Source organism: Streptomyces sp. NBC_01288, assembly GCF_035982055.1.
GTDB lineage: Bacteria > Actinomycetota > Actinomycetes > Streptomycetales > Streptomycetaceae > Streptomyces.
In genome coordinates this window covers 7028189-7143141 of sequence record NZ_CP108427.1, presented here as the reverse complement: position 1 = coordinate 7143141, position 114953 = coordinate 7028189, and the positions used below count along the sequence as shown (strand labels likewise).

The 114953-nt window shown below is 70.1% G+C and carries 95 protein-coding genes and 3 tRNA genes (1 of these 98 cut by a window edge); 54 read left to right on the top strand and 44 right to left on the bottom strand.

Annotated elements, in window-relative coordinates:
• Positions 1-2318 carry the 5' portion of a S8 family serine peptidase gene (locus OG194_RS32325; protein WP_327404303.1) on the bottom strand. 1330 nt of this gene lie to the left of the window's left edge, so the window shows 2318 of its 3648 coding nt (coding positions 1-2318); its start codon is at positions 2316-2318; its stop codon lies off the left edge, out of view.
• A 318-nt stretch (positions 2319-2636) separates the two neighbouring features.
• On the opposite strand from OG194_RS32325, the gene OG194_RS32320 reads away from it, so the two are divergent.
• The 3 genes from OG194_RS32320 (at position 2637) to OG194_RS32310 (ending at position 6248) form a co-directional block, all read left to right on the top strand.
• Complete coding sequence (locus OG194_RS32320; RefSeq protein WP_327404302.1) at positions 2637-3677, top strand: rod shape-determining protein; 1041 nt, start codon at positions 2637-2639, stop codon at positions 3675-3677.
• Positions 3674-5143, top strand: a complete 1470-nt coding sequence (locus tag OG194_RS32315; protein ID WP_442811815.1) for a GAF domain-containing protein — start codon at positions 3674-3676, stop codon at positions 5141-5143. Before OG194_RS32320 ends, OG194_RS32315 begins: the two co-directional genes overlap by 4 nt.
• 262 nt (positions 5144-5405) lie before the next feature.
• Entirely contained in the window at positions 5406-6248 is an 843-nt protein-coding gene (locus tag OG194_RS32310) for an NAD(P)-dependent oxidoreductase (RefSeq protein ID WP_327404301.1), read from the top strand.
• A 15-nt stretch (positions 6249-6263) separates the two neighbouring features.
• On the opposite strand, the gene OG194_RS32305 is transcribed toward OG194_RS32310, so the two are convergent.
• Genes OG194_RS32305 through OG194_RS32290 form a run of 4 tightly spaced genes read right to left on the bottom strand, consistent with a single transcriptional unit; the run spans position 6264 to position 16302 of the window.
• Entirely contained in the window at positions 6264-6743 is a 480-nt protein-coding gene (locus OG194_RS32305) for a hypothetical protein (protein WP_327404300.1), read from the bottom strand.
• 46 nt (positions 6744-6789) lie between these two features.
• Positions 6790-6993: a hypothetical protein gene (locus OG194_RS32300; RefSeq protein ID WP_327404299.1), complete on the bottom strand. Its 204-nt coding sequence runs from the start codon at positions 6991-6993 to the stop codon at positions 6790-6792.
• A gap of 4 nt (positions 6994-6997) precedes the next feature.
• Positions 6998-7639 carry a hypothetical protein gene (locus tag OG194_RS32295; protein ID WP_327404298.1) on the bottom strand — a complete coding sequence of 214 codons (642 nt, stop codon included), beginning with the start codon at positions 7637-7639 and terminating at the stop codon, positions 6998-7000.
• A gap of 5 nt (positions 7640-7644) precedes the next feature.
• On the bottom strand, positions 7645-16302 hold the full coding sequence (locus OG194_RS32290; protein ID WP_327404297.1) for a polymorphic toxin-type HINT domain-containing protein: 8658 nt from the start codon (positions 16300-16302) through the stop codon (positions 7645-7647).
• Positions 16303-16554: 252 nt separating this feature from the next.
• Here OG194_RS32290 and OG194_RS32285 point away from each other — a divergent pair, with 252 nt between their 5' ends.
• From OG194_RS32285 to OG194_RS32235, 11 genes are all read left to right on the top strand, one after another.
• Entirely contained in the window at positions 16555-20556 is a 4002-nt protein-coding gene (locus tag OG194_RS32285; protein ID WP_327404296.1) for a LamG domain-containing protein, read from the top strand.
• A gap of 247 nt (positions 20557-20803) precedes the next feature.
• On the top strand, positions 20804-21538 hold the full coding sequence (gene uppS, locus OG194_RS32280) for a polyprenyl diphosphate synthase (protein WP_327404295.1): 735 nt from the start codon (positions 20804-20806) through the stop codon (positions 21536-21538).
• Between the two features lie 56 nt (positions 21539-21594).
• Complete coding sequence (locus OG194_RS32275) at positions 21595-23022, top strand: oxygenase MpaB family protein (RefSeq protein ID WP_327407280.1); 1428 nt, start codon at positions 21595-21597, stop codon at positions 23020-23022.
• Between the two features lie 220 nt (positions 23023-23242).
• The gene (locus tag OG194_RS32270) at positions 23243-24463 is read left to right on the top strand and encodes a cytochrome P450 (RefSeq protein ID WP_327404294.1); all 1221 of its coding nucleotides are present in this window, start codon (positions 23243-23245) and stop codon (positions 24461-24463) included.
• Positions 24464-25124: 661 nt separating this feature from the next.
• On the top strand, positions 25125-26291 hold the full coding sequence (locus tag OG194_RS32265) for an acyl-CoA dehydrogenase family protein (RefSeq protein WP_327404293.1): 1167 nt from the start codon (positions 25125-25127) through the stop codon (positions 26289-26291).
• 35 nt (positions 26292-26326) lie between these two features.
• Entirely contained in the window at positions 26327-27550 is a 1224-nt protein-coding gene (locus tag OG194_RS32260) for a GNAT family N-acetyltransferase (protein WP_327404292.1), read from the top strand.
• The gene (locus OG194_RS32255; protein ID WP_327404291.1) at positions 27538-28053 is read left to right on the top strand and encodes a type II toxin-antitoxin system RatA family toxin; all 516 of its coding nucleotides are present in this window, start codon (positions 27538-27540) and stop codon (positions 28051-28053) included. Before OG194_RS32260 ends, OG194_RS32255 begins: the two co-directional genes overlap by 13 nt.
• On the top strand, positions 28050-29309 hold the full coding sequence (locus OG194_RS32250) for an aspartate aminotransferase family protein (RefSeq protein ID WP_327404290.1): 1260 nt from the start codon (positions 28050-28052) through the stop codon (positions 29307-29309). Before OG194_RS32255 ends, OG194_RS32250 begins: the two co-directional genes overlap by 4 nt.
• A 49-nt stretch (positions 29310-29358) precedes the next feature.
• On the top strand, positions 29359-29667 hold the full coding sequence (locus tag OG194_RS32245; protein ID WP_327404289.1) for an acyl carrier protein: 309 nt from the start codon (positions 29359-29361) through the stop codon (positions 29665-29667).
• Positions 29664-30923 carry a beta-ketoacyl-[acyl-carrier-protein] synthase family protein gene (locus tag OG194_RS32240; RefSeq protein WP_327404288.1) on the top strand — a complete coding sequence of 420 codons (1260 nt, stop codon included), beginning with the start codon at positions 29664-29666 and terminating at the stop codon, positions 30921-30923. Before OG194_RS32245 ends, OG194_RS32240 begins: the two co-directional genes overlap by 4 nt.
• Before the next feature lie 44 nt (positions 30924-30967).
• Positions 30968-31996, top strand: a complete 1029-nt coding sequence (locus OG194_RS32235) for an SDR family oxidoreductase (protein ID WP_327404287.1) — start codon at positions 30968-30970, stop codon at positions 31994-31996.
• A gap of 78 nt (positions 31997-32074) precedes the next feature.
• Here the strand turns inward: OG194_RS32235 and OG194_RS32230 are convergent.
• From OG194_RS32230 to OG194_RS32220, 3 genes are all read right to left on the bottom strand, one after another.
• A tRNA-Ile gene (locus tag OG194_RS32230) sits at positions 32075-32151 on the bottom strand.
• Positions 32152-32329: 178 nt separating this feature from the next.
• Positions 32330-32402, bottom strand: a tRNA-Asn gene (locus OG194_RS32225).
• Positions 32403-32408: 6 nt separating this feature from the next.
• Positions 32409-32481, bottom strand: a tRNA-Asn gene (locus OG194_RS32220).
• Between the two features lie 178 nt (positions 32482-32659).
• On the opposite strand from OG194_RS32220, the gene OG194_RS32215 reads away from it, so the two are divergent.
• From OG194_RS32215 to OG194_RS32200, 4 genes are all read left to right on the top strand, one after another.
• Positions 32660-32965, top strand: coding sequence for a hypothetical protein (locus OG194_RS32215; protein ID WP_020684218.1), 306 nt, complete (start codon positions 32660-32662; stop codon positions 32963-32965).
• A gap of 51 nt (positions 32966-33016) precedes the next feature.
• A complete protein-coding gene (locus OG194_RS32210) occupies positions 33017-34474 on the top strand; it encodes a xylulokinase (RefSeq protein ID WP_327404286.1) in 1458 nt (485 codons plus the stop codon).
• Between the two features lie 163 nt (positions 34475-34637).
• Positions 34638-36371 carry an ABC transporter ATP-binding protein gene (locus tag OG194_RS32205; protein ID WP_327404285.1) on the top strand — a complete coding sequence of 578 codons (1734 nt, stop codon included), beginning with the start codon at positions 34638-34640 and terminating at the stop codon, positions 36369-36371.
• Entirely contained in the window at positions 36371-38299 is a 1929-nt protein-coding gene (locus OG194_RS32200; RefSeq protein WP_327404284.1) for an ABC transporter ATP-binding protein, read from the top strand. Before OG194_RS32205 ends, OG194_RS32200 begins: the two co-directional genes overlap by 1 nt.
• Positions 38300-38457: 158 nt before the next feature.
• Here OG194_RS32200 and OG194_RS32195 read toward each other — a convergent pair whose 3' ends face one another.
• From OG194_RS32195 to OG194_RS32175, 5 genes are all read right to left on the bottom strand, one after another.
• Positions 38458-39768, bottom strand: a complete 1311-nt coding sequence (locus OG194_RS32195) for an RNA polymerase sigma factor (protein WP_327404283.1) — start codon at positions 39766-39768, stop codon at positions 38458-38460.
• A gap of 81 nt (positions 39769-39849) precedes the next feature.
• Complete coding sequence (gene dnaG, locus OG194_RS32190) at positions 39850-41754, bottom strand: DNA primase (RefSeq protein WP_327404282.1); 1905 nt, start codon at positions 41752-41754, stop codon at positions 39850-39852.
• A gap of 47 nt (positions 41755-41801) precedes the next feature.
• Positions 41802-43067, bottom strand: coding sequence for an NAD(P)/FAD-dependent oxidoreductase (locus tag OG194_RS32185; RefSeq protein WP_327404281.1), 1266 nt, complete (start codon positions 43065-43067; stop codon positions 41802-41804).
• A 93-nt stretch (positions 43068-43160) separates the two neighbouring features.
• A complete protein-coding gene (locus OG194_RS32180) occupies positions 43161-44504 on the bottom strand; it encodes a deoxyguanosinetriphosphate triphosphohydrolase (protein WP_327404280.1) in 1344 nt (447 codons plus the stop codon).
• A gap of 147 nt (positions 44505-44651) precedes the next feature.
• On the bottom strand, positions 44652-45524 hold the full coding sequence (locus OG194_RS32175) for a sirohydrochlorin chelatase (RefSeq protein WP_327404279.1): 873 nt from the start codon (positions 45522-45524) through the stop codon (positions 44652-44654).
• Positions 45525-45742: 218 nt separating this feature from the next.
• On the opposite strand from OG194_RS32175, the gene OG194_RS32170 reads away from it, so the two are divergent.
• Positions 45743-46444 (top strand): SanA/YdcF family protein, encoded by a 702-nt coding sequence (locus OG194_RS32170; protein ID WP_442811662.1) that lies wholly within the window; start codon positions 45743-45745, stop codon positions 46442-46444.
• A 7-nt stretch (positions 46445-46451) separates the two neighbouring features.
• Here OG194_RS32170 and OG194_RS32165 read toward each other — a convergent pair whose 3' ends face one another.
• Positions 46452-46880 (bottom strand): gamma-glutamylcyclotransferase family protein, encoded by a 429-nt coding sequence (locus OG194_RS32165; RefSeq protein ID WP_327404277.1) that lies wholly within the window; start codon positions 46878-46880, stop codon positions 46452-46454.
• Positions 46881-47018: 138 nt separating this feature from the next.
• Between OG194_RS32165 and OG194_RS32160 the strand changes: the two genes are divergently transcribed.
• The 3 genes from OG194_RS32160 (at position 47019) to OG194_RS32150 (ending at position 50038) form a co-directional block, all read left to right on the top strand.
• Positions 47019-48662: a M4 family metallopeptidase gene (locus tag OG194_RS32160; RefSeq protein ID WP_327404276.1), complete on the top strand. Its 1644-nt coding sequence runs from the start codon at positions 47019-47021 to the stop codon at positions 48660-48662.
• 98 nt (positions 48663-48760) lie between these two features.
• A complete protein-coding gene (locus OG194_RS32155) occupies positions 48761-49693 on the top strand; it encodes an aminoglycoside phosphotransferase family protein (RefSeq protein WP_327404275.1) in 933 nt (310 codons plus the stop codon).
• Positions 49694-49702: 9 nt separating this feature from the next.
• Positions 49703-50038, top strand: a complete 336-nt coding sequence (locus OG194_RS32150; RefSeq protein WP_327404274.1) for a cupin domain-containing protein — start codon at positions 49703-49705, stop codon at positions 50036-50038.
• 3 nt (positions 50039-50041) lie between these two features.
• On the opposite strand, the gene OG194_RS32145 is transcribed toward OG194_RS32150, so the two are convergent.
• Complete coding sequence (locus OG194_RS32145) at positions 50042-50626, bottom strand: MmyB family transcriptional regulator (protein ID WP_327404273.1); 585 nt, start codon at positions 50624-50626, stop codon at positions 50042-50044.
• Positions 50627-50831: 205 nt separating this feature from the next.
• Here OG194_RS32145 and OG194_RS32140 point away from each other — a divergent pair, with 205 nt between their 5' ends.
• Complete coding sequence (locus tag OG194_RS32140) at positions 50832-51332, top strand: GNAT family N-acetyltransferase (protein ID WP_327404272.1); 501 nt, start codon at positions 50832-50834, stop codon at positions 51330-51332.
• Here the strand turns inward: OG194_RS32140 and OG194_RS32135 are convergent.
• Positions 51285-51743, bottom strand: a complete 459-nt coding sequence (locus OG194_RS32135) for an ATP-binding protein (RefSeq protein ID WP_327404271.1) — start codon at positions 51741-51743, stop codon at positions 51285-51287. The two genes, OG194_RS32140 and OG194_RS32135, sit on opposite strands and share 48 nt — an antisense overlap.
• A 197-nt stretch (positions 51744-51940) precedes the next feature.
• Between OG194_RS32135 and OG194_RS32130 the strand changes: the two genes are divergently transcribed.
• Positions 51941-52822 carry a helix-turn-helix domain-containing protein gene (locus OG194_RS32130; RefSeq protein WP_327404270.1) on the top strand — a complete coding sequence of 294 codons (882 nt, stop codon included), beginning with the start codon at positions 51941-51943 and terminating at the stop codon, positions 52820-52822.
• 3 nt (positions 52823-52825) lie between these two features.
• Positions 52826-53017, top strand: coding sequence for a DUF397 domain-containing protein (locus tag OG194_RS32125; RefSeq protein WP_327404269.1), 192 nt, complete (start codon positions 52826-52828; stop codon positions 53015-53017).
• 8 nt (positions 53018-53025) lie between these two features.
• Here the strand turns inward: OG194_RS32125 and OG194_RS32120 are convergent, their stop codons facing one another.
• Entirely contained in the window at positions 53026-54375 is a 1350-nt protein-coding gene (locus tag OG194_RS32120) for an amidohydrolase family protein (RefSeq protein WP_327404268.1), read from the bottom strand.
• A 68-nt stretch (positions 54376-54443) separates the two neighbouring features.
• Entirely contained in the window at positions 54444-55223 is a 780-nt protein-coding gene (locus OG194_RS32115) for an SDR family NAD(P)-dependent oxidoreductase (RefSeq protein WP_327404267.1), read from the bottom strand.
• Positions 55224-55437: 214 nt separating this feature from the next.
• Between OG194_RS32115 and OG194_RS32110 the strand changes: the two genes are divergently transcribed.
• A complete protein-coding gene (locus tag OG194_RS32110) occupies positions 55438-56295 on the top strand; it encodes an NAD-dependent epimerase/dehydratase family protein (protein ID WP_327404266.1) in 858 nt (285 codons plus the stop codon).
• Positions 56296-56312: 17 nt separating this feature from the next.
• The gene (locus OG194_RS32105) at positions 56313-57203 is read left to right on the top strand and encodes a LysR family transcriptional regulator (protein ID WP_327404265.1); all 891 of its coding nucleotides are present in this window, start codon (positions 56313-56315) and stop codon (positions 57201-57203) included.
• A gap of 134 nt (positions 57204-57337) precedes the next feature.
• Here OG194_RS32105 and OG194_RS32100 read toward each other — a convergent pair whose 3' ends face one another.
• Positions 57338-58849 (bottom strand): MFS transporter, encoded by a 1512-nt coding sequence (locus OG194_RS32100; protein WP_327404264.1) that lies wholly within the window; start codon positions 58847-58849, stop codon positions 57338-57340.
• Positions 58850-58991: 142 nt separating this feature from the next.
• Here OG194_RS32100 and OG194_RS32095 point away from each other — a divergent pair, with 142 nt between their 5' ends.
• Positions 58992-59723 (top strand): TetR/AcrR family transcriptional regulator, encoded by a 732-nt coding sequence (locus tag OG194_RS32095; protein WP_327404263.1) that lies wholly within the window; start codon positions 58992-58994, stop codon positions 59721-59723.
• Here the strand turns inward: OG194_RS32095 and OG194_RS32090 are convergent.
• The 4 genes from OG194_RS32090 to OG194_RS32075 form a co-directional block, all read right to left on the bottom strand.
• Complete coding sequence (locus OG194_RS32090) at positions 59720-60358, bottom strand: hypothetical protein (protein WP_327404262.1); 639 nt, start codon at positions 60356-60358, stop codon at positions 59720-59722. The two genes, OG194_RS32095 and OG194_RS32090, sit on opposite strands and share 4 nt — an antisense overlap.
• Positions 60352-61920 carry a hypothetical protein gene (locus OG194_RS32085; protein WP_327404261.1) on the bottom strand — a complete coding sequence of 523 codons (1569 nt, stop codon included), beginning with the start codon at positions 61918-61920 and terminating at the stop codon, positions 60352-60354. Before OG194_RS32085 ends, OG194_RS32090 begins: the two co-directional genes overlap by 7 nt.
• 14 nt (positions 61921-61934) lie before the next feature.
• Positions 61935-63398 (bottom strand): hypothetical protein, encoded by a 1464-nt coding sequence (locus tag OG194_RS32080; protein ID WP_327404260.1) that lies wholly within the window; start codon positions 63396-63398, stop codon positions 61935-61937.
• A 99-nt stretch (positions 63399-63497) separates the two neighbouring features.
• Positions 63498-64640, bottom strand: a complete 1143-nt coding sequence (locus OG194_RS32075) for a hemopexin repeat-containing protein (RefSeq protein WP_327404259.1) — start codon at positions 64638-64640, stop codon at positions 63498-63500.
• A gap of 184 nt (positions 64641-64824) precedes the next feature.
• On the opposite strand from OG194_RS32075, the gene OG194_RS32070 reads away from it, so the two are divergent.
• On the top strand, positions 64825-65091 hold the full coding sequence (locus OG194_RS32070) for a hypothetical protein (RefSeq protein ID WP_318016184.1): 267 nt from the start codon (positions 64825-64827) through the stop codon (positions 65089-65091).
• Between the two features lie 138 nt (positions 65092-65229).
• On the opposite strand, the gene OG194_RS32065 is transcribed toward OG194_RS32070, so the two are convergent.
• Entirely contained in the window at positions 65230-65814 is a 585-nt protein-coding gene (locus OG194_RS32065; RefSeq protein ID WP_327404258.1) for an NADPH-dependent FMN reductase, read from the bottom strand.
• Positions 65815-66085: 271 nt separating this feature from the next.
• Between OG194_RS32065 and OG194_RS32060 the strand changes: the two genes are divergently transcribed.
• Entirely contained in the window at positions 66086-66604 is a 519-nt protein-coding gene (locus OG194_RS32060) for a hypothetical protein (protein WP_327404257.1), read from the top strand.
• 117 nt (positions 66605-66721) lie between these two features.
• A complete protein-coding gene (locus OG194_RS32055) occupies positions 66722-67345 on the top strand; it encodes a class F sortase (protein ID WP_327404256.1) in 624 nt (207 codons plus the stop codon).
• 175 nt (positions 67346-67520) lie between these two features.
• Here the strand turns inward: OG194_RS32055 and OG194_RS32050 are convergent, their stop codons facing one another.
• From OG194_RS32050 to OG194_RS32040, 3 genes are read right to left on the bottom strand one after another with little or no spacing between them, the layout of a single operon-like run.
• Positions 67521-68168, bottom strand: coding sequence for a response regulator transcription factor (locus tag OG194_RS32050; protein WP_327404255.1), 648 nt, complete (start codon positions 68166-68168; stop codon positions 67521-67523).
• 31 nt (positions 68169-68199) lie between these two features.
• Positions 68200-69525, bottom strand: a complete 1326-nt coding sequence (locus OG194_RS32045) for a sensor histidine kinase (RefSeq protein ID WP_327404254.1) — start codon at positions 69523-69525, stop codon at positions 68200-68202.
• 10 nt (positions 69526-69535) lie between these two features.
• Positions 69536-70039 (bottom strand): hypothetical protein, encoded by a 504-nt coding sequence (locus tag OG194_RS32040; RefSeq protein WP_327404253.1) that lies wholly within the window; start codon positions 70037-70039, stop codon positions 69536-69538.
• Between the two features lie 285 nt (positions 70040-70324).
• On the opposite strand from OG194_RS32040, the gene nirB reads away from it, so the two are divergent.
• Complete coding sequence (gene nirB, locus OG194_RS32035) at positions 70325-72949, top strand: nitrite reductase large subunit NirB (RefSeq protein WP_327404252.1); 2625 nt, start codon at positions 70325-70327, stop codon at positions 72947-72949.
• The gene (nirD, locus tag OG194_RS32030) at positions 72946-73296 is read left to right on the top strand and encodes a nitrite reductase small subunit NirD (RefSeq protein WP_327404251.1); all 351 of its coding nucleotides are present in this window, start codon (positions 72946-72948) and stop codon (positions 73294-73296) included. Before nirB ends, nirD begins: the two co-directional genes overlap by 4 nt.
• 25 nt (positions 73297-73321) lie before the next feature.
• Here nirD and OG194_RS32025 read toward each other — a convergent pair whose 3' ends face one another.
• On the bottom strand, positions 73322-74638 hold the full coding sequence (locus tag OG194_RS32025) for an MFS transporter (protein ID WP_327404250.1): 1317 nt from the start codon (positions 74636-74638) through the stop codon (positions 73322-73324).
• A gap of 76 nt (positions 74639-74714) precedes the next feature.
• On the bottom strand, positions 74715-76118 hold the full coding sequence (locus OG194_RS32020; protein ID WP_327404249.1) for a M20 family metallopeptidase: 1404 nt from the start codon (positions 76116-76118) through the stop codon (positions 74715-74717).
• 166 nt (positions 76119-76284) lie between these two features.
• Here OG194_RS32020 and OG194_RS32015 point away from each other — a divergent pair, with 166 nt between their 5' ends.
• From OG194_RS32015 to OG194_RS32000, 4 genes are all read left to right on the top strand, one after another.
• The gene (locus tag OG194_RS32015) at positions 76285-77196 is read left to right on the top strand and encodes a LysR family transcriptional regulator (protein WP_327404248.1); all 912 of its coding nucleotides are present in this window, start codon (positions 76285-76287) and stop codon (positions 77194-77196) included.
• 130 nt (positions 77197-77326) lie between these two features.
• Positions 77327-78466 carry an LLM class flavin-dependent oxidoreductase gene (locus OG194_RS32010; protein ID WP_327404247.1) on the top strand — a complete coding sequence of 380 codons (1140 nt, stop codon included), beginning with the start codon at positions 77327-77329 and terminating at the stop codon, positions 78464-78466.
• 70 nt (positions 78467-78536) lie between these two features.
• On the top strand, positions 78537-79121 hold the full coding sequence (locus tag OG194_RS32005; protein ID WP_327404246.1) for a TetR/AcrR family transcriptional regulator: 585 nt from the start codon (positions 78537-78539) through the stop codon (positions 79119-79121).
• A 70-nt stretch (positions 79122-79191) separates the two neighbouring features.
• On the top strand, positions 79192-79974 hold the full coding sequence (locus OG194_RS32000; RefSeq protein WP_327404245.1) for an SDR family NAD(P)-dependent oxidoreductase: 783 nt from the start codon (positions 79192-79194) through the stop codon (positions 79972-79974).
• A gap of 39 nt (positions 79975-80013) precedes the next feature.
• On the opposite strand, the gene OG194_RS31995 is transcribed toward OG194_RS32000, so the two are convergent.
• Positions 80014-80940: an oxidoreductase gene (locus OG194_RS31995; protein ID WP_327404244.1), complete on the bottom strand. Its 927-nt coding sequence runs from the start codon at positions 80938-80940 to the stop codon at positions 80014-80016.
• Positions 80941-81124: 184 nt separating this feature from the next.
• On the opposite strand from OG194_RS31995, the gene OG194_RS31990 reads away from it, so the two are divergent.
• Together OG194_RS31990 and OG194_RS31985 are read left to right on the top strand one after the other, a co-directional pair.
• On the top strand, positions 81125-81640 hold the full coding sequence (locus tag OG194_RS31990; RefSeq protein ID WP_327407279.1) for an excalibur calcium-binding domain-containing protein: 516 nt from the start codon (positions 81125-81127) through the stop codon (positions 81638-81640).
• Between the two features lie 267 nt (positions 81641-81907).
• Positions 81908-82336 (top strand): VOC family protein, encoded by a 429-nt coding sequence (locus OG194_RS31985; RefSeq protein WP_327404243.1) that lies wholly within the window; start codon positions 81908-81910, stop codon positions 82334-82336.
• Positions 82337-82492: 156 nt separating this feature from the next.
• Here OG194_RS31985 and ppdK read toward each other — a convergent pair whose 3' ends face one another.
• Together ppdK and OG194_RS31975 are read right to left on the bottom strand one after the other, a co-directional pair.
• Positions 82493-85213, bottom strand: coding sequence for a pyruvate, phosphate dikinase (gene ppdK / locus OG194_RS31980; RefSeq protein WP_442811661.1), 2721 nt, complete (start codon positions 85211-85213; stop codon positions 82493-82495).
• Positions 85214-85618: 405 nt separating this feature from the next.
• Positions 85619-86821 (bottom strand): ROK family protein, encoded by a 1203-nt coding sequence (locus tag OG194_RS31975; protein ID WP_327404242.1) that lies wholly within the window; start codon positions 86819-86821, stop codon positions 85619-85621.
• Positions 86822-86941: 120 nt separating this feature from the next.
• On the opposite strand from OG194_RS31975, the gene OG194_RS31970 reads away from it, so the two are divergent.
• The 3 genes from OG194_RS31970 to OG194_RS31960 all read left to right on the top strand — a co-directional run bounded on the left by OG194_RS31970 (position 86942) and on the right by OG194_RS31960 (position 93834).
• Positions 86942-88363, top strand: coding sequence for an MGH1-like glycoside hydrolase domain-containing protein (locus tag OG194_RS31970; protein ID WP_327404241.1), 1422 nt, complete (start codon positions 86942-86944; stop codon positions 88361-88363).
• Between the two features lie 60 nt (positions 88364-88423).
• Positions 88424-90361, top strand: coding sequence for an amylo-alpha-1,6-glucosidase (locus tag OG194_RS31965; protein WP_327404240.1), 1938 nt, complete (start codon positions 88424-88426; stop codon positions 90359-90361).
• Between the two features lie 1808 nt (positions 90362-92169).
• The gene (locus OG194_RS31960; protein WP_327407277.1) at positions 92170-93834 is read left to right on the top strand and encodes a sulfatase-like hydrolase/transferase; all 1665 of its coding nucleotides are present in this window, start codon (positions 92170-92172) and stop codon (positions 93832-93834) included.
• Here the strand turns inward: OG194_RS31960 and dusB are convergent.
• Positions 93831-95045: a tRNA dihydrouridine synthase DusB gene (dusB, locus tag OG194_RS31955; protein ID WP_327404239.1), complete on the bottom strand. Its 1215-nt coding sequence runs from the start codon at positions 95043-95045 to the stop codon at positions 93831-93833. The two genes, OG194_RS31960 and dusB, sit on opposite strands and share 4 nt — an antisense overlap.
• A 97-nt stretch (positions 95046-95142) precedes the next feature.
• Between dusB and OG194_RS31950 the strand changes: the two genes are divergently transcribed.
• Positions 95143-96588 carry an MFS transporter gene (locus OG194_RS31950; protein ID WP_327404238.1) on the top strand — a complete coding sequence of 482 codons (1446 nt, stop codon included), beginning with the start codon at positions 95143-95145 and terminating at the stop codon, positions 96586-96588.
• Between the two features lie 92 nt (positions 96589-96680).
• On the opposite strand, the gene OG194_RS31945 is transcribed toward OG194_RS31950, so the two are convergent.
• Complete coding sequence (locus OG194_RS31945; RefSeq protein WP_327404237.1) at positions 96681-97601, bottom strand: helix-turn-helix transcriptional regulator; 921 nt, start codon at positions 97599-97601, stop codon at positions 96681-96683.
• Between the two features lie 101 nt (positions 97602-97702).
• Here OG194_RS31945 and OG194_RS31940 point away from each other — a divergent pair, with 101 nt between their 5' ends.
• The 4 genes from OG194_RS31940 (at position 97703) to OG194_RS31925 (ending at position 101075) form a co-directional block, all read left to right on the top strand.
• Positions 97703-99130, top strand: coding sequence for an MFS transporter (locus OG194_RS31940; protein WP_327404236.1), 1428 nt, complete (start codon positions 97703-97705; stop codon positions 99128-99130).
• A 135-nt stretch (positions 99131-99265) separates the two neighbouring features.
• Positions 99266-99472, top strand: a complete 207-nt coding sequence (locus OG194_RS31935) for a hypothetical protein (RefSeq protein ID WP_327404235.1) — start codon at positions 99266-99268, stop codon at positions 99470-99472.
• 79 nt (positions 99473-99551) lie between these two features.
• Positions 99552-100700 (top strand): serine hydrolase domain-containing protein, encoded by a 1149-nt coding sequence (locus tag OG194_RS31930; protein ID WP_327404234.1) that lies wholly within the window; start codon positions 99552-99554, stop codon positions 100698-100700.
• 75 nt (positions 100701-100775) lie between these two features.
• Positions 100776-101075 (top strand): hypothetical protein, encoded by a 300-nt coding sequence (locus OG194_RS31925; RefSeq protein WP_327404233.1) that lies wholly within the window; start codon positions 100776-100778, stop codon positions 101073-101075.
• Here the strand turns inward: OG194_RS31925 and OG194_RS31920 are convergent.
• On the bottom strand, positions 101072-101656 hold the full coding sequence (locus OG194_RS31920) for a TetR family transcriptional regulator (RefSeq protein ID WP_327404232.1): 585 nt from the start codon (positions 101654-101656) through the stop codon (positions 101072-101074). The two genes, OG194_RS31925 and OG194_RS31920, sit on opposite strands and share 4 nt — an antisense overlap.
• A 26-nt stretch (positions 101657-101682) precedes the next feature.
• Entirely contained in the window at positions 101683-102693 is a 1011-nt protein-coding gene (locus OG194_RS31915) for an aldo/keto reductase (protein WP_327404231.1), read from the bottom strand.
• Positions 102694-102849: 156 nt separating this feature from the next.
• Here OG194_RS31915 and OG194_RS31910 point away from each other — a divergent pair, with 156 nt between their 5' ends.
• Positions 102850-103896 carry a chitinase gene (locus OG194_RS31910; RefSeq protein ID WP_327404230.1) on the top strand — a complete coding sequence of 349 codons (1047 nt, stop codon included), beginning with the start codon at positions 102850-102852 and terminating at the stop codon, positions 103894-103896.
• Between the two features lie 72 nt (positions 103897-103968).
• Here the strand turns inward: OG194_RS31910 and OG194_RS31905 are convergent, their stop codons facing one another.
• Positions 103969-105351, bottom strand: coding sequence for a glycine--tRNA ligase (locus OG194_RS31905; protein WP_327404229.1), 1383 nt, complete (start codon positions 105349-105351; stop codon positions 103969-103971).
• A 185-nt stretch (positions 105352-105536) separates the two neighbouring features.
• Between OG194_RS31905 and OG194_RS31900 the strand changes: the two genes are divergently transcribed.
• Genes OG194_RS31900 through OG194_RS31885 form a run of 4 tightly spaced genes read left to right on the top strand, consistent with a single transcriptional unit; the run spans position 105537 to position 108676 of the window.
• Positions 105537-106505: a metal ABC transporter substrate-binding protein gene (locus tag OG194_RS31900; protein ID WP_327404228.1), complete on the top strand. Its 969-nt coding sequence runs from the start codon at positions 105537-105539 to the stop codon at positions 106503-106505.
• A gap of 34 nt (positions 106506-106539) precedes the next feature.
• A complete protein-coding gene (locus OG194_RS31895; protein WP_327404227.1) occupies positions 106540-107304 on the top strand; it encodes a metal ABC transporter ATP-binding protein in 765 nt (254 codons plus the stop codon).
• A complete protein-coding gene (locus tag OG194_RS31890; protein WP_327404226.1) occupies positions 107304-108206 on the top strand; it encodes a metal ABC transporter permease in 903 nt (300 codons plus the stop codon). The genes OG194_RS31895 and OG194_RS31890 overlap by 1 nt, the downstream gene beginning before the upstream one ends.
• A gap of 59 nt (positions 108207-108265) precedes the next feature.
• Positions 108266-108676, top strand: a complete 411-nt coding sequence (locus tag OG194_RS31885) for a Fur family transcriptional regulator (protein ID WP_033284652.1) — start codon at positions 108266-108268, stop codon at positions 108674-108676.
• A 92-nt stretch (positions 108677-108768) separates the two neighbouring features.
• On the opposite strand, the gene OG194_RS31880 is transcribed toward OG194_RS31885, so the two are convergent.
• The 4 genes from OG194_RS31880 to OG194_RS31865 all read right to left on the bottom strand — a co-directional run bounded on the left by OG194_RS31880 (position 108769) and on the right by OG194_RS31865 (position 111297).
• Positions 108769-109308, bottom strand: a complete 540-nt coding sequence (locus OG194_RS31880; RefSeq protein WP_327404225.1) for a YcxB family protein — start codon at positions 109306-109308, stop codon at positions 108769-108771.
• A gap of 61 nt (positions 109309-109369) precedes the next feature.
• Positions 109370-110212: an isoprenyl transferase gene (locus OG194_RS31875; RefSeq protein ID WP_327404224.1), complete on the bottom strand. Its 843-nt coding sequence runs from the start codon at positions 110210-110212 to the stop codon at positions 109370-109372.
• Positions 110213-110265: 53 nt separating this feature from the next.
• Positions 110266-111015 carry a DNA repair protein RecO gene (gene recO / locus OG194_RS31870; protein WP_026151542.1) on the bottom strand — a complete coding sequence of 250 codons (750 nt, stop codon included), beginning with the start codon at positions 111013-111015 and terminating at the stop codon, positions 110266-110268.
• 66 nt (positions 111016-111081) lie between these two features.
• Positions 111082-111297 (bottom strand): hypothetical protein, encoded by a 216-nt coding sequence (locus OG194_RS31865; RefSeq protein WP_327404223.1) that lies wholly within the window; start codon positions 111295-111297, stop codon positions 111082-111084.
• Between the two features lie 184 nt (positions 111298-111481).
• Between OG194_RS31865 and OG194_RS31860 the strand changes: the two genes are divergently transcribed.
• Both OG194_RS31860 and OG194_RS31855 read left to right on the top strand, forming a co-directional pair.
• Positions 111482-112315: a helix-turn-helix domain-containing protein gene (locus OG194_RS31860; protein WP_327404222.1), complete on the top strand. Its 834-nt coding sequence runs from the start codon at positions 111482-111484 to the stop codon at positions 112313-112315.
• Positions 112297-112572: a DUF397 domain-containing protein gene (locus OG194_RS31855; RefSeq protein WP_327404221.1), complete on the top strand. Its 276-nt coding sequence runs from the start codon at positions 112297-112299 to the stop codon at positions 112570-112572. The genes OG194_RS31860 and OG194_RS31855 overlap by 19 nt, the downstream gene beginning before the upstream one ends.
• Positions 112573-112581: 9 nt before the next feature.
• On the opposite strand, the gene OG194_RS31850 is transcribed toward OG194_RS31855, so the two are convergent.
• The 3 genes from OG194_RS31850 to OG194_RS31840 all read right to left on the bottom strand — a co-directional run bounded on the left by OG194_RS31850 (position 112582) and on the right by OG194_RS31840 (position 114948).
• A complete protein-coding gene (locus OG194_RS31850; RefSeq protein WP_327407276.1) occupies positions 112582-112962 on the bottom strand; it encodes a VOC family protein in 381 nt (126 codons plus the stop codon).
• Positions 112963-113029: 67 nt separating this feature from the next.
• A complete protein-coding gene (locus tag OG194_RS31845; protein ID WP_327404220.1) occupies positions 113030-113749 on the bottom strand; it encodes a response regulator transcription factor in 720 nt (239 codons plus the stop codon).
• The gene (locus tag OG194_RS31840; RefSeq protein ID WP_327404219.1) at positions 113746-114948 is read right to left on the bottom strand and encodes a sensor histidine kinase; all 1203 of its coding nucleotides are present in this window, start codon (positions 114946-114948) and stop codon (positions 113746-113748) included. Before OG194_RS31840 ends, OG194_RS31845 begins: the two co-directional genes overlap by 4 nt.
• Between the last annotated feature and the right edge of the window lie 5 nt (positions 114949-114953).

The following is a 114953-nucleotide window of genomic DNA, read 5'->3' as shown; positions in this document are numbered from 1 at the left end:
AGCCGACTGTGCCCCTCGATCAGCGTTCCGCCCGACTGCACGACGGCCTCACCGACCCCCTTGACCTCCGACAACGGCTTCCCGAGCCGCCACACGGTCCGGTACTCGAAGCGGCCCTGAGTGACCTTCTCCGTCGGGGCGGCGAAGACGCTGTCGTACGTCACCGGCACCTGGACGGCGTCGAAGAGATCGGAGCCGTTCGCGTCCCGGTCGTACTCCATGACCAACTGCCGTGTCTCCGTGCGCTGTTGGACCTTCGCGCTGACCTCCCTGAGCCGCCGCCCGTCCAGGGTGACCTCGCGGTCCCGGTCCAGGGTGATCTGGGGCGCCGCGAGGAAACCGAGCCCGAGCGAGTCGGCACCGTGGCTGCCGCGCACGTCGAGGAAGGAGGTCAGGCTGTAAGTCCCGGGCTGGAGCCGGAGTTTGAGGGTTCCGGAGTCGCCGACGGCCGCCGGGTAGGGGTCGTGGCCCTGGGCCAGTCGCTGCACCACCAGGTCGGCGGCCGTGGCGGCCCCGTCCCGGTCCTTCACGTGGACGGTGAGCGTGTACCGCTCGTCCTCCTTGACCAGCCCGAACGCCGTGTGGGCTACGGGAGTTCCGGCGACGGAGGCGACGATCCGTCCGCTGGTGTTCCCGACCTCGGCCTTCGCACCGTCGCCGGTCACCGTGGTGGAGGCGGTGCCGTGCGCGGGCACGGTGAGGGTGGAGTCGGCGAGGGTGGCGACACCGGCCGGAGCACCCTGTGCGGCAAGGCTCAACTGGACATCGGCGTCGGAGGAGTTGGCGTAGGTGAGGGTCTTGGTGACCGGCTTGTCGCCGTCGTACGGCCAGCTGTAGAAGCCGAGGTCGGCGCTGCCGGTGGCGGTGATACGGGCGTCGACGGCATCGGGCACGTTCACCCGACCTGCCCCCAACTCGTACACGGAAGCGTCCAGTTGCTTGGACGTGGACATCAACGCGTCCTTGATCTCCGTACCGCTCCAGTCGGGATGCTCCTGGGCGAGCAGCGCGGCGACCCCCGCCACGTGCGGTGTCGCCATCGACGTACCGCTCATGGAGGTGTAGTACCCACTGCCGTCGACGAGTTGGGAGCGGGCGGCGAGGATGTCGACGCCGGGTGCGGAGAGGTCGGGCTTGAGGGCGTTGTCGCCGTAACGCGGCCCGGCGCTGGTGAAGTAGGCGGCCTGGTCGTTCGCGTCGACGGCGCCGACGGTGAGCGCGGAGTCGGCGGCGCCGGGTGAGCCGATGGAGGAGGGGGTGCCGGTGTTGCCGGCGGCTATGACGAAAAGCGCCCCGGTCTCGCTGCTCAACGAGTTCACGGCCTGCGCCATGGGGTCGGTGCCGTCGCTGGGTTCGGTCGAACCGAGGCTCATGGACACGACTTTGGCGTGCACGTCCCGCGCGGCCCACTCCATCCCGGCGATGATCTGCGACTCGCTCCCGGAGCCCTGGTCGCTGAGCACCTTGCCCACGGCGAGGGTGGCGTCCGGGGCAACTCCCTTCTCCTGTCCGGCAGATGCGGCACCGCTGCCGCCGACGGTGGAGGTGACGTGGGTGCCGTGTCCGTTGCGGTCGGCGACGTCCTCGCCGTCGATGAAGCTCTTGGTGACGGAGACCCGCCGGTCGAGGTCGGGGTGGGAGAGGTCCACTCCCGTGTCCAGTACGGCGACCGTGACCCCCTTGCCGGTCAGCCCGGCCTCCCAGGCGTGCGCCGTGCCGATCTGCGCGTTGCTCTCGGCCATGTCGGCGGTCACCCGCCCGTCCAGCCAGACCTTCCGCACCCCGTCCTGCCGGGTGAACGCCCGCCAGAACCCGCGCCCCTTGTCCGCGTCGAGGGCGGCCCCGCGCACACTCGCGAGGGTCCGCGTCCGCTCGGCGCCGCGCGGGGTCGCCGTCGACGCCCCCTTGTCGTACGTCACGATCAGCGGCAGCTCGTCGGTCGTCCGGTCGGCGAGCCCCTGCCGTAGCAGCTCACTCACGTCGAAGAGCCGTCGGTCGAGGGTGCCCGCGCGCAGGTAGGGGAGAGCCTCGTCCGGTACGACGGTGATGTCGGCGTTGGCCATCTGGGTGCGGACGGCTCCGGTGGCACCCTGGGCGCGCTCGACGCTCACGGTCTTCCGGCCGCCCGCGAGGTCGGTGACGGTGACTTTGTCGCCGGTGACGAGGGTGACGGTGCGAGTCGGGCTCGCGGTGGGGGCGACAGCGGTCAGGGTGCCCGGGGCCGCGTATGCCTGGGTGGCCGGCAACAACGCGGCCACGAGCCCGGCCGACAGCAGCACCGCCCCGCGTCTGACCGGTCCTCTGCTTCCTCTGCTCATGCACGCCCCTCTTCGTTGAACCGTCGAGTTGTCGAGCCGTCGAGTGCTGTGAAGAGTGTCGTGTGCCTTGTGGCGCAAGGGAGTTGAATGGAGCTGGCGGATTGACGCCCCGGCGGTTTCCCGCCAACGCGGCGTCACGAGGACGCCCTCCACTGCCCTTTACGTGCTCTTTAACTCGGGCATTACGGACAAATACCCCCATTTAGCGGCACCCCGCCCGGCCCACCACAAGGCGCGCCCGCTCCAGCGCCCCCGCACGATGCGAAAGAGGCCCGCCGCCCGGCGAAGCCCCGGTCCGCGCTCTCGGGAGAACCTGCCATGACCGTCAGTCTGGAGCAGTTGCGACGCTGCCATTTCGCCGTCGACCTGGGTGCCGCCCGTACCCGTGTCTACGTCAAGGGCGCCGGCCTCGTCGTCGACCAGCCGTCCGCCGCCGCCGTGAACACGCGGACCGGCGCGCTGATCGCCGTAGGAGAGTTCGCGGAGAAGATGACGGGCCGTACGCCCGACTACATCCGGGTGGTCCGGCCGGTGTCCGGCGGGACCGTCGTCGACATCGAGATGGCGCAGCGCATGCTGCGGCACCTGATCGGCGACAAGGTCCGCCGCGCGCTGCGCCGCAAGCCCCGGCTGCGGGCCGCCGCCTGCACCCCGCACGACGCCGATCCGCTGGCGCAGCGGGCCGCGATCGAGACGCTGGTCGGGCTCGGGGCGCGCCGGGTGGAGCTGGTCGACACGCTGATCGCCGCCGCCGTGGGCTGCGGGCTGCCCGTCGAGCGGCCCGAGGCGACCATGATCATGGTGTGCGGGGCCGCCGCGACGCAGGTCGCCGTGCTCTCCCTCGGCTCGATCGTGACCGCCGAGCGCATTCCGGTGGGCGGCGAGGCCGTGGACCACGCGATCGTTCAACACCTGCGCCACGAGCACGAGTTGATGCTGCCGAGCCAGTCCGTACGGCCGTTGCAGCTCGCCCTCTCCGGTAACGGTCTCACCCCGCACGGCCCGACCACCACCGAGATCCACGGGCGGGACGTGGCGAGCGGCCTCGCGCGTTCCGTACGGGTCGACACCGCGGCCGTACGGGACGCGATCGAGACCCCGCTGACCGCCGTGCTCGACGGGATCGGCCGGGTGCTGCGCAACTGCCCGCCCGACCTGGTGGCCGACCTCGCGGACCGCGGGATCATGATGGTCGGCGGCAGCGCGCTGCTCCCCGGCTTCGACCAGATGCTACGCGCGGCGACCGGGATGCCGGTGCACATCGCCGAGCGGCCGGACGTGTGTGCCGTACAGGGCCTGGGCTACATGCTGGAGGGCAAGATCGAGCCGCTGGTCCTGGACCCGCTGGCCACGGCCTGAGCCGGGACCGGGCCGATCCGCCTGACGGCGTCCCCGACCTCTCCCGCCTCCTCGAAGCCGTCCTGAGCGTCGGTTCCGAGCTCGAACTGCGCACCACCCTCCAGCACATCGTGGACGGCGCCGCCGAGCTGACCGGTGCGCGGTACGCGGCGCTCGGGACCACGGACCCCGGGCAGGACGGCCTCACCGAGATCCGTACGGGCGGGGCCGAGCCGCCGCCCGCGGGGGTGCTCAGCGTGCCGATCCACGTCCACGACGAGGTGTTCGGCCACCTCCACCTGGCCGGCAAGCAGCACTCCGCCCCCTTCACCGCCGAGGACGAGCAGTTCCTGCACGTGCTCGCCGCCCAGGCCGGCATCGCGATCGGCAACGCCCGCCTGTACGAGACGGCCCGGCAGCGCGAACGCTGGATCGAGGGCGCGGCGGCCGTCACCACCGCGCTGCTCACCGGCGAGACCGCGGCCGACGCCCTGAAGACGGTCGCGGAGGGCGCCCGGGCCCTCGCCGACGCCGCCGCGGGCGTGATCCTCCAGCGCACGGCGGCGGGCGGCATGGAGATCGTCATCGCGTCCGTCCACGAGGACCCGGGCGACATCGTCGGTACGACCATCGAGCCCGGCAGCCCCGTCCTCGTCCAACTCCTGGGCGGCGAACCGGTGTTCATCGACGACTCGGCGACCGACCCGCGCATGACGACGCATGTACGGCACCGGTTCGGCCCGAGCATGATGCTCCCGCTCCAGGCGGACGGCCGCCTCATCGGCACCCTGGCTCTCCCGCGCCGTCCGGGCGACCGCCCCTACACGGCCGTAGAACGGTTGCTGGCAACGCAGTTCGCGTCCCAGGCCGCGCTCGCCCTGGTGCTGGCCGACGCGCAGCACGGCCGTGAACGCCTCGCGGTGTACGAGGACCGTGACCGCATCGCCCGCGATCTGCACGACCTGGTGGTGCAACGCCTGTTCGCCACGGGCATGTTGCTGGAGTCCACGCAGCGCAGAACCGAGGACACCGACCAGGCCCATGAACTCCTCGGGCGTGCGGTGGACGAACTCCAGTCGACGATCCAGGAGGTCCGCACGGCGATCTTCGCCCTGCAACAACCTCCGGCGGAGGCCCCAACGGGCCTGCGGGGCAAGGTACTTCGGGAGGCGGCCGGCGCGTCGGCCGTGCTCGGCCTCCAGCCCTCCACCCATTTCAAGGGCCCGGTGGACACGGTCGTCCCCGACCAGGTGGCGGCCCACCTCGTCGCCGTCCTCCGCCGCGCCCTCACCGCCGCGTCCGCCCGCGCCGCCGTGTCCCGCGTGGAGATCACGATCGACGTGACGACATCGCTGCCGGACGGCCGGGACGCCGTACGACTGAGGGTGCACGACGACGGAGGGACCGGAGATGGAGGGACCGGTGGCGGAGGGACCGGTGACGGCGACGGTGGCGGCACGACGGTCCGTTGGCAGTCGCCCCTGTGAGAGCGGCGCCGGAGGGGGCAGCAGGGCCGGAGGCGGGATGTCAGTAGAGCAGGAAGCGGGGTGTCAGTAGGGCAGGATCCGCCCCGACGGCGTCCTGCGGTCGATGGTGTCGTCGCGGGGCGTGATGGGCCGGCGACTGACGCGAACGCGGATCTGTCGGTTCATGGCGCCCTCCCGAGGCTCATATCTCCTATGCCCCTCTCCTATGCCCCACACTCGTCCTCGCGACTCCCAACAACATCAAGTCCGTACGGTGAGGCCCATGACGACCACCTTCACGCTGCTGCATCCCGGCGCCATGGGCGCGAAAGTGGGCGGCGAGGCGACCCGTACGAGCACCCGAGTGCTGTACGTCCCCACGGGCCGAAGCCCCGCCAGCCTCCAACGGGCCCGTGAGGCGGGCCTGGAGCCCGCCGAGTCCCTCGAATCCGCCCTGGCCGCAAGCGACTTCGTGCTGTCGGTCTGCCCACCGCACGCGGCGGAGGACGTGGCACGAGAGGTCCTCACCCACCCCTTCCGGGGCGTGTACGTCGAGGCCAACGCGATCAGCCCGGACCGTACGCGGCGTATCGCGGCGGCGTGCGCGGAGCGCGGCGTGCCGATGCTGGACGGCTCGATCGTCGGCGGCCCGCCGGGCCCGGCCAGTGCCCCGCGCCTGTACCTGAGCGGCGACGAGGAGCAAGTCGCCCGGGTGGCACGGTCGTTCAAGGACACGCAGGTCGTGGCCCGCCCGCTGGACGCCCCGCTCGGTGCCGCGTCGGCGCTGAAGATGGCGTACGCCTCTTACCAGAAGTCGGCCCGCGTCCTGGCCGCCGTGTCGCACGCCCTCGCCGCCCACCACGGCGTGGCCGCCGAACTCGCCTGCGAGGCAGGCTCGTTGACGTCCAACATCCTCGCCGAGACCGACCAGCTCCCCAGCGCCGCGGCCCGGGCCTGGCGCTGGGCACCGGAGTTGGAGGAGATCGCGGCGACTCTGCGCACGGCGGGACTGCCGGCCGACATGGCGGAGGGCGCGGCGGCGGTGCTGGGCCGGTGGGCGGACGACAAGGACGACTACGACCTGCCGCTGGAGGAGGTACTGGCCCACCTCAGGACGGAGGGCTGAGGGCTGACGACTGACTCAGGGCGCCGTCGTGGGTCCGATGCTCCGCAGCTCCCGCACGGTCCCCCCGAGCCGGGACCGGAACCCCTCCAGCAACTCGGGCACCGCGCTGACGACCCACCGGGTACCGACGAGGTACTTGCCGCCGTAGATGGCGGCGCTGTCGAGCCAGGTCACCTTGAACCGCTCCTCGGGGAAGGTGGTGATCCGGTACTCGCCCTGCTCGGTACGGCACAGCCCCTCGCGCAACTCCTCCGCCTCGACCCGGATCTCGGCGGTGCAGCCGGTCAGGCCGGCGATCACCTCGACCTTGGCGGGGGCGACTACTCCGGCTTCGGGGGCGGCGGTCACCGAGGTCGCGGCCGACTTGCGTTTCTCCTCGGCGACGTCCTCGCCCCCGCCGCATGCGACGGCCAGCGGGAGCAGGGCGAGTGCGGCGCCGCGGCGCAGGCGGGTGGTGTGGGCTCGGGATGACGACTGCAGTGTCTGGTGGGTCACGACAGGGGGTACGGGTGTGCCGCGCCCCCTGTTCACCCCGGAACGGTCAGCCCTGGGCCAGCACCACGATCCCGCCCAACAGCAGAAAGACCCCACCCGCGAAGGCCAGCCCGGCGAGACCGGCCAGCACCGCCGGCCGCAGGATCACCGACGACGACGGCGCCGCGGCCGCGCTCAACTGCCTGCGCCGCAGCCCGAGGGCCCGGATCCCGGCGAACACGGCCATCAGGCCGATGATCAGATACGCCATGACGTCAGTCCTCCGGGGTTTCGAGCAGTTCCGCGAGCTTGGTGATCACGGTGGACGGGGGGCCTTCTGCGAGGGGTTCCGATCGGCCGGGCGCCCAGAGCTGGAAGCGGCCCGGTGCCAGAAGGAGCACGGATGCCAGGATCCTGGAGTCGAACGGGTCCGGCATGAGGAGAAGGTTGTGCCCCAGGGTCGGGAAGAACCGGCTCACCGTCGGGTTCCGCGCGGCCAGTTCGAGCAGTTCCCGGTCCGGCTCCGAGGCGTCACGGCGGACGATCCTCCACTGCGTCTCCAAGGCGTCGCCGCGCTCGTAGGCCAGTTCCAGTTCCGAGAACTCCACGAAGGGCCAGCGCCGGGCCATCTCCTCCAGTCCGGTCCCGGCGAGCCAGGCGAGGGCCGCCTCGGCCACCGCGCCGGTGTCCGGCGAGGCGCCGTGGGCCCACTCCCAGTCCTGCCGCCGGAACCGAAGAATGTAGGTGTCGACCCCAGGGATCACGGACACCAGCGAACGGCCGTCACTCATCGTCGCGACGGCCGCCTCGGGCCGGTCCTCCCGCGGCGTGAACACATGGGGTGCGTCCACGCCGATCCCGGTGTTCAGCTCGGCGGCCAGCGTCACACCGGCCAGGGCCTCGGAAGAAGGCGTCATGCTCGTCATCCCGCAGGTTTCGGCATCTGCGATTTCGGCACGGGGTTGCCGTTCATGAACCATCTGATTCCTCCCCAGTCACGCGGCCCGTCAGAGTCCACCACGGCGTAGTAGTGGATTCTGTACATCTCCCACTCCGTGCCTCGACCGACCTTCCATCCGTTGTTCTTGCCGTTCGTGACCGCGTTCATGAAGATCTCGATGGGGGTGAACGAGCCCTTCATGTCCTTGTCGAGGGTGCCCAGGTCCACCACGATATCGACGCCCGGGTTCTGAAGTGCCGCGTTGACCTCGTCCACCCACTGCGGCGTGCTGATGCTGAGGTAATTCTGGTAGTTGGGGCCGTTGAAGGTCATGCCCCCCTCCTGCCGAGCGAGCGGCTCACCCAGATTCAGGACGCCGAGCACGACCGTGTCACCGGGGCCGGCCTCGATCCCGCGTACCACCTTGGTGCTGTGGCAGTCGCACATGTTCGAATGACCCGCGACCTTACAGGCGTTGTGCACGAGCACCGGTACCCCGCCCGCCACCACGTAGTACGTGTGCAACTCGCGGACCGTCAGGTTGTACCGGTAGGCCGCCCCCGGCGTCGCCCGTACCCCGGCGATCAGAACGTGGTGGCCGTCCTCCGTGGTGAGCGAGTCTCCCGGCGTCAGCTTGCCCGCCGGTACCCAGGTGTGCAGGGTGACATCCCAGAAGGGATGTTTCGATGTCGTGTGCAGGGTCGCCTTACGGCCGTGGCCCGGGCTCACCGTGACGTCGATCAGATCCTTGTCGTAGTGGACGAGTGTCGCGACGACGTCACGCGTGCCCGAGTGTTTCCCGGTCCTGGCGTCGGCCGACTCGACCTTGTCACCGGTCTTGATCTTGCCGATCGCCTTGGTCCTGCCGCTCGCCATGAGGACGGGCGTATCCGGCGAGAAGCTGCACTGGCCGCCCTCCTCCGTCCCCGAGTTGCCCGTGCCCGGGTCGTCCGAGGACGCCGACGCCTTCCGTGCGGCCGCCGCGTCCTGCTGGACGTCGGACTTCTTCGGCTCGGCCGCGTTCTTGCCGGCCGCGTCGCTCGCGGCGTCCTTGCCCGCGCTCGCGTCGCCCGCGGCGTCGCCCGAGCCGCCGGAGCTGCCGGAGCCGTCGTGCGGGGCCGGTTCCGCGGCGGCCTTGGGGGCCGCGTCGCCGCCGCCTCCCGCGGGTGGTGAGTCGCCTTCCTCCGCGGCGAATCCGCCGCCACCACAGCCCATGGCCGCGCAGTCGCCGCCGACCATGCCGCTGAGCATTCCGACGCCCTCGGCCGCGCCGAGCACGCAGGCCGGTGCGGCGACGACGGTTCCGGCGCAGGCCGAGACGACCACCGCGACGGCGACCACCACGACGACCACCGTGACCACGGTGGCGACCACGGGCAGGGCCTTCTTGAAGTAGTGCCCGGCGCAGCCGAAGAAGCCGTGGCAGCCTCCGCTGTGGTGCTTCTTCTGACCGCTGGAGGTGCTGGTGTCGGCGGCCGCCCTGTCGTTGGCGGAGGCGCACTTGGCGTCGCAGCCGGCTCCCCCGCCGCCGTCGTTCACCAGCATCAGACCGCTCGGGTCCGCCCCGCTCGCCGGGTTGTCGGCGGCGTAGGTGTAGCCGCCCATCTGGTTGGGGTCGCCGGGTTCGAAGAGGGGGTCGGGGGTGAGGAAGCGGCCGGTGACCGGGTCGTAGTTACGGGCGCCCAGGAGGTTGAGCCCTGTGGTGGCGTCCGCCGGCTGGCCCAGGAAGCCGTGGTTCTCGTCCGGTGCCACCCATGAACTCGGCTTTGTGCCGCGCGGGTTGCCCCACGGGTCGTAGGCGCGGCGGGTGACGGTCAGGGCGGACGCGTCGATGGCGGTGACGGACGTGGCCTGGCCGTTGGCGATCTGGTAGCTGACCGAGCCACTGCTGGAGCGGGTGACGGTCGTGCCGTCCGGGCCTGTGACGTTGCGCAGTCCGGTCCAGGTCTTGGCGGAGACGTTGAGCGTGATCTGCTCGGCGCCGCCGAAGAGATAGAGGACGCGGGTCTTGTCGGTGCCGTCGACGGCGGCGGTCTGCTCCAGCAGGTCGCCCTGCGCGTCGTAGAGGTACTTGCTGGTGTTGGTGTGGGTGCCGGAGGTCGTGGCGACGGTGGCGGTGCGGCCCTCGGCGTCGTAGGTGAAGGTCTGGGACTGGCCCGCCGGTACGGCGCCGGTGGCGGCGCCGGTCCAGGTCTGGCCGCTGCCGCCGCAGGTGGCGATGGTGAGCTGGGTGCCGGCGGTGGATGAGGCCGCCGGGTCGGTCAGGCAGACCGCGCTGTTGGCGGCCGGGACCAGGGTGCCGGTGGTGGTGACCTTCCACTTCTGGGTGGCGTCCGTCTTGCAGGTGTCGATCACCACGAGGGTGCCCGCGGTGGTGGCGTTGCCGGTGGTGTCCAGGCACAGGCCGAGGACCTTGACCGTGCCGTCGGTGCCGATCGTCCACTTCTGGCTGGTGGCCGCGCCGCACGTGGCGATCTGCACCTTGGCGCCCGCCGTGGTCGATCCGCCCGCGTCCTCGACGCACCGCTTCCCGCCGCCGGAGATCGTGAACGCGGTGGACAGCGGCCCGGTGGACGTGACCTTCCGGCTGATGGTGTCGCCCGCGTTCACGTTGGCGTAGGCGGGGTCGGTGTACGTCGGGGTGGTGGTCGCGGTGCCGGTGCCGGGGTTGGCCAGGGTGGCCGTGCCCGCCTGGTCGGGCAGGGTGGCCGGCGCGGTGCCGTCGGTGCCGGGGTAACTGATGCTCTGCGTCGTGTCGTTGAGGGCGTTGCCGGTGGTGTCGTGGGTGACCGTGCCGGTGCGGTCGCCGAGTTGGTCGTAGGTGTAGGTCTGCCAGTACGGGGCGGGACCGCCGACCGTCGACGTCTTGATCGGGGACGTGGTGCCGGTCTGCACCCTGGCCGTGGTGCAGCCGCCGACCGCGCCGACCGCCGCGGCGTTCGGGTCGGTGATGCCCGCGGTGTCCGTCCAGGCGGCGGTCAGCCGCTGGAAGGAGTCGTAGGTGAAGCACTGGGTGTCGTGCGTGGTGTTGTTCTGGAGGTCGTCGATCGAGGTGACTTCGCCGGCCTGGTTGTAGCGGAGGTTGACGACGTCCAGGGCGGTCGTGGACGTCTGGAGCATGCTCGACGTCTGGGTGACCCGTCCGGTCGTGGCGTCGTACTGGGCGAAGGTCGCCAGCTCCTTGCCGGTCGGCCCGTAGTTGGTCTGTAGGACGCGTCCGAACGCGTCGTGGACGGTGGTGTCCACATAGGCGGGCGTGTTGGCGGAGCTGATGAAGCCGCCGATGCCGTCGAGGTTGCCCTGCTGGGTGTAGCCGTAGTCGATGTCCTCGGCGGGCAGGTTGCCGTCCGCCTGGTAGTGCGCGGTGGACAGCAGACCGGTGGTCGGGGTGTAGCGGGACGTGGAGGTGTAGGTGACCGTGCCGCTGGTGGGGGCGCTGGACTGGCCGGCGGCGGCGAATCCCTCGGCGGCCGGGATCGTCATGGTGGTGCCCAGCGGCTCGTACGCGGTGTTGTAGCCGGTGACCGCCTGCGTGTAGGCCTTGCCCGAGGCGCCACCGACATAGCGAGTCGCGGACGTCTCGTACCCCTTCTCCAGGGTGTCGTAGACCCGGGAGGCGAGCAGCTTGGTGGAGTCGGGGCTCGCGGACCAGGCGGCGGCGTACTCGGCGGTGGGGCGGTTGTCCCAGTCGTAGGTGAAGGAGAGCGCCTGGCCGCGCGGGTCGGTGGTCTGGAGGAGGTTGCCGGCCAGGTCGTACTTGTCGTACGTGGTCTTTCCGGCGTTCGGGTCGGTCTGCGAGGTCTTCTGGCCGAGCGAGTTGTACTTGTACGACCAGGCGTTGCCGGCGCTGTCCTTGATCGAGTCGATCTGGCCGGCGGCGGTGTAGGTGTAGCGGGTGGTGGCGTCGGCCGCCGGGACGGCGCCTGCCGTGCCCTGCTTCCACAGCACCGAACCGGCGGAGGAGACGACGGCCGCGGTGGAGTCGTCGCGCACCTGGAAGGTGGCGCCGGTGCTCGCCGTCAGACCCGTGCTCCACAGCTGGGCGGCGGCCGTGCTGTAGACGGCCAGGTTGCCGTCGGTGCCGAACTTCGCCCAGGCGCCCGCGTTTCCGCTCGTGCCGGAGGACCAGACGGTCTTGCCGGTCGCCAGCGCGGAGAGCACGAGGTTGCCGTCGGCCTGCATCGACAGCCGCACGCTGTCGGAGGTCAGCGAGGTGCCCGAGGGGATCACCGAGCCGCCGGTGAGGGTGGCCGTGGAGCCGGTGTTCTTCACGACCGTGCTGGTGGTCTGGCCGACGGCGTTGCTGAAGGTGGCCGTGGACCGGCCGCCCGCGGGAGCCGTGGTGTCGGCCTCGTCGGCGCCCGGGTAGCTGCTGGAGCCGTGCCACTGCTCGACGGCCTGGTGCCACAGGGTCTGCCGCAGCGGCCGGCCCTGGCCGTCGTACGTGGTGGTGGTCTCCGAGGGGATCTGGTTCTCGTTCGCCGCGTACAGCGTGGTGGAGGGGAGGTTGTCCGGCTCCGAGTAACCGGCGTACGACGCGGTCTGCCAGCCGTGCGAGTCGTAGAAGGTGTCCGAGACGATCCGGCCGGAGTCGGAGTCGCCCATCGCGGTGGACTGGGTCTGGCGCGGCTGGAGCATCCCGTCGTAGATGGTGATCGAGGTGGCGTACGTGCCGTCCTCGCGCAGCGTCTTCGAGGTGACCGAGGTCGGGGCGCCCGGCTGGGTGACCGTGTCGCCGGGGGCGGGGACGGCGCCGGGGTCGATCGAGTACGCGAAGGTCTCGTCCGCGCTCTGTCCGGACGACTTGTCCCGGCCCGGCAGCCATACGGCGGTGCGCCGGCCGAGCGCGTCGTACGTCATGTCGGTCTTGCGGCCGTTGGCGTCGACACTCTCCAGGGTCAGTCCGCGCAGTGCGTCGAGGGTCGAACTCACCTTCCAGCCCTGGCTGTTGACGGAGGACTTGCCGGTGGCGTCGGTGTTGCCGCCGGAGCTGCTCCACGCCGGGTCGAAGTCGGTGTGGGTCTTCTGTCCGGTGGCGTCGTAGGAGTCGGTGACACGGCCGCCGCCGTCGTAGTCCATGGCGGACGTCGTCTGCCAGTTCTCCGTGGAGCCGGTGAAGCCGGTGGCGGTCTGGGTGCCGGTGACCTGCCCGGCGGCGGTGACCTGGCCGAAGGTGCCGAGGCCGGAGAGGGTGCCGTCGCCCGCGTAGTACATCTTCTTGTCCGTCAGCAGGCTGCTCGCGCCGACCGCGGTTCCGCAGGAGCCGATGACCGAGGTGACCCGGTCCGCGTAGGACAGCATCATCGAGTTCGACGCCGGCGGGCTCGCATAGGTCGTGGTGGCGCACTTCTCCTGGTTCGGATCGGTGCCGTCACCATGTCCGTTGACGGTGGAGAGGCGGCCCTGGCCGTCGTACGAGGTGTCGGTCGTCGTGTGCCGCCAACTTCCGTCCGCCAGGCGCTCGTACTCCCGTGAGCTGCTGGTGGAGATCCGGTGCGCGGTGAGGTCGGGCAGCGTGGACAGGGCCGGCTTCGTGTCGCCGGGGTTGTCCTCCTGGGTCCAGTCCGTCCACGGCGTCTGATCGGCTGAGGCGCTGGTGGCGAAGGTGAACGGGCCGTTGACGCTGACCGCGTCGACCGTGCCGCCGGCCTCGGTGTAGGTGTCGTCCTCAAGCGTGGCGCCGGCGAGTTGGTCGGCGTCGGTGACGCTCAGGACGGTGCTGCCGCCCGCCTTGGCGTCGACGGTGACGGAGCGACGGGTGCCGTCGGCCCGGTAGTCGCCGTCCATGCCCTGGAGATAGGTGGTGGTCTGCTGGGTGACCGGCTCCGGTGTCTGCCCGGTCTGCACGGTGACCGTACGGAAGCCGCGGAACTGGTCCCAGGTCCGGTACTGGTCGTCGGTCAGCGCCGAGTCGTCGCGGTGCCAGGCCGGGCCCGCGTAGCTGTAGCGGGAGACCTGGGTCTCCGAGCCCGCCGGATTTTTCTGGGCGTCGGGCTTGTACTGGCCGGCGATGGTGAGGTCGGACACGGCCACGCTGTTGACGGTGACCTTGTTGAACCAGTCCGCGATCGGCTTGGACGCGCCGGGGACGCTCCAGTAGACGGGATAGCAGGAGTTCGTGTTGCTGTCCGCGTGGGCGATCGACAGCGTCTTGCCCGCGCAGGGCGCGGAGTTGTACTCGACCGCGATCGACTCGCCGGTCTCGGTCTGGATGCTGGATATGCGCGGCCGGTACAGCGGCGGGGCCGACGGGTTGTCGTCGTTCACCCGGTTGTCGATCTCGGTGCCGGTGAACGACACCTGGTTCAGCGCGATGTCACTGTTGCCGTTGTCGTAGGTGCCCTTGCCGGTGTGTCCGACGGACTGTAGCCACATCACGGCCTGGAGCATCCCGGCGTCCTTCGGGTCCACCGTGGTGCCGGTGACCGGGTCGACGGTGCCGCCCGCGTCCGAGTAGACCTGGCCCAGCTTGTAGGAGTCGACCGCGGTGAGCTGGTCGGTCGCCTTCACATGGACCTTGGTCGTGATGGAGTCGAGGCGGGTGGTGGTCCAGAAGCTGGGGCCCGCCGTGACGCACACGTCCTCGGGCACCTTGGTGGCGCCGTCCGGGAGTTTGGTCTTGTCCGTCGAGTCGCAGTGCAGGTCCCAGGGCACGTCCGGCCAGTGCGTGGCGGTGCTGTCCTTGAGGTTGCCGGCCGAGCAGTCGGTGAACGTGCCGGTGGTCTGGCAGCGCTGGGCCAGGCCGAAGTCCACCTCGGCCGCCGGGGTCCGCCCGGCCTTCTCGTCAGCGAGCGTGTAGCCGTACGAGATCAGCGTGAGCGCGCCGCCCCGGGTGTACGAGGTGAGGGTGCCGGTGTCGTCCGGGTCGTCGGTCTCGCCCGCCTGGCCGCCGCCGAGGTCGTAGTAGTTCGACTCGGTGGTGTAGTCGTAGCGCTGCACGAATCCGGTCGGCGACACCACGAAGTCGAGGTTCCAGCGCCAGCCTTCGGGCTTGTCGCACTGCGAGGCCTTGCCCTTGGCGCTGGTGTTGCAGGGGTCCGAGGAGCGCGGGTGCAGCACCGGCACGCCCCACGCGGAGTGTGTGGAGTCGTCGGCGGGGGTCGAGGCCATGGTGGCGTCGGTGCCGGCGCCGCTGGGCGCGTGGTCGGCGCCGAAGTAGGCCGCGGTGCCGTCGGTGGTCAGGACCCGGTAATAGACGCCGTCGTGCAGTCCGTTGGCGGCTCCGGACAGCTCCTGTACGACGGTGCCGTCGTCGCCCTGAAGGCGCCACTGCTTGATCTCGCCGGCGACTCCCGTGTCCACCCCGTCGGGCACCAGCACACCGGAGTGCGAGCCGAAGGACAGCGTGGCGTTGTCCCCGCCCCAGCACTCGTCACCGGAGCCCTTGAGGATCTTCTTGCCGTCGGAGTCGAGGAGCGAGCCGCAACTGCGGTAGCTCCGCTCCACGGAGCCGACCTGGTAGCTCCAGCCGTCCCCGACCCAGGAGGACTGGGAGTTGCGGGCGGTGGTCTCGCCGTCGACGGACTGCGAGTCGTAACTCAGGCCTACGGAGGGTGCGTTGCCGCCGATCGCGGCGGGCACGGAGACGGGGTAGGCGTAGGTGAACGAGCCGGTGGCGGAGGCCTGCCAGGTGCCTGCGGCCGAGAGCGCGGTGGCGCCGTAGTCGCCCTGGGAACCGGAGGTGCCGGAGGTGACGGCCAGCGCGGTGGTGTCCGCGGCGGCGGCCGCCGTCAGCGGGGCGGTGCGGGCCGACATGGTCCGCGGGCCGGTCGTGTCGCTCGCCGGTGACGGCGACGAGGAAGGTGACGCGGAGGGCGAGGGGGACGAAGAGGATGACGCGGATGCGGACGCGGACGGCGACGGTGAAGTCGCCGGTACCGTCCCGTCCGTCGCCGCCGAGGCCAGAGTGAGCGTCGCCGTCAACTGCTCGGCGCCCGCCCGGTTGGTGAAGTCGACGGGGGTGGGCTTGCGGCACTCCGGCCGTTCCGGTGTGGTCAGCGCGCAGCCCGGCAGCTGGACGAGCCGCAGTCGCGAACCGTAGCCGCCGCCGTACGCCTTGGCGATCGACGCGTAGTCGACGACCACCTTCACCTTGCCGTGCGCGGACGCCGCGCCGGACGGGGTGATGCCCAACAGCATGCCGTTGGCCCCGGCCTTGAGGGTCTGGGCGTGGGACGCGGTCTGTACGCGCACCTCACCGGCACCGGTCCCCTGCCCGGCGGGCGCGACCCAGACCGGCAGGTCGCCGGCCTTGACCGGTTTCGCGGTGGCACGGCCGCCCAGGGCGACGGTGGCGGTGTCGGCCGCGGGCCACCGCGCCGACCGCGCCCGGTAGGTTCCCGGCGCCTTGTATCCCTTGGGGTGCGCGGACGCCTTCGGCTGGAGGAGGTGTGCGCCCACGGCCGGGGTGGCCGGGAGCTTCTTCGGCTTCCACACGGTGCCGTCGAACGCGAAGCCGCCGTGATGGCCGAAGGCGGGGTCGTCGGAGTGGCCGGGGAGGAAGCCGGGGGTGCCGAACCCCGCGGCGACGGCCACCGGCAGCAGCAGCGCGAAGAGGGCGACGGGAACGGCCCACAGGCCGAGGCCGCCAAGGAGTCTTCGGTGCCACACGCCCACGAACCAGCGCCGTCTGCCACTCACGTGCAACCCCCCGGAGCACGGCCTTGATGGGCCGTCACATCGTTTGACCACACGGGTGAGTGATCGAGCGGAGGCTAAGTACGGCCATGATCGCGACTCAAGACTCTTTGCCTATTCCATGAAATATCCGTGCCTTTGCTTGACAGATCCTGTGCAGTTTCTGTGCCGAAATGATCAGTGCCGTCCGACAACCGGGCTTCCGCAGGCCCTGATCGCCGCCTGAGGCCCACCCGACCCGAAGGAAGCCCGCCCGTGAGACCACCGATACCCGGCGGCCGCAGACGCGCCGTCCCCGCACGCCGACTTGCCCTCCTGGCCACCGCCCTGGGCCTGTTGACGGCCCTGCCGGTGCTGCCCGCCGCCGCCGACGCACCAGCCCCGTCGGATCCGCTGCTGGCCGCGCAGACCCGGGCCGTGGCCGACGGAAAGTCCGTCCCGGTGGACGCGTTGACCACGGAGGACTCCACCACCGAGGCCCTGCCGGACGGTTCCTTCACCAACACCACCAGCGCACTGCCGACCCGCGTCCTCAAGGACGGTGTCTGGACCCCGCTGGACGCCACCCTGATCGCCGACGGCCACGGCGGCTACACCCCGACGGCCACCCCCAACGGCGTCACCCTCTCCGGCGGCGGTACCGGACCACTGGTCACCCTCACCCACGCCGACGGTCCCGGCATGACCCTGACCCTGCCGTTCACCCTGCCCGCACCGAGCGTCGGCGGCGACACCGCGCTGTACCCGTCGGTGCTGCCCGGCGTGGACCTGTCGGTGTCCGTCACCGACCAGGGCGGCTTCAGCGACGTGCTGATCGTGCACTCCGCCGCCGCCGCGGCCGACCCCGAGCTGAAGAAGCTCACGCTGGCCGCCACGACCCACGACCTCACGCTGGCCACCACCGACTCGGACAGCATGAGCGCCACGGCCTCCGACGGAGACCTGGACTACACCAGTCCCCGGCCGCTGATGTGGGACTCCGGCAGCACCGCGCCCGCCGGCCAGCCGGACGGCCAGGCCCCGGGCCAGAAGTCCTCCGTGGACGGTCCGGGCCCCGGTGCCACCACCGTCCCGGTCGCCATGACCGCCACGAGCAAGGCCGTGACGCTGACCCCGGACGCCGGCCTGCTCACCGGCCCGGACACCACGTACCCGGTGTACATCGACCCGTACACCAACCCGGTCTCCTCCACCGCCGGCCACTACACCGAGGTCTACTCCAGCTCGACCTGCGACAACGCGCCGCAGTACGACAAGGCGCAGACCAACGGCCAGGGCGCGGGCTACCAGCAGTGGGGCGGCGCCTGCGGCAACGGCCTGGAGCGGTCGTACTGGGCGATCGACACCAGCAAACTGCATCCGTCGTTCGTCGTCTCCGACGCCTACGTGAAGATCGCCACCACCTTCGCGGCCAGCTACGACTGCACCCACAACCAGCCGCTCACGCTCCACACCGTGAACGCGATCAGTGCGAGCACCGACTGGCTGTCGCGGCCCGGCACCCACGACAGCGCCTTCCCCCCGGTGGACGAGACCGTGCCCAGCGGCGCCAACTCCGGCAGTTCGTGCAGCAACAGCACCGCCACCTTCCACCTCAAGGACGGGGCCCAGAAAATCGCCGACCAGGACGGCGACGGCTACGACGCGGACGGCACCTTCGGCGCGGCCTCCAACACCTGGACCATCGGCCTCTACGGCAACGAGTCGCAGACCTCCGGCAACGACGACTATCTGCGGATGTCGACCACGCTCACCCTCACCACCAAGTTCGACATCCCGCCCGCCGTACCGACCGACCTGCGCATGACCCCGCCCGCCACCGGCGCCTCGGCCGCCTGCACCACCAGCGGCGTAGGCTGGATCGGCGCGACCACCTACTCGGACGCGGGCAGCAACATCACCCTGCACTCGACCGTCACGACCCAGATGTCCGGCGAGAACGTCAAGGCGCACTACTACGTCTGGGACCGCACGGTCGACCCCGACGGCGACGGCAACGGCACCGCCGTGTCCACCCCGGACAGCGCGTTCCTGGACTCCGGCACCGACGCGGCGATGAAGATCGGCGCCACGCTGAAGGACGGCCACCAGTACGGCTGGGACGTCTACGCCGAGGACGACTCGGCCTCCGACCTGACCTCCGCGAAGTCCGACCACTGCTGGTTCTCCACCGACTTCACCGCCCCGCCGACCCCGGAGGTGACCGGCAACCCGTCCTTCCCGCCGGTCGGTTCGGGAACCGCCGACCCGGTGGTCTACGCGGGACCGGGCAAGACCACGAACTTCACCGTGGCCGGCGCCGACAGCCCGGCGAGCGACGACACCTGCGCCCCCGGCCCCTGCAAATCCAGCGGCATGGACTCGTTCCTGTGGCAGCTCGACTCCCCGCCCACCGCGGCGGACGGCCAGAGCGTCGATGTCACCGGCACCGACAGCCAGGGCAGGTCCACCGCCACGATCCCCGTCCCGATCCGCGACTGGGGCGTGCACACGCTGTACGTGGCCGGCGTCGACAAGGCGGGCAACATCTCCACCAGCCCCTACGGCTACACCTTCACCGTCCCCTGGAACCCGGCGACCACCGTCAAGCCCGGTGACATCACCGGCGACGGCGTGCCCGACCTGCTCGCCACCACGAAGACGGGCGACCTCGACCTGATCCCGGGCGACCACGACCCCGCCCAGGCCGCCGCCCCGGTCCAGACCGGTCCGGTCGACACAGCGCCGCCGGTCGACGGCCCGGTCACCGTGTCCACCAAGGACGAGTCACCGGGCGGCACCGGCTGGAACAACTTCCTGATCGCCCACCGCGGCAACCTGCACGGGGCGAACGGCGACGACCTCTTCGCGTACAACACGACGACCAAGCAGTTCTACGTCGTCAAGAACGACCTCGACCCACTGGACGACGCGTCCTTCCCGAGGGCGCCGTACTCCGCGCTCGGCGGTTTCATCGGCAAGCGGTACGACCTCGTCACCAAGGACGCCTGCGCGACCGCCGACATCGTCGCGGACGACACCCGCTGCCGCGGCACCGACTACGACAGCCACACCTGGAACATCAGCCAACTCATCACGCCCGGCAACGTGTTCGGCAACACCACCGACTACCCCGCCGTCATCACCGTCGAGAACAAGGAGCTGTGGATCTACCAGTCCGACGGCGGCTACCACCTCAAGAACCCGATCCTGCTCGGCGACGGCGACTGGACCGGCCAGACGCTGATCGCCGCGGGCACCTTCAAGGGCCTGCCGGTCCTGTGGTCACGCGACAAGGCGACCGGCGAGCTCTACAGCTACCCGATCACCGTGGACGCCACGACCCTCGTCCCGGCGCTGCTCCACCCCACCGTCCACACCAGCCTGCGGCTGACGCTGCCGCCGACGGCGTACCCGGTGGTCGCCTCGCCGGGCGACGTCAACAGCCCCGTCGCCTTCGGCGACACCAGCCTCGGCGCACCGGACGGCAAGCCCGACCTCTACACCGTGAACGCCTTCGGCCAACTCGTCGAGTACAACTACCGGCAGAGCCCGGTCCTCACCTCCCCGCCCACCTACGACTTCGCCGCCCCGGTCTCCCTGGGCTCGGTCACGGACACCGCCACCCACTGGTGGAAGCTCGCCGAAGGCACCGGCACCACCACCGCCGACAGCACAGGCACCCTGAACGCGAGCCTGTCCGGCGCCTACTCCTGGACCACCGACAGCACCCGCGGCAAGTCCCTCGACCTGACCGGTACCACGGGCTACGGCGCCACGAGCGGCCCCGCCGTGGACACGTCCAAGAGCTTCACGGTGTCCGCCTGGGTCAAGCTCAACTCGCTCTCCACCACGACCAACAGCACGTTCCTCTCCCAGAACGGCACCGTGAACAACGGCTTCCAGCTGTACTACTCCGCGGGTACCCAGGCCTGGGCCTTCGGCCGACACAGCACCGACACGACCGCCGCCACCTGGCGAGCGGTCTACGGCAGCCAGGCGACCGCGGGCCGGTGGACCCACCTGCTCGGCGTCTACGACGCCGGCGCCAAGGAGATCCGCCTGTACGTCAACGGCAGGCTGACGGGCACCAGGGACTGGACCTACACCCCCTGGAACGCCACCGGCCCCTTCCAGATCGGCCGCAAACAGTCCTCGGGCGCCTACGGCGAATACACCAACGGAGCGATCAGCGGCATCCGTGTCTATCCCACGGCCCTGCCCCCGGCGGACGCCGCGTCGGCCGGCGACACCCCGAAGGTCACCCAACTCGACTGACCACCGTGACCTGAGGCTCCGCCCGGATCCCCGATTCGGACGGAGGTACCAAGAGTGAAGTCCCGGAACTCCCGCCTGGCACAACCCCGGTCGCTGACACGCTGGTTGAGGTGATCACCGGCCGGGGTGGTCGGATCAGCTCGGTGAGCCGCGCTGTCGGGGGGCGGGCGTGACAGTTCGGCAGGCCGTCGGGGGTTCTGGTTCTGGTTCCGGCGCTCGGCGGGCGGGTGGCGAGGGGCCGCGTGCGGTGCCGCGGCATGTCGCGTGTGTGATGGACGGGAACGGGCGGTGGGCGGCTCAGCGGTCGTTGCCGCGAACGTCCGGTCACCGTGCCGCGGAGACGACCGCGATCGACGTCATCGAGGCGGCGCGGGCGGCCGGCGTCGAGTGGCTGAGCATGTACGCGTTCTCCACCGAGAACTGGGGGCGCCCGAGTGCCGAGGTCGATTTCCTCATGCGGCTGGTGCGCCGGGTGGTGCGCAAGCACGCCCCGCTGCTGCACGCGCGGGGGATCCGCTGCCGTTTCCTCGGCGTCTCCGATCCCCGCATTCCCCCGGCGCTGGCCCGGGACTTCGCCGACCTGATGACGCTGACCGACGGCAACCGCGGGCTGACGCTGACCGTCGCCTTCGACCACGGCGGGCGCCGGGACATCGTCGAGGCCGCACGGTCGCTGATCCGTGACGGCGTGCCGGCCGACGGCGTGACCGAGCAGACCTTCGCCGCCCATCTGCCCTTCCCCGACACCCCCGATGTGGACCTGGTCATCCGTACCTCGGGCGAACAGCGCATCTCCAACTTCATGCTGTGGCAGGTCGCGTACGCCGAGTGGGTCTTCCCGCCGGTGCTGTGGCCCGACTTCCGCGCGCCGCACTTCCTGGAGTGCCTGCACGCCTACCGGCAACGCGAACGCCGTTTCGGCGGCGTCCCGCCCGTCCCGAACGGCCTCCCGCCCCTCCCGAACGGAGAACTTCGATCGTGACCGACGCAGGTTCCGGCATCCCCCAACAGCCGCGCCCGGCTGGCGACTTGACACCCATGTTCGGCCCCGGCTCGCAGTTCGACGAGTTCTTCAGCGATGCGCGCTGGGCCCTGGCCGTGGTGCGGGCGACCGTACTTGAGGCCGCGCATCCGCAGATCGGCGCCGCCCTGATCGACAACTCCACGTTCGTCGCCCACCCTTGGCGCAGGCTCCAGAACACCTTCCTGAGCCTGCGGCGCATGTTCGGCGCCGACGACGACGTACGGCAGCGGGAGGCGGCGCGGCTCAACCGGCTGCACGCGCGGCTGAACGGGACCGACGCCCGCGACCGGCCGTACGACGCGATGGACCCCGAGGCGCGCGCCTGGGTGGTGGCGACGCTGTTCGAGAGCACCGTCACCATGTTGCGACTGAGCGGACAGCCCCTGGAACAGCGGTCCATGGAGAGGCTGTACGCCGAATTCCAGGCGTTCCTCGGCGCCTTGGGGGACGAAGCCGGTCAACTGCCGCCCACACTGCACGAGTTCTGGCGGTACTACGACCGTGTGGTGGAGGAGGAGCTGGAGAACACGGAAGCGATGCGCATCATCCTCTACAAGCTCTTCGACCACCTTCCCGCTCCGCCGCTGCTGAACGGTCTGCCCACCCTGTGGGCGCTCGGCCGCGCGGTCGCCGGTCCGGTCATCGGGGCCATCACCGTGGCCTCGCTGCCCGAGCCGTTCCGCCGCCGGGCGGGGCTGCCCGAACTGCTCGGCGCCCAGACCCTGATGCAGAGCGCGTACCTGACCGTGGGCCTGGCCCGTTTCCTGCCCGACGGCTGGATCCGCGCCGAGAACATCGCCGACCTGCTGGCGCTCACCCCCGACAGCGACGACCCTCGCGCCCGGACCGTCCGCGCCCTGCACGAGAAGATGAAGCGAGCCGGAGCCTTCCTCCGGCTCGTCACGCCCTTCGCCACGGAACCGGAACCGGAGCCCGCTGCGCCTGGAGAGATGCGGCGCGACGCCGAGGAGTTCTTCCGCGAGGTGCTGGACCAGACCGGCGACGGCTACCTGGACTGGCCGGACCTCGCCGCCATGGCCCGCGAGCTGTCCACCCGCCTCGACCTCGACGAGCCCGAGGAGACCAGGCTCTACAACGCCTACGCCGACTGGTGGCGGGAGCTCCAGAGCGCCCTGGACACCGACGGCGACGGCCGCGTCAGCGCCCAGGAGTACGGCGCGGCCGCCCCGTCCCTGGCCGGACCCGCGCTGATCAGAGTGGCCGAGGTCCTCTTCGACGTCACCGACAAGGACGGCAACCAGCACATCGACGCGGACGAGTACCGGGCCCTGTTCCGGACCGCGTTCCACCGCGACACCGCAGGTACAGGCACAGGCACAAGCGGCGCGTACACCCGCAGCGCGTTCGTCAAGGACTTCCTGACCTTCATGTCCGGCCGCCGGCGCTCGACCCCGTACGACCCGCTGCTCGCCCAGGCGTGACATTCGTACCGGCGTTCCCCACCTCCTTCGTTACGGGCACGCATTACCACCCAAATCACACATAACCCGACATAAAACCCAGAGCACACTTGAAGGGATAGTTAAGCTGCAATACGCAAATAGATTGCATAACGATGCATTTCTTTTCTCTCCGTACAAGAAAGATCCGTACCGGGAAGAGATGAGAAGGAAGAGATAGAAGAGGACCGGAGAGGATCAGGTGGGTCCGGAAACGCTGTTGTTCTCGATGTTCACCCCGGAGGGCAGGGTGAACCCGTACCCCGCACTCGCGGAGCTGCGGCGGACCGAACCCGTCTATTACAACGCCGGATTCAACACGTATTTCCTGACGCGATTCGCGGACTGTCAAGCCGTCCTCACCGATCCCGAATTTCTGGTGCCCGATCTCGACTGGTGCGCGCGCGAGGTGCCCGACCGGCGTGACCGGCCGAGCGCGGAATTCTTCTACTCCTCGCTGCTGCGCAGCAACGGCACCGACCACGCCCGGTTACGGCGGCTCGTCGGCGGCGGATTCAGCGCGCGCCGCGTCGCCGCGCTGCGGCACACCGTGCGGGACATCACCGCGCGGCTGCTCGACGATTTCGCCGACGCCACCTCGGACGGCGGCGGCGCCGACTTCCAGGAACTCGTGGGATATCCGCTGCCCGTCGCCGTCGTAGGCCATCTCATCGGGGTCCCCGTCGAGGAGCAGCGGCAGTTCCACCGGCTGGGCCAGGACATCGGCCGGCTCCTCGAACCCGTGCGCTCCCCCGAGGACTGGCAGCGCGCCGACCGAGCCGTGATCGCGCTGCGCGCGTACTTCACCGACCTCATCGCCCTGCGCAGGACCCGGCCCGCCGACGATCTCACCTCGGTCCTGCTGGCGGTGCGCGACGCCGACGACGGCCGGCTCACCGAGACCGAACTCGTCGACACCCTCGTGCTCGTCCTGATCGCCGGTTTCGAGACCACCGCCGGCCTGCTCGGGCTCGCGGTGCACGCGCTGCTCACCCACCGGGATCAGTGGGACCTGCTCGTGAGCAGACCCGAACTGGCCGCGCGGGCCGTGGAGGAGAGCCTCCGCTGGGACACTCCGGTGCAGATGACCGAGCGCATCGCCGCCGGGCCGATCGACGTGGCCGGGGTGACCGTCCCCGAGGGCGCCAACGTGACCACCGTGCTCGCCGCCGCCAACCGCGACCCCGAACGGCACGCGGACCCCGACACGTTCGACATCCGGCGCGACGACATCAAGGTGCTCGGCTTCAGCGCGGGACTCCACTACTGCCTGGGCGCGGCACTCGCCCGCGTGGAGGGCGCCGAACTCCTCGAACAACTCCCGAGACGCTTCCCGTCCCTGACCGCGTCCGCCCCGCCCCGCCGCCGCGACTCCATCAGCCTGCGGTCCTTCGAGAAACTCCCACTGACAGCGAACGGCTGACACCACCCACCACCACCGGGGCCACCCCCACCAACCGCCTCCGCCCGACCATCCGGGCCACCCCCACCAACCGACTCCGGCCCACCGTCCGGCTCCGGCCCACCATCCGGGTCACCCCCACCAACCGACTCCGGCCCACCATCCGGGCCACCCCAACCAACCGACTCCGGCCCACCATCCAGGCCACCCCAACCAACCGACTCCGGCCCACCATCCAGGCCACCCCCACCAACCGACTCCGGCCCACCATCCAGGCCACCCCCACCAACCGACTCCGGCCCACCATCCAGGCCACCCCCACCAACCGACTCCGGCCCACCATCCAGGCCACCCCCACCAACCGACTCCGGCCCACCATCCAGGCCACCCCCACCATCCGAGTCCGGCCGAACATCCAGAGCCGGCCGACCTTGCGGATCCGGCCTACCACTTGGCTCCGCCCCACCACCTGGCTCCGCCCCCACCATCCGGATGCGCCCCCGCCATCCAGTTCCCCCCACCCCAATCCCCCTAGGGGCGCGGGGAACTGCGCGACCAGCCCCCACCCACCCGCACCCCGCACACAACCCAAACCACCCACCCCCAACCCGGCACACGCACCCCACCGCCCCCTCACCCCCACCCCCACCGGCCCCGCCACAGCCGGACGAGAGGCACCCCCGTGAAGTTCCTGCACCATGAACGCACCACCGTGGAAGCCCTGTTGCCAGGCCTGGACGCGGCCCTCGCCCGCCACCCGCTGGTCGAGTTGGAGACCGCGCCAAGCCCCGCCATCGCCGAGTTCCGCGCGGCAGGCGGCCCCGCACTCCTGGTACCGACCGAGAACGCGGGCATCGGCGCCAACCCCCTCCAGGCCGTACGGGTACAGCGTGCAGTCGGCTCCCGCTGCCCCTCCCTCGCGGTGGCAACCACCATGCACCACTTCTCGATCGCGGGACTCGTCCAGGCCGCCACGTACGGCACCGCCAACGCCAACGCCAACCGCAGCGCCAACGCCAGCGGCGCGGAAGCCCTACTCCTCGAAGCCATCGCCAAGGAAGGGCTGTTGCTCGCCTCCGGATTCGCAGAGGGCAACACCGGCCAGAACATCCTGGGCCCACACATCACCGCCCGCCGCACGAACAGCGGAAGCATCGTGCTGAACGGCAGCAAGATGCCGTGCAGCCTGTCCCGCTCCATGGACCTCCTGACCGCGTCCGTGATGATGAAGGACGACGACGGGGTCGACCGGCTCGCCGTCGCCCTGATCCCGGCCGGATCACCGGGACTTGAGGTACGCCCCTTCTGGAGCTCCCCCGTGCTCGCGGGCGCCGAGAGCGACCAGGTCGTGCTCACCGATGTCGAACTCGACCCCGCGATGGTGGTGTTCACCCAGGTCACCGCCGACGCCGTACCCGACGAACTGAACATCGCCGGCTTCCTCTGGTTCGAACTCCTGCTGACCGCCGGGTACATCGGGATCGCCAGCGCCCTCGTCGAGCGGGTCCTCGACAAGGCCGGCGGCCCGCAGGACCCGACGCCCTTCCTGGTCGACATCGAGGCCGCGATGCTGGGCGTCGAGTCGGTCGCCCGGGCCATGGACACGGAGGCGTGGAGCGACGCGCTGCTCGTCGACGCCCTGTCGGCCCGGTACGCGGCGCAGGACGCCATCGCCCGCACCACCACGGCCTGCCAGGCGGCGCTCGGCGGCATGGCGTTCATCACCGCGCCCGACAGCACGTACCTCGCCTCCGCCGCCACCGGTCTCACCTTCCACCCGCCGTCGCGGGCCCGCATGGGCGCCCCTTTGCGGGAGTTCCTGAACGGCGCCCCCCTGCGGATCGGCTGAGCCCGGTGCTGACGACGAACAGGAGCGGGCTGCCCATGGAGCCCGCCGCCGCCGACACCGCCTGCCGCGTCGAGGTACTGCGCTCGATCGACTTCCTGCCGGAGTCGGTCTGGCACCGACTCGCCCCGCCGGACGACCCGATGTGGTCCCGCACCGTCTTCGAGGCCATGGAGGGCGGCTCCATCGGCCCGGACAGTTATGCCTACTTGGTCGTCCGCAGAGGCCCGCACACCGAGGCCGTACTACCCCTGGCACTCTTCCGGAACCTGCGCCTCGACGACATCGTCGGCCCGCGTGAGCGCCAATCCCTCGCCCCTGCAAGGAAATTGACACCCCGTCTGCTGCGGGTGCCGATGCTCTTCTGCGGGAACTTCCTCGGCCAGGGCCACGTCCTCACCGCCGGGCCGCTCACCGACGAGGTCGGCCGGTTGCTGGTCGACGGCGTACTCCGGTTCGCGCGCACCGAAGGTCTCGGCACCGTGGTCTTCAAGGACTTCACCCCGGCCGGTCTCAACCCACTGCGCACCGCCCTCGGTTCGGCGGGTTTCTTCCCCGCGCAGAGCATGCCCGACACCGAACTCCCGCTGTCCGCAGCGTCGTTCGACGAGTACATCGAGCAACTCCCGGCCAAACCACGGCGCAACGCACGCAGCAACCTCCGTAAATTCGCCGCCCACCCGGGACTGCGGATGGAGACCGTCGAGGACTTCCGCCCGCTCGTACCGCAGATGCTCGGCCTCTACCGACAGGTCATGGACCGGGCGGACCAGCGGCTCGACGTCCTCGACGCCGACTTCCTCACCACCCTCGCGGCCTCCCCCGGGCCGGACCGACGCCTCGTGGCCTGCTTCGACGGCGACCACGGCGACCGTCTCGTCGCCTTCCTGCTCTGCCTGTTCAGCGGCTCCGGCGCCACCGGCGCGCGCATCGGCCTCGACTACGCGCTGGCGCACGAGTCCCGCCTCTACCACAACGTGCACTACGCGGCGATCCGCCTGGCCCTCGACGCGGGCTGCCACCACATCCGCTTCGCGCAGACCGCGTACACCCCGAAGATCGAGTTCGACTGCCGCCTGATCCAGCAGTCGTACGCGATCACTCATCTACGTCCGCTACCGCGCGCGGTGCTGCGCCGGCTGCTGCCCGCCGCCCTCGCGGCGGCACGGACCCAGGCGCTCGGCCCGCACGTACCCGCCCGGGCCACGCGTCCCCCGAACCGCCCCGACCAGGAAGGTGCCCCCTCGCCATGCCCCGAGTAGAGGTCGAACTCCCCATCGCCGTACCGCCGGAGACCGCGTGGGCCGCCGTCGTGGACGTGGAGGCCTTCCCCGCGTGCATGGACAGCGTGGACTCCGTCACGATCACCCGGCAGACCGACGACCGGCACCGGACGAGCGCCTGGGCGGTGCGGCTGAAGGGATCCGTGCTCCAGTGGACCGAGGACGAGGTCATCGACCCGGTCGCCCGGCGCTTCGACTTCCGCCAAGTCACCGGCGACCTGGGCGAGTTCGAGGGTCACTGGGCCGTACGGCCCGCGCCGGGCGGGCACAGCACGGTCTCCCTGGACGTCACCTTCGACATCGGCATCCCGCTCCTGGCCGACCTGCTCAACCCGGTCGCGGCGGACGCCCTGCGGGAGAACGCCGCCCAGATGCTGTCGGCGCTGGAACGCCAACTGCTGGCCACCGAAACCCAGTTGAGCGCCCCGGTGAGTGTCCCGCCGCCCACCCGTGCAGCCGAAGAGGAACCCGACCTCGTATGACCACGACCATCGGAGCCCCCTCCGACACCTTCGACCTGATCCGGCGTCACCTCTCCCCCCGGCTCGCCCTGACCGGTTCGTTCGCGGGCCGGGGCGCGACCGAGGTGTCCGGAGACGGCTGCCGGGTGACGCTGTCCGACGGGCGTACGGCACTCGACTTCGGTTCGTACGCCGTCACGCTGCTCGGCCACCGGCACCCGGACGTGCTCGCCGCCGTACGCGCACAGCTCGACACGATGCCCACCTCGACCCGCAGCCTCGCCAACCCGACGGCCGCCGGCGCCGCCGCCCACCTCGCGGAGTACTTCCAACAGGCCTTGCCCAAGGTGTACTTCGGGCTCAACGGCGCCGACGCCGTCGAGGTCGCCGTCAAACTCGCGCGCCTCGCCACCGGACGCGGCCGGGTCGTGGCGGTGGAGGGCGGCTTCCACGGCAAGTCGCTCGGCGCGCTCGCGCTCACCCACAGTCCCCTGTTCCGGCGGGGCCTGCTGGGCACGGACGTCGATGTCGTCCACGTCTCGCCCGACGACCCCGGCGCCGTGCTGCGGGAGGTCCGGGGCGGGCAGGTCGCCGCGGTCGTCTTCGAACCGGTCCAGGGCGAGAACGGCGCGGCCGTCCTGTCCGTCGACGTCCTGCGCCAGTGGTGCGCCGACGCCCAGCGCTACGGGACGTTCACCATCGCCGACGAGATCCAGTGCGGGCTGCGCCGCTGCGGGGAGCGTTCCGTCGCCCTCGCGGCCGGTCTGCCCGTCGACGCCGTCCTGGTCGGCAAGCCGCTGGGCGGAGGTGTCGTACCGCTGTCGGCGCTGGTCTGCTCCGAGGAGTTGTACGCCCCGCTGAGCGCCGACCCCTTCCTCCACTCGGCAACCTTCGGGGGCCACCCGCTCAGCTGCGCGGCGCTGCCCGCCGCGCTCACCGCGATCGAGGGGGCGGCCGAACACGGAGCGCGACTCGCCGCCGCGTTGGACAGCGCCCTGGCCGAACTCGTCGGCAGGCACGGCAAGTTGATCGCCGGAATCCGCGGCGAGGGCCTGCTGCGCGGTATCGACTTCACCAGTTCCGGAGTGGCCGGCTCGGTGGTGGTCGAACTCGCCGGTGCCGGGCTGCTGGTGTCGCCGTGCCTGGGCCGCCCGGGCACCGTACGGCTGCTGCCGCCGCTGGTCAGCACCGAGGCGGACATCGCGGAGGCGGCCGACATCCTCGACACGGCGATCACCGTGGCGGCGCGACGCGGCGCGCCGGGTGACCGGCCGTAGCGCTCCTCACAGCGCCAACTCCCCCACAGCGCAAAGAAAAGGGACACGCATGGACCGCACGGATCTGAAAGACAAAGCCCAGGACCAGGCCCAGGACACACCTGCGCTCGGCCGGGCGGAGCTGTCCCTCACCGTCAGGACGGCCGTGTCGGAGGTCCTCGGCACCGAGGTGGACGACATCGACGAGACGACCGACCTCGGGAACGACTTCGGCATCGACAGCCTGGAGTTGATGGATGTCGGCGCCCGGCTGGAGAACGCCCTGCGGGTCAAGATCCAGGTCTCCGACCTCCTGGAGGCCAGGACCGTCGGCGACGCCGTCGACCTGCTGGAGCGGCGCATGGAGAGGCCCGTATGAACGGCACCTCCTCTTCCGGGCGGACCCGGGTCGTCGTCACCGGCCTCGGGGTCAGGTCGCCCGCGGGCAACGACGTCGAGTCGGCGTACGCGCGGCTGCTCGCCGCCGAGTCGACCGCGGCCGTAGCCAAGCATCTGGTGGAGGCGGAGCCCGAGGTCGCCGTCGAAATGGCGTGCCTGGTACCGGAGTTCGACATCGAGCCCTACATCACCCGGCGGGAGCGGCGTCAACTCGACCGCGCGGCCGAGCTGTTGCTCTGCGCGGCCGTGGACGCGGTCTCCGACGCGGGCGAGTTGGCGCTCGCCGACCTCCCGTCCGCGCGGGTGGGCGTCCAGGTCGGCACGGGGATGGGCGGTCTGGGGACGATGGAGGGCACGACGTTCGACCACGGCGCGAACCCGATGGCGATGCCGGTGCACACCGTCCCCAGGACCATGGCGAACTCGGCGGCCTGCCGGGTGGCGATGCGCTACGGCTTCCGCGGCAACTGCGCCACCTACGCCACCGCCTGCGCGAGCGGCACCACCGCGATCGGCGAGGCGGCCCGCCGCATCCGATACGGCGAGTTGGACGCAGCGGTGGCGGGCGGCGTCGACGCGCCCGTCACGACCACCATCGTGGGCGCCTTCGCCAAGATGCGGGCCCTGTCCCGGCGTTGCGACGAACCGGACCGGGCCAGCCGCCCCTTCGACACCGACCGCGACGGCTTCGTCATGGGCGAGGGCGCCGCCGTACTCGTCCTGGAGCGACGCGACCTGGCGCTCGCCAGGGGAGCCCGGATCTACGGCGAGATCGCGGGCTACGCGGCCAACTGCGACGCCTTCCACATCGCCGCGCCGGACCCCGAGGCGGCCACGGCGGCCGAGTGCATGCGGCTGGCCGTCGCGGACGCCGGGCTCGCACCGGCCGACATCGGGCACATCAGCGCGCACGGCACGTCGACGGTGCTCAACGACAGGTCGGAGGCGACCGCGGTCCACCGGTGCTTCGCGGGACAGTCGCCGCCGCTGACCGCCGTCAAGGGCGTGAGCGGTCATCTCATCGGCGGATCAGGCGCGTTGGAGGCGCTGCTGGGCCTGCTCTGTGCCGACCGGGGTGTGGTCCCGCCGATCGCGAACACGCTCGGCAGCCCGGAGGCCGACCTGGTGGACGTGGTGATCGGCAGGCGCCGCACGATCGCGCGCGGGCCCGTGCTGTCCAACTCCTTCGGTTTCGGCGGCCAGAACGCGTGCCTGGTCCTGACCCCACCGGCGTGACTCTTCACCACCAGACGCTCTCTCCTCACGGAACGGCCAACACCATGCGAACCCTTGTCACCGGCGCCACCGGTGTGGTGGGCACCGAAGTCGTCGACCGGCTGCGCGCGGACCCCTCCCGCCCCGGGCCCCTGACCCGGGTGGCCAGACGGGCGCCGGACGCGGAGGTGACGACCTGGGACATCGGAAGCGAGCCGCCACCGCCGCAGCTCTCGGGCCACTGGGACGTGATCGTGCACACCGCGGCCTCCACCCGCTGGACGATGAGCAGGGCGGAGGCGCTGGCGGCCAACGTGGACCCGCTGCGGGCGGTGCTCGCCCTCGCCGACCGGGACACCCACGTCGTCCACGTCTCGACGGCGTACGTGGGCGGGACGCGGGCCCCGGAGGACCTGCGGGGCCCGGAGTTCGACGGGTACCGCAACGGCTACGAGTGGTCGAAGGCGGCCTGCGAGTCCCTGGTGCGCGAGGAGCACGACGGGCCGCTGACGATCGTGCGGCCGCCGCTGATCGTGGGCCGGCGCGACGACGGGCGGATCGCCCGTTTCTCGGGGCCGTACACGATCATCCACGCCCTGGTCTCCGGCCTCGCCGCGGTCGTCGTCGGCGACCCGGACGGCTACGCGGAGATCAGCCCCGTCGACGAGGTCGCGGAGGCCGTCGCCGCGGCGGTGCTCGCCGCTCCCCCGGCCGCTCCGCGCGTCGAGGTGATCGCGGGCGGCGCCGGCAGCCTGCGCCTCTCCGCGATGATCGGCATCGCCTGCCGCACCCTCAACGAGTTCCGCGCGCACCATGGCGTCACCGGCATCGAGCAGCCGCCGTTCGTCCCGCCCACCACCTGGAACCGCTTCTTCCTGCCGCTCGCGGACCAGTACCTGTCACCGTTCCAGCACCAAGCGGTCCAGCTGCTGGCCATGTTCCAGAGCTACACCAGCATGTCGTCCCCCTTCGAACCCACGCGGACGGTCCACGATCCGGGGGCGGTCATGGAGACGGCGGTACGCCACTGGGCCGCACGCAAGCCGCGGTTGGCACTGGCTCAGCCGAATCCGTGGACTCTGCTCGCCGCGTAAAGGAGGGGGGCTCTCCCGGGCCAACGCGTCCGCGCGGCCGGGGCGGATGAGACGTTTCCGCAAGGTGTTGGACGTGCGTGGTGGGGCGGGTGGGACTCGAACCCACGGCCGACGGATTATGAGTCCGCTGCTCTAACCGGCTGAGCTACCGCCCCATTACGGCGCGTCGCGCACATTTGTACGCGCCGTCTGCCGCAGCATAGCCGCTCATACGATCTCCTGCCTCGGATGGTCGACTTCGCACGACCATGAGGACTGCGGCACGTCACGAGCGGTTCCGGGGGACATGAAAAAGGACCCCATCGGGGTCCTCTTCACTGCTTCCTCACTGCGCTCTCCCGACTGGACTCGAACCAGTAACCTGCCGGTTAACAGCCGGCTGCTCTGCCAATTGAGCTACGGAAGACCGAAGCTCCCCCGACTGGACTCGAACCAGTAACCTGCCGGTTAACAGCCGGCTGCTCTGCCAATTGAGCTACAGGGGAATGCCTCGTTGCATCGAACGTACCTCCCTGGGTATTCGCCAGGGGGCGTGTGCTCGCTGCGACACATACATTAGCGCAAGCAGGGGGGTGCTCCGCCAATCGGTTCCCCCGGCACCGATGCCGCGCCGGAGCCCCGGAGCCCACGCAAGGGAACCTACGCAAGGGAAGGGTGGCCGTCATGCGCTACAAGCTCACGTTCGTCGTCGGACTGGCTCTGGGTTACGTGCTGGGCACGCGGGCCGGACGCGAACGCTACGAGCAGCTGAAGAAGTCGGCGCGTCAGGTCGCGCAGAACCCCGCCGTCCGCAACACCGCCGAGACGGCGGCGCAGCAGGGCCGCCAGTACGCGGGCAAGGCGTACCACGCGGTCAGCGACAAGGTCGGCGACCGGGTCCCCGACTCGGTGGCGCAGCGCGTACGGTCCCTGCGTGAGCGCAACGCGAACGGTACGGGCGAGGACGACTGGGGCACCAGCAACACATAGGGAGTCCCGACCCGGCGCCGTCACCTCCCGCCGTACGGCAGAATTTCCGCCATGGGGATAGTCGCCGGGTTGGACAGTTCGCCCGATTTCACTCGTATCGTCGTCTGCGACACGGACACGGGGTCCGTGCTCAGGCAGGGATATGCACCGCATCCGGTCGAAACCGAGACCGAGGGCGGCGGGCGGCCCTCCGATGTCGATCCACAGGCCTGGCTGCTGTCGCTGGGTGAGGCGGCCGGCGGGGGGCTGCTCGAAGGCGTGCAGGCCATCGGTGTGTCCGCGCAGCAGAACGCGCTCGTGCCGTTGGACTCGCAGGGCAACACCGTGCGGCCCGCGATGGTCGGCGGTGACAAGCGGGCGCAGGTCGCGGCGGCCGATCTGATCGACGCGCTCGGCGGGCGCGAGGCGTGGGCGCAGGCGGTGGGTTCCGTACCGCAGGCCGCGCAGCCCGTCACCAAGCTCCGCTGGCTGAACCGGACCGAGCCCGACAACGCCCGGCGGACGACCGCGCTGCTCCAGGCCCATGACTGGCTCGTGTGGCAGTTGCTCGGGCGGCCGGCGCGGAGGACGACCGACCGGGGTGGGGCTTCCGGGACCGGCTACTGGTCCGCCGCCAGCGGCGGTTACCGGCCCGATCTCGTCGAACTCGCCCTCGGCCACCAGGCCATGCTCCCCGAGGTGATCGGCCCCTCGGACGCGGCCGGTACGACCCCGGAGGGGCTGCTGATCTCCGCCGGCACCGGCGAGACCATGGCCGCCGCCTTCGGGCTCGGGATCGGGTTCGGGGACGCGGTCGTGTCGCTCGGCGCCTCCGGGTCCGTGATGGCCGTGCACCACGAGGCGCTCGTCGACCAGAGCGGGATGATCACCTCGCTGGCCGACGCGACCGGGATGCAGCTGCCGGTCGTCACCACGCTGAATGCCGTACGGACCCTGCGCGGGGCCGCCGAGCTGCTCGGGCTGCCCGATCTGGAGAGTCTGTCCGAGCTGGCGATGAAGTCGACGCCCGGGGCGCACGGGCTGGTGTTCCTGCCGTATCTGGAGGGTGAGCGGACGCCCAATCTGCCGCACACCGCGGGGACGTTGGCCGGGCTGCGGCGGGAGTCGATGAAGGCGGAGCATCTGGCGCGGGCCGCCTTCGAGGGCATGCTGTGCGGGCTCGCGGACGCGCTCGACGTGCTGCGCGGACGCGGTGTGGCCGTACGGCGGCTCTTCCTGCTCGGGTCGGCGGCGGAGCTGCCCGCCGTACAGGCCGCGGCGCCCGCGCTCTTCGGGACCCAGATCGTCGTACCGCAGCCCGCCGACTACGCCGCGATCGGCGCCGCCCGGCAGGCCGCCTGGGCGCTCGGGGTCTCCCAGGGCACCCTGGACCCGCGCAACCCGCCGCCCTGGCAGGGACCGGTCGCCCAGGTCTTCGAGCCCGGCGACGAGTTGGCCGTAGGACAGGCCGTGCGGCAGCAGTACGTGTCCGTACGGGAGCAGACCCATCCGGGCGCGTTCCGCTCGTAGGCACGTACAGCCGTCGGCGCGAATAAGGCACTTAAGGGTGCATAAGGGGCCGTAGGGCACTGCTGTTGGCTTAATCGGTTGAGGTAACGCGGGTGGAGTGTCCGACGATGGGTGCGAGGGGCACACCGCCCGCCCTCCACCCGCCGACTCCGAGAGACCCAGCGTGCTCATACGACTTCTGCGGACCTATCTCAGGCCCTACAGGAAACCCATCGCCCTGCTGGTGCTGCTGCAGTTCCTGCAGACCTGCGCCACCCTCTACCTGCCCACCCTGAACGCGCACATCATCGACAACGGTGTGGTGAAGGGGGACACCGGTTACATCCTGTCGTTCGGCGCCCTGATGATCGGGATCTCGCTGGTCCAGGTCGTGTGCAACACGGGTGCCGTCTACTACGGCGCGCGCACCGCGGCGGCCGTCGGCCGGGACATCCGGGGTGCCATCTTCGACCGGGTGCAGTCGTTCTCGGCCCGCGAGGTCGGCCAGTTCGGCGCGCCCTCGCTGATCACCCGGACGACCAATGACGTCCAGCAGGTCCAGATGCTGACCCTGATGACGTTCACCCTGCTCGTGTCGGCGCCGATCATGTGCGTCGGCGGGATCATCCTGGCGCTCGGTCTGGACGTGCCGCTGTCCGGCGTGCTGATCGCGGTGGTGCCGACGCTCACCATCTGCGTGACGCTGATCGTGCGCCGGCTGCGGCCGCTGTTCCGGTCGATGCAGGTGCGCCTCGACGCGGTGAACCGGGTGCTGCGCGAGCAGATCACCGGCAACCGCGTGATCCGCGCCTTCGTCCGGGACGAGTACGAGAAGGACCGGTTCCGCAAGGCCAACAGCGATCTCACCGAGATGCAGCTGAAGACCGGCAACCTGCTCGCGCTGATGTTCCCGGTGGTCATGACCACGGTGAACCTGTCGTCGATCGCCGTCGTGTGGTTCGGCGCGCACCGGATCGCGAGTGGCGGGATGCAGATCGGTGATCTGACCGCGTTCCTCGCCTATCTGATGCAGATCGTGATGTCCGTGATGATGGCCACCTTCATGTTCATGATGGTGCCGCGCGCGGAGGTCTGCGCCGAGCGCATCGAGGAGGTCCTCGACACGGAGAGCAGTGTCGTACCCCCGGTGGCCCCCGTCTTCGAGCTGCGCCGGCACGGGCATCTGGAGGTCCGCGGGGTCGGCTTCTGTTACCCGGGCGCCGAGGAACCCGTACTGAAGTCCATCGACCTGGTGGCCCGCCCGGGCGAGACGACGGCCGTGATCGGCTCGACCGGCAGCGGAAAGTCCACCCTTCTGAGTCTGGTCCCGCGCCTGGTTGACGCGACCGACGGCGAGGTCCTCGTCGACGGGGTCGACGTCTCGACCATCGACCCGGTCCTGCTCGCCAAGACGGTCGGCCTGGTCCCGCAGAAGCCGTACCTCTTCGCGGGCACGGTCGCGACCAACCTTCGCTACGGCAATCCCGACGCGACCGACGAGGAGTTGTGGCACGCGCTGGAGGTGGCGCAGGCCAAGGGCTTCGTCGAGGGGCTGGAGAACGGACTGGACTCCCCCATCGCGCAGGGCGGCACGAACGTCTCCGGCGGTCAGCGGCAGCGGCTCGCGATCGCGCGGACACTGGTGCAGCGGCCGGAGATCTACCTCTTCGACGACTCCTTCTCCGCCCTCGACTACGCGACCGACGCGGCGCTGCGGGCGGCGCTCTCGCAGGAGACCGCCGAGGCGACCGTGGTGATCGTGGCGCAGCGGGTGGCGACGATCAGGGACGCGGACCGGATCGTCGTACTCGACGAGGGACGGGTCGTGGGGGTGGGGCGCCATCACGAGTTGATGGCGGACAACGAGACGTATCGGGAGATCGTGCTCTCCCAGTTGACGGAAGCGGAGGCTGCCTGATGGCCGGGCCCATGGGGCGGATGATGGCCGGGACGGGCCCCGACGCCCGTTCGATGGACTTCAAGGAGTCCGGCAAGCGGCTGATCGGCCAGTTCAGGCCGGAGCGGCTGACCATCGGCCTGCTGCTGGTGTGTGTGGTGATCAGTGTCGGGCTGAACGTGGTGGGGCCGAAGATCCTCGGCAACGCCACCGACCTGGTCTTCGCGGGCATCATCGGGCGGCAGATGCCGGCCGGGACGACCAAGGCGCAGGCCCTCCAGGCGATGCGCGACCGGGGCCAGGGTTCGGTCGCGGACATGCTCAAGAGCACGGACTTCACGCCGGGCAAGGGCATCGACTTCACCTCGGTGGGTCATGTGCTGCTGCTCGCGCTGGGCACGTTCCTGGTGGCCGGGCTGCTGATGGCGGTGGCGACCCGGATGGTCAACCGGGCGGTCAACCGGACCATGTTCCGGCTGCGCGAGAGCGTGCAGACGAAGATGTCGCGCCTCCCCCTGTCGTACTTCGACAAGCGCCAGCGCGGTGAGGTCCTCTCCCGCGCGACCAACGACATCGACAACATCGGCCAGACCCTCCAGCAGTCGATGGGCCAGCTCATCAACTCGCTACTGACGATCATCGGCGTCCTCGCGATGATGTTCTGGGTGTCGTGGCTGCTCGCCCTGGTGGCGCTGGTGACCGTGCCGCTGTCGTTCCTCGTCGCCACGCGCATCGGCAAGCGCTCGCAGCCGCACTTCGTGCAGCAGTGGCGCTCGACCGGCAAGCTCAACGCGCACGTCGAGGAGATGTACACCGGGCACACCCTGGTGAAGGTCTTCGGCCGCCAGGACGAGTCGGCGCAGCTGTTCGCCGAGCAGAACGACGCACTCTACGAGGCGGGCTTCAAGGCGCAGTTCAACAGCGGTGTCATGCAGCCGCTGATGATGTTCGTGTCGAACCTCAACTACGTGCTGGTGGCGGTGGTCGGCGGCCTGCGGGTCGCGTCCGGCTCGCTCTCGATCGGTGATGTGCAGGCGTTCGTCCAGTACTCGCGCCAGTTCTCCATGCCGCTGACGCAGGTCGCGTCGATGGCGAACCTGGTCCAGTCCGGCGTCGCCTCCGCGGAACGGATCTTCGAACTCCTCGACGCCGAGGAGCAGAAGCCCGACCCGATGCCGAGCGAACGCCCCGAGGAACTCCGCGGCCTGGTCGCCCTGGAACACGTCTCCTTCCGCTACGACCCCGACAAGCCGCTCATCGAGGACCTCTCGCTGACGGTGGAACCGGGCCACACGGTCGCGATCGTCGGCCCGACCGGCGCCGGCAAGACCACCCTCGTCAACCTCCTCATGCGGTTCTACGAGGTCTCCGGCGGGCGCATCACCCTCGACGGCGTCGACATCGCGCGGATGTCCCGGGACGAACTCCGGTCCGGGATCGGCATGGTGCTCCAGGACACCTGGCTGTTCGGCGGCTCCATCGCGGACAACATCGCGTACGGGTCCTCTCGCGAGGTCACCCGGGGCGAGATCGAGGAGGCGGCGCGGGCGGCGCACGCCGACCGGTTCGTCCGTACGCTGCCCGACGGCTACGACACGGTCATCGACGACGAGGGTACGGGCGTCAGCGCCGGTGAGAAGCAGCTCATCACCATCGCGCGGGCGTTCCTGTCCGACCCGACGATCCTTGTCCTCGACGAGGCGACGTCTTCGGTCGACACCCGTACGGAGGTGTTGATCCAGAAGGCGATGGCCAAACTCGCCCATGGCCGCACGTCGTTCGTGATCGCGCACCGGCTCTCCACGATCCGGGACGCGGACACGATCCTGGTCATGGAGAACGGCTCGATCGTCGAACAGGGCGGGCACGCGCAGCTGTTGGCGGCGGACGGGGCGTATGCGCGGCTGTACAAGGCACAGTTCGCGCAGGCGGTTGCCGAGGTGGACTAACGGTCGTTCTTCGGCTGACCGCCCGTCGTGGCTGGTCGCGCAGTTCCCCGCGCCCCTAAAGGCACCTCGGCTGAGGTCCTTTTCAGGGGCGCGGGGCTGTGTACATTTGCGGCTCCGCCGCGGGGCGCGACCAGCCCCCACCGGGCCCGCACCCGGCATCAGTCCAGATAGCCCCTCAGCTGGTCCGCGAATGCATGGTCCCGGAGCTTGTTGAGCGTCTTGGACTCGATCTGGCGTATCCGCTCCCGGGTCACCCCGAAGATGCGGCCGATCTCCTCCAGCGTGCGTGGGCGGCCATCAGCCAAGCCGTACCTGAGCTGTACGACCTTCCGCTCGCGCTCCCCCAGCGTCGACAGCACAGCCTCCAGGTGCTGCCTGAGGAGGATGAACGCGGCCGATTCGACGGGGCTGGTGGCGTCGCCGTCCTCGATCAGGTCGCCGAGGGCAACGTCGTCCTCCTCCCCCACCGGCGCGTGCAACGACACCGGCTCCTGAGCCAGCCGGAGCACCTCGCTGACGCGTTCGGGCGCGAGGTCGAGGTGGTCGGCGACTTCCTCCGGCGTCGGCTCGTAGCCGCGCTCCTGGAGCATCCGGCGCTGGACGCGGACGACCCGGTTGATGAGTTCGACGACATGCACCGGGACGCGAATCGTGCGGGCCTGGTCGGCGAGGGCCCGGGACATGGCCTGGCGGATCCACCAGGTCGCGTACGTCGAGAACTTGTAGCCGCGGGCGTAGTCGAATTTCTCAACTGCCCTGATCAGCCCGAGGTTTCCCTCCTGGACGAGGTCGAGCATGGTCAGCCCGCGCCCGACGTACCGCTTGGCGACGGAGACGACGAGCCGCAGGTTCGCCTCGATCAGGCGGCGCTTGGCCATCCGGCCCATGACGACCAACTTGTCCAGGTCGAGGGCGAGTTGGCTGTCCAGATCGGACGCGCCGCCGAGCTTCTCCTCGGCGAACAGACCGGCCTCGACCCGGCGGGCGAGGTCTACCTCCTCGGCCGCGGTGAGCAGCGGGATGCGGCCGATCTCGCGCAGGTACTGGCGGAACAGGTCCGAGGAGGGCGCGCCGTTGTCGGCGGCGACCCGGCTGCGGGGCCGTACGGCGGGCTCGGGGGCCTCGGCGGTCTCCACCGCTTCGGCCGTCGGTTCTTCGAGCTCGGGCGGGCTCTCCGCTTCCGCGGTTTCGGGGTGGTGCGCGGCACGGCTCTGCGGAGGGACGGTCGCGAGGACATCGGTCTCCGCTTCCGGTTCCGCGCCGTCCGTCGTGCTGGTCTCGGTCTGGTCGAGGGTCTGGGTCTGCACGGGGGCGACCTCCAGGATGATCGCTGCCAGGGGGTACGGCAGCGGTACTTCAGGGGCGGAGTGGGCGGCCTCGCCGCAATCCGTCCCGTACTCGATGAGCGGAACCGCGGGGGTGAAGGACCCGCTGGGGACGGATCGGCCGCGCTCCGAGGACTCAGGCACCGGAACCCAGTGTGGAGTACGACACATCGCCGCCACGAGGGGCGTGCGGTGACTTTTTGAGTCCGTGCCGTGACTACGTGCTCAGAGCGCTGTGGCGCCGTGCACCTGGAGTGCCTGGTCGTACTGCTGAAGCACCCACAACTCGTTCTGTACGGCGGCCAGTTCCGCCGAGTCGCCGTGGCTGCCGAGGCGGGTGAGCGAGCCCTGGACGTCGCCGATGCGGCGTACTACGGCTCTTCGGCGGACGGTGACGAGCTGCTCGCCCGCGTAGTTCTCGTCGACCGTGCGGCGCATGATCGCCTCGACGGCCAGCTCGGTGACCATCGCGCGGACCGCGTCGTCCGGTGCCGCCTCGCGGACCCGGACGAGGTAGTCCTGGGCGTCCTGGAGGCCGTACTCGGCGCCGCCCGCCTCGATGATCGCCTCGCGTACGGCCGCGTAGGGCGGGGCGGTGAACTCGTCCACGCCGTACGCGTCGAAGGCCGGGGAGACCAAGTCCGGGCGCTGGAGGGCGAGTTTGAGGAGTTCGCGCTCGGTGGCGAAGACCGGGTTGCGGAGGGTGAGGGCGGGGCCGCCGGTGGGAGTGCGGGGGGTGGTGTCGTACTGCTGCTCGGCGCCGCCCCTCGTCGGTGCCGGGCCCTTGCCGCCGCGGTCGCGGGCCCAACGGGCCAGCTGGGCAACCCGCTTGACGACGAACTGGGTGTCCAGGATGCCGAGCATGCCGGCGAGCTGGACCGCGACCTCGTGCTGGGCGCCGCTGTTCTTGATGCGGGCGACGATCGGGGCGGCCTCGTCCAGGGCGGAGGCGCGGCCCGCGGGGGTGTCGAGGTCGTAGCGGACGACGATCTGGCGGAGCGCGAACTCGAAGAGCGGGGTGCGGGGTTGGACCAGGTCGGCGACCGCCTCGTCGCCCTTGGCGAGGCGCAGCTCGCAGGGGTCCATGTTGTCCGGGGCGATCGCGATGTACGTCTCGGCGGCGAACTTCTGGTCGTCCTCGAAGGCGCGCAGGGCCGCCTTCTGGCCGGCCGCGTCGCCGTCGAAGGTGAAGATCACGCGCGCGCTGCCGTTGTCCATCAGCAGCCTGCGGAGGATCTTGATGTGGTCGCCGCCGAAGGCCGTGCCGCAGGTGGCGATGGCGGTGGTGACTCCGGCGAGGTGGCAGGCCATGACGTCCGTGTAGCCCTCGACGACGACCGCGCGGGACGACTTGGCGATGTCCTTCTTGGCGAGGTCGATGCCGTAGAGGACCTGTGACTTCTTGTAGATCGCGGTGTCGGGCGTGTTGAGGTACTTCGGGCCGTTGTCCGACTCGTAGAGCTTCCGCGCGCCGAAGCCGACGACCTCGCCGCCGATGTCGCGGATCGGCCACATCAGGCGGCCGCGGAAGCGGTCGATGGGGCCGCGGCGGCCCTCCTGGGCGAGGCCGGAGAGGAGGATCTCCTTGTCGGTGAAGCCCTTGCCGCGGAGGAAGCGGGTGAGGTGGTCCCAGCCCTGGGGGCTGTAGCCGACGGAGAAGTGCTCGGCGGCGGACTGGTCGAAGCCGCGCTCGGCGAGGAACTTGCGGCCGGTGTCCGCCTCGGGGCTGACGGCGAGCTGCTCCACGTAGTAGTCGGCGGCGACCTTGTGGGCCTCGACCAGGCGGATGCGCTCGCCGCGCTGGTTGGCGGGGTTGTACCCGCCCTCCTCGTACCGGAGCGTGATGCCGGCCTGGGCGGCCAGCCGCTCGACCGACTCGGAGAACGTGAGGTGGTCGACCTTCATCACGAACGTGATGGTGTCGCCGCCCTCCTGGCAGCCGAAGCAGTGGAAGAGACCCTTGCTGGGGCTGACCTGGAAGGACGGCGACTTCTCGTCGTGGAAGGGGCAGAGGCCCTTGAGGTTGCCGCCGCCCGCGTTCCGCAGCTGGAGGTACTCGGACACCACGGCGTCGATCGGGACCGCGTCCCGAACCGCCTTCACGTCCTCGTCGTTGATCCGTCCTGCCACGCGTGAATTCTACGGGGCCGGACTGACACCAGTGACGACGAGATGGTTCAGACGCCCAGGCTGTCCAGTGGAACGTGTGGGTCCGCAAGGGCCTCGGTGTCCACCTGTGCCCGGGAGCGGATGAGCTGCTGGATGGGCTCTGTGACGTCCCACACATTCACATTCATCCCGGCCAGCACGCGGCCCTCCTTCAGCCAGAAGGCGATGAACTCCCGCTTGGCCGCGTCTCCCCGGATCACCACTTCGTCGTAGGAGCCCGGGGGCGCCCAGCCGGAGTACTCCATACCCAAGTCGTACTGGTCGGAGAAGAAATAGGGCACGCGGTCGTAGGTGACGTCCTTGCCGAGCATCGCGCGGGCCGCCGCCGGGCCGCCGTTGAGGGCATTCGCCCAGTGCTCCACCCGGAGGCGGATGTCGAAGAGGGCGTGGTGGAAGGCGGCCACGTCACCGGCCGCGTAGATGTCGGGGTCGGAGGTGCGCAGCCGTTCGTCGACGGCGATGCCGCCGCCGTGCGCGCGGTCGGCCAGCTCCAGTCCCGCCGCCTCGGCGAGCCCGGTGCGCGGAGCCGCGCCGATCGCCGCGAGGACGTCGTGCGCGGGGTGTTCCTCGCCGTCGTCCGTACGGGCGGCGAGCACCATGCCGTCCTGGCCGACGATCTCGGTGAGCCGGGCGCCGAAGTGGAAGCGCACGCCGTGCTCGGCGTGCAGGTCGGCGAAGAGCTGGCCCAGTTCGGGGCCGAGGACGCCGTGCAGCGGCGTCTGGGACGGTTCCACGACGGTCACCTCGGCGCCGTACTCCCGGGCCGCGGCCGCGACCTCCAGGCCGATCCAGCCGCCGCCGGCGATCACCAGATGGCCGTTGTCCCGGCCCAGGGACGCCAGCACGTTCTTGAGGCGCTCGGCGTGCGAGAGGCGGCGCAGGTGGTGAACGCCCGCGAGGTCCGTGCCCGGGATGTCGAGGCGGCGGGGTTCGGAGCCGGTGGCGATGAGCAACTTGTCGTAGCGGACCAGGGTGCCGTCGTCCCCGAAGCGCACCGTCTTCGCCGTACGGTCGACGGCGTCGACGGTCTGGCCGAGGTGCAGTTCGATGTCGTTCTGCGCGTACCAGGCGGGTTCGTGCACGAAGACGCTGTCGCGCTCCTCCTTACCGAGGAGGTAGCCCTTGGACAGTGGCGGGCGCTCGTACGGGTGGTCGCGTTCGTCGCAGATCAGTATCACGCGGCCGGTGAAGCCCTCCGCTCGGAGCGTCTCGGCCGCCTTGGCGCCGGCCAGGCCTCCTCCGATGATGACGAACGTCTGATCCGCGTCGACCACTTGATGCCTCCTCGTAAGGGTGCCGCCATATGCGAGCGTCCCGCACGCAGTGTGATGCGGGAAGGGGGTGTGGCCCGATCAGGCCACGGAGGGTCACATTCGGGCTTGTTTCGCGTCACTGTGCCCCAGCGATGTGAGATGCGCGTGAAGGGACCGCGCCGACGCGTCGGTGAGTGACGCGATCTGATCGACGATCACCCGCTTGCGGGCGCGGTCGTCGGGCGCCTCGTCGAACTGGGCGCGGAACTGCGGCTCCAGACCGTCGGGCGCGCGTGTCGTGAGCACCTCGGCGAGTTCGGCGACCACGACGCGCTCGTCGGCGCGGATGCGCTCCTGCTCCGCGCGCTGCATCACGTACCGGTCGGCGACCGCCTTGAGGACCGCGCATTCCAGCCGTGCCTCGTGGGGTACGACGAGTTCGGCGTCGTAGCGGGTGAGGCGGCCGGTGCCGTACGCCGCGCGCGTGGCGGATTCGGCGGCCAGGCAGAAGCGGCCGATGAGCTGGCTGGTGGCGTCCTTCAGGCGGGCCTGCGCCACGGCCGAACCGTCGTAGCCGTGCGGCCACCACGGCTCGTTCTGGAGCCGGTCCAGTGCTTCGGCGAGTTCGTCGGGGGCCGTGTCCGCGGGGACGTAGCGGCCGATGGCCACCTGGAAGATCTCCTGGCGTTCCGGTTCCGCGTGCAGGCAGTTGGGGTCGATGTGGCCCGCGTGCAGGCCGTCCTCGACGTCGTGCACGGAGTACGCCACGTCGTCCGACCAGTCCATCACCTGGGCCTCGAAGCACGTGCGGGTGCCGGGGGCGCCCTTGCGGACCCAGTCGAACACGGGTCTGTCGTCCTCGTAGACACCGAACTTCGGGGACTTGGGGTCGGTGGGGTGCGCTCCGCGCGGCCAGGGGTACTTGGTGGCGGCGTCGAGGGCGGCACGGGTGAGGTTGAGGCCGACGCTCACCATCTCGCCTGTCGTGTCACTTCTTACGAAGCGCTTCGGTTCGATGCGGGTGAGGAGTCTGAGGGATTGCGCGTTGCCCTCGAAGCCGCCGCAGTCGTCGGCGAATGCGTTCAGTGCCTGTTCGCCGTTGTGGCCGAAGGGGGGGTGCCCCAGGTCGTGGGAGAGGCAGGCCGCTTCCACGAGGTCCGGGTCGCAACCCAGGGCCGCGCCGAGTTCTCGGCCCACCTGGGCGCACTCCAGGGAGTGGGTCAGGCGGGTGCGGGGACTGGCGTCCCAGGCCTGGCTTCGGGTTCCTGGGGTGACCACCTGGGTTTTGCCGGCGAGGCGGCGTAGGGCGGCGGAGTGGAGGATTCGGGCGCGGTCGCGTTGGAAGGCGGTGCGGCCGGGGCGTTTGTCGGGCTCCGGTGCCCAGCGGGCGACTGACGTCGGGTCGTAGGGGTGGGGGGCTGCTGTGCGTGTACCTGCGGTGCCTGCGGTGCCTTCCATGGTTCGACAGTAAGCGGCGGTAGTGACAATTCGGGAGTTGCGGGGCGCCTATGCGTTTGCCGGGTGCGGATCGGTTGCGTCTGCGGGTGCATTGTGGCTGGTCGCGCAGTTCCCCGCGCCCCTAGGTGGGCTGCCCCTAGCTGCGTATCAAGCTGAGGCCAGCTCCGGCTCCATCGTCGCCCTTGTTTCCAGTGTCTGGTCGTAGCGGTGGAGGACCAGTCTTGCCATCGCGGGGTGGGCACCCAGGGGGGCCGATGCGATCCAGGGGGCCTGTTCGGCGCACTGGGTTGCGAAGCGGCCCGGGGCCGTGAAGCAGGATGCGACTGCCACCCTGTGGTGGCCTCGGGCCGTGAGGGTGTGGATCGCCTCGGGGACTGTGGGGGTCGCTGCGGAGGCGTAGGCCGGGATCACGGGGACGCCCAGGCGGGCGGCCAGGAGGTGGGCTGTGCGGGTGGTGTCGAGCCTTGAGTCCGGGTCTCGGGAGCCTGCCGCTGCCAGGACCACGGCGCTCGCCCTGCGGGTCCTGTCGTCCATCCTTGTGCGCCAACCCGCCTCCACCAGGCGGTCGTAGAGGGTCTCTACGAGGAGGGGGTGCGGGCCCAAAGGGGGTGCCACGCGCGTGCGTGCCTGTGCGTGTGCCTTCGCGGCCAGTTCGGGGATGTCCTGCTTGACGTGGTAGCCGCGGGACAGGAGGAGGGGGACCAGGACGGCTTCGGCGGGGCCCAGTTGGGTGAGGGTGTCCGGGAGGCGGGGCTCGTTGAGTTCGATGTGACCCAGGTGGACGGGGAGGCCGGGGCGGAGTTCGCGGACGCGGGCCGCGAGGGCTCGTACGGTGCTCAGGGCGCGCGGGTCACGGCTGCCGTGAGCGACCAGGACCAGGGCGGGCGGGACGGGGCGCTTGGTGCCGTTCAGGGAGACGAGGCTGAGCTGGTCGGCGAGTTGGGTGCTGATCCGGTTCATGAGATGCGCCGTACTGTCGAGGGTCGTGGACTCGTCCTGAGGGTGGTTCGACGCCGTCATGGAGTGATGGTGGCGGTGGGAGGTTGCCGCGCCGTTGCACGGGAATGACGGGGCTTTTCCGGGGGTTCACGGTGGGGTTCGGGGGGTGTGTGAGGTGATGTGACCTGCGGCTTACGGGTTCACAGTGAAGCCGGTCACACTGCGGGCGGCGAACCGGAGCGGGTCACGGCGCGTCTGGACTGTCGAACCCGTACGGGAGGGGCCCCTTGATGCGTTCGATGCGTGCAGTGCGTCGCCTGAGACTTCGCCGGCCTCGGCTGCGGCTGCCACGCACGCGTGCGGGATGGCGGCAGTTCGTGCAGGTGGTGGCCGCCGGGTGTGTCGTCGCGCTGCTTCCGGCGACCTGGCTGTGGGTGTCCACGGCCGACCGGCTGCGGACCCTTCAGGACGCGCCGCGCACCGATGTCGCCGTGGTGTTCGGTGCCGGGCTGTGGGACGGCGAGCCGTCGCCGTATCTCGCGCACCGGCTGGACGCGGCGGCGACGCTGTACCGGGAGGGCCGGGTGAAGGTCGTCCTGGTGACCGGCGACAACAGCCGCAAGGACTACGACGAGCCGGACGCGATGCGCGTCTACCTGGCGAAAAACGGGGTGCCACGCGCGCGCGTGGTGACCGATTACGCCGGTTTCGACACCTGGGACTCCTGCGTCCGCGCCAAGAAGATCTTCGGCGTCGACAAGGCCGTGCTCATCAGCCAGAACTTCCACATCCGGCGGGCGGTCGCGCTGTGCGACGCGGCGGGGGTCGACTCGTACGGCGTCGGTGTCGACGAATCGCACAACGCGACCTGGTACTACGGCGGCACCCGCGAGGTGCTCGCGGCGGGCAAGGCGGCGCTGGACCTGATGTTCCATCCCGATCCGCACTTCCTCGGACCGAAGGAGAAGGGCATCACGCGGGCGTTGGCCTCCGGCAACTGAGGCCCCCTCAGCGGCGGTTGATCCAGTCGCCGCCCTCGATCAGCTTGCCGTGGGTGCGGAGGCGGGCGGTGATGGCGGGGGCGGCGAGGTACACCCAGGCGCGCACGGGCGTGCCGTCGGTGTCGCGGGTCACCCGGCGTTCGACGCGTTCGTAGAGGTTGGCCGGGTCGCCGGGGGCGTAGTCCTCAAGTCGGTCCAGTTCCCTGAGGAGTTGGGGGTGGGCCTCGGGGCGTGCGGTGACGAGTTCGCCGACGATCACCGAGCCGGGGGCCTCGACGGCGTACGGGTAGCCGGGGCCGTCGTAGAGGGCGGCGTCGTGGAGGCGTCCCGGCTCCTCCGACTCCGTGCGGCCGCGCAGGAAGAGGTCGTGGTTGGGCTCGCCGGGGCGGAGCGTGCCGTAGACGAAGAAGGGGAGGGGCGTCGAGGGGGTCGTCATCGCTCTCCTTGATCCCGGAAGTCTTTGATCCCTGAAGTCTTTGCACGCGCTATGGACATGACATGTCATGGCCCCTTTAAATCTCATTCAACATCAACGCAGCCCCCACGCCCCCCACTTGCGTTCTTGAGGAGAGCCATGAGTCGGACACGGCACATTCGAGGTTCCCGTCTCGCCACGGCCGGTGTCGCGGCCGGCGCCGCGACCCTGTTGGCCGCCACCCTCGCCCCCATCGCCCACGCGGCCGACCGGCCGTCCCGGACCACCGCGATCGCGAACGCCGCGTCGGCGTTGGTGGCCCATGCGGCGGGCTTGGGGCTGACGACCGCGGAGGGCACGTCGGTTCGTGACGTGATCGTCGACGCGGACGGCACCCAGCATGTCCGCTACGACCGTACGTTCCACCAACTCCCCGTACTCGGCGGCGACTTCGTGGTCCATCTCGCCCCCGACGGCAGTTACCGGAGCGCCGACCGCGCGACCCGGAGCTCCATATCCCTGTCGTCCGTGACGCCGAAGGTGGCCGCTCCGAAGGCGGCGGACCTGGCGGTGAACGCGTTGCGGGCGGCGAATCTCGGTGAGGTACTGAAGGGGGTGACCGCCAAGCCCCAGCTGATAGTCGACGCCCTGCACGGGGCCCCGAAGCTCGCCTGGCGGACGAACGTGGTCGCCAAGGACTCGCTCGGCAACCCGGTCGCCCGCACGGTGCTGACCGACGCCCGCAGCGGCGCCCAGATCGACGCCTGGGACAGCGTGGAGACGGCGACGGGCGACGGGAAGTCGCTGTACAGCGGGACGGTGCCGTTGGAGACGACGCTGTCGGGATCGACGTATCAGCTCAAGGACGCGACGCGCGGCGGGACGTACACCGGTGACGCGGCGAACAAGACCGACCTGTGCATCCTCGGCATCTGCATCAGCCGCGCCCCGTCCACGGTGTTCACGGACACCGACAACCACTGGGGTACGGGGGCGAGTTCGGATCGTTCGTCGGCTGCGGTGGACGCGCAGTACGGCACGGACGAGACGTGGGACTACTACAAGAACGTCCACGGCCGGAACGGCATCGCGGGCGACGGCAAGGGCTCGTACAACCGCGTCCACTACGGCAACAGCTACAACAACGCGTTCTGGGACGACAGTTGCTTCTGCATGACGTACGGCGACGGTGACGGTACGCAGCTCGGTCCGCTGGTGGCGCTGGATGTCGCCGGGCACGAGATGACGCACGGCGTGACGTCCAAGACGGCGGCGCTGACGTACTCGGGCGAGTCCGGCGGGCTGAACGAGGCGACCTCGGACATCATGGGCACGCTGGTGGAGTGGTACGCCAACAACTCCTCCGATCTCGGGGACTACTTGATCGGCGAGAAGATCGTGCGGTCGGGCTTCGGCAAGGCGGCGCTGCGGTTCATGGACCAGCCGTCCAAGGACGGGAATTCGGCGGACTGCTGGAGTTCGTCGGTCGGGAATCTCGACGTGCACTACTCGTCGGGTGTCGCCAACCACTTCGCGTATCTCCTCGCGGAGGGCAGCGGCGCGAAGACCATCAACGGCGTCAGCTACAACTCGCCCACGTGCAACAGCTCTTCGGTGAACGGCATCGGCCGGGACAAGCTCGGGGCGATCTGGTACCGGGCGTTGACGGTCTACATGACGTCCTCGACGAACTACGCGGGGGCGCGGACGGCGACGCTCAGCGCGGCGAAGGACCTCTATGGGGTGGGGAGTTCGGAGTACGGCGCGGTGGCGGCGGCGTGGAGTGCGGTGAGTGTGGGGTGAGTTGATGCTCGGAGCCTGCCGTTCGGCGGAGTAATGCCGTGGCGATGGCGGGGCGGCGCTGGCTAGGCTCCGGTGCCGCCTCGCAGACCCGGAGCCCCATGTCGTCCAAGGCCAAGATGCACCCCGCCGAACTCGACATCGACACGGAGCTGGTGCGCCGGCTGGTCGCCGAACAGTTCCCGGAGCGGGCGGAGTTGACCGTCATCCGGGTCGCCTCGGCCGGGACCGACAACGCGATGTTCCGGTTGGGCGAGGACATGGTCGTACGGCTGCCTCGACTGCCGGGCGGGGCACGGCAGATCGAGACGGAACAGCGGTGGTTGCCGCGGCTGGCACCGCGGTTGCCGCTCGCTGTTCCGGTGCCGTTGGCCATGGGTGAGCCGGGGCGGGGGTACGGGCTGCGGTGGGGTGTGTACGGCTGGCTGGACGGGGAGAACGCGTACGACTCGCCGCCGACCGAACTCGCCGACACGGCGGTCGAGTTGGGTCGTTTCGTCGCCGCGCTGCGGCGGCTGGACGCGGTGGGCGGGCCCGTGTCCTTCCGGGGCGGGCCGCTCAATGCGCAGGACGCGGATGTCCGTAAGGCGATCGAGGAACTCGGCGCGGACGGCACCCATGACCCGGCCCTCGCGACGGCGGCCTGGGAGCACGCCCTTGCCCTCCCCCGGTGGGAAGCCGCCCCCGTCTGGCTCCACGGCGACCTCCTCCCCGGCAACCTGCTCGCCACGGCCGGCCGACTCACCGCGGTCATCGACTTCGGCTGCCTCGGGGTCGGCGATCCGGCGGCGGACGCGCTGCCCGCGTGGGCCCTGTTCTCCGCCGGGACGCGTGAACTCTTCCGCGAGGCGGGCGAGTTCGAGGACGAGGTGTGGGGCCGGGGGCGGGGGTGGGCGTTGTGCTTCGGGTTGGTGGCCGAGCACTACTACCGGGGCGGGCGGAATCCGGTGTTGGCGGGGGTGGGTCATCGGGCTGTGCGGGAAGTGTTGGGGGAGCGGGATCAAGGGTGTTGTGCTCCCCGGGCCCGGCGTTAGGGTCCCGTCATGGAGATCATCAAGGGCGCCGGCGTGTGGAAACGCCCCGGCGAGGCGGGCAATGACTGGACCGAACAGTTACGGACGGCGGATCTGTCGGTGGGGACATACTGCGTCCCGGTAGGCGGGGTGGATGCCCAGAGCCCGCACACCGAGGACGAGATCTATGTCGTCACGGCCGGACGCGCCAGGATCGAGACACCGGGCCGGACGGACGAGGTGGGTCCCGGGGCGGTGATCTTCGTGCCGGCCGGTGAAGAGCACCGGTTCACGGAAGTGACCGAAGACCTGGTGCTGCTCGTGGTGTTCGGACCCGCGTACGGCTCGCGCTCGCCCGCGTCCTGACGATCAGGAGGTGGCCGATCCGGGGTGCCCAGCGGGCGTCCGGTGATCTGCGTGTTGCCCGTGCGAGGTCTCGGGCCGCCGTATCCACGCGGCCGGCAGCCGAAGGGCCTCCTCGGAGCTGGAGCCCGCCTCGGCGGTGTAGACGCTCAGCCGCTGGTCCGGGTCCGCGGGCAGGGTGAGGCACTCGTAGTTGAGGGTGAGCGGGCCGACGATCGGGTGGTGGAAGTGTTTGCTGCCGTGCGTGTGCCGGTGCACGTTCCGGTCGGCCCACCAACGGCGGAAGCCCTCGTCCGCGACGGAGAGTTCGCCGACGGGTTCGGCCGGCAGCGGATCGTGGGGGTGGCGTCCGGCGTCGCGCCGGAGCGAGGCCACGATGTCGTGGGCGTGGATGTCCCAGTGCGTGTACAGCGAGCGGGCTGCCTCGTCGCGGAACATGAACCGCACCAGGTTCCGCTCGCGGTGCGGCAGCGCGTGCTCGGACAGCCGTACGCCGTATGCCGGGTGGCCCGTGGCGGCGCGCGTGCGCAACTCGTCGATCCGGCCCTGCGCGGCGTAGACCTCCGCCAGCCGCGCGGGCCAGGCCCGCACCGGTCGAGGCCGCCGACCGCAGCTCTTCGACGCGTTCTTCCTCAACGAGCCTGCTCAAGTGCCGAGTTGTCGCCGCGTCGTCGTCGGCCCGTTCGGCCGAGGCCGCCTTGCCCCAGTCGATGCTCGCCCGCCGGCCGGACTCCCGCTCGCCCGCCTGTAGTTCACCCGTCCATCGAGTCTCCGCCATACGGCAGATGATGGCGCCATGACTGATCAACGCGAGGTTTCCATCGTCCGCCGGCCAGGCCGGACCCTCTCCGCCGACGACGGACTGGGCGAGTTGCTGACGGCCTACCACCTGCGGACGGAGGCCGAGAAGGGGCAGGCCGTTGCCGATGCGGACGCGCTGCCTGACCGGTACCAGGCGGAGATCTCGGACCCGCGGACCGCGTTCGTCGACGATGTCGTGCTGGTGGCTGTGAGCGGGAGCGCCGCGGTGGGCTGTGTGGTGGTGACCGCCCCCGCCGACGGGCGGTCGGAGATCAAACGGCTCTGGACGGACCCGGCGTTCCGGGGCCGGGGGGTCGCCTCGGGCCTGCTCGACGCGGCGATTGCGCACGCGGCGGAAAGCGGCGCGGGCGCCGTGCGGTTGTCGGTGTGGAAGTGGCGGACCGGGGCCATCGCCCTGTACGAACGGTTCGGCTTCGCCGTCACCGAGTCATGGGACGAGCGGGATCAACTGGTCTGCATGGAGCGGGCCTTGTGACTGCTGTCGTACGACGTCCACCTCGCACCACACCGCCTTGCCCACGGTGAGCTCGCGCACGCCCCAACGGTCCGCGATCTGACCGACGATCAGCAGGCCACGCCCGAACATGTCGTCCTCGGTGGCCTCACGGAGGTTAGGCCGTAACTCACCCTTCGGGTCGGACACCGCGATGCGTACGGCACGTTCGGTGAAGGTGAGTTCGACCCGGAAGAGCCGGTCGCGCAGACACCCGTGCAGTACGGCGTTTCCGCCCAGCTCGGAGACCAACAGGGCGGTGTCCGAGGCGAGTTCAGGGTGACCCCACTCGGTGAGGAGCCGGTGCGCTCGACGGCGGGCGAGGGTGACGCTCTTGGGGAGCGGGGTGTAGTCGAGGCGGTCGTGATGGAGGGGGACTTCGGGGGCGACCATGTCGCTCACCTCCGGGCAGGGGCGAGCCGCGCCGCGAATCAACTGGCGCCGCTCTGCGATCGGTTCGTGACCGACGGTAGAGGTGGTTCGGCGCGCGGCGCAAGTAACTCTCGGAGGAATTCCCCCGAAGGGTGTTTGCGATGCCTCGTGGCACCGCGCCAGACTGATCACACGCACACGTCTGAAGGGGTACCTACGTGACATCGCCGACGCAGGGCCACAGCACATCAACCGTCCTGGGACGCCGACTCGGCGGTGAACTCACCAAGTTGCGCACAGCGGCCGGCCTCAACCAGACCCAGGCGGGCAAGGCGCTCACCGCATCCACGACCAAGGTCGCGAAGATGGAGGGCGGTTGGGTTCCGATGCGCGACCCCGACCTTCGGGCGCTGTGTGAGTTGTACGGCGTTCGCGATCCCAGCATTGTCGGCGGGCTCCTCGAACTGGCCAGGATCGACCGGGAGCGCCGGAAGGCCAAAGGCTGGTGGGACGACTTCGTCATCCCAGGCGTCATGCAGGAGTACGTCGCACTGGAGAGCGCCGCGACGGCCATCAAGGCATGGCAACCGGCTTTCATCCCCGGACTCCTCCAAACCCCGGACTACGTCCGGGCGTTGAGGGGGAGCCCCGAGGCAGAGGTGGTCAAGGGCCCCGAGTCGGACGAGGACTTCATCGCTGCGCGACTCGCCCGCCAAAGGCGTCTGTCCGACACTCCGCCCCTCTCCGTTCACGCGGTGATCTACGAAGCGGCGCTGCGCAACTTCCCCAGCGGCGCGGCAACGGCGAGCGGTCAGCTCGACAGCCTTGCGAAAATGGCCGAACTCCCCAGTGTCACCCTCCAGATCTTCCCCTTCGGCGCCGGTACACACCCAGGCCTGAACGGCTCGTTCAACGTCCTCTCGTTCGCCGCTTCCGGAGCCATGGACGTCGTCTACGTGGAGGCTCCGTTTGCTCAGCGCTGGGTGGAGGGCGGTGAATCCGCATCCGCATACGATGAGTTGTTCGGGATGATCGCCGAACGCTCTCTCGGTGAGCGGGAGTCGGTGTCGTTTCTCCACAAGCTACGCAAGGAACTGTGAGTCGTGCGCGCATTCGAGTACCGGAAGTCCAGCTACAGCGATCAGGCTGCCGAGTGCGTCGAGATAGCCACCAACATCCCCACCACCATCGCCGTACGCGACTCCAAGAACCCCAACGGCCCCTCCCTCCAACTCAACCCCGCCACCTGGACCGCGTTCCAAGCCTCCCTCCCCCCAACCTCCGCGCCCCACTGAGCTTCTCTTCAGCGGATCGTGGCGCGGAGCCGGTCCTGTGTCTCGTGCATCAGGTCCCGTGCCGTGGCCGCACAGGCTCCGCCCAGCGTGCCGTCCCGCTTGGCGAACTCCCCGCCGACCAGGACTGTCTCGACGTCGGCCGGGCCGGCGCCCAGCACGAGCATCGCTACCGGGTCGCCGAAGCCGTCCAGGTGGGGCGAACGCAGGTCGACGACGGTGATGTCGGCCTGCTTGCCGGGGGTGAGCGAGCCGGTCCGGTCGGCGAGGCCGAGTACCTGGGCGCCGCCGAGCGTGGCCAGCCGCAGCATGTCCCGCTGGTGCAGGGCGACTTCGTGCACGAGCTCGTTGCGGGCGAGGGACCCGGCGTTGGCGCGCGAGCGTTCCGCGGCCAGCGCGAGGCGCATCTCGGAGAACAGGTCGGTCCCGGCGCTGCACACGGTGTCGACCCCGAATCCGGAGACGATGTCACGTTCCAGAGCTCGCCCGGTGGCCGGGTAGGTGCCGAACTGCATCAGCATGTCCGTGCTCGGGGTGATGGTCACGGTCCCGCCCGAGGCGGCGATCAAGTCCATCTCCTCGTCGGTCAGTTGGTTGGCGTGGATGTAGTTGACGTCCGGGCCGAGCAGCCCGTCCCGGCGGAGCGCGGTGACCGCGTCCGCGGTGCCGGCCATCCCGACGTGGACGGAGATCGGCAGGCCGAGTTCGCGGGCGAAGGCGAAGTCCTGGCGGTTGCGCTCCGGGGAGGTGAAGCACGGCCCGCGCAGCGCCATGCCCATCCGCAGCCGCCCGTTGTCGCCGGCGCCGCCGTTGCCGCCGTTGCCGGGGAAATGCTCGTCGCGCATGCGCCGGGCGTCCAGCGGGTGCGGCGGGTTCGGGTCGTCGTCGGCCGGGCCGGGGCCGCCGTAGAAGAACAGGCCGCGGATTCCGGATTCACGCAGGCCGCGCAGGTTGGCATCGGCGTGGTCGGCCGACTGGAGTGCGTGGGCCCAGTCGCCGATCGTGGTGATTCCCGCGTCCAGCGCCTGTAGCGCTCCCCACAGCGTGCCGGCGTAGATGTCGGTCGGAGTGTGCCGGAGGGAGATCCCGGTCAGTACGGCCGGTCCGTAGCCGTATCCGGTCATCTGCGGGGTGAAACCGGCGATCGCGCCCTGCCAGACGTGTCGGTGCGTGTCGATCAGGCCCGGGATCACCAGTCGGCCGCGCGCGTCGACGACCTCGGTGTCCGGTCCCGGGCGCAGGCCGACACCGATCTGCGTGATGACACCGTCCCGCACCCGCACGTCACCGCCGGGTACGTCGCCGAGCGCGTCGTCGAGCGTCACGACGTGGCCACCGGTGATCAGGATTTCTTCGGACATCGTCGAACTCCGTTTCGGTTGACGCGACTTGGGGGTGGCCGGGCCGGCCGTCTCGGAACCTGGCCGGGTCATCGCGACGTGCGGATCGAGGCGCCCGTGAGCTGGGCGCAGTAGTCGAGCAGGGCGTCCTGAACCGTCGCGTCGTACGCCTTGGCGGGCACGGAGCGCTGCTCCTGGTGGTAGAAGTGCCGGCCGGTGACGTGCGCGGCCTCGTCGTCGCTGACGGCGAGCCATGCCTGGGTCACCGGGGCCAGGTCCAGGTCGTCGGGTGCGCCGGGGCCGCCCATTTTGGTCGCGACCCAGCCGGGTTCCACGGAGTTCGACAGCACGTCGGGCCAACGCCGCGCGACACCGAGCGCGAGCAGGACGTCGAACAGCTTGCTGTCGCTGTACGCCTGCGCCCCGCTCCAGCGCCGGTCGGTCCACTGCGGATCGGACAGGTCCGCTTCCCCGCCGCGGGCCATGCCCGAACTGAGGTAGACCAGCCGGTCGGGCCGCGTCATCAACGCGGTCAGCAGGTAGGGCGCGAGCACATTGACCGTGAACAGCTGGGACAGGCCGTCGACCGTCTCGACACGGCGCGGCTCGCGGTAGCCGATGCCCGCGTTGTGGATGACGGCGTCGAACCGGCCCGCCGCGTCGGCCTGGGCGGCAACCGAACGGATCCCGTCGAGGGACCCCAGATCACCCACCAGCACCTTCTCGGCAGCGGGCAGGACCGCACGCGCATGCGCGGCTCGCGCGGTGTCGCGAGCGTGCGGCGTCACCGTGTGGCCTTGGCCGATCAGCAGGCGAGCGGCCATCAGGCCCAGGCCGTCGGCGGATCCGGTGATCAGGACGTGAGCCATCGTCGCACCTCCTTGAGGGTGCCCGAGATGTGTCTCGGGTTGTCCACTGTCGATCTGCCGGGGGCGCCCTGTCCAAGACCCTTTGCGTCGCCTGTGATGCCCGCGCGTCATGCCCCGCGGGCATCACAGAGCGCGAAACAGGTCTTGGACGGGACCGGCGACCAGGCCGCACCGTGGAGTCACACCTGATGAACGATGAACAGCGAGGGATGGCGTGAAGATCTTCCTGACGGGCGGATCCGGCTACATCGGCCGGGCCACGATCGCCGAACTGGTACGACGAGGCCACTCCGTGGAGGCGCTGGCGCGCAGCGAGCAGTCGGCACGGACCGTGACAGCCGCCGGGGCGGTCGAGGTGCGCGGTGGACTCGCCGACCTGGACGTCCTCAACCACGCGGCCGCACGCGCCGAGGCGGTGATCCATCTCGCGCAGGCCAGCTCCGCGGGCATGGATCTCGCCGCGGCCACGGCCATGCAGGACGGCGTCGGGGCCGGACCCTACGTGCACACCGGTGGGACCTGGGTCTACGGCGACACCGACGGCGTACAGGACGAGAGCGCACCGTGGAATCCACCCGGCGTGGTGGCATGGCGCAGGTCGGTCGAGGACGCGGTCTCGGCACGCGCCGCCGAAGGCGGTCGCCCCGTCGTCGTGCAGCCCGGGCTGCTCTACGGAGGCGACAACCGGCTGATCGAACATTTCTTCATCGCGCCGGGTAAATTGAGGGGTGCTGTCCCGTACATCGGTACCGGCGCCAACCGGTGGAGTCTCGTGCACATCGACGACATGGCCACGCTCTACGCCGCCGCACTCTCGGCGAAGGCGGGATCGGTCTACATCGGGGTCGGCGAGGGCCACCCGACGATGAAGCAGGTCGCCGAAGCGGCTTCGCGCGGTGCCGGACTCGACGGCAGGACGGTCTCGATCACCCTGGAGCAGGCCCGCGCCGAGATGGGCCCGGTCGCGGACGCGTTCGCGCTGGACCAGCGCCTCACCTCGGCCAAGGCCCGCCGCGAGCTGGGCTGGGCACCGACGCACGGTGACCCGCTCGCCACCTTCGCGCGCGGCTGATCACCCGGAGGAACCGCATGGACGTCGACCTGCGCAAGCTTCGCTACTTCCTCGCGGTGGCCGAGGAACTCCACTTCGGACGCGCCGCGGAGCGCCTGCACATCACCCAGCCCGTGCTCTCCCGCCAGATCCGGGTGCTCGAAAGCGAGCTGGGCGTGGACGTGTTCATGCGCGACCGCCGCAGCACCGTGCTCACACCGGCAGGCGAACAACTCGTCCGCGACGCCGGGCCTCTGCTGGCGAGCGCGGACGCACTGCTGCGGCGGGTACGCGCCGCGAGCGAGAGCGTCACCCGCCTCACGATCGGGTTCATGCCGGGCATCACGTTGACCCCCGTCGTTCGCCTGCTGCGCGAGCGCCACCCCGGGCTGGACGTACGGATGTTGCGCACCGGCTGGCACGACCAGGTGGACGTGCTCCACGACGCCCGCGCGGATGTCGGCATCGTCCGCCTGCCGATCGACCCGGCGGGCCTGGAGATCAGGCCGCTCTACACCGAACCGCGCCTCGTCATGGTGGCCTCGTCCCATCCCCTCGCCGGCAAGGAGACCGTGCGGGTCGCCGACCTGGCGGCCGATCACCTCCTCCAGGACCCCGACGCCGTCCCCGAATGGCGCGACATCGCGGTGGAACTGCGAACCGGTGAGCGCCGCCCGGTGCCGGCGATCCACAGCGTCGAGGAGAAACTCGAACTCGTCGCCGGCGGACAGGGGATCGCCGTGATCCCGGCGTCCACCGCGAACTTCTACACCCGGCCCGGCGTCGAGGCGATCCCGGTCGACGACCTCGGCCCCAACCATGTCGCGGCCGCCTGGCCCACCGGGCGAACCACCGGCCTGGTCGAGGAGTTCGTCGACGCGGCCACCACCCTGCTGCCCGAACAGGAGGCCACGACACGTGTTTCCTGATCCGCTTTCCTGATCCGCCGCGAGGACTACCGTCAGTGGGTCGTCCCCACGTTCATCGGTCGCGGACGTAAGGCCGTCGCCCGCTGTGGGCAACGGCCTTTTCCGCCAGGCGAGTTGAGGCAGGTCTGCCCGGGTCAGGCGGCCAACTCCCGCTCAGCCGACCCCTCTTGAGCCTCGGTCGCCGGCTCCCCCGGCTTCCCGTCCCGCATCACCACCGCCGCCAGCACCCCGGCCGCCACCACCCCGACCGCGCTCACCATGAAGGTCGTTGACATGGCCTGCGTGAACGCCTCCCGAGCCGCCCGGACCAGCCCCGCGTCCCCGTGTGCCGCGGCCAGCGCCCCGCCGATCGAGTGGCGGGCCTCATCGGGCGTACCGGAGGGCATCTCGTCGGCGAAGCCGCTCGACAGGAGGGAGCCGAGGATCGCGATGCCGAGGGCCGTACCGGCTTGCTGGATCGTGTCGTTGAGGGCGGAGCCGACGCCCGCCTTGTCCTCCGGGATCGTGCCCATGAGGGCGCCCACCGCCGCCGGCATCGCGAGGCCCGCGCCCAGGCCGAGGAGGCCGAGGGCCACCGCAGGGATAGTGAAGCCGGTGTCCGCCGTGACCGTCGTCAGCAGGACGAAGGACGACGCCATCACCAGCATGCCCGCCAGGATCAGGTACCGATGGCCGTACCTCGCCGTGAACTTGGCACCGGCCGCGTTGCCGACCAGCGCGGTGACCGCCAGCGGGACGAAGGCCAGGCCCGCCTTGACCGGTGAGTAGCCGAGGACGAACTGAAGGTACTGGGTGAGGACCAGCAGCAGGCCGCCGTTGCCTATCTGGACCAGGGTCAGGGAGAGCGAACCGCCGCTGAAATCACGGTGCTTGAAGAGGACCAGCGGGACCATCGGGGTCGGTGTGACGTTCTCCCAGATCACGAATCCGGCCAGCCCCACCACCGCCACCGCGAGGGTGACCAGGCCGCGGCCCGTGAACGCGCCGTGCTGCGGGATCTCGATGATCCACCAGATCAGCGCCGTCATACCGACCGCCGACAGCACCGCGCCCAGCGGATCCGGCTTCTGCCAGGGGCCCTTGGACTCGGGCATCAGCGTCACACCGGCCACCAACGCGAGCGCTACGACCGGGACGTTGAGGAAGAAGATGGAGTGCCACGAGAAGTGGTCGATCAGTACGCCGCCGAGCACCGGGCTGCCGACCAGCGCGAGCATCGACACCGACCCCCAGGCCGCCATCGCCCTGCCGCGTTCCTCCGCGTCGAAGACCGTGATGAGGATCGAGAGCGTCGACGGCATGATCAGCGCGCCGCCCACCCCCATCGCCACCCGTACGGCGATCACCTCACCGGGGTTCGTGCAGAACGTCGCCGCCAGTGACGCCGCTCCGAACAGCACCAGCCCGATCAGCATCACCTTCCGGCGGCCGAAGCGGTCGCCGAGGCTGCCGGAGGTCAGCAGCAGGCCGGCGAAGACCAGGATGTAGGAGTCGAGGATCCACTGGGTGTCCTGGGCGCTCGCCCCGATGCTCGCGGTCATCGACGGGACCGCCACGGTCAGCGCCATGCTGTCGACCACCAGCACCAACGAGCTGAGGCACAGCACAACGAGGATCCACCAGCGCCGGGGGTTTCGGGTTTCCATGGGGCTTCCCTTCAGAGACACCGTTCGGCTTTGTGCGTACACCGTTCCTTCGATGCGCACACTGTACGCACAGCAGAACGGCGTGCGCAATCCCTGAACTCTGTACGCTGGATGCGAACGACGTACGCACGAAGGAGCACCCATGCCCCCCAGGACCAAGCAGAACCCCATCCCCTCCGTGTGGGCCCGTGAGCAGCGCCCGGCCGACCAGCCCGCGCTCAGCCGCGACGCGATCGTCCGCGAGGCGATCGCGATGCTGGACGCCGACGGCATCGAGGCGCTGAGCATGCGCAAGCTCGGCGCCCGCCTCAACGCCGGCGCGACCTCCCTCTATCGGCATGTCGCGACCAAGGACGAGCTGATGGAACTGGCCGTCGACGAGGTCGCCGCCGAGATCCACGTCCCGGCCGCGGACGCCACCGACTGGCGCGCCGCCGTCGCCGAGGCCGCCGCGTCGTTCCGTACGACCGCGCTACGGCACCGCTGGCTGTCCTCGGTCCTCGGTCAGGCCGGGCTCGCCTACCTCGGCCCGAACCTCATGTCCTTCACCGAACGGCTCGCCGCGCTGTTCACCACTGTCGGATTCCCCGAACCGAGCGGCGCCATCGACGCCGTGCTGTCGTACACGATCGGTATGAGCACGACCGAGGCCGCCTGGCTGACCACGGTCGCGCAGTCCGGCGAGAGCGAGGCCGGGTTCATCGCCCGTCTGATGCCGGCCGCGCAGCAGGCCGCCGCCGGTCATGCCCATCTCGCCGGTTCCTACGCCGAGTCGACCGTCACGAGCACCGATCCGGTGGCCCTGCGCGACGGCAAGTTCGCCTACGGCCTGGATGTCGTCCTGGATGGGCTGTCGCTGCGGCTGGCGCGTTAGGCCTCGCCCGCCAGGTCCGCCGTCTCCAAGTACACCTCGGCCAGCACCTGCAACTCCGTGCCCTCCGCGGTGACTTGCTCGCCCGGGTGCAGGCGGCCCGTCAGGTCGTCCGGGCGGCCCGGGACCGTCACCGTACGGGCCGACCGCTCACCCGCCGACGTCAGCCATTCCCCGGCGAGTTGAGCCGTCAGCACCTGGTCGAAGTCCGGTGGGCGGGTGAACACGTGCGCCAAGTAGAGCTGTTCGCGGCCGAAGAGGACGTAACGGAGGGGCGCCGGTTCAATGGTGGGCTCGGTCGGGTGGCCCACGTACAGCCGCTCCTCGATCTCCACCCTCACCTCCCCCAGTAACTCGCCGTCCCTCCCGAAGTGGCCGAAGTAGAGGGCGGCTGGGAAGGACGCGCCCTCCTCAAGGTCCTTGAGGAGGAGGGTGCGTGGGCTGAGCGTGAACAGTGCCGACGTGCCGTAGCGCTTGCGGGCCGTGCGGTAGGTGTCCGTGTCCAGGGTGACCCGGAGGACGGCCTGGAAGTCGTAGGGGGCGGTGAACGTGGGCATGTGGACGGCGTACACCGTGTCCGTGCCCAGCAACACCAGGCCGTGGACGGCGAGTTCGGGGTCCGTTTCGGGGGTCACCATGACAGTGCCGGGTCCGGGTCCGGGCTCTTCGGGAGCTGGCGGCACACGAACCCCGCGAGGAACACGTCGTCCGGGCCGGTGACGCTGCTCTGCATCGCGGACGTCGTCTGTTGGTAGGCCACCCAGCGGAGTTGGAGGTCGTAGCCGTACTGGACCACCTGCACCTTGGCGAAGCGGCCCTCCGTCGTGCGTACGGCGAACACGTCCCCGGTGACCAGTTGGCTGCTCGCGTTCGGGTTGCCGGTGAGGGGGGTGCTGCCGTAGGTGAGGGTCGAGAGGCGGTGGCCGTCGAAGGCGTCGTAGTCGACCTGGCCGAGGTTGACGATTCCGGCGTGGGAGCTGGGCACCAACTGGGCGGTCGTCTCCGTCATCCACTCCCACCAGAGGTCGGCGGTGTTCATGTCGCCGCCCGCGATGCCGTTGTCGAGGTCCAGGGTCCAGGTGCCGTGGAGGGTGGTCTCGCCGGGGGTCTCCGTGTAGCCGACGGCCTGGCGGATCAGCTCGACGTTGCGGGCCAGGGCCACCGACTCGACGTACGACGGGCAGCGGCCGTGGGGTGGGGTGGCGCCGTCGCTGAGGGCGGCGACGCCTGACGAGAGGCGCCAGGCTCGGGAGGCGAAGAGTTCCATCGGCGGGTCCAGCCAGGGGCGGACGACCGACACGACCCGGTATTCGAAGGCCAGGGAGAAGACCGTGTCGTCGGTGGCCCGGTCGCCGAACGCCGATTTCAGTTCCGCGGGGGCCTGGGCGGCCAGGGTGCGGAGCATGTCCTCCGAGAGCACGACTCTCGACCAGGGGTCGTCCAGCGCGCCGTCCGGTGAGTAGTAAGTGGGCGCGAAACGCGTGCCGTTGGGGGCGGTCGTGTACTGGTCGGGGAGGTTCGGGTTGAAGGTGTCGCGGTGTCGTTTCCAGATGCTGGAGGGGGCCTTCGAGGCCAGTTCGGAGGTCTCGCGCAGGGCGTCCTCCACCTCGGCCTTGTGGCCGGCGGTCTGCCAGGCGTCCATGGCGTCGTCCCTGGCCTGGCGGAGCCGGGGCTCGTCGACGTGGGTCCAGTGGTCGCGGGCTGTCGGGTCGGTCGACATGGCCGCCGTCTGATCCGCCTGGTGGTAGTCCGTGTCGGCCTGGAGCCAGGACTGGCGGGCCGTGCGGTAGTCGCGCAGGGCGGGTGAGGGGACGAAGACTCCGTCGGGGCCGGTGTCGTAGAGGTAGGCGACTGCCGTGTCGTAGCGCTGGTGTTCCTCGGGGGTGAGGGTGGAGCGGGCGAGGTCGGCGGCTAGTACCTCGCCGTAGATTCCCCACAGGTGGGCGGTCGACGGGGGTGCCCAAATGGGCTCGGTCGGGACCCTGTTGACCAGTTCGCAGAACTCGGACCAGACCGTGGCCCGGGGTGCGTCCAGGGCGCCGCCGAAGCGGAACATGCTGTCCTGGTAGACCACCGGGGTCACCGGTACGGCGACCAGGTGGTCGGGGTCGGCGAGCAGGCCGCGGAAGTACGCGCCCAGGCCGAACATGGCCGCCGTGTCCACGGGGGACGCGGCCCACACCGTCTCGGTGTCGCTCATGACTGGCCGCCGTCCTAGACGAGTTGGTCGGGGTCGAGGCCGTCGAGCAGGTTCGGTGTCTTGTCCAGGAGGTGGTTGACGAAGCCGATGATCTGCATGCCGGGGACGGTGATGGTCGCGCCGTCGTTCTCGGAGTGGAAGTGCTGGTCCGACTCGGAGTGGCTGTAGCTGCCCTTCACCGAGAACGGGCCCCAGCCGACACTCGCGTTGACCGACACGGAGCTCTGGTGGGTCTGCAACGCCCGTGCCAGCGAGGAGGAGTGGATGGTGAGGTTCCTGATGAACAGGGCCTGGAGCGGATAGCCGATGAAGCGGCCCTGGGGCGGGTTGCCGCCGTCGGACGGCATCTGGTCGTAGTTCCAGCCCTGCCCCTGGCGCAGGTCCCAGCCGCGGTTCTCCAGGAACTCCGGGTAGAACCACGGCCGTACGATCTGCACCTGCGCCATCTCGAAGGACATCGAGAAGTCGTCGACCTGGAAGTTCTCGTTGTAGTCCTGGGAGTTGGAGGTGACGCCCGCACTCGTGCTCCACAGGCCGAAGTTGAGACCGCCACCCGCCGACCAGGACGACGTCTCGTAGTGGCTGTGCGAGTCCACCATCTCGTGGTACATCGAGTACCCGGTCCAGCCGTTCGACGTCGCGAAGTCACCGGGGACGACACTCGTGTAGTAGAAGGACTGGCCAGGGCCCAGCGCGTTGGTGTTCGCCTCCTCGTAGAAGCGCTCCAGGTTGCGCTTCCACAGCAGCATCGACTTCTCGGTGGTCTGGTCGATGTAGGCGTTGATCTCCTCGACCTCGTTGCGGTACCCGCTCGACGTCCAGTCGTCCATCGCGGCCGCGGCCTGCATCGAGTACAGCTGCGCGTTGGCCGCCCAGTCCGCGACCGCCTGCTTGCCCGACTCCCCCACGGCCGCCTGCGCGGCGATGCGCTTGTTGTTGTACGACAGGGCCGCGGTGACGTACGCCTGCATGCACGCCTTGTAGGCCTTGAGCATGGGGCTGTCCTCGGTGACCTGTTTCTCCTGCTCGGTGACGATGTCCTTCACCGTGCGCGTCGCCCTCAACAGGCCCCGGAACCGGTCCAGTTTGGCCTTCTGGTCGTCGGTGAGCTGGTCGTCGACGACCTTGGAGAACCTGAGGATCTGGCCGTAGATCTCGCTCAGCCGGGCACCGGTCGCGTTGCGCCACACCCCGTCCTGCCGCCCCGACGAGTACGCCGAGGTCACGTCCGGGATGAAGTCGATGAGCGAGGAGAAGTTGTACGCCTGCTGGAGCAGGAGCTTGTCCTCCGCCGCCGTGGCGCCGGTGCCGATGCCCTGCGCGGCGAACGCGAAGTCCGCCTCCTGGTACGGCAGTCCGGGCATGCACCAGGTGATGAAGCTGGACTTGGCCGGCGGGACGCTGCCGTCGCCGCCGGTGAGCACGTTGTACATCTGGTCGCGGAACGTCCGCCCCAGATCCCCCAGTTGGTATCCCATGGCCCCGTCCTGCCCGGGTCATATGCCGCGTATACAGCTACATGTTCCTGTTCACCCGGATAAGTGAACCTCGCGCGAGTGAGGCGACTTCGACGAGGCTCAGGCAGCGGCCTCGATGTTCCGCATCACCGACGCGAGGGAGTCGTAGTAGTTCGTCGCGGTCGCGTAGCCCGCGTCCGCGACCGCCCGCGCGAAGGCGTACGGGTCGTCGGTGTGCTCGAACGCGGGCGCGTAACGGGCGTTGCTCCGGAGGTAGTTGCCGTGGGCCGTGAAGGACTCCTCGGGGGTCGCGTACACGCGGAACCAGTCGCGGACGACGTACAGGTACTTGCCGTCGGGGCGCCGCGTCACCGAGACGACCTCCGGGAACTGCACGTCGGGGCGGTCCAACACCTCCTGGGTCCTGAGGAGTTGGCGGGTCTCCGGTGGGTCGGTCGCCTTCGCCTTGATGCCGAAGAAGTTGTTGCCGGGGGCTGCCGTGCCCCAGCCGGATTCCAGCGCCGCCTGGCCGAGCGTGACCAGCGCGGGAACACCGGTCGCGGTTTCACTGGCGGTGGCGAACTCGCCGTAGGACAGCCGGAATTGGGCCCCCTTGGACGAGCCGCCGCCCCCGGTCGGTGGGACCGTGGCCGCGTTCGACCAGATCGCTTCGTAGGGGCCGGTCAGGCCGGGCCACTGGTCGGTGATGGTGAGCGGGTAGCCGTCCTCCTGGGTCTTGGTGTGCCAGTCGACGGCCACGTACTCGGTGCCCTTGAAGAGGTACGCGCGTCCGTTGCCGGGGTTGAGCGCTCCGTCGATGCCGTCACCGATCCAGTCGGCGGTGACGCCCGTCCAGCCGTCGGCGATCGGCTTGGGGTAACCGGGGTCCTGGCGGTCGGCGGCGATGTCGTAGCGGACGTACCGCGGGCCGCTGAAGAAGTAGAGCTTTCCGTCGGACCAGTTCATGACCGCGTCGACGGTGTCGAAGGAGAGGCCCGTCCAGTTGTCGCGGGTGGTGAGCGGGTAGCCGTCGTCCACGGTCTGGGTGGCGAACGGGATACGGACGTACTCCGCGCCCCGGAAGACGTACAGGTGGGACTGGCCCAGGTCGACCGCCGCGTCGATGCCCTCCTCCCAGCCGGCCGGCAACCCGCCCCAGGCCACGCCGAGTTGCCGGTTCTGTGCCGGATCGGCCGCGTCCGCGTCGATGTCGTACGTGGACACGGTGGCCCCGACGGTGAAGTACGCCCTGTCCACACTCATGCCGGGATGCATGCTCCGGCGGTGCGGTTCTTATGGCGCGGTTCGGGGTCCCGTTCGAGTGAATCAGGGGGTGATCCACGTGGCGTCATGGAGCCCGCATGGCCTTTCCAGTGATCGTTTAGGCGTTGATCGGCCCGACGTGACCGGTTTCCGGCGCGTCATCCAGAGATCTTTGGGAGTAGTCATGCGTATGCGTTCCGCCCTGACCACGTCCGTCCTCGCCGTCGGCATCCTGCTCGGTGGCGCGGGTGCCGCCCTCGCCCACGACAACGGCCCGTTCCCGCACGACGACGGCGCGCTCGTCCAGGGCACCGGCTCGCAGGGCTCCGGGCACGTCGACAACACGATGTTCGCCGGTGTCATCGACCACGTCGGCCCCGTCTACTCCTCGACCACCAAGACGGACCACGACTGGGACCGTGGCACGTTCGAGGGCGTCTTCGGTTTCTGACACCTCCACCCGGCCTACCGGACCGGGTGACGCACCGGGCCGTCCGTGACGGTGCGAAGGGGCGGCCGACCTGTGTCGGCCGCCCCCTTTTTTTCACCAGATCTCATGCGCCGGATCTCGTTCGTCGGATCTCGTTCGTCAGATCAACGGCCGCACCTGGCGCGCCTCCTTCAACGCCCGTCCCCACCACACCAGTTGGTCGAGCATCGCCTTCGCCGCCGCGTCCGGGGCCGTGGGGTCCTTGAGGCGGCCGTCGTCGTCGAAGGACGTGCCCGCGTTGTGGAAGGAGACGGTGTCGCGGACCGTCACGGCGTGGAGTTCGGCGAAGACCTGGCGCAGGTGTTCCACCGCGCGCAGGCCGCCCGCGAGGCCGCCGTAGGAGACGAGGGCGACGGCCTTGGCGCGCCACTCGGTGAAGTGCCAGTCGATCAGGTTCTTGAGGCCGGCCGGGTAGGAGTGGTTGTACTCGGGGGTGAGGACGACGAAGGCGTCCGCGCCGGCCAGCTTGGGGGTGATGTCGGCGAGTGCGGCCGTCGCCTCCGGGGTCGGGGCGAGGGTCGTGGGCAGGTGGCCGGTCTCGGCCACGTCGACGACCTGGAGGGTGAGCTCGGGGTGGTCGCGGACGTGGGCGAGGAGCCAGTCGGCGACGACCGGGCCGAAGCGGCCGTGCCGGTTGCTGCCGATCACGACGGTGACGGCCAGGGGAGCGGTGGTGATGTCCATAAGGGCAGCCTCGTACCTCAACCATTCTTGAGGTCAAGTGAGGTCATCACCCGTTCACACGCGCGGCTTGCGCTCTTCGGGTTCTTCTCAGGGACGGGTTTCGCCGTAGCCCGCCGTACCGCTATGACCTGCTGAAACAGCGACGAGAAGGCGTGTCGGAGGCTCTTTCTGACACCCATTCACCGCAATTCTGACGCTCGCTCAGGAAGCGCGCTCGGCCCGGTGCCACTTACCTCGGAAGGGCAGCCAACCACAGCTCGGAGGAGCACCGATGCGACGTACCGCCCGTCTGCTGACCGGCACCGCGCTCGCCGTAGCCGCCGCGGGTCTCGCGACCGCGCCGGCGTACGGCGGCGAGACCGGCGGTCTGGAGGTGTTCCCGTCGAACGCCGTGCCGGGCGGCGACGTCACGGTCAACACGGCGGCGTGCGGCGACGACGGTACGGCCGCCGGTGATGCCAGCGCGGTGGGCGCCGGCACGTTCACGCTGGCGCCGAGCGCGCACGAGGGCGATGCGATCGGGCAGTTCAAGGTGCCGCCGAGTGCGCAGCCGGGGACCTACGAGATCGTCGCGAAGTGCACGGACGGCCGCGAGGTCAGCGGCGATCTGATGGTGACGCTGGCTTCGATGCGGCAGCAGGTGCAGCCGCGCGGAAGTGTGAAGACGGGGGTCGGTGGCGCCTTGGGCCCCGACCCCGTGCAGACCGCGGCCGGCGTGGCGGCTCTCGCCGTCGCCGCCGCGGGCGGTACCTGGCTCCTGCATCGCCGGGCGAGAGGCGACAGGTTCTGACGGACACCCTCCGCTGTCCGTCCGCCGGTACCGCACGTCCCCTCCCCCTCCGGGTCCGACGCCCCTCGTGACCCGGAGGGGGCGCGGGGCCAGTTACTGGAGAGGGGTTGATCCCGCATGCGTCGTGGATACGGCACTACCGCGATAGGGGCCGTCACCGTGGTCTCCCTGTGCGCGGGCGCGTGGCTGTTGAGCGGCGGTTCCGATACGAACGCCCCGCCGCAGCCGTCCGCCGCCGAGGCCCGGCCCGATCCGGCCGTCGGGCGCACCGCGGCCCGTGCGCTGCCGCCGTCGCCGCCCGACCGCATCCGGATCCCGGCCATCCATGTGAACGCCCCGCTGATGGGCCTCAAGCTGACCAGCACCGGAAGCCTGGACGTGCCCCCGGCCGCGAAGAAGAACCTCGCCGGCTGGTACGAGGCCGGGACCACCCCCGGTGAGACCGGAACTGCGGTCGTCGCGGGGCATGTCGACAACGCCGACGGGCCTGCCGTCTTCTACGACCTCGGTGCCCTGAAGAAGGGCAACACGATCGAGCTGGACCGGTTGGACGGGAGCGTCGCGCTGTTCACGGTGGACGCGGTCGAGGTGTATCAGGCGAGCCGCTTTCCGGATCAGAAGGTGTACGGGGCGGCTCGGCGGCCGGAGTTGAGGGTGATCACGTGCGGGGGCGGGTATTCGCGGGCGACGGGGTATCAGGGGAATGTGGTGGTGTTCGCGCACCTGAGTGGGAGCCGGTAGGGGCCTCAGGGGAAGGGTCGTGCTTCGTCTGCGGGTCCGTCGTGGCTGGTCGCGCAGTTCCCCGCGCCCCTTTGGGGCACGGGTGGTTGGGGGCGTTTTCAGGCCAGCCACTGCTGGTACGCCAGGTTTGTCACCAGTGCGAGGACCACCGTCAGCAGGATGTCGGGCATGAGCTTCAGCGGCCGTTCTCCAGGTACCGAAGTACCGCCAGCACCCGGCGGTTTCCCGTGTCCGAGGGTGGCAGGTCCAGCTTCGCGAAGATGTTCGCCACGTGCTTCTCCACAGCTCGTTCGGAGACCGTGAACGCGGTGGCGATCGCGTGGTTCGTGCGGCCCTCCGCCATCAGGGCGAGGACCTCGCGTTCGCGCGGGGTGAGGGTGTCGAGGGCGGTGGATCGGCGGGCGGCGCCGAAGAGTTGGGCCACCACCTCGGGGTCGAGCGCGGTGCCGCCGGCCGCGACGCGTTCCAGCGCGCCGACGAACTCCCCGATGTCCACGACCCGTTCCTTGAGGAGATACCCGAACCCGGCCGGGTTGCCGAGGAGTTGGGCCGCGTGGGTCGTCTCTACGTACTGCGAGAACAGCAGCACGCCGGTCGCGGGGTGCCGGTCGCGTAGTTGTACGGCTGCTCGTACGCCCTCGTCCGTCTGGGTGGGTGGGAGGCGGATGTCTACGACGGCTACGTCCGGGGCGTGCTCGGCGACCGCGGTGAGGAGCGCTTCGGCGTCGCCTACCCCTGCGACGACTTCCACGCCCCGTAGCTGGAGCAGTTGGACCAGGCCGTCGCGCAGGAGGGCCGAGTCCTCGGCGATGACGACGCGCATGCCGCTCCGTTCGGTCCGCTCAGCTGTGGGGTCACGTGTGGGGCAGTTCGACCGTGACCACCGTAGGGCCTCCGGGCGGGCTGTCGCAGGTCAGTGTGCCGTCGACCGTGCGGGCGCGGGCGAGGAGGCCGGTCAGGCCGGAGCCCGCGCCGATCTTCGCGCCGCCCTGTCCGTCGTCGGTGACGCACAGGCGCAGGAGGCCGTCGCGGGCGGTGACGTCGACGGCGGCGGACGTGGCGTGGGCGTGTTTCGTGGCGTTGGCGAGGAGTTCGGCGGCGCAGAAGTAGGCGATGGTCTCGACGGCCGGAGTGGGGCGGGTGCCGATGTCGGTGGTGAGGGTGACGGGGAGGGCGCTGTCGGCGGCGAGGGTGGTGAGGGCGGCGTGCAGACCCTCGTCGAGCACGGGCGGGTGGATGCCCTTGACCAGGTGGCGCAGGTCGGTGATGGCCTGGGTGGCGTTGCCCTGGGCGGTTTCGACGGCGGTGAGGACGCGGTCGGGGTCGGCGCCGGCGGTGACCAGTTCGCGGATCAGGGTGAGGTGCATGGCCAGGGCCACCAGGCGGGCCTGGGTTCCGTCGTGCAGGTCGCGTTCGATACGGCGGAGGGTGGCGGCGGCGTCGTCGACGGCTCGGGCGCGGGTCTCCTCCAGGGTGCGGATACGGCGGGTCGCGGCGTCGGGGCCGAGCAGCACGGTCAACAGGGCGCGGTGCGGGCCGAGGGCGTAACGGAGGAGAAGGGGTGCGACGGCCAGCAACAGCAATCCGGCTGTGAACGGAATCAACCAGCGTGGCCAGGAGTCGAGCTGGTAACCGAAGAACTCCAGTGACACGGGGTGCGTCGTGCCGTCGGTGCTGTGAACCGTGTTGTAGTTCCAGCGCTTGAGCAGCGGGTGCAGTGTGAACAGGGCGCCGTAGATGTAGCCGATGACGACGGCGACGTATGCGAAAACGGCTGTGAACGGTGTCAACAGGGCGCAGCCGACGGCCCGCCAGCCGGTTCGGTCGAGCAGGATGCCGCGACGCCAGCCGAGCACCCCCTTGCCCCCGTCCCCGTCCCCCGCGCTGGGCTGCTCGATCTCCAGGCCGAGCAGCCGTCGGGCGAGGCCCCGTTGCAGCGCGCCCAGCGCCAGCGCGCCGCGCACGGTGACCGCCAGCAGCCACAGGCCGAGCGTGGTCACCGACAGCGCGCCGCCGAACGCCAGCCCGACGAGCGTGAGGAAGAAGCCGACGAGGGCGAGCGGGAGGGCGATCACGCCGTAGAGGACGGCGGCCAGGGCGCGACGGCCGAAGGTGGCGACGGCGCGGGTGCGGAGGCGGGACCAGAGGCGGGAGTGGGGACGGGAGCGGAGGCTCGGCATGGGGATCAACCTAGGAGAGGAGCGACCTGGCGACACGGACCTGCACGGCGGTCAGGCCGCGCACCACCCACGGCATGAGCAGCAGGAAGCCGATACCGCCGAGCACCGCGTGGAAGGCCCAGGCTCCGGCGAAGGTGGGTCCGCCCCAGGCGCTGGCGTAGTCGTCGCCGGCGCGGAGCGGCCAGCCTAGGTTCATGGGGACGATCGCCCAGCCGTAGAGCGTGATGAACGCCGTGAGGAGGTTGAGGGGGGTGGCGAGGAGGGCGTGGGGCAGGCCGCCGACGCGTGCGGTGCCCGGAATCTCCGTGTCCAGGAAGCGGTGGACGAGCCCCCGTTGCCAGCGGGCCGTGGGGGCGCCGAGGAGGGCGAGCGGGATGCAGGCCAGGCCGAGCGGGAGGGCGAGGAGTGCGTAGGCGGTGCGGCGCCAGGTGGTGGCGGTGAACGGTGCGCGGACGAGGTTCCAGGCGTGGACGGAGGTCGGGTCCGGGGTGGGCAGATCGCGGGTGGTGGTCATGGTGCATCCCCCTGCACATGAGTAGGCGTACGCGAGCTGGCGTACATGAGTCGGCGCAGCCCGTGTGAACTGCTGTGAACCGATGTCTCCAGCTTTCCGCCGCCGCCCGCAGTACACGATGGTGCCTGCACGGGACCCGGGGGTTCGGTTAACCGAACCTCACACCCCTCCCCCGGCGCGCGCCCCGAACCCTCACACCCCCCGCGCGCTCCCGCTGAGGGCAGCGTTCCTCGCGGGAAACAGATGGGATGCGGTCGGGTAACACCGGCGTCGCAGGCTCCTGGCATGACCTCGAATCCGCGTGTGGTGCCCACCGTGCCCACCATCGTGCTCGTCGGCCACGGCATGGTCGGTCAGCGCTTCCTCGAAGCGCTCGCCGAGCGCGGCCTGACCGCCACGCACCGTGTGGTCGTCCTGTGCGAGGAACCGCGTCCGGCCTACGACCGCGTCCAGCTCACCTCGTACTTCTCGGGCCGCACACCCGAGGAACTCTCGCTCACGGACCCGGAGTTCATCGCGGACCACGGGATCGAGCTGCACGTCGGCGACCCGGCGGAGACGATCGACCGCGCGGCGAGAACCGTAACCGCCCGCTCCGGCCTGACAGTCGAGTACGACACGCTCGTCCTCGCCACCGGCTCGTATCCGTTCGTGCCGCCCGTTCCGGGCAAGGACTCCGACGGCTGTTTCGTCTACCGCACGATCGAGGACCTGCTCGCGATCGAGGCGTACGCCAGGTCGCGGGCCACGACGGGTGCCGTGGTCGGTGGTGGGCTGCTCGGTCTTGAGGCGGCCGGGGCGCTCAAGGGGCTCGGACTGACCACGCACATCGTGGAGTTCGCGCCGCGGTTGATGCCGGTGCAGGTCGACGAGGGCGGGGGCGCGGCCCTGCTGCGCACCATCGAGGACATGGGCCTGACCGTCCACACGGGGACCGGTACGCAGGAGATCCTCGCCGACGCGGACGGCGCCGTCACCGGCATGAAGCTGTCCGACGGCTCCCAACTCGCCACGGACATCGTGGTGTTCAGCGCAGGTGTCCGCCCCCGCGACCAACTCGCCCGCACCTCGGGCCTGTCGGTCGGTGAGCGCGGCGGCATCGCGGTCGACGAGCAGTGCCGTACGGTCACCGACCCGCAGGTGTTCGCGATCGGCGAGTGCGCGCTGGCGGCGGACGGCCGGGTGTACGGGCTGGTGGCGCCCGGTTACGAGCAGGCGGAGACGGCCGCCGCGACCATCGCGCGGGACGAATCCGCCTTCACCGGCGCGGACTTGTCGACCAAGCTGAAGCTGCTCGGCGTGGACGTGGCGTCCTTCGGTGACGCGCACGGCGCCACCGCGGACTGCCTCGACGTCGTCTACTCCGACGCGCGGGCGGGGACGTACAAGAAGCTGGTGATCGGGCGGGGCGGCGAGCTGCTGGGCGGCATCCTGGTCGGCGACGCGGACGCGTACGGCACGCTGCGCGCGTTCACCGGGTCCGTACCGCCCGTCTCCCCCGAGCAGTTGGTGCTGCCGGCCGGTTCCGGGGGCGCCGTCCAGCTCGGGCCGTCCGCGCTGCCCGACGCGGCCGTCATCTGCTCGTGCCACAACGTCAGCAAGGGCGCGATCCGCGGGGCGGTCACCGAACACTCCTGCACGAGCGTGTCCGAGGTGAAGAAGTGCACCAAGGCCGGTACCGGCTGCGGGAGTTGCGTCAAGGTGCTCGGCCAGCTGGTCACCGCCGAGCTGGAGGCGAACGGCGTCGAGGTCGACAAGGGTCTGTGCGGCTGCTTCGCGCAGACCCGCGAGGAGTTGTACGAGATCGCCCTCGCGCTGCGGATCAACTCCTACCAGGAGATGCTGGATCGCTACGGCCGTGAGAGCGCCCGCGGTGGCGACGGCTGCGAGATCTGCAAGCCGACGGTCGCCTCGGTCATCGCGTCCCTCGCCCCGACGATCGGCGCGAGCGGCTATGTCCTGGACGGCGAACAGGCGGCCCTCCAGGACAGCAACGACCACTTCCTCGCCAACTTGCAGAAGAACGGCTCGTATTCGGTCGTGCCGCGCATCCCCGGCGGCGAGATCACCCCCGCGAAACTCATCGTGATCGGTGAGGTGGCCCGCGACTTCGGCCTCTACACGAAGATCACCGGCGGCCAGCGCATCGATCTGTTCGGCGCGCGGGTGGAGCAACTCCCGCTGATCTGGGCCCGGTTGGTGGACGCCGGTTTCGAGTCCGGGCACGCGTACGGAAAAGCGCTGCGCACCGTCAAGTCCTGTGTGGGGCAGACCTGGTGCCGTTACGGCGTCCAGGACTCGGTCCGGATGGCGATCGACCTGGAGCTGCGCTACCGGGGTCTGCGCTCCCCGCACAAGCTCAAGTCGGCGGTCTCCGGCTGCGCCCGCGAGTGCGCCGAGGCCCAGTCGAAGGACTTCGGGATCATCGCTACCGCCACCGGCTGGAACCTCTACGTCGGCGGCAACGGCGGCGCGACTCCGCGTCACGCGGACCTGCTCGCCAAGGACCTGTCCGATGCCGAACTGGTGCGCCTGATCGACCGGTTCCTCATGTTCTACATCCGTACGGCCGACCGGCTGGAGCGCACGAGCGTGTGGCTGGAGCGGATTCCGGGCGGCCTCGACCACGTACGGGACGTGGTCGTGGCGGACTCCCTCGGTATCTGCGGGGAGTTGGAGTCGCTGATGGCCGCACATGTCGCCGGGTACCGCGACGAGTGGGCCACGACCATCAACGACCCGGAGAAACTGGCCCGGTTCGTGTCCTTCGTGAACGCGCCCGACACCCCGGACCCGGTCGTCGGCTTCGTCCCCGAGCGCGAACAGATCAAGCCCGACCTGCCGTTGCTGACGATCGGCATGCGGCCGCAGCAGCCCGCAGACGTCCTGGAAGGAAGCGCCCAGCGATGACCCTGGCCCCCGAGACGACCGACCTGAAGGTCCAACTCCAGCTGACGGAGGGCTGGTTCACGGTCTGCGATCTCAACCGGCTCACCCCAGGCCGCGGAGTGGCGGCCCTGCTGCCCGACGGCCGCCAGGTCGCCCTGTTCCGCGACCGCTCCGGCACCCTCTACGGCATCGACAACCGCGACCCGTTCAGCGGCGCGGCGGTTCTCTCCCGCGGCCTGACCGGTACGCATCAGGGCCGCCCGTTCGTCGCGTCGCCGCTGCTCAAGCAGCGGTTCGACCTGATCTCCGGGGAGTGTCTGGACGACGCGTCGGTGCGGGTGGCGACGTACGAGGTGCGGGCGCGGTGACACACCGGACGTACGCCACCGTTCCTCACCGGATGCGATGCGTGCGCAGTGCGGTCGTCAGGGCCGCGGTGCTCAACACGGCCGTGGCCAGCAGGTAGTAGCCCGGTGCCACCGGCGAACCGGTCGCCTCGATCAGGGCCGCGGCGATCGTCGGGGTGAAGCCGCCGAAGAGCGCGACCGTGGTGTTGTAGCTGAAGGACAGGCCGGTCGCACGGGCCCGGGCCGGGAAGGCGTCGGCCATCACCGACGGCAGCGTGCCGAAGTACACCGCCTTGAGCAGGGCGAGGACGGTGGTGCACAGCGCGAGGGTGAGGAAGGACGGCGCGGCGTTGAGCCAGAGGAAGAGCGGGACGACGCTCACGCCGATCAGCACCGCGGCCGGGATCATGATGCGCAGCCGGCCGTAGCGGTCACCCAACAGCCCTATCAGCGGGGTGACGAAGGTCAGCACGGCCCCGGCGATGAGCAGCGCCGTGAACGACAGTGAGGCGTCGACGCCCAGTTGGCCGATGCCGTACGTCGGCAGGTACTGGAGCATGAAGTTCAGCGCCGTCGAGACGATCAGCGCTCCGCCGGCGATCAGCAGCCCGCCCCAGTGGTCGCGGAAGACCGACACGATCGGGGAGGGCTTCGGGGCGGCCGACTCCAACTCCGTCGCCAGCGCCGGGGATTCATCCATGTAGCGCCGTACGAAATAACCCACGGGGCCGACCAGCAGGCCGAACGCGAACGGCACGCGCCAGCCCCACGACGTCATCTGCGCGTCGGACAGCACAGCCGTGAGAATCGCCGCGAAGCCGGCCGCCATGAGGGTCGACAGTCCCTGACTCGCGAACTGGAAGCTGCCGAGGAAGCTCTTGCGCCGGTCGTCGTGCTCGACCAGGAAGGAGGTTGCCGCTCCGAACTCGCCCCCGGCGGCGAACCCTTGGATCAACCGCGCGAGCACGATCCCCAAGGTCGACGCGATCCCGAGGGTCGAGTACCCGGGCATCACCGCGAGCAGCAGCGTGCCGAGCACCATGAGCCGGATCGACAACACCAGTGCTTTCTTACGGCCGTTGCGGTCGGCGTACGCGCCGAGCAGCAGTCCGCCGAGCGGCCGGATCAGGTAGGTCACGCCGAACACGGCGTAGGCCTGCACGAGTTGGACGCCGGGGTTGCCGCCGGGGAAGAACGTGCGGCCGATGTACGAGGCCATGAGCGCGTACAGGGCGAGGTCGAAGAATTCGAGCGCGTTGCCGATGGTGGCCGCCGCGATGGCACGTCGTGCGGTGGGGCGGCTCGGCGCCGGGCTGTCGTCGGGGTGGGTGGACTGGATGGGCTGGGGGGACGGAGCGGTCATCGGGGGTCCTTCCGGCGGGAGTTGGGGAGGGGGTGCCGGACGGGGCGCGGGTGCCGAGACTCGGGGGCTATCGGGGCTATCGGGGTTGTACGGGGAGCGGTCGGTCCGCCGGTGGACGGCCCAGCGTGTGGAACAGGCCGGCCGCCAGGACGAGGCCCTCGCGGGCGATCTGCGCCAACAGGTGTTCGTCAGGGGCATGTTGGAGGCAGCCGGGGTAGGAGTGGGGCAGCCAGAGGGTCGGCAGGCCGAGGACGTCGGTGAAGACGGCGTTGGGGAGGGACCCGCCGATGTTGGGCAGTACGGCGATCGGACCGCCCGTGATCTCCTCCAACGTGGTCCGGGTCCAGCGCACCCACGGGTCGTCGAGCGGAGTGCGGCTCGCGGCGAAGCTGCCGAGTACGCGGACGTCGACCATCGGGTACCCGTGCTCGGCCAGGTGCCGGGCGACGGCCGCGGCTGCCTGATCGGCATCGGTGCCGACGACGTACCGGAGTTGGAGGATCGCGCGGGCGCTGCCCGGGATCGCGTTGACCGGCCGCTCGGCGTCGGCGGCGCCGAGGGCGAGGACTTCGAGGGTGTTCCAGGCGTAGAGCCGTTCGGCGGCGGTCAGTTGGGGCTCGCCCCAGCCCTCGTCCGGTACCGGGTCACCGGGCGAGGCCGCGACCGTGACACCGGCGAGTGCCTCGCGGACCTCCTGCGGGATCGGTGGCGGCAGCAACTCCGGTACGCGGATACGGCCGTGGCCGTCGACCAGGGTCGCGACGGCGCCGGCGAGGGTGGTCGCGGGGTTGCGCAGCAGGCCGCCCCAGTTGCCGGAGTGGTAGGCGTCCGGCCGTAGATCGGCGGTGAGTTGAAGCCCGAGGCCGCCGCGCGCGCCGAGGAACAGCGTCGGGGTCGTGGCGTCCAGGCGTGGCCCGTCCGAGGCGACGAGGACGTCGGCGTGCAGCAACTCCCGGTGTGCTGCGGCGAATTCAGCGAAACCGGGTGAGCCGATCTCCTCGCCGGACTCCAGCAGGAAGGTCAGGTTGAAGCCCAACTTGCCCTGCTCGGCGAGGAGTAGACGCAGGGCAGCCAGATTGACCAGGTGCTGGCCCTTGTTGTCGGCGGCGCCGCGCCCGTACCAGCGATCACCCTCGGCGGTCAGCGTCCACGGGTCGCGGCCCTCACTCCACCGGCCGGCCTGGCCCTCGACGACGTCCGCGTGGCCGTAGACGAGCACGGTCGGGAGGTCGGGGGACTCGACGCGGGTGCCGATCAGGAAGGGGCCGGCCGCCGGATCGGGGTTGTCGTAGCGCGCGACCTCGCAGCCGAGGGCGGTCAGGGCGGGGGTCAGGAACTCGTCGAGGTATGCCTCAATGGCAAGGCGACCCTCGGGCCGGGAACTCTCCGTGGCGTACGCGACCATGGTGGCCAGCTCGGTGAAGAAGGCGCCCGAGTCAACGAACTCCTCGGCTTTACGGGCCAGTTTCTCAGGGATCACGGGAAGATTTCTCCAGGGAGGGCGGCGGTCGGGCGGGCGGTGCGCTCTCGTCGTTCCAGCAGAGTAGGGCGGATCCGGGCCCGCAACCATTGCCGTTTGTGACGTGATGCGTTCTACTTTCGGCAACGCACTTCGCGACCACCGGCGTGACCACAGGGGACCTCGTATGCAGCTTCTGCCGGTGAACCTCGCCTACTTCCTGGAGGTCGCCCGCACCGGATCGGTGACCGAGGCGGCGCACGCGCTGAACGTCGCGCCCTCGGCGATCAGCAGGCAGGTCGCCAAGCTGGAGTCCGGCATCGGGGTCCCGCTGTTCGCCCGGCATCCGCGCGGGATGACACTGACCGAGGCGGGCTCGCGGCTGCTGGCCCACGCCCGCCGCACCGAGACCGAATCGACCACGCTGGTCGAGGAGTTGAGGACGGGACGGGGCGCGGAGGCGCGCAGTGTCGCCGTCGCCTGTTCCGAGGGGTTCGCGCGACGGCTGGTGCCGCGAGCGATCGCCGACTTCCGGCGCACCAACCCAGACGTGGCCTTCCGCGTGGACGTGGTCGCCCGCCAGGAGGCGACCCGGCGTGTGGTCGAGGGGCTCGCCGACGTCGCCGTCACCTACACGATGGGCCCGCAGCACGACGTCCGCGTCGAGTGCGCGGTCGTGGTCCCGGTGGCGGCGATCGTCCCCCTCGGTCACGAACTCGCCGGACGCGACCGCATCGGCCTCGCCGACCTGTGCGCGTACCCGCTCGCGCTGGCGTCACCGGGCACGAGTCAGCGTGAACTCTTCGACATCGGGGCGCAGTTGGAGGGGATCACGGTCCGTCCGGCGCTGGTCTGCGACAGCCTCGCTCCGCAGTACGAGTTCGTACGTGCCGGGGGCGGCCTCGCTCTCGTCGGAGACCTCGGCGACATAGAGCAGAGCGCCGCGACCGAGGGCGTGACGTACGTCCCCGTCGACCACCCGGTGTTCCGGCAGCGCGAGGCGCAGGTGCAGACGGCGACGGGGCGGCGGCCGTCGTGGTCGGCGACACAGTTCACCGAACTGCTGGTGGTGTCACTGCGGCGGGACCGATCCTCCTGAACCACTAGCACCTACACATGAGCCTCACAGCGGGACGTCACGCCCGTAACACACTTCCCTGACAATCTGATCCGGCCGCGTGGGAGCGCTTCCCAACACAAGTCGGCCGGAGAGAAGGGCAGTTCGGCACGTGAAGCTCGACATGTTCAGCGAGATCCAGGACCCCAGGCCGTGGGCGACCGAGGACCACGAACACCGGCGGATCACGGAGGCGGTCGAACAGGCCGTGCTCGCCGACGAGTTGGGGTACGACTGCTGGTGGCAGGTGGAGCACCACGGCGCGGCGGAGTTCAGCCTCAGCTCGGCGCCGGAGCTGCTGCTGGCGGCACTGTCGCAGCGCACGTCCCGGATACGGCTCGGGCACGCGGCGGTGTTGGCACCCGCCGAGATCAACCACCCGCGTCGGGTCGCCGAACGGGCCGCCTGGCTGGACCAGTTGAGCGGCGGCCGGGTGGAGCTGGGCCTGACCCGGTCCACGGCGCCGGAGTGGCGCATGTTCGGCGTGGACCCCGAGGGCGCCCGCGCCCAGACCCAGCGGGCCTTCGAGGAGATCCCCCGGCTGTGGACGGGCGCCGGCGACCAACCGCTCGTCCCCGCACCCCTCCAGCACCCGCACCCGCCCCTGTGGCAGGCGGCCTCCAGCCCGGCGTCGTTCGAGGAGGCGGGCCGACGCGGGGTGGGCGTCCTGGGCACGACCCTCTGGGAGCCGCTGACCCGGGTGGCGCGACTGGTCGAGCTGTACCGGGAGGCCGTAGCCGACTGCGAACAGCCGGTCGGTGCCTTCGTCAACGACCAGATCGCGTTCTTCACGTTCGTGCACTGCGCCGAGACCGACGAGGAGGCGCTGCGGTCCGGGGCGGCAGCGGCGGCGGCCTGGTACACGGCCCGGGCGCTGACCTTCTTCGAGGCGGCGGACGCGTTCGTCGAGACGATGACGATCCAGCGGGGCATCCTGGCCGACCCGACCGGCGGCGGCCTGACCGGCGCGTTCCTGCGCGACGAGGTCGACACGCCCCCCAACGCGGCCCAACTCGCCATCGGCCGCATCCTCCAGGGCGAAACCGTCCCCGAGGACGAGCTGTTCGAGGCGCTGATGGCGCAGGACTCCCTGATCGTCGGCAGCCCCGACACCTGCCGCAAGAAGCTGCGGGCGTACGCGGACGCGGGCATCGACCGACTGATGTGTTTCCAGCAGGTGGGGGCGATCCCGCACGAGCGGGTGATGGACAGCATCCGGCGGGTGGGCGAGCTGATCCCGGAGTTCGCGTGACCGGCGCGCTCCTAGGTGCGTAGACAGGAATTCTTGACTGACCGTTCTCGATAAACCTAGGCTGTCGGGCGTGGCCAGGACCAAGGAGTTCGATCCCGAGGCCGCGCTGCGGGCAGCCCTGGAGCTGTTCTGGCGGCGCGGCTACGAGGCGACGTCGATGTCCGACATCGTCGAGCACCTCGGCATCGGGCGGGCCAGCATCTACGCGACCTTCGGCAACAAGCACGATCTGTACCTGAAGGCCCTGGAGAGCTACGACCGGTCCGGACTCACCCCGATGGTGCGGGAGTTGTCCCAGCCGGGCCCCGCGTTGCCGCCCGTGCGAGCGATCGTACGGCGGTACGCGGCCGAGGCGGCGGACGAACAACTACGGCCGCTGGGCTGCATGGTGACCAACACGGCCGCCGAACTCGCCCCGCACGACGCGGCCGCGACCCGGCTGGTCGAGCGCAACTGGGACCAGCTGGAAGCGGTGTTGCGCTCGGCGCTGGTGCGCGCGCAGGCGCAGGGCGAGTTGCCCGCCGACCGCGATCCGCTCGCCCTCGCGCGCATGCTGCTGGTGCTGATGCAGGGGTTGCGGGTGGTCGGCCGGGCGTCCGGGGACCCGGCGCGGGTGCGGGACGCGGCGGAGCAGGCGTTGACGTTGCTGGACTGACCCCACGCTGCTCCAGGGCGCGTTTTCATGAACCCATACTGAACCGATCGGTCAAGAAAGAGGCTCGCCCATGAGCAACCGCTTCTCCGGCAGGACAGCCCTCGTCACCGGGGCGGGGTCGGGTATCGGGCGGGCGATCGCCCTCGCGTTCGCGGCGGAGGGGGCGAACGTCGTCGTAGCAGGACGCCGACGCGAACCACTCGTCGAGACCGTCGCGTTGATCGAGGCCGGGGTCGGGGCTCAGGGCGGAGGCGGGAATGCCTTCGCGGTAACTGCCGATGTCTCGAGGGCAGTTGACGCCCACGCCCTGGTACAGGCAGCCGTCGACCGGTACGGCTCGCTCGACGTGGCCGTCAACAACGCGGGGATCTTCCGGGGCGGGCAACCCCTCGCCGACCTCACCGAGGAGGACTGGCGCGCCCAACTCGACATCAACGTGACCGGCGTGTTCCTGGCCCTGCGTGCCGAGATCGCGCAGATGCGCGTCCAGCCGTCCGGCGGCGCGATCGTGAACGTGGCGTCGACCTTCGGCGTGCACACGAGCAGCCCCGGTGCCGCCGCCTACGCCGCGTCCAAGGCCGCCGTAGCCGTACTGAGCAAGGGCGCAGCCGTGGACCACATCCGCGAGGGCGTCCGCATCAACGTGGTCAGCCCCGGTGCCACCGACACCCCCATGTCCCTGCGCGCCGGCGAGACGGAGGCCGACCGCGCCGAACGGGTACGGGTCACGCTCCCCCTGGGCCGTATCTCCGCCACGTCCGAAGTCGCCGCCGCCGTCCTCTACTTGGCCTCGGACGACGCGGCGTCGGTGGTGGGCACGGACCTGGTGGTGGACAGCGGCGCGACGGCTTGAGGCTCAGGGGCCTGGCTTGAATTCCGGTAACCCGACGACTCACGCCTTGAGTTGGTCGTACACAACCCCCGTCAGCTCCTCCGAAGCGGCCCAAAGGCGTTGCCCCATAGCGTCGTTGAGAGTCCAGGGTGCCCGCCAGGACGGCGCGGGCGCCCCGCGCCACATGGCGATACGGGGGCCGAAGAACGCATCAGGTCGCACGTCGGGGGCGGTGGCCGCGTAGAGGGAGGGCAGCGCGCCCGCCTCCGCCGACTGGGCGAAGACCCGGTTGCCGATCTCCATGAGCCGCTCGGCACCCCTGCGTCCCTCCGCCTGCGGCCCGGCGGTCTGGAGGTTGGTGGCCGCGTATCCGGGGTGGGCGGCGGTCGCGACCACTCCCGAACCGGCCGCCGCGAGCCGCCGCGCCAGCTCGTGCGTGAAGAGCAGGTTGGCGGTCTTGGAACGGGAGTACGCGGTCCAACGGCTGTACCGGCGCTCGCTGTTGAGGTCGTCGATGTCGATGTTGGCGAGCACGTGCATGAAGCTGGAGAGCGTGACGATCCGCGCGTCGGGCGCGTCGAGCAGCGCCGGCAACAGCAGCCCGGTGAGCGCGAAGTGCCCCAGGTGGTTGACCCCGAACTGCGTCTCGAACCCGTCCACCGTGGTGCCGTACGGCATCGCCATGACGCCGGCGTTGTTGACGAGCAGATCGAGCCGCTCGTAGGGAAAGGTGTCCGCGAACTCCCGTACGGACGCGAGGTCCCCGAGATCCAGCCGCCCGAACTGCGCCTCGGCGCCCGGCACTTCGGCCACGATCCGGTCGGCGGCCGCACTCCCCCGCACCTCACTCCGGCAGGCGAGCACCACCCGGGCACCCTTGCGGGCCAGCTCGCGCGCGGTGACGTAGCCGAGCCCGCTGTTGGCCCCGGTGACGACGGCGACCCGGCCGCGCTGGTCGGGGACGGCCTTCTCGTTCCAGCCGGACATGATCGGGCTCCCTCGGTGAGTGCGGACAAGCGTCGGCGAGCGGTTGGGATCTCAGCGTACGAGAGCCGACCCGCCACCGCTCCGCTCACACCGAGCGACATATCCATCACGAGATGGTCACTCTTCCTTCACCGCCCTCACCGGGGCAATACGGTCCATGTCTCACCGGACACAGGGGGACGAGATGACCCACCCGTACGCCACACCACCCATGCCCCAGCCCCAGCCGCCGTTCCAGCCCGTCCGGCCGGCACCCCGCTGGGCCCGCAAGCGCTACGTACTCCCCGCCCTCGCCCTGGCCTTCCTCATCGGCATCGGCGCGGGCGGCTCCGGCCAGGACAAGAAGACCGACACGACGTCCGACGCGAAGCCCGCGGCGGCCAGCCCTCAGCCGACGACGACCGTCACGGCGACGACGACGGAGACCGCCACCCCGGCCCCCGCCCCCACGGTCACCACGACCAAGACCGTCAAGGTCACGAAGACGGTCACCGCGGAGGCGGCCGCAGGCACCGGCTCGGGTTCTGGCTCCGGCTCCGGCTCCGGCTCCGGCTCCGAAGACACCAACTCCGGCGGCGGCAGCACCTATTACACGAACTGCACCGCCGCCCGTGCCGCCGGCGTCACGCCCCTCCACAGGGGCGACCCCGGCTACGACTCCCACCTCGACCGGGACGGGGACGGGGTCGCCTGCGAGTGACGGTGGCCGAGGTCGGGTGGCAGGTGACGCTGCCGCCGGGCCTCGGTGGAGCCGCCTGGTGACAACGCCGTTGCCCCAGCGCGCAGTTGGCCACTAGGGTCGGTCGGGTGACTGCCGGGTCGGCCATGGGCCATTCACGAGTTGGGGTCCCGGCCTCGGCGTGAGCGCGAGGCGGGCCAGAGGCCCGCCCCTTCTCCGCGTCTTTGAACCGGCGCCCGCATACGGCGCCCCTCCCAGCGGATCCAAAGACCCGGAGACACTCCACTGATGCCGTACGCCCAACAGCACCCGCACGAATCCGAACTGTCGGCGACCGCCGTCCAGTTGAACCACACCGCCGTCTACGCCAGGGACCGGCACCTGTCGGCCGAGTTCCTCGCCGCGATCCTGGGGCTGAAGGTCGGTGCTCCGTTCGGGCCCTTCCTCCCCGTCGACCTCGGCAACGGCGTGACGCTCGACTACTACGAGAAGCGGGACGAGCCGATCCAGTCGCAGCACTACGCGTTTCTCGTGCCCGAGGCGCAGTTCGACGCCATGATCGCCCGTCTGGAGGCGGTGGGGGTCACCTACTACGCCGACCCCCACCACACCGAACCCGGCGGGATCAACCGCCTGTTCGGCGGTCACGGCGCGTACTTCGAGGACCCGGCCGGCCACAACATGGAGATCATGACCCGGCCCTACATCCGCCCCTAGGGCCTGTCCGGCGGCGGTCCGCCGAGCCCTCCTCGCGACCGGTGGACCACGGAGAGGGGCGGCACCCCCGCACAGGGTCCCGCCCCTCCCCTCGTGATCCGGAACCGCCGCCGCGTCGGTGAGGGTCAGGATGACCGACGGCAGTTCCGGGGTCCGTCAGCGGTGGTCGCTCCCCTGCGCCACCGAAGCCGCCCGCCCCGCCTCAAGCCGGGCCACCGGAATCCGGAACGGCGAGCACGACACGTAGTCCAGTCCGACCTCGTGGAAGAAGTGGACCGACTCCGGGTCGCCGCCGTGTTCGCCGCAGACGCCGAGCTTGAGGTCCGGGCGGGTTTCGCGGCCCGCCTTCGCCGCGAGTTTCACCAGGGAGCCGACGCCGTCGCGGTCGATCGTCTCGAAGGGGCTGACTCCGAAGATGCCCTTCTCCAGGTAGGCCGTGAAGAACGAGGCCTCTACGTCGTCCCGGCTGAAGCCCCATACCGTCTGCGTGAGGTCGTTCGTGCCGAACGAGAAGAACTCCGCCGCCTCCGCGATCTGGCCCGCCGTCAGGGCCGCACGCGGGAGTTCGATCATCGTGCCGATGGACAGCTTCAGGGACGTGCCCGTCGCCGCCTCCACCTCCGCTACGACCTGGTCGGCCTCCTCGCGGACGATCTCCAACTCCTGGACCGTGCCGACGAGCGGGATCATGATCTCCGCGCGCGGGTCGCCCTTCGCCGCCTTGCGTTCGGCGGCGGCTTCGGCGATCGCCCGCACCTGCATCGTGAACAAGCCCGGAATCACCAGACCCAACCGCACGCCCCGCAGGCCCAGCATCGGGTTCTGCTCGTGCAGGCGGTGGACCGCCTGGAGGAGGCGGAGGTCGTTCTCGTGGGACTCCTGGCGGGACTCCGCCAAGGCCACCCGGACGGACAACTCCGTGATGTCCGGCAGGAATTCGTGCAGCGGCGGGTCCAACAGGCGGACGGTGACCGGGAGTCCGTCCATCGCCTTGAACAACTCGACGAAGTCGGCCTTCTGGAGCGGGAGAAGAGCCTTGAGGGACTCCTCGCGTTCAGTGTCCGTGTCGGCCAGGATCAGGCGTTCCACCAACTCGCGGCGGTCGCCCAGGAACATGTGCTCCGTACGGCAGAGGCCGATGCCCTGGGCCCCGAAGCGGCGGGCGCGCAGCGCGTCCTCGGCGTTGTCGGCGTTGGCGCGCACCCTCAACCGGCGTACGCGGTCCGCGTATCCGATGATCCGGTGGACCGCCTCGACCAACTCGTCGGCGTCGTCGGCGCCCGCGTGCATCCGGCCCTCGAAGTACTCCACGACCGGGGACGGGACCACCGGGACCTCACCCAGGTACACCTTGCCGCTGGAGCCGTCGATCGAGATCACGTCGCCCTCCTCGACCACGTGACCACCCGGCACCGTCATCCGGCGCCGCTTGGTGTCGACCTCCAACTCCTCCGCGCCGCACACGCACGTCTTGCCCATGCCCCGCGCCACGACCGCCGCGTGGGACGTCTTGCCGCCGCGCGACGTGAGGATGCCCTCCGCCGCGATCATGCCGTCGAGGTCGTCCGGGTTCGTCTCGCGGCGGACCAGGATCACCTTCTCGCCCGAACGCGACCACTTCACCGCCGTGTACGAGTCGAAGACCGCCTTGCCGACCGCCGCACCCGGCGAGGCCGCGATGCCCCGGCCGACCTGCTGGACCTTCGCCTCGTCGTCGAAGCGCGGGAACATCAGCTGCGCCAACTGCGCGCCGGTGACCCGCTGGAGGGCCTCGGCCTCGTCGATCAGACCCTGGTCGACGAGCTGGGTCGCGATACGGAAGGCCGCACCCGCCGTCCGCTTCCCCACCCGCGTCTGGAGCATCCACAACTGCCCGCGCTCGATGGTGAATTCGATGTCGCAGAGATCCTTGTAGTGGTTCTCCAGGGTCTTCATGATCTGCATGAGCTGGTCGTACGACGCCTTGTCGATCTGCTCAAGTTCCGCGAGGGGCACGGTGTTTCGGATGCCGGCTACGACATCCTCGCCCTGCGCGTTCTGCAAGTAGTCGCCGTAGACGCCCTGGTGGCCGCTGGCCGGGTCGCGGGTGAACGCGACACCCGTGCCCGAGTCGGGGCCGAGGTTGCCGAAGACCATCGAGCAGACGTTGACCGCCGTGCCGAGGTCGTGCGGGATGCGTTCCTGGCGGCGGTAGAGCTTGGCGCGGTCGGTGTTCCAGGAGTCGAAGACCGCGTGGATGGCGAGGTCCATCTGCTCGCGCGGGTCCTGCGGGAAGTCGCGGCCGGCCTCGGTCTTGACGATCCGCTTGAACCGGGTGACCAGCTTCTTCAGGTCGGCCGCGTCCAACTCGGTGTCCACGACGACCTTCTTGGCGTCCTTGGCCTTGTCGAGGGCCTCCTCGAAGAGGTCGCCCTCGACGCCGAGGACGGTCTTGCCGAACATCTGGATCAGGCGGCGGTACGAGTCCCACGCGAAGCGCTCGTCGCCTGCCTGCTTCGCCAGGCCCTGCACGGACTTGTCGGAGAGGCCGATGTTCAGGACGGTGTCCATCATGCCGGGCATGGAGAACTTCGCCCCGGAGCGGACCGATACGAGCAGGGGGTCGTCGGCCTGCCCGAGCTTCTTGCCCATCGTCGACTCCAGCGCGTCGAGGTGTGCACTCACCTCGTCACGCAGTGCCGCCGGCTCGTCCCCGCTGTCGAGGTAGGTCTTGCACGCCTCGGTGGTGATGGTGAAGCCGGGAGGGACGGGAAGGCCCAGGTTCGTCATCTCGGCGAGGTTGGCACCCTTGCCGCCGAGGAGGTCCTTGAGGTCCTTGTTTCCCTCGGTGAAGTCGTAGACGAACTTCACTACGTGGGGTTCTTTGTTTTCCGACACGGGTCTCGACTCCTCGGGACGCGGGTGGCTGCCCTGACGGCCAGGAACATACCCAGATCGAAGGCGTCTGGGTACGTCCACTTGCACGTCATGCGTCTGTAACCGGTAGTCCGCCAGCGGATCGAAAGTCAAAGCTCGGCAAGCGAACACCGCCGGATGTTTTCACTTCTTGAAGGCAACGCTCTTCAGGCGCGGGATTATTCGCTCATACGAGCGGGTTGCGGCTCGCCTGTTTTCGATCGATGAACGATCAAGGGGTGGCACGCAGTGCCACCCCTTGGAGAAGTGCAGCCGCGCAAGATCCGCTCACCTGAGCGCCACCCCTATCAAAGGTGGCGAGAATCACGCTTCCACACCCGACCGGATTTCACCATCCGGACGCGTCTCGGGACGGAAACCCGGGCGTCACATGCCCAGCGCGAGCAGCCGTTCCTCGACCCGCTCCGGCGCGTACAGGTGCTCCACGACCAGCGCCCCCGCCCCCACCAGCCCGGCCCGCTCGCCGAGCCGCGAGGTCAGCACGTGCAGATGAGCGGTGGAGCGCGGCAGCGCCCGCTGGTACAGCAGCTCGCGTACGCCCGTGAGGAAGGAGGTGCCGGCCAGGTCTCCCGCGATCATCAGGACCCCGGGGTTGAGCAGCGTCACCACGGTCGCCAGGACGTCCCCGACCTGCCGTCCCGCCTCGCGGGCGAAGGCGGCGGCTCCCGGATGCCCGGACGCGAGCAGGTCCCGCACATCCGAGCCGGACGCCGCCGGCACCCCGGTCTCGGCCAGCCGTCGCGCCACGGCGCCACCGCTGGCGACGGCGGCGAGACAGCCGTAGGACCCGCAACGGCACAGCGCCTGCGCGCCCGCCGGGACGCGGATGTGGCCGATGTCGCCGGCGCCGCCGTCGATCCCCCGGAAGATGGAACCGCCGACGACCACTCCCGCGCCGATACCGGTGGACACCTTGACCAGGACGAAGGCCGAGCAGTCGGGGTGGCCGGTGCGCTGTTCGCCGTAGGCCATGAGGTTGGCGTCGTTGTCGACCAGGACCGGGACCCGGGGGGCGCCGGTGTGCTCGGTGAAGGCGCGGGCCAGGCGGCCTCTTATGTCGTAGGCGTCCCAGCCGGGCATCATCGGCGGCTGGACGACCCGGCCGGTCTCGCTGTCGACGGGCCCCGGGACGGCGAGACCGATCCCGCAGACCTCGGACGCCCGATGCCCGGCCTTCTCCAGCAACTCGGCGAACCAGCGGCCGAGTTCGCCGAGTACGGCGTCCGGGCCGTCCTCGATGACCAGCGTGCCGCCGTGCTCGGCGAGGATCTCGCCGGTGAGGGTGAGGACGCACGCGCGCGCGTGGCGGGTGTCCAGGTCCGCCGCGAGGACTACGGCGTGGGCGTCGTCGAACTCCAGCGTGATCGAGGGTCTGCCGCCCAGCGGGGAGTCCACCGGGCCGCCCGCGCCCTCGCGCAGCCAGCCCGCGCGGAAGAGCCGGTCCAGGCGCTGGCCGACGGTCGCGCGTGAGAGTCCGGTCACCTGTTGGAGGGCGCCGCGGGTCGTGGCGCGCCCGGTGCGTACCAGTTCGAGCAGATCGCCGGCGCTCGCTTGACCTCGTCCAGTCATGCGCACCCCCTTGTGTTTCTCAACCCTGCATTACATATTGAGTTTTGCGTGTTAAATAGACGTAACCCTACGGTAGCCATGACCGAACCGGTCGGCACGATGTGTTTCGTGGAGTCCCGAGTGGATCGCACTGCCCAGCTCACAGCCCTCCCCGTGGAACGCACCTTCGTATACGATCCGCCACCCTTGTCAGGTTCGCTGCACCTCAGGGCGGCTGCCGTACTGGAAGGGAACTGGACGGGTGCCTCAACCGTCCCCTCCCGCGGTCTGTATCCGCACCAGTGGTCCTGGGACTCCGCGTTCATCGCCATCGGTCTACGGCACCTCTCGCCGCTGCGGGCGCAGACGGAGCTGGAGACGCTGCTCGCCGCCCAGTGGGGCGACGGACGTATCCCGCACATCGTCTTCAACCCCTCCGTACCGCTCGACGCGTACTTCCCGAGCCCCGACTTCTGGCGCTCCTCGACCGCGGGACGCACCGCGGGCGCCCCGCGCACCGTACAGACCTCGGGCATCGTGCAGCCACCGGTCCACGCGCTGGCCGCGTGGCTGGTGCACTGCGCCGATCCGGGCCTCTCCCGCGCACGTGGCTTCCTCGCCGGTGTCTACCCCCGGCTGGCCGCCTGGCACCGCTATCTGCTGCACCGGCGGGACCTGGGCGGAGGCGGCCTCGCGTCGGTCGTGCACCCCTGGGAACAGGGTATGGACAACAGCCCTTGCTGGGACGCCCCGTTGGGCCGGATCACGCCGGCCCCGGCCCGTTCCTTCCGCCGCGCCGACCTCGACCACGGGGCCGCCGAGGACCGGCCTACGGACCTCGACTACGGCCGTTACGTGCGGCTCGCGACGGACTACCGGGACGGCGAATACGCCGACGGGGCAAGCGAGTTCGCGGTCGAGGACCCGTCCTTCAACGCCCTGCTGATCGCCTCCGAGCACGCACTGGCCCGTATCGCCCGGGAGTTGGGCGCGACGGGCACGGCCCGGCACGCACGCGCGGAGCGACTCACCGGGGTGCTGATCGAGCGGCTGTGGGACCCGGCGGAGGGCATGTTCTTCTGCCGCGACGTACGGGGCGAGGGGCTGATCCCCGAGCGCAGCGTCTCCGGCCTGATCCCGCTCCTCCTCCCCGACCTGCCCCGGGACATCACCACCGCCCTCGTCCGCACGGCGTCCGGCCAGCACTTCGGGCTCGGCGACACCACTCGACTCCCGCCCAGCTACGACCTGTTGGGCGAGGCGTTCGACCCGCACCGGTACTGGCGCGGGCCGGCCTGGTTCAACACGAGCTGGCTGCTGGAGCGCGGCCTGCGGCTGCACGGCGAGCGGGCGCGCGCGGACGCGCTCCGCACGGCGGTCCTGGAGACCGCCGCCGCCACCGACTTCGCCGAGTACGTCGACCCGTACGACGGCGAGGCGTGCGGCGCGACCGGCTTCAGCTGGACCGCCGCGCTGACCCTCGATCTGCTTCACGAGCCCCCCGGACACGGCGTGTCCGCCACGGGACTCGGCACGTTCGACATGAGTGACACACGTGACTGACACGGACGTCAGTGACACAGAAGTCAAGGTCGCCAAGAGACTCAAGGGAGGGGACCGGGGATGACGGACCGGCATCATCTGCTCGTGCACGGCGGGACGTTCGCAGCCGTGGGCGACGGCGGGGACATCAGCGGGGTACGGGGCGGCAGTTCCCCGGACGGGTTATTCGTGCGGGACGCCAGGCATCTGAGCCGCTGGCAGTTGACGGTCGACGGCGCGGTGCCGGAGGCACTGACGCCGGTGGCCGACGGGGACATGGCGCGCTGTGTCCTCGTCCCGCGCGGCGGCCGCCAGGAGCCGCCCGCACACACGCTCTTCCGTGAACAGGCCGTGGGCGACGGCGCGTTCGTCGAATCGCTGAAGGTGACCAGCAACCGCCCGGTCCCGACGACGGTCCGGCTCGCGGTCACCGCGGACGCCGACTTCACGGACCAGTTCGAACTCCGCTCCGACTACCGCACCTACGCGAAGACCGGCGCCACCCGCTCCCGCCAAGTCCTGGAGGACGGCGTGGAGTTCGCCTACCAGCGCGGCGAATGGCGTTCCTGTACGACGGTCACGGCCGAGCCCGCTCCCGACGGCGTCGAGGAGACCGGCACCGGCGCCCGCCGCATGGTGTGGACCCTGGACCTCGAACCGCACGGCACCGCCGAGTTGGCGCTCCGCGTGATGGCGCGCCCGCACGGCGACAAGCGCGCGCTGCGGGTACCGCGCTCACCGTCCGCCCTGAACGACCAACTCATCGCCCTGGAGGGCGAGTACGTCCAGGGCGTCTCCTTCCCCACCGGCTGGCCGGAGTTGGCGGCCGCCTGCGCCCGAGGCCTGTCGGACCTGGCCTCGCTCCAGGTCCCGGCGACGGGTCCGGACGGCGAGGAGCTGCGCGTACCGGCGGCGGGAGCCCCGTGGTTCCTGACCCTGCTGGGCAGGGACGCGCTCCTCACGTCCCTGTTCGCGCTCCCGTACCGCCCCCAACTGGCCGCGGCCACCCTCCCCGCCCTCGCCGCGACGCAGGCGACGGCCGTCGGCGCGGAGTCGGTGTCGCAGCCCGGCAAGATCGTGCACGAGGTGCGGCACGGCGAGTTGGCGCACTTCGGGCAGGTGCCGTACGGGCGTTACTACGGCTCGGTGGACGCGACCCCGCTGTTCCTGGTGCTGCTCGGCGCGTACGTGGAGCAGACCGGCGACACGACGCTGGCCCGCCGCCTGGAGCCCAACGCCCGTGCCGCGATCGGTTGGATGCTCGACCACGGCGGCCTGACCTCGCGCGGGTACCTGGTCTACCGCGCCGACCAGGGCGGCCTGGCCAACCAGAACTGGAAGGACTCCCCCGGCGCGATCTGCGGTGCCGACGGCACGCGGGCGAGCGGTCCGGTGATGGCGGCGGGGGCGCAGGGGTACGCGTACGACGCGCTGCGCCGCACGGCCCAACTCGCCCGCACGGTATGGGAGGACGAGACGTACGCGGCCCTGCTCGAACAGGCCGCGTCCGACCTCCGGGACCGTTTCCAGCGGGACTTCTGGATGCGGGAGCACTCCTTCCCGGCGCTGGCGCTGGACGGCGAGGGCCGGCAGGTCGACGCGCTGGCGTCGGACGCCGGGCATCTGCTCTGGTCGGGCCTGCTGGACAAGGAGTACGGCGAACTGGTCGGACGCAGGCTCCTGGCCCCGGACTTCTTCTCGGGCTGGGGAGTCCGCACCCTGGCGTCGGGCCAAGCGGCGTACCACCCGTTGTCGTACCACCGGGGTTCGGTCTGGCCGCACGACAACGCGCTGATCACGCTGGGCCTGGCCCGCTACGGCCTGCACGACGAGGCCCGTACGGTCGCGCACGCGCTGGTCGACGCGGCGACGGCGACCGGCCACCGCCTCCCGGAGGTCCTCGCGGGCTACGGCCGCGACACCCATCCGGAGCCGGTTCCGTACCCGCACGCGTGCGTACGGGAGTCCCGTTCGGCGGCGGCTCCATTGGCGCTGCTCACGGCGGTCGGGGGCGCGTGACACAACGGTGATAAGCCGTTTGCCGGGTGTTTGCCCAGTTCCGTGAACAGGGGCCCGAGGCAACTCGTACGGAAGAGCGGCGGTCCTGCCTCCCCAGTCGGACCGCCCCTCCACTCCGATCACGGGCCTCGCACGGAAGGACCTTCGGGTTGCCTCAGCACACGAGCACACGCCAGACACCGAATACGGCCGGGGCAGCCGATGGCGAGGTACTGCCGCCGGACACGAACGACGAACCGACGCCGAACCCGGGCGCCGCGATATCAACGCCGGAGGCGGCACCCGGGGCCTCCGACACCGGCCCCAACTCCGAGGCGGGCGCGGGGAGTTCCGCGGTTGGTGAGGGTGAGGCCGACGCGGGCGGTTCCCCCGTTGGCGAGGGCGAGGCCGACACTTCCGAAGTCACCGCGAGCGAGGCCAAGGCCGGTACTTCCACCGGCCCGGAGGCGGAGACAGAGGCCGGGCTTCGCGGGGGCGCGAAAACGCGGGCCAGCGCTTCAGCCGGCACCGGCAGCAAGACCGACGCCGTCACTTCCACAGGCGCGGAGACAGAAGCCGGGCTTCGCCGGGGTGCAGAAACACAGGCCAACACCTCGGCAGGCGCCGACGCCGTCACTGCTACGGACGCGGAGACGAAGGCCGAGCTTCTCGGGACGGCGAAAACGCAGGCCAACCCTTCGGCGAGCACCGGCAGCAAGGCCAAGGCCGACGCCTCCGCAGCTGCTGACACCGAGGCCGGCCTTTCCGCCGGCGCGGAGGCAGAGGCCGCCCTTCCGGCTGACGCTGCTGGCAAGCCCAAAACCAGAACCTCCACGGTCGCCGAGACGAAGGCCGAGCGCCTCGCGAGCGTCAAGAGCAAGGCCAGGCCTTCCGCCGGCGCCGCGACCAAGGCCCGCACCCTCACAGGCGCCAAGGCCAAGGCGGGTTCGCCCATGAGCGCCAAGACCGAAGGCGGCACTTCTACCGCCACTGAGACTGAGGCCGGTTCCCCTACGGCCGCCGAGACCGAAGCCGGTTCCCCTGCCGCCGCTGAGACCGAGGCCGCTTCCCCTGCGGGCGCTGAGACCAAGGCCACTTCCGCTGCGGGCGCTGAGACCGAGGCCACTTCCACTGCGGGCGCCAGGATCGAAGCCGGCACTTCTCCCACCGCCAAGACCGAGGCCGGTTCCTCTATCGCCGCCAAGAGCGAGGCCGGTTCCACTCCCGGAGCCAAGACCGAAACCCGCACTTCTCCCACCGCCAAAGCCGAGGCCGGTTCCCCTGTCGCCGCCAAGACCGAAGCCCGCACTTCTCCCACCGCCAAAGCCGAGGCCGGTTCCCCTGCCGCCGCCAAGACCGAAGCCGGCACTTCTCCCGCCTCCGGAACCGAGCGCGCCGAAGCCCCCGCGCCCGAACGGGCCGTAGAAGCACCGCTCGGAGCCACGGCGGAAGCCGCTCCCGGAACCGTGTCCGCCGCGACGCCCGACACCGCGTCCAGCACCGTGGAGTCCCCGGCAACCGGGGACTCCGACGCCACCACCCCCGAGGCCGCAGACACCGAAGCGCCCGCCCCCGAGGCCGCCGAGAACGCCACCGCGACCACCCCGGACACCGAAGCCGAAGCCGAACCCGACGCCCCAGCCACCGACGCGGACGCGGACGAGAACGCGGACACCTCAACCGAATCTGTCACGGCCCCCGGCACCGCCCCCGAAGCCTCCGAAACCCCCGACGAAGCCGCCACCCCCGACCCCACCGAAGCCACCACCCCCCGCCCCAACCGCCCCGGCCCCCGCACCTGGAGCAGCCGCCTAGGCCTCCGCCGCCGTATGCACGCATGGCGCGAAAGGCACCCCGTAGCCGCGGTCACGATCTCCTGGGTCGTCACCTTCCTCGCCGCCGTGCTCGTCTACGTCTGCCTCGAAATGCCCAACACGCTGGGGCAGTTGAGGCTGATGGAGTTCGCGCGGCTTCCGGCCGAGGCGATCATGGCGGCGGTGATTCTGCTGAGTCTGCCGCGGCGGGCCCGGATCATCGTGGCCGCGGGATTCGGCGCTCTCGTCGGGACCATCGCCGTGTTGAACATGTTCGACATGGGGTTCAACGAATACCTGGGCCGACACTTCAACATCATCCTGGACTGGAGCCTGTTCGGGGACGCCCGCGGGTATCTGAAGGACACCTTCGGCGGGACGGCCACGCAGGTCATCACGGTCGCCCTCATCGCCCTCATCGTCGTACTGATCGTCCTCGTCGCGCTGGCGACCGTCCGGCTCAGCAACGTCCTGGTGACCTACAAGCCCATCGCGACCAAGGGCACCCTGATCGCCGGCACGGTGTGGATCACCCTCACCGCGTTCGCGCTGGAGTTCCACGGCATCCCGCTCGCCGCCGACCACACCGCCGGCGTCATCAAGTACCAGGTGCGCGCGGTGCAGGAAACCCTGCGCGACGAGGCCGAGTTCAAGAAGGTCGCCAAGGTCGACGCCTTCGGCAACACCCCCGGCAGCCAACTCGTCCCGGACCTCCGCGGCAAGGACATGATCTTCACCTTCATCGAGAGCTACGGCCGTAGCGCGATCGAGGACCCGATCATGGCGCCCGGCGTCGACTCGACGCTCGCCGCCGACACCAAGGCCCTCTCGAAGGCGGGCTTCGCCGCGAAGAGCGGCTGGCTGACCTCGGCGACCTACGGCGGCAGCAGCTGGCTCGGCCACTCCACCACCATGTCGGGCCTGTGGGTCAGTAACCAGCAGCGCTACCGCACGGTGATGGCCAGCGACCACCTGAGCCTGACCGACGCCTTCAAGAAGACCGGCGACTACGACACCGTCGGCGTGATGCCGGGCATCCAGAAGGGCTGGCCCGAGCAGAGCTTCTACGGCCTCGACAAGGTCTACAACGCCTTCCAACTCGGCTACCAGGGACCGAAGTTCAGCTGGTCGACGATGCCCGACCAGTACGCGCTGGAGCAGTTCCAGAAGCAGGTGCACAGCAAGCCCCGCACCGACGGCAAGTCGCTGATGTCCCTGCTGATCCTGACCTCCAGCCACCAGCCCTGGGCACCGATCCCGAAGCTCGTCCCCTGGGACCAGCTGGGCAACGGTTCGATCTTCGACTCGATCGAGAAGGCCGGCAACAAGGCGTCCGGCGTCATCGCCGACACCACCAAGTCCCGCCAGGAGTACGGCAAGTCGATCCAGTACTCGGTGAACTCCCTCACCCAGTGGCTGGAGCGCTACGGCAACGACAACACCGTGCTCGTCTTCCTCGGCGACCACCAGCCGATCGCCCGCGTCAGCGGCAACCACGCCAGCCGTGACGTCCCGATCTCGATCGTCGCCAAGGACCCCAAGGTCCTTGAGAAGATCGACAGTTGGAACTGGACCGACGGCCTGCGCCCCGCGCACAAGGCCCCGGTGTGGAAGATGAGCGACTTCCGCGACAAGTTCCTCACGGCGTACGGCTCGACGCCCCACCCGAAGACGAACTAGCCGCCCGAGGTGTCGAGTTCGGCATCCTCGCTGATCCCCGCGCAGTCGTACGGGTCCTTCAGCCAACCGTCCGGCAACACCACCCGGTTGTTGCCGGACGTACGGCCGCGGGGCCCGTCGGCGCCTACGGGCCAGGGCTGGTTGAGGTCCAACTCGTCCAGCCCGGACCGGAGTTCCTCCAGCGACGACGTGATCGCGAGGCGCTTGCGCATCTCGCTCCCGACCGCGAAGCCCTTCAGATACCAGGCGACGTGCTTGCGGAAGTCGATGACTCCCCGCGCCTCGTCCCCGATCCACTCACCGAGCAGTGTCGCGTGCCGCACCATGACATCGGCAACCTCGCGCAACGACGGCTCCAGACCGCGTCCATCAGCGCCTCCGGCACGGGCCTGTTCACGTCCCTCGAAGGCTGCCACGAGGTCGGCGAACAGCCACGGACGCCCGAGGCATCCGCGCCCGACCACGACCCCGTCGCACCCGGTCTCCCGCACCATCCGCAGCGCGTCCTGCGCCGACCAGATGTCGCCGTTGCCGAGCACGGGGATCTCTGGCACATGCTCCTTCAGGCGCGCGATCGCGTCCCAGTCCGCCGTACCGCCGTAGTGCTGGGCGGCCGTGCGGCCGTGCAGCGCGATGGACGTGACGCCCTCCTCGACGGCGATGCGGCCGGCGTCGAGGAAGGTGATGTGGTCGTCGTCGATGCCCTTGCGCATCTTCATCGTGACGGGCAGGTCGCCGGCCCCGCTGACGGCCTCCTTCAGGATCGCCCGCAGCAGGTTCCGCTTGTACGGCAGCGCCGAGCCGCCGCCCTTGCGGGTGACCTTCGGCACGGGGCAGCCGAAGTTGAGGTCGATGTGGTCGGCGAGCCCCTCCTCCGCAATCATGCGGACGGCCTTGCCGACGGTCGCCGGGTCGACGCCGTACAGCTGGATCGAGCGAGGTGTCTCGGTCGCGTCGAAACGGATCAGCTGCATGGTCTTGTCGTTGCGCTCGACCAGCGCCCGAGTCGTGATCATCTCGCTGACGAACAGGCCCTTACCCCCGCTGAACTCCCTGCACAGGGTGCGGAAGGGCGCGTTGGTGATCCCGGCCATGGGGGCCAGGACGACGGGCGGCGAGACGGTGTGCGGGCCGACCTGCAAAGGAGTCACAGTCGGGGTCACAGCCGGGGACACGGGCGGGGAGACAGGCGCGGAGACGGGCGTGGACATTGCTCCATTGTCCCGTACCGCGTCAGGTGCTCGGCCGCGGGATCATGTATCGGTAATTAGTTAGCCGCACTATCGAGTTTGGCGTACGATGGTGCGCATGCCCGAGCTCAGCCACCGCCGCCGACAGCTGGTGCTCGCGATCTGCTGCATGAGTCTGCTGATCGTGAGCCTGGACGTGACCATCCTGAACGTCGCGCTGCCCGCGATGCAGACCGATCTGCACGCCTCGACCTCCGGTCTTCAGTGGACGATCGACGCGTACACCCTGGTCCTGGCCTCCCTGCTGATGCTGGCGGGCTCCACGGCCGACCGGATCGGCCGCAAACGGGTCTTCATCGCCGGCCTGGTGGTCTTCAGCCTCGGCTCGCTGCTCTGCTCCCTCGCGCCGGATCTGGACGCGCTGATCTGGTTCCGCATGATCCAGGCGGTCGGCGGCTCGATGCTCAACCCGGTCGCCATGTCGATCATCACCAACACCTTCACCGAGCCGCGCGAGCGTGCCCGGGCGATCGGTGTGTGGGGCGCGGTCGTCGGCATATCGATGGCCGCCGGTCCGCTGATCGGCGGGCTGCTCGTGGACTCGGTCGGCTGGCGCTCGATCTTCTGGATCAACCTGCCGGTGGGCCTGGCCGCGCTGCTGCTCACGCTGAAGTTCATCCCCGAGTCCCGCGCGCCCAAGGCCCGCCGTGCCGACCCGGTCGGCCAGCTCCTGGTGATCGCCCTGTTCGGCTCCCTGACGTACGCGATCATCGAGGCGCCGAGCGCCGGGTTCACCTCGATCCTGCCGTTCGCGATCCTCGCGCTGGCCGCCCTCGCCGGGCTCCTCTGGTATGAGCCGCGGCGCGACGAACCCCTCATCGACCTGCGCTTCTTCCGTTCGGCGCCCTTCAGTGGGGCGACGGTGATCGCCGTCAGCGCGTTCTCGGCGCTGGGTGGCTTCCTGTTCCTGTCCACGCTGTATCTGCAGAACGTGGTCGGTCTCGACGCGCTGCACGCCGGTCTGTGGATGCTGCCGATGGCTGTTCCCACGTTCCTCTGCGCGCCGATCTCCGGGCGGCTGGTCGGTAGTCGGGGGCCGCGGATATCCCTGCTGATCGCGGGGACGGCGATGACGGCGAGTGCGGTGATGTTCGCGGGGTTCGAGGCGGAGACGTCCGGGGTCTCGCGGTTCATCGGGTACGCGTTGTTCGGGATCGGGTTCGGTTTTGTGAACGCGCCGATCACGAATACGGCGGTGTCCGGGATGCCTCGGGCTCAGGCCGGGGTCGCGGCGGCGGTTGCTTCCACGAGTCGGCAGTTGGGGCAGACGCTGGGGGTTGCCGTGGTCGGGGCGGTGTTGGCTTCCGGGATCGGGGCGTCGTCGTACAAGGAGACGTTTGTTTCTGCGGCTCGGCCCGGGTGGTGGATCCTCGTTGCCTGCGGGTTGGCTGTGCTGGTGTTGGGGGCGGTGACGAGTGGGGCTTGGGCTCGGCGGACCGCTGAGCGTACGGCTGACAAGTTGTCGTCTGTTGAAGTACGCGAGGCTGCGCGTATCAGCGCTTAGTTTTGCGGCTGAAGGCGCGTGGGGCTGGTCGCGCCCGCGCGGCGGTAGCCGCACATCGGATACGGCCCCGCGCCCCTAAAGACAAAGGGCGTCTACCTCGCCTGTGCCAGTGCGTGCAGGCGCTCCAAGCGCTCCCTCGACTCCTCGTTCGCCGGGGCGTAGGTCACCATCCTCGGTCCCCTTGCCGGGCCCAGCCACAGGTCGGTGTGGTCGACCGTGATGCGGCCCACGTGGGTGTTGCGGAACTCCTTGCGGCGGGGGCTGGCGCCCATGACCTCGTGGCGGTCCCAGACCTCGCAGAACTCGGGGGACGTGCGCAGGCGCTTGAGGAGGGTCTTCCAGGTGGGGTCGGCGAGGTGGTCGGCCATCGAGCCCCGGAAGCGGGCGGCCATGAGGCGCTGGCTCTTCTCCAGGTGCACGATCGACGACTGCCACTCCTCGTGCGTGTAGGAGAGGATCATGCAGTTGCGGTCCTCGGGCGGTACCGCGTCCAGGTCGCAGAGCAGCATTCCGTAGGTGCGGTTGTAGGCGAGGATGTCGTACCGGCTGTTCTGGAGGCAGGCCGGGATCGGGTCCAACTGGTCCAGCATCGCCTGGAGGGCGGGCGTGACGACCGCGCAGCTCGTGGCCGGCTGGGGGTCGATCGCACCGGCCAGCTGGAAGAGGTGGGAGCGTTCGCTGCCGTCCAGGAACAGGGTGCGGGCGAGGGCGTCGAGGACCTGTACCGAGACCTGGATGTCCCGGGCCTGTTCGAGCCACGTGTACCAGGTGACCCCGACCGCGGCGAGCTGCGCGACCTCCTCGCGGCGCAGGCCGGGTGTGCGGCGCCGGGTGCCGCGCGGCAGGCCGACCTGCTCGGGGGCGATGTGCTCGCGGCGGTGGCGCAGGAACGCGGCGAGTTCATGCCGCCGGACCGTGGACGCGGTCTGCGGAGCGCCCCCCGGAGCACCGGCCACCTCGGTCACCGCGCCGACCGTCGCCCCCGTCACCGTCTCCTGTGCCATCGTCGTCATCGCTCCAGTCTGCCGCTCCGCGGAGCCTGTTTCCAGGTAGTCCTGCTACCAGGATAAGGACACTCTGGTACCAGTCTCGCAAGAGGCGCACGCTCGTCAGCGTGACCGAAACCATCGCTTCCCGCTCCGTCCGATCCCCGGCGGCGGCACCCGTGCTCAGCGGCCTCGGACTGTTCACGGTGCTGCTGGCCGCGGCGCTGCCCCTCATCGACTTCTTCATCGTGAACGTGGCCCTGCCGACCATCGGCAAGGACCTCTCGGCGAGCGAGGCCGTCCTCGAACTCGTCGTCGCCGGCTACGGAGTCTCGTACGCCGTGCTGCTCGTCCTCGGCGGAAGGCTCGGCGACCTGTTCGGGCGCAGGCGGCTGTTCCTGGGCGGGATGGCCGCGTTCGGTGTCACCTCGCTCGCGTGCGGGCTCGCGCCCACCGCGTGGACGCTGGTCGCGGCGCGGATCGCGCAGGGCGCGGCGTCCGCGGCGATGCTCCCGCAGGTCCTCGCCACCATCCAGTCCGCGACCCAGGGCCCGCGCCGCGCCAAGGCGATGGGCCTGTACGGCGCGACCGCCGGCCTCGCCATGGTCGCCGGCCAGATCCTCGGCGGGATCCTGGTCGCCGCGGACATCGCCGGTACCGGCTGGCGCGCGGTGTTCCTGGTGAACGTGCCGGTCGTCGTCATCGGCCTGTTCCTGGCCGCCAAGGTCGTACCGGAGACGCGTTCCCAGCACCCGGAGCCGGTGGACGTGCCCGGCACCTTCCTGCTCGGCGCGTCCCTGCTGGCACTGCTGGTCCCGCTGACCGAGGGCCGGGCGGCGGGCTGGCCGCTGTGGACGTGGCTGTCGCTGGCCGCGTTCCCTGGGCTCGCGTCGGCGTTCTACGCGGTGGAGCGCAGGGCGGACCGGCAGGGCCGTACGCCGCTGGTGCCGCCGAGTCTGCTGGCGCTGACCTCGCTGCGGCGCGGTCTTGTGATGATCCTTCCGTTCGCGATCGGCTTCAGCGGGTTCATGTTCGTGATCGCGGTGGCGTTGCAGAGCGGCGCGGGTCTCGGCCCGGTCGCGGCGGGCCTGGCGCTCGTCCCGCTGGCGGTGACCTTCTTCCTCGCCTCGCTCGCCGGGCCGCGCCTGGTGACCCGGTACGGCACGCGCGTCGTGACGGCCGGTTCGGTCATCCAGGCGGTGGGCCTCGGGCTGATCGTGCTGGCCGTGTTGCGTTCGTGGCCGCATCTCGGGTTCGTCGAACTGCTCCCCGGCGCGGCCGTCGCCGGTGCCGGTCAGGCGCTCCAACTCCCCATCATCTTCCGGATCATCCTGTCCGAGGTCCCGGCCGCCCGTGCCGGTGTGGGCGCCGGTGTCATGGTCACCACCCAGCAGTCCGCGCTGGCACTGGGCGTGGCCACCCTCGGCACCCTCTTCCTCTCCCTGGTCCCGGGGATGGGCATGCGGGACGCCCTGGCCATAACCCTGGTGGTGCAGTTGGCCGGGGTCGTCCTGACCGGCCTGCTCAGCCTGCGCCTGCCGCGCACCATCGGGTGACATATCGGATGACATGCCGGACGACACCCGGGATGTCATGTTCACAGCTTGGACAACTCGGCGTGAATTGAGCCCTGTTGATGTTGGTCTTGCTGCACACTCCTTGCCGGAGACTCCTGAACGGAGGCGAGGCGCATGTTGCAGATCAACACGAGCAAAGTGAGCCGCTGGGACCAGCACGGGCGGGAACATGTCGTCCGCGTGCAGCGCAAGGGCGCGCAGCGCACGATCGTGTGCGACACCTGCGGCTGGAAGAAGAACGCGCAGTTCCTGCCCTGGCTGAAGGCGGAGGAGCATCTGGCCGAGGAGCACCAGGCGACGGTGGACCCGACCGCCGACTGACCGGGGAGCGATGAGTTCGGGAGGCGAGGGGAGTCGTATCCGATATCCGATACGACTCCCCGGACCGGAAGGCCGACCGATGAGCTCTCTCCACGACACCCTGCGGCGACGCGTCGACGACGGCACCGTGCCGGGGGCGGTGGGCCTGGTGGCCCGCGGCGACGACGTCGAGGTGGTCGCCGTCGGCTCCGTCGACGTCGAGGGCACCGCCCCGATGGCCCGCGACTCGATCTTCCGGGTCGCCTCGGTCAGCAAGCCGGTCACGGCGGCGGCGGTGCTGGCGCTGGTGGAGGACGGGCGGCTCGCGCTGGACGCCCCGGTGGCGGAGTGGCTGCCGGAGCTGGCGAAGCCGACGGTGGTCCGCACGCCCTCCTCGCCGGTCGAGGACGTCGTGCCCGCGGACCGCCCCATCACCGTCGAGGACCTGCTGAGTTTCCGGGCCGGCTGGGGCTTCCCGGACGACTTCTTCCTGTCGGCCGTCCAGGCGCTGCTCGCGTTCCAGCAGGACGGCCGCGCCCCCTACCTCCAACCGGGCCCCGACGAGTGGCTCACCGCCCTGTCCCGGATCCCGATGGTGCGCCAGCCGGGCGCCGCGTGGCTCTACAACACCTGCTCGGACATCCAGGGCGTCCTGGTCGCCCGCGCCTCGGGCACGTCCTTCCCCGACTTCCTGGCGGAGCGGTTCTTCGGGCCGCTGGGCATGCCGGACACCGGGTTCGCGGTGCCGGAGTCGAAGCGGGCCCGCTTCACCACCGCCTACACCCCGGGCGAGCTGGGCGCCCTGGAACGGGCCGACACCCCGGACGGCGGTTTCAGCCGGCCCCCGGCCTTCCCCTCGGGCGCCGGCGGCCTGGTCTCGACGGCCGACGACCTGCTGGCCTTCGGCCGGATGCTCGCGAACGCCGGCGCGGCTCCGGACGGCACCCCGGTCCTCTCCCCCACCTCCGTGAGCCGCATGACCACCAACCACCTCACCGCGGCCCAGCGCGAGGCCGCCACCCTCTTCCTGGAGGGCCAGGGCTGGGGCTACGGCGGCCAGGTCGACGTCGCTCCGGTCGACCCGTGGAACGTCCCCGGCCGCTACGGCTGGGTCGGCGGCACCGGCACGGCGGCCCACGTGGTCCCGCCCACGGGCACGGTGACGGTCCTGCTGACCCAGGTGGCGATGACCAGCCCGACACCGACACCGCTGATGCGGGAGTTCTGGGGGTGCGCGGCAATCGGTTAGACCCCGGGCGACCAAGCAAAGGGCAACCGACGGACGAGTGGGCCGAGGGCCGTACGGCTGGACCGACGACGGCACATGAGCCGGCACGAGTCCGAACTGCGGGCATCACGCGGGGTGTTGCGTGGCCTCTTCTCCGGCGGTCATGGTGACCCGCACCTCGGCCTCGCGGCCGTGATCGTCGCCGGTGCACTCGTGGGCTTCGTCGCGAGCCCCGTCGCCGGGGCGCCGGCCGACGGGGCCTTCACCGCCCTGTCCCTGGCCGCGCCGACGACCGACCGCCTCCGCCTCGGCGGCATCCGGGGCGCAGAGCCCGGCGCCGGGCGGCCGTATGTGTTCGCGGTCGGCCCGGGGCAGCGGTTCCAACAGCGCGGCTAGCTCCGCAGCCCGCGCACCAACAGTTCCACCAGTGCCTCGAACTCCGCGTCCACGCCCGGCTTCAGCCACTCCCGTGCGTAGGACGGGTCATGAAAACGGCCGGTGGCCTGGAAGACGACGCGGGCGGCGACGGCCGGGTCGGCGGCCGTGAAGGCGCCGCTGTCGACGCCCGCCCGCACGATCTCCGTCAGCTGGCCGGTGAGTTCGGCGATGTGCTCGCTGACCGCGTCGCCCGCCTCCTCGGCGAGGACCGAGTACGTGGCGAAGAGTTCGGGATCGCCACCCGCCTTCTTCCGCTTGGCCTCGAACAACCCCGCCAGCCAGTGCCGCAGCCGGGTCTCCGGGTCGCTGTCCTCCGTCACGAAACGGGACAGCATCCGCGAGGTCCGGTCCAGCCAGCGCTTGGTGACCGCCTCGCGCAGGGCGGCCTTCGTGCGGAAGTGCCGGTAGACGGTGCCATGGCTGACGCCGAGCGCGCGGGCCACGTCCACCACGGTGGCCTTCGCCGGGCCGTGGCGGCGCAGCACCTCCTCGGTCGCTTCGAGGATGCGCTCGGCGGTCAGGGTCTCGCTCGGTGCCATGACGAAGACCGTACCCGCAGGCCGGATCAGCGCTCGCTGTCGAGGTGCGTCATCATCGCCGACGGGTAGCGGTCGCCCGACGCCGAGTCCGCCGGTACGGCCGCCTCGATCGCGGCCAGGTCCGCCGCGTCCAGTACGACGTCCAGCGCGCCCAGCGACTCGGTCAGCCGCTCCCTGGTGCGCGCGCCGACCAGCGGCACGATGTCCTCGCCCCGCGACAGCACCCAGGCGATGGCGAGTTGGGCGACGGTGACGCCCTTCTGCTCGGCGAGCTTCCGCAACTGCTCGACCAGGGTCAGGTTGTGCTGGAGGTTCTCGCCCTGGAAGCGCGGCGAGTGCGCCCGGAAGTCGCTCGCGCCGAGCTGCCGGTCGGTCGTGAAGTGCCCGGAGATCAGCCCGCGCGACAGCACGCCGTACGCCGTGACGGAGATGCCCAGCTCGCGGGTGACCGGCAGGATCCGGTCCTCGATGCCGCGCGTGATCAGCGCGTACTCCAGCTGCACATCCGCGATCGGCGCGGTCGCGGCGGCCCGGCGGATGGTGTCGGCGCCGACCTCGCTGAGGCCGATGTGCCGGACGTAGCCCTGCTCGACCAGCTCGGCGATCGCGCCGACCGTCTCCTCGATCGGTACGTCGGCATCGACCCGGGCGATCCGGTACACGTCGATGTGGTCGACGCCGAGGCGCTGGAGGGAGTACGCGGCGAAGTTCTTCACGGCGGCGGGCCTGCCGTCGTAGCCGAACCAGCTGCCGTCCGGACCGCGCAGCGCCCCGAACTTCACGCTGGTGAGCGCCTGTTCGCGGCGGGCGGCCGGGGCGGTGCGCAGGGCCTCGCCGATCAGCATCTCGTTGTGGCCCATGGCGTAGAAGTCGCCGGTGTCGAGGAGCGTGACGCCCGCTTCGAGGGCGGCGTGGATGGTGGCGACGGACTCGGTCCTGTCCGCGTCGCCGTACAGCGCGGACATGCCCATGCAGCCGAGGCCGAGGGCGGAGACCTGGGGGCCGGTGGTTCCGAGAGTGCGCGCGGGGATCGTCATGCATGCCACCTTGGCATGACAGCTGACAGATTTCAATATCTGTCATTCCATACTTGTCAGCGCGGTCGGCCGGTACAGACCCTCTTGACGAAAGGTCTGGACCACGCGCACTGTCATGCCTACGACACCTCACCGCACCCCCACCGGGAGGCCCGTATGCTCCGTCGTGCCCTGCGCCTGCTCGCCGCCGCCCTGACGACGGCCTGCCTCGCCCAACTCCCCATCGCCGGGGCCGCATCCGCGGCCGACACCTGCGCCGTGAAGTCCCGCCCCGCCGGCAAGGTCCTCCAGGGTTACTGGGAGAACTGGGACGGCTCCTCCAACGGCGTTCATCCGCCCTTCGGTTGGACCCCGATCACCAACTCCGCGATCGCCGCCCACGGCTACAACGTGATCAACGCGGCCTTCCCGGTGATCCGTTCCGACGGCACCGCCCTCTGGGAGGACGGCATGGACGCGGGCGTGAAGGTGGCCACGCCGGCCGAGATGTGCGCGGCGAAGGCCTCCGGCCAGACGATCCTGATGTCCATCGGCGGCGCGGCCGCGGGCATCGACCTCAGCTCGACCACTGTGGCGAACAAGTTCGTCTCGACGATCGTGCCGATCCTGAAGAAGTACAACTTCGACGGCATAGACATCGACATCGAGACGGGCCTGGTCGGCAGCGGAAACATCGGCCAACTCTCCACGTCCCAGGCCAACTTGATCCGCATCATCGACGGCATCCTCGCCCAGATGCCGTCCAACTTCGGCCTGACGATGGCCCCGGAGACCGCGTACGTCACCGGCGGCAGCATCACGTACGGCTCGATCTGGGGCGCGTATCTCCCGATCGTGAAGAAGTACGCGGACAACGGCCGCCTGTGGTGGCTCAACATGCAGTACTACAACGGCAGCATGTACGGCTGCTCCGGCGACTCGTACTCGGCCGGCACGGTCGCGGGCTTCACCGCCCAGACCGACTGCCTCAACAAGGGCCTGGTCGTGCAGGGTACGACGATCAAGGTCCCGTACGACAAGCAAGTACCGGGCCTGCCCGCCCAGTCGGGCGCGGGCGGCGGCTACATGTCACCGTCGCTGGTCTCCCAGGCCTGGCGCCACTACGGCACGTCCCTCAAGGGCCTGATGACCTGGTCGATCAACTGGGACGGCTCGAAGAACTGGACGTTCGGCGACAACGTGAAGTCCCTGCAAGGGCGTTGAGAGCAGCGCACAAAAAACTGCGGGCGGGCTGATCAACTCAGCTCGCCCGCAGTCCCGTTCAGAACTCAGCCCCTAGGCACCGATCAGGCGACCCGCGAGGTAGCCCTCGATCTGGTCCAGGGAGACGCGCTCCTGCTTCATCGAGTCGCGCTCGCGAACCGTCACCGCGTTGTCCTCAAGCGTGTCGAAGTCGACCGTCACGCAGTACGGCGTACCGATCTCGTCCTGACGCCGGTAACGACGGCCGATCGCACCCGCGTCGTCGAACTCGATGTTCCAGTTCTGACGCAGCGCGGCGGCGAGGCCCTTGGCCTTCGGGGACAGCTCGGGGTTGCGGGACAGCGGAAGCACCGCGACCTTCACCGGGGCGAGCCGGTGGTCCAGGCGCAGCACCGTGCGCTTCTCCAACTTGCCCTTGGCGTTGGGCGCTTCGTCCTCGACGTACGCGTCGAGCAGGAACGCCAGCATCGCGCGGCCGACACCGGCGGCCGGCTCGATGACGTACGGCGTCCAGCGCTCCTGGGCCTCCTGGTCGAAGAAGGAGAGGTCCTGGCCGGAGGCCTTGGAGTGGGCGTTCAGGTCGAAGTCGGTGCGGTTGGCGACGCCTTCCAGCTCGCCCCACTCGTTGCCGCCGAACTGGAAGCGGTACTCGATGTCAGCGGTGCGCTTGGAGTAGTGGGAGAGCTTCTCCTTGGGGTGGTCGTACCACCGCATGTTCTCCTCGCGCAGGCCCAGGCCGGTGTACCAGTTCCAGCGCTGCTCCATCCAGTACTCCTGCCACTTCTCGTCCTCGCCCGGCTTGACGAAGAACTCCATCTCCATCTGCTCGAACTCGCGGGTCCGGAAGATGAAGTTGCCGGGCGTGATCTCGTTGCGGAAGGACTTGCCCATCTGCGCGATGCCGAACGGCGGCTTGCGGCGCGAAGTGGTCTGCACCTGGGCGAAGTTGGTGAAGATGCCCTGAGCGGTCTCGGGGCGCAGATAGGCGACGGAGCCGGTGTCCTGCGTCGGGCCCAGGTGGGTGGAGAGCAGGCCGGAGAACTCCTTGGGCTCGGTGAACTGGCCCTTGTTGCCGCAGTTGGGGCAGTTGATGTCGGCGAGACCCTTCTCGGGGGGCCGGCCGTGCTTGGCCTCGTACGCCTCCTCCAGGTGGTCCGCGCGGAACCGCTTGTGGCACGCGGTGCACTCGGTCAACGGGTCCGAGAAAGTGGCGACATGGCCGGAGGCGACCCAGACCTCGGGGGCCAGGATCACGGACGAGTCGATACCGACCACGTCCTCGCGCGACGTCACCATGTAGCGCCACCACTGGCGCTTCAGGTTCTCCTTGAGCTCGACACCCAGGGGCCCGTAGTCCCAAGCGGCGCGCTGGCCGCCGTAGATCTCACTACTGGGGAATACGAAGCCACGGCGCTTGCTCAGGCTGACGATGGTGTCGATCTTGTCGGCGGCCACGATGCTCTCTTCATGACGAATGGACGGTAAGGAGGGGCGGCGCGAAGCGCCTCGATGGGGGGTGGTGGTCGGGAGACGGGCGGGCGAATGACTTAGGTTACCGGCGCTGCCCGCCCCCTTATCAAATCGGTTCCTCACCATGCGCTTGTTGACAACGGTTTCCATATCAGTTGAAAATGAGTGTCATGAACGTACGACGACACAGCATCGCCGGAATACCCGGGCTCGCCATCGCCGCGGCCACCGCCCTCGGTCTCGGGACCCTCTCCGCCTGCTCCACCGACACCGCGGCCGCGGCCAACACGGACAAGTTCGACGTCGTCGCGGCGTTCTACCCACTCCAGTACCTCGCCGAGCAGATCGGCGGCAGCCACGTCCACGTCACCAGCCTGACGAAGCCCGGCCAGGAGCCGCACGACCTGGAGATCAGCGCGCGGCAGACCGCCGCGCTCGGGGAGTCCGACGCGGTGCTCTACCTCAAGAACCTCCAGCCCTCCGTCGACGACGTGGTGAGCCAGTCCGAGGTCAAGACGAAGATCGACGCGGCCTCCCTGACCACGGAGGAGAAGCACGGCAACGAGGTCGGCGGCCACGCGGCAACGCACGACACCTCGAAGAACGACGAGCTGGCCGGCCTCGACCCCCACATCTGGCTCGACCCGGTGCGCTACGCCCAGGTCGCCGAGGGCGTCGGCAAGGCCTTCGAGAAGGCCGACCCGAAGAACGCGGCCGACTACAAGACGCGCACCGCGGCCCTGGTCAAGAAGCTGGACGCGCTCAACACCGAGTTCAAGACGGGCCTCGCGAACACCAGGACCAAGGTGTTCATCACCACGCACGCCGCCTTCGGCTACCTCGCCGAGCGCTACGGCCTCACCGAGGAGGCCATCAACGGTCTCGACCCCGAGTCGGAGCCGAGTGCCGAGCGCGTGAAGGACCTTGAGAAGATGGCGAAGGCCGACGGCGTCACCACCGTGTTCTACGAGACGCTCGTCAGCGACAAGACCGCGAAGACCATCGCCGCGGACTCGAACCTGAAGACGGACGTCCTCGACCCGATCGAGGGCATCACCAAGAAGTCCCGCGGCAAGGACTACTTCTCGGTCCAGCAGGCCAACCTCAAGGCGTTGCAGACGGCCCTGGGAACCAAGTGATCTACAAGTGATCTACAGCAGTACGGAGGACACAGTGGCCGAGCCCGTCATATCGCTGCGCGGAGTCCGCGCCGAGCTGGGCTCGCGCCCCGTCCTGCGCGGCATCGACCTCACCGTGCGGCGCGGTGAGGTCGTCGCGCTGCTCGGCGCCAACGGCTCCGGCAAGTCGACCGCGATCCGCGCGATCATCGGCCAAGTCCCGCTCAGCGGGGGCGAGATCGAGCTGTTCGGCACCCCGCGCCGCGCGTTCCGCGACTGGCGGCGCGTGGGTTACGTACCGCAGCGCACGACGGCCGGGGGTGGCGTCCCCGCGACGGTCACCGAGATCGTCGCGTCCGGCCGTCTCTCCCGCGCCCGCTTCGGCCTGCTGCGCAAGGCGGACCACGAGGCCGTACGGCACGCCCTGGACCTCGTCGGCATGGCGGACCGCGCCAAGGACTCGGTCGACGCGCTCTCCGGCGGCCAGCACCAGCGCGTGCTGATCGCCCGCGCGCTCGCCGCCGAACCCGAACTCCTCATCATGGACGAGCCGATGGCGGGCGTGGACCTGGCCAGCCAGAAGGTGCTGGCGGACACCCTGACCCGTCAAGTCGCCGAAGGCACAACGGTGTTGCTCGTCCTGCACGAACTCGGCCCGCTGGAACCGCTGATCGACCGCGCGGTCGTCCTGCGCGACGGCTGCGTCCAGCACGACGGCCCGCCCCCGCGCGCGCTCGGCCAGCACGCGCTGCCCGGCCACGACCACGTACACCCGCACTCGGCGGACGCCGAACCGATCCGCACGGGACTGCTGAGCTGATGGACATCCTCGACTACGCCTTCATGCAACGGGCGCTCATCGCCGCCGTCCTCGTCGGCATCACCGCCCCCGCCATCGGCATCTACCTCGTCCAGCGCCGCCAGCCCCTCATGGGCGACGGCATCGGCCACGTCGCGATGACCGGCGTGGGCCTCGGCTTCCTCCTCAACGCCTCCCCGGTCTGGATGGCCACCGCCGTCTCCGTCCTCGGCTCGGTCCTGATGGAACTGATCCGCTGGTACGGCAAGACCCGCGGCGACATCGCCCTCGCGATGCTTTTCTACGGCGGTATGGCGGGCGGCGTGATGTTCGTCAACCTCGCGCCGGGCGGCTCGAACGCCAACCTGAGCTCGTACCTCTTCGGCTCGCTCTCGACGGTCTCGCAGTCCGACGTGACGGCGATCGGCATCCTCGCCGGCTTCGTGATCGTGGTCACGCTGGGGCTGCGGCGGCAGTTGTTCGCCGTGAACCACGACGAGGAGTTCGCGCGGGTCACGGGCCTGCCCGTGCGTGCCCTGAACCTGCTGACGGCGGTCACCGCGGCCGTCACGGTCACCGTCGCGATGCGGGTCGTGGGCCTGATCCTGGTGTCCGCGCTGATGGTGGTGCCGGTCGCCGCCGCGCAGCAGCTCACCCGCAGCTTCGGAGCGACCCTGGCGATCGCGGGCGTGATCGGCGTGACCGTGGCGGTCAGCGGCACCGTCACCTCGTACTACCAGGACGTCCCGCCGGGTGCGACGATCGTGCTCCTGACGATCGCCGCGTTCATCGCGCTGACCGCGCTGGCGACCCCGCTGGCGAGGCGCCGGGCCCGGGCCGCGGCCGCCGCGCGACCCGCCGGGGACCCGGTGGAGTGCGCGATTCCGGCCACCCGGGGGGCCGCCGACGAGGTCGGCGTCTGACCACGCACAGTCCGGGCTGTCACAATGGCTCGGCAAAGTGCAGACGTGAGGAGGCAACGGTGACGACGGCCGGCCCGCCCGTAAAGGGACGCTCCACCCGCCAGCGTGCCGCCGTGTCGGCGGCGCTCAACGAGGTCGACGAGTTCCGCAGCGCCCAGGAACTCCACGACATGCTCAAGCACAAGGGTGACTCGGTGGGCCTGACCACGGTCTACCGCACCCTCCAGAACCTCGCCGACGCCGGCGAGGTCGACGTCCTGCGCACGGACGAGGGTGAGTCCGTGTATCGCCGCTGCTCCACGGGCGATCACCATCACCACCTGGTGTGCCGGGTTTGCGGCAAGGCGGTAGAGGTGGAAGGGCCCGCTGTGGAGAAGTGGGCGGAGGCGATCGCGGCGGAGCACGGGTATGTGAACGTGGCGCACACGGTGGAGATCTTCGGGACCTGTGCGGAGTGCTCCGCGGGTTGAGCAGGTCCCGTGCGGGCCGGTGGATGTCTGCGGGCCGGTGGGGGCTGGTCGCGCAGTTCCCCGCGCCCCTTCGGGGGCACCCCCTAAGGGGCTCAGACGCGAGGCAGTTTGGTGTTCAGCAGGGCTCGTAGGCGGTCCACGTCCTGCGGGGTGGGTGCTCCCCGCTTGACGATGACCATCGCGTCGGCTCCGATGCGGTCGGGGCTGCGCAGCACGAAGCAGCGGTCCGTCTCGGCGTAACTGCCGTAGTTGGTCCAGGACATGCGCGAGTCCATGTGCGCGCTGACCGTCCGCACCCCCTCCTCGGCGACCGTCACCCGCATCACGCCATGGTGCTGGTAGGCCCGCAGCAGCTGGCGGGCGATCATGCCGGGCACCCCGAGCATCAGCAGCGGCCCGGCGATGAGCGTCATGCCGAAGCCGAAGCCGATGCCGTCGCCGCCCGCCAGGCCCGCGGTCAGCACAAGCACACCCACCACCATGACGGCCGCGAGGAGGACGGGCTGGTGGATGAACCCGGCCCGGCCGCGCTTGCGCACCAGCATCCGGACCGCCTCGGTCATCTCCTCCTGCCGGAGTGCGTACTCCAGCGCCACATCGCTCGCGGGTCGCTCGACACCCTGCTCCATCACGGCCCCTCCCCGTTCCCCCGGTGACGAGCCGTGATAGTAACCCCGGAGTCCGACAGGGGTGTTACTCGTTTCCCCGCATCGCCTGCTCCATCGCGAGCAGCTTCTCGTTCGGCACCGCGCCGCCGAACCGCCGGTCCCGCTGGGCGAATTCGACGCAGGCGCGCCACAGGTCACGGCGGTCGAAGTCCGGCCAGAGCACGTCCTGGAAGACCATCTCGGCGTAAGCGCTCTGCCAGATCAGGTAGTTGGAGGTGCGCTGTTCGCCGCTGGGGCGCAGGAAGAGGTCGACCTCGGGCATGTCCGGGTAGTACATGTACTTGGCGAGGGTCTTCTCGTCGACCTTGGCCGGGTCGAGCCGGCCCGCCTTGACGTCCTCGGCCAACGCCCTTGCCGCGTCGGCGATTTCGGCCCGCCCGCCGTAGTTCATGCAGAAGTACAGCGTGAGCGCGTCGTTGTCCTTGGTCTGCTCCTGCGCGATCTGGAGCTCCTTGGCGACCGACCGCCACAGCTTGGGCATACGGCCCACCCACCGCACCCGGATGCCGAGTTCGTCGAGGGTGTCGCGGGACTTGCGGATGAAGTCGCGGTTGAAGTTCATGAGGAAGCGCACCTCGTCGGGCGACCGCTTCCAGTTCTCGGTGGAGAAGGCGTACAGCGAGATCGCGCCGACACCCATCTCGACGCCGCCCTGCAACACGTCCAACACCCGCTCCGCGCCGACCTTGTGGCCCTCGGTGCGCGGCAGCCCGCGCTGCTTCGCCCACCGCCCGTTCCCGTCCATGACGATCGCCACGTGCTTCGGGATCAGCTCACCGGGCAGCTTCGGTGCGGTGGCCCCCGACGGGTGCGGCTCCGGCGTCTTGTACTCGCGCCGCTGGCGCCCCAGGATCCCGCGTACGGCCATGTGCTTCTCGTCTCCTCTTTCTACGACCTACTACGACAACTCGCTACGCCCTGCTACGACTTCTCCACGTACCGCAGTGAACGGAGCCCGCGCTCAAGGTGCCAGTGCAGATAGGCGGACACCAGCCCGCTGCCCTCCCGCACATGCCGCGCCTCGCACGCGTCCGCCGTCGCCCAGTCTCCCGTAAGCAGCGCACCGAGGAGTTCCAGGGCCTGCGGTGAGGGTACGACGCTCCCGGCCACTCGGCAGTCCGCGCAGACCACCCCGCCCGACGCCACGGAGAAGAACCGGTTCGGTCCCGGCATCCCGCACTTCGCACAGTCACCGAAGCTTGGCGCGTATCCGTTGACGGCGAGCGAACGCAGCAGGAACGCGTCGAGGATGAGATGCGGAGCATGCTCCCCGCCGGCCAGCGTCCGCAGCCCGCCCACGAGCAGCAGATACTGCTGGACCGCGGGCTCGCCCTCGTGATCGGTGAACCGCTCGGCCGTCTCCAGCATCGCCGTACCGGCGGTGTACCGCGCGTAGTCGGCGACGATCCCGCCACCGTACGGAGCGATGGTCTCACTCTGGGTGCACAACGGCAGTCCGCGGCCGATCAGTTCACTGCCGCGCGCGAAGAACTGCACGTCCACATGGGAGAAGGGTTCCAGCCGGGCCCCGAACTTCGACTTGGTCCGCCGCACCCCGCGCGCCACGGCCCGTACCCGCCCGTGACCCCGGGTGAGCAGCGTGATGATCCGGTCCGCCTCGCCCAGCTTCTGGGTGCGCAGCACGATGCCGTCGTCGCGGAACAGACTCATGCCGCCCATTGTCCCCTACGGCCCTGTGGCGCCACGACGCATCGGAGGCATCCAGGCATCGGCGCTTCAAGGCACCTCACCGCGACTGCGGGCGTTCGCGTACGCGGTCGCCGCGCTCAGCCGCTCGGCCGGGGTCGCGTCCCGTACGGCGGCCGGCTCGACGTCCCACTCCCGCCCGCCGCCGTACGGGCGCAGCTGAACATAAGGCCCCTCATGCCCCATGACGATGCCCACTCTCCCGTTACGGGTATCCACGGCGACCGATCCGACAGGCGGTTTCATCGCGCTCCTCGCACCCGAATCCGGAATTCCATCAAGGTTTCCCTCACCTCCAAGCAGTGTGCCCACACGTGGCTCCCCTCCCTTTTGGACTTTCACGCTTCCCATCTCCACAGTGCCCCTCCTCCCCCTACACTCGGCAGGAGTCTGTCGACAACAACTGCGGTGCAGACCAAGGGGGTTGGCTATGGCCAACGGTTCACGGCTGGCGGCTTGGGAGTTTTTCGGAGCCGAGCTGAGACGGCGCCGGGAGGATATGGGGCTCTCGCAGGCGCAGCTGGGGGCGCTCGCTTTCGTCTCCGGCACTTACATCGGCCAATTCGAACAGGCGATTCGCAAACCGCAGATGGATCTGGCGATCCGGTTTGACGAGATCCTGAAAACCGACGGTATTTTCGAGCGCCTGTGCATGGGCCTGATCAATGACAGGCGGTACGCCGACTACTTCGCCAAGGCGGCGGAGTTGGAGGCGCTGGCGACGAAGATCTGTGACTTCGCGCCGACAGTGGTTCCGGGCCTACTCCAGACCGCCGAGTACGCCCGAGCGGTCACCCTCGCGACGAACCCGCTCGCGACGGAGGAGTACATCGAGGAGAAAGTGTCCGGCCGGATGGACCGGGCGCGCATCCTCAAGGACGCAACAAGGCCCGTGTATTGGGTGATCCTGCACGAGAACGTAGTACGGATTCCGGTCGGCGGCCCTGTGGGCATGGCCCGGCAGTTGGATCACATCGCGGCGCTCGTGCGCGAGCGGACTGTGCTGGCGCAGGTGCTGCCGTGTGCGGCGGGGGCCTTCGCCGTCATGAACGGAACGCTGACGCTCATGGAGTTCGACGAGGCCCCGCCAACTGCCTATACAGAGGCGGTGTATTCGGGGAACCTGCTGGACGATCCGGCTGTGGTGAAGCGCGCGTACGCGGCATACGATCTGCTCAGGGCCGCCGCGCTGTCGCCGGAGGCGTCCCTGGCCCTGATCGAATCGGCGGCGGAGGACCACAGACGATGCGCAAGTACGACCTGAGCAACGCCAGTTGGCGCAGAAGCACCTTCAGTGACGGCAACGGCGGGGACTGCGTCGAGATCGCCTACGACTTCCTCGACGCCGCCCGCTGGCGCAAGAGCACCCACAGCGACGGCAACGGCGGTACCTGCGTCGAGGTAGCCGACGGAGTCCCCGGCGTCATCCCCGTCCGTGACAGCAAGGTGTCTGTTGGTGGGCCGGTGATCGTGGTCGGGGCCGGGGCCTGGACGGAGTTCATCGGCTCGCTGCTCTCCTAGGTCCCCGCGTCAGAGCGGGTTGATGCGGGCCTTGAGCAGGCAGAACTCATTGCCTTCGGGGTCTTCCAGGACATGCCACTGCTCGTCCCCCGTCTGCCCGATGTCGGCCCGGCGCGCACCGAGTGCCAGCAGGCGTTCGAGCTCGGCGGCCTGGTCACGGTCGGTGGGGTTGACGTCGATGTGCAGCCGGGACTTCCCCGGCTCGGGCTCGTCCCGGCGGCTGAAGAAGATCGTCGGGTGCGGGCCACCGAACCCTTCAGGCGTCCCGATCTCCGCCCATTGCCCTTCCTCGCTTTCGAGCACGACGAACCCCAGGACCTCGCACCAGAACCGCGCCAGCAGCTCAGGGTCACGACAACCGAGCACCAGCTCACCAATACGACACGCCACAACGGCCTCCAGCTGTGAAAACAACCTCGCGACCGTATCCGACGGGACGAGCACGGGCGAAGCGTTTTCAGGGCCGCTGCCCAGGGCGTGACTCCTGGCCCACCGAGACCAGCCCCGCCTCATAGGCCAGGATCACCAGCTGAACCCGGTCCCTCGCGTCCAGCTTGGTGAAGAGGCGGGTCAGGTAGGTCTTCGCCGTGGCCACGCTGATGCACAGCTCGGCCGCGATCTCCGTGTTCGACAGCCCCGAGCCGACCAGCGTCAGCACTTCGCGTTCCCGCTCCGTGATCCGCGTCAACTCCCGGCGTGTGCGGGCAAGTTCGGGGCGGGACGACGCGAAGTCGCGGATCAGACGCCGGGTCACGCTCGGGGCGATCAGAGCGTCACCGGCGGCCACGACCCGTACCGCGCCGATGATGTCGTCCAGGGCCATGTCCTTGACCAGGAACCCGGACGCGCCGGCGCGCAACGCGCCGTAGACGTGATCGTCGTCGTCGAAGGTGGTGAGGACGACGACCCGGGCCGACACCGAACCCACCGACCCCACCGCCCCCTCCGGCGAACCGGCCGTGATCCCGCGCGTGGCCTCGATTCCGTCCATCCCGGGCATGCGGATGTCCATCACCACGACGTCCGGGGCGAGTTGGGCCGTCAGCCGCACCGCCTCCGCGCCGTCGCTCGCCTCCCCGACGACCTCCACGTCGTCGAGGTCGGCCATCACCATCCGCAGTGCCGTACGGATGAGTTGCTGGTCGTCGGCGAGGAGAACGCGGACAGGGCTGCTCATCGGCCCGCCACCGCCGTCGGTACCGGAAGCCGGACGGCGACCCGGAAACCACCCTCGGGACGCGGCGCCGCCGTGAACTCCCCCTGCAACAGGGCCACTCGCTCCCGCATACCCGCCAACCCGAACCCCGTGTCGGTGGCGGTCCCGTGCCCCCGCCCGTCATCGGTCACCTCCAGCGCGAGTTCGTCGTCGCGGTAGTCGAGAGTGACCCGGCACGCACTCGTCCCCGCGTGCCGTACGACGTTGGTGACGGACTCCTGGATGATGCGGAACGCCGACAGGTCGATGTCGTACGGGAGTTGACGCGGCTCACCGCACCGCCGCACGTCGACCCGTACCCCGGCCGCCGTGGTCGTCGCGGCGAGCCGGTCGACGTCACCGAGACCCGCGGGCAGGACGGGAGCCTCGTCGGTCGCCCGCAGCGCGACGAGCATGCGGCGCAGCCCGGCCAACGTCTCCCGCCCCTCGTGCTCCACCGCCCGCATCGCCTCCCGCGCGGCCTCCGGCTGCGTCGTGGTGACCCGGGCCGCCGCGCCCGCCTGGAGGGCGATGATGCCGATGCTGTGCGCCACGGTGTCGTGCATCTCCCGTGCGATACGCAGCCGTTCGACGGCGACGGCCTGCGTCGCGGCCTGGGTGGTGAGCCGCTCGGTGTACACGCGGCTCTGCCGCACGGAGTTGCCGATCAGCCACGCGACGACGGCCGTGAGAGCGAGCGCCGACCAGCTCTGCCAGTCGCCCCGGCCGGTGTCGTGAGCGGCGGCGAGAGGCCGCCCGAGGCCGATCCGGGTGAACTCGTGCACGGGCAGCACAACGACCGCAAGAACAAGAGCGCACAGACTCCGCCGCCCCCCGACGCTCACCGCGACCCAGCCCACGCCGACAGCGATCGCGGCGAAGTGGACCAACCCGAAGGTCAGCCCGTCCAACCCGACCGTCACCCCGTACGTCCCCACCACCAACAACCCCAGCCCCCACAACGGACGCCGCCCCAACACCCCACACCCGCCCAGCGCGAGCACACTCCCCGAGACGACGAGCGCCCAACCACCGGGCGTAGGCGGAAAAGGGTCGGTGGGCATGAAGGGCAGCCGGAAGAAGGAGCGGATCGCGAACAGCGTGCCGTAGACCCAGAGCACCCCCGTCCAAACGCCCGGCGGTACACGTTTGAGCAGGGGTGACTGTTGAGTGACGGACATGCCGC

Excerpts from the sequence above, each read along its gene's own strand:
- OG194_RS31845 (WP_327404220.1), bottom strand. The coding sequence starts at position 113,749 with ATGAGCAGCCCTGTCCGCGTTCTCCTCGCCGACGACCAGCAACTCATC.
- OG194_RS32075 (WP_327404259.1), bottom strand. The coding sequence starts at position 64,640 with ATGAGTGTGGACAGGGCGTACTTCACCGTCGGGGCCACCGTGTCCACG.
- OG194_RS31945 (WP_327404237.1), bottom strand. The coding sequence starts at position 97,601 with ATGACGACGATGGCACAGGAGACGGTGACGGGGGCGACGGTCGGCGCG.
- OG194_RS32090 (WP_327404262.1), bottom strand. The coding sequence starts at position 60,358 with ATGGTGACCCCCGAAACGGACCCCGAACTCGCCGTCCACGGCCTGGTG.
- dusB (WP_327404239.1), bottom strand. The coding sequence starts at position 95,045 with ATGTCCACGCCCGTCTCCGCGCCTGTCTCCCCGCCCGTGTCCCCGGCT.
- OG194_RS32160 (WP_327404276.1), top strand. The coding sequence starts at position 47,019 with ATGAGTCGGACACGGCACATTCGAGGTTCCCGTCTCGCCACGGCCGGT.
- OG194_RS31910 (WP_327404230.1), top strand. The coding sequence starts at position 102,850 with ATGCTCCGTCGTGCCCTGCGCCTGCTCGCCGCCGCCCTGACGACGGCC.
- OG194_RS32120 (WP_327404268.1), bottom strand. The coding sequence starts at position 54,375 with ATGTCCGAAGAAATCCTGATCACCGGTGGCCACGTCGTGACGCTCGAC.
- OG194_RS32250 (WP_327404290.1), top strand. The coding sequence starts at position 28,050 with ATGACCACGACCATCGGAGCCCCCTCCGACACCTTCGACCTGATCCGG.
- OG194_RS32095 (WP_327404263.1), top strand. The coding sequence starts at position 58,992 with ATGCCCCCCAGGACCAAGCAGAACCCCATCCCCTCCGTGTGGGCCCGT.
- OG194_RS32300 (WP_327404299.1), bottom strand. The coding sequence starts at position 6,993 with ATGGCGTATCTGATCATCGGCCTGATGGCCGTGTTCGCCGGGATCCGG.
- OG194_RS32240 (WP_327404288.1), top strand. The coding sequence starts at position 29,664 with ATGAACGGCACCTCCTCTTCCGGGCGGACCCGGGTCGTCGTCACCGGC.
- OG194_RS32180 (WP_327404280.1), bottom strand. The coding sequence starts at position 44,504 with ATGGAAGGCACCGCAGGCACCGCAGGTACACGCACAGCAGCCCCCCAC.
- OG194_RS32155 (WP_327404275.1), top strand. The coding sequence starts at position 48,761 with ATGTCGTCCAAGGCCAAGATGCACCCCGCCGAACTCGACATCGACACG.
- OG194_RS31975 (WP_327404242.1), bottom strand. The coding sequence starts at position 86,821 with ATGACTGGACGAGGTCAAGCGAGCGCCGGCGATCTGCTCGAACTGGTA.
- OG194_RS32210 (WP_327404286.1), top strand. The coding sequence starts at position 33,017 with ATGGGGATAGTCGCCGGGTTGGACAGTTCGCCCGATTTCACTCGTATC.
- OG194_RS32065 (WP_327404258.1), bottom strand. The coding sequence starts at position 65,814 with ATGGACATCACCACCGCTCCCCTGGCCGTCACCGTCGTGATCGGCAGC.
- OG194_RS32115 (WP_327404267.1), bottom strand. The coding sequence starts at position 55,223 with ATGGCTCACGTCCTGATCACCGGATCCGCCGACGGCCTGGGCCTGATG.
- OG194_RS31860 (WP_327404222.1), top strand. The coding sequence starts at position 111,482 with ATGGCCAACGGTTCACGGCTGGCGGCTTGGGAGTTTTTCGGAGCCGAG.
- OG194_RS31875 (WP_327404224.1), bottom strand. The coding sequence starts at position 110,212 with ATGGCCGTACGCGGGATCCTGGGGCGCCAGCGGCGCGAGTACAAGACG.
- OG194_RS31855 (WP_327404221.1), top strand. The coding sequence starts at position 112,297 with ATGCGCAAGTACGACCTGAGCAACGCCAGTTGGCGCAGAAGCACCTTC.
- nirD (WP_327404251.1), top strand. The coding sequence starts at position 72,946 with ATGACCCTGGCCCCCGAGACGACCGACCTGAAGGTCCAACTCCAGCTG.
- OG194_RS31995 (WP_327404244.1), bottom strand. The coding sequence starts at position 80,940 with ATGTCCGGCTGGAACGAGAAGGCCGTCCCCGACCAGCGCGGCCGGGTC.
- OG194_RS32045 (WP_327404254.1), bottom strand. The coding sequence starts at position 69,525 with ATGCCGAGCCTCCGCTCCCGTCCCCACTCCCGCCTCTGGTCCCGCCTC.
- recO (WP_026151542.1), bottom strand. The coding sequence starts at position 111,015 with ATGAGTCTGTTCCGCGACGACGGCATCGTGCTGCGCACCCAGAAGCTG.
- OG194_RS32100 (WP_327404264.1), bottom strand. The coding sequence starts at position 58,849 with ATGGAAACCCGAAACCCCCGGCGCTGGTGGATCCTCGTTGTGCTGTGC.
- OG194_RS32200 (WP_327404284.1), top strand. The coding sequence starts at position 36,371 with ATGGCCGGGCCCATGGGGCGGATGATGGCCGGGACGGGCCCCGACGCC.
- OG194_RS31965 (WP_327404240.1), top strand. The coding sequence starts at position 88,424 with ATGACGGACCGGCATCATCTGCTCGTGCACGGCGGGACGTTCGCAGCC.
- OG194_RS31840 (WP_327404219.1), bottom strand. The coding sequence starts at position 114,948 with ATGTCCGTCACTCAACAGTCACCCCTGCTCAAACGTGTACCGCCGGGC.
- OG194_RS31985 (WP_327404243.1), top strand. The coding sequence starts at position 81,908 with ATGCCGTACGCCCAACAGCACCCGCACGAATCCGAACTGTCGGCGACC.
- OG194_RS32085 (WP_327404261.1), bottom strand. The coding sequence starts at position 61,920 with ATGAGCGACACCGAGACGGTGTGGGCCGCGTCCCCCGTGGACACGGCG.
- OG194_RS32080 (WP_327404260.1), bottom strand. The coding sequence starts at position 63,398 with ATGGGATACCAACTGGGGGATCTGGGGCGGACGTTCCGCGACCAGATG.
- OG194_RS31990 (WP_327407279.1), top strand. The coding sequence starts at position 81,125 with ATGACCCACCCGTACGCCACACCACCCATGCCCCAGCCCCAGCCGCCG.
- OG194_RS32255 (WP_327404291.1), top strand. The coding sequence starts at position 27,538 with ATGCCCCGAGTAGAGGTCGAACTCCCCATCGCCGTACCGCCGGAGACC.
- OG194_RS32040 (WP_327404253.1), bottom strand. The coding sequence starts at position 70,039 with ATGACCACCACCCGCGATCTGCCCACCCCGGACCCGACCTCCGTCCAC.
- OG194_RS32175 (WP_327404279.1), bottom strand. The coding sequence starts at position 45,524 with ATGACGGCGTCGAACCACCCTCAGGACGAGTCCACGACCCTCGACAGT.
- OG194_RS32070 (WP_318016184.1), top strand. The coding sequence starts at position 64,825 with ATGCGTATGCGTTCCGCCCTGACCACGTCCGTCCTCGCCGTCGGCATC.
- OG194_RS32245 (WP_327404289.1), top strand. The coding sequence starts at position 29,359 with ATGGACCGCACGGATCTGAAAGACAAAGCCCAGGACCAGGCCCAGGAC.
- OG194_RS32320 (WP_327404302.1), top strand. The coding sequence starts at position 2,637 with ATGACCGTCAGTCTGGAGCAGTTGCGACGCTGCCATTTCGCCGTCGAC.
- OG194_RS31935 (WP_327404235.1), top strand. The coding sequence starts at position 99,266 with ATGTTGCAGATCAACACGAGCAAAGTGAGCCGCTGGGACCAGCACGGG.
- OG194_RS32000 (WP_327404245.1), top strand. The coding sequence starts at position 79,192 with ATGAGCAACCGCTTCTCCGGCAGGACAGCCCTCGTCACCGGGGCGGGG.
- OG194_RS31915 (WP_327404231.1), bottom strand. The coding sequence starts at position 102,693 with ATGACGATCCCCGCGCGCACTCTCGGAACCACCGGCCCCCAGGTCTCC.
- OG194_RS32050 (WP_327404255.1), bottom strand. The coding sequence starts at position 68,168 with ATGCGCGTCGTCATCGCCGAGGACTCGGCCCTCCTGCGCGACGGCCTG.
- OG194_RS31900 (WP_327404228.1), top strand. The coding sequence starts at position 105,537 with ATGAACGTACGACGACACAGCATCGCCGGAATACCCGGGCTCGCCATC.
- OG194_RS32140 (WP_327404272.1), top strand. The coding sequence starts at position 50,832 with ATGACTGATCAACGCGAGGTTTCCATCGTCCGCCGGCCAGGCCGGACC.
- OG194_RS32135 (WP_327404271.1), bottom strand. The coding sequence starts at position 51,743 with ATGGTCGCCCCCGAAGTCCCCCTCCATCACGACCGCCTCGACTACACC.
- OG194_RS32310 (WP_327404301.1), top strand. The coding sequence starts at position 5,406 with ATGACGACCACCTTCACGCTGCTGCATCCCGGCGCCATGGGCGCGAAA.
- OG194_RS32275 (WP_327407280.1), top strand. The coding sequence starts at position 21,595 with ATGTTCGGCCCCGGCTCGCAGTTCGACGAGTTCTTCAGCGATGCGCGC.
- OG194_RS31925 (WP_327404233.1), top strand. The coding sequence starts at position 100,776 with ATGAGCCGGCACGAGTCCGAACTGCGGGCATCACGCGGGGTGTTGCGT.
- OG194_RS32105 (WP_327404265.1), top strand. The coding sequence starts at position 56,313 with ATGGACGTCGACCTGCGCAAGCTTCGCTACTTCCTCGCGGTGGCCGAG.
- OG194_RS32015 (WP_327404248.1), top strand. The coding sequence starts at position 76,285 with ATGCAGCTTCTGCCGGTGAACCTCGCCTACTTCCTGGAGGTCGCCCGC.
- nirB (WP_327404252.1), top strand. The coding sequence starts at position 70,325 with ATGACCTCGAATCCGCGTGTGGTGCCCACCGTGCCCACCATCGTGCTC.
- OG194_RS32235 (WP_327404287.1), top strand. The coding sequence starts at position 30,968 with ATGCGAACCCTTGTCACCGGCGCCACCGGTGTGGTGGGCACCGAAGTC.
- OG194_RS31960 (WP_327407277.1), top strand. The coding sequence starts at position 92,170 with ATGCACGCATGGCGCGAAAGGCACCCCGTAGCCGCGGTCACGATCTCC.
- OG194_RS32060 (WP_327404257.1), top strand. The coding sequence starts at position 66,086 with ATGCGACGTACCGCCCGTCTGCTGACCGGCACCGCGCTCGCCGTAGCC.
- OG194_RS32215 (WP_020684218.1), top strand. The coding sequence starts at position 32,660 with ATGCGCTACAAGCTCACGTTCGTCGTCGGACTGGCTCTGGGTTACGTG.
- OG194_RS31865 (WP_327404223.1), bottom strand. The coding sequence starts at position 111,297 with ATGAAACCGCCTGTCGGATCGGTCGCCGTGGATACCCGTAACGGGAGA.
- OG194_RS32025 (WP_327404250.1), bottom strand. The coding sequence starts at position 74,638 with ATGACCGCTCCGTCCCCCCAGCCCATCCAGTCCACCCACCCCGACGAC.
- OG194_RS32150 (WP_327404274.1), top strand. The coding sequence starts at position 49,703 with ATGGAGATCATCAAGGGCGCCGGCGTGTGGAAACGCCCCGGCGAGGCG.
- OG194_RS32170 (WP_442811662.1), top strand. The coding sequence starts at position 45,743 with ATGCGTGCAGTGCGTCGCCTGAGACTTCGCCGGCCTCGGCTGCGGCTG.
- OG194_RS32295 (WP_327404298.1), bottom strand. The coding sequence starts at position 7,639 with ATGACGCCTTCTTCCGAGGCCCTGGCCGGTGTGACGCTGGCCGCCGAG.
- OG194_RS32055 (WP_327404256.1), top strand. The coding sequence starts at position 66,722 with ATGCGTCGTGGATACGGCACTACCGCGATAGGGGCCGTCACCGTGGTC.
- OG194_RS31890 (WP_327404226.1), top strand. The coding sequence starts at position 107,304 with ATGGACATCCTCGACTACGCCTTCATGCAACGGGCGCTCATCGCCGCC.
- OG194_RS31920 (WP_327404232.1), bottom strand. The coding sequence starts at position 101,656 with ATGGCACCGAGCGAGACCCTGACCGCCGAGCGCATCCTCGAAGCGACC.
- OG194_RS32165 (WP_327404277.1), bottom strand. The coding sequence starts at position 46,880 with ATGACGACCCCCTCGACGCCCCTCCCCTTCTTCGTCTACGGCACGCTC.
- OG194_RS32260 (WP_327404292.1), top strand. The coding sequence starts at position 26,327 with ATGGAGCCCGCCGCCGCCGACACCGCCTGCCGCGTCGAGGTACTGCGC.
- OG194_RS31950 (WP_327404238.1), top strand. The coding sequence starts at position 95,143 with ATGCCCGAGCTCAGCCACCGCCGCCGACAGCTGGTGCTCGCGATCTGC.
- OG194_RS31930 (WP_327404234.1), top strand. The coding sequence starts at position 99,552 with ATGAGCTCTCTCCACGACACCCTGCGGCGACGCGTCGACGACGGCACC.